Source organism: Brevibacillus fulvus (assembly GCF_016908525.1).
GTDB classification, from domain to species: Bacteria; Bacillota; Bacilli; order Brevibacillales; family Brevibacillaceae; genus Brevibacillus_G; species Brevibacillus_G fulvus.
Genome location: NZ_JAFBEB010000002.1, coordinates 57,672 through 173,014, shown reverse-complemented (window position 1 = coordinate 173,014; position 115,343 = coordinate 57,672). Strand labels below are relative to the sequence as shown.

The following is a 115,343-nucleotide window of genomic DNA, read 5'->3' as shown; positions in this document are numbered from 1 at the left end:
CAGCCCTGCCTCACCTCATCCGTAAACTCGCCTGAAAAAGAATACTTTCCAATTGGATAACGCAACTCTTCCATAATAAGATGCCCTCCTCGGTTCGCAAAATTTTTACCGAAAGCGATCCAATGCAAATCTTCGGATATCGTAACGTGTTGCTCCCGCCGTGAGCAGTTCACTCAAGATTTCCCCGATCACGGTCGCAAACTTGAAGCCGTGCCCGGAAAAACCGGCAGCGATGATGATGCGCGGATCATCGGGGTGGCGGTCAACAATAAAATCTTCATCAGGGGTGAAAGTATATAAACATACTTTGCCCGACACGAGCGCACCCGCCGCCTGCGGCATGTACGTCTGCAAAAAGCTCCGTAAATCCGCCTCGTCCTCTTGCTCAGCGCCAAACTGACGGTTCATCAGCGCGGGATCGACCGCTTGCCCGCCATCGTGTCTTCCCACTTTCACGCCTGAACCTTGGAAATCGGGAAAGCCGTAATAAATTTCCTGTTCTGTTTGCACGTTAAAAGCGGGAAAGTGTGCCGAGTCGTACAGGTGCGCATCGGCTGCGAACCAGCCTACCGTCTTGCGTGTCGGAACAAGCGGCAGTGACAAATTCGGCAAAATTTTCGGAACCCAAGCACCCGCACTGAGCACAACCTTGGCGGCCCGATACGTGCGTTCCCTCGTCTTCACTATGACCGCCTGCCCGTCGGGGATAATTTGTTCCACCGCGGTATTGGTGAGCAACTCTCCACCGTTGGCCACGGCCAGTTTGCGCATGGCACGAATACATTCCTCCACCAACAGTACACCAGAATTTGGTTCGAAACAACCGACAAAATGATTGGGCAAGGAAAAGCCCGGCCAGCGTTTCGTCACCTCTTCGGCTGTATAGGTTTCCAACGGCAAAGCGAACTGCTCGGCGCTGGCGATAACCTCCCTGATAAATGCGGAATCCGCCTCTCCGATATTCAGCACGCCGGTTTGCCAAAACAGCTTGGTCCCCGTCTCTTCTTGCAATTGCCCCCACAACTGCTGGGCCCGCAGAGCCAGCGGCACATATTCCCTGCCTTCCCCATAGGCGTGACGAATGATTCGCGTATCTCCGTGATGGCTGCCGTATCCGTGTGGCGGATCGTAAGCGTCAATCATCAGCAATTTTTTCCCTTGCTTGGCTAACTGATAGCCTGCGGCCAAACCCATCGAACCGGCTCCCACGATAATCACATCGTATTGCGTATCCATCTATCCCGCTCCCATTCATGCTGAATCTTGTTATTTAGCCTAGTCTATCATTTGTTGCCGTGAAAAAAAATCCCTCCGGATCGGGAGGGACTCGTGAAAAAACGGCTGCTTATTGGTACAAATGGCAGGCCACAAAATGTTCCTGCTCGATTTCTTGCCAGCTCGGTTTTTCTCTCGCGCAGATTTCTTTCGCCACCGGACAACGGGTCCGGAACACACAGCCGCTGGGCGGAGAGATCGGACTGGGCACATCGCCTTCCAGGATGATTCGCTCCCGGCTCTGTTCCAGATCCGGATCGGGAACAGGAATCGCGGACAACAGCGCTTCCGTATAGGGATGCTTGGGAGCTTGATACAATTTTTCGCTGGTCGTCAATTCGACGAGATTGCCCAAATACATGACGCCGATCCGGTCGCTGATATGTTTCACCATCGCCAGATCGTGGGCGATAAACAAGTAGGTTAATTGTTTCTCCTTCTGCAATTGCTTGAGTAGATTGACGACTTGTGCCTGCACCGATACGTCAAGAGCGGAAATTGGCTCATCGGCGATGACAAATTCGGGATTAACCGCCAAAGCGCGGGCAATGCCGATTCGCTGGCGTTGGCCGCCGCTGAACTCATGCGGAAAACGGCTGGCATGTTCGGCCTGCAGCCCGACCATTTCCAGCAATTCATGAACGCGTTTCGTTCGTTCCTTTCCCGTATATAGTCCGTTCAAATACATACCTTCGGCGATGATTTCCGCTACGCTCATCCGGGGGTTCAACGATGCGTACGGGTCTTGAAAAATCATCTGCATGTTCCGCGTCAGCTGTTGCTTTTGTTTCCCGGCAGCCGAGTGGACATTGACGCCGGCAAACAGCACTTCCCCTGCTGTCGGCTGGTACAGTCCGATGATCGTTCGGCCCGTGGTCGACTTGCCGCACCCTGATTCGCCCACAAGCCCAAACGTTTCCCCCCGGTAAATATGAAAAGATACATCATCGGCCGCTTTCAGGATGAGATTTCGCCCTACATTGAAATGTTTTTGCAAATGCTTCACTTCTAGCAACCTTTGTCGCTCCATTTGCCGTTCCCCTCCTTGCTGCGACTTCTACCAGTACCGTCTGGCCACACACAATTCCTTTTCCAGCTTGTAACCGGCCAGTTCAATCATCTCGATCTTGCTTGCTGAATCGGGAGAGTGGATCATCTTGCCGTCTCCGCAATAGATCCCGACGTGGTGAACGCGCCCTTTGCCTTCTTCATACGCAAAAAACAGCAAATCACCCGGTTGCACCTGAGCGAGATCGATCAACGTTCCTTGCTTTGACTGGTCGCCGGCGTCGCGCGGAATCGTGATGCCAAACGAGCGATGCATGGAATAGGCAAAGCCGGAGCAATCGTATCCATACGCGGACATCCCGCCCCATAGATAGTGCAGACCTAAAAACTGCTTCCCCGCTTCCACGATTGCCTGCCCGTTTGGCACGCTCCCCGGCAATGCGGACGTAAGCCGAATCTGGTCTGTTCGCAACAGCCGCTTTCCGTGCGGCGTCTCTACCACTGTCCAGACATCCCCTGTCTCTGCGACCGGCAATACAGTGGCAAAGCTGATTTCCAGGACAGGTTGATGCTGACTGTCAAACAAACACGCCGTCGGAACGTTCACAATCGCCCTGCTTCCTGCAGACAGGCGCGCGAACTCCGGCGCGTCCAGCAGTTGTGCGGCCGGTATCCAGCCGGGATACCCTTGCGCTTCTTTCGATGTACTTTGTGAAGGAATCAAAATCTTCACCCAATTATCCCGCTGCTCGACGGGAATTACCTCCGTTCCGTACAAAGCCTGGGTTTGCACCAGATTGTCCTCGCACAGCTGCAGGCGATCGGGCACAGAGAGGCTGTCCAGCCAATCCCGGATGCGCAATGGATGTTGCAAGGCGGGCTGATCAAGCTGGCGCGGCGCTTCCGGATTCGTCCAGACGGTTGCGACAGGTACCGCTACGATCATAGCCGCTTCACCTCTTCCTCCAACAAAATTTTTTCAATGCCGAGTCCGGGCGTTTGCGGCAGCGTCATCAATCGTCCCTCGTATTTGACGCCGCCGACAATCCAATCTTTTTGCAGCATTAACGGTGCATCAAAATCATAACGGGTAATGTTCTTTTTGCTGGCTGCCAAATGAGCGGCGGCGGTAACGGCCAGTCGCGATTCAATCATGCTGCCGACCATGCATTCGACACCGCACTCTTCTGCCAGATGATTGATGATTTGGGCCTTGTAGATGCCGCCTGCCTTCATCAGCTTGATATTAATCAGGTCAGCCGCCCGCTTCTTCAGCACTTCAAACGCCTGCAGCGGCGAAAATACGCTTTCATCTGCCAGAATCGGGGTATCCACGGCCTCGGTGACCATCTTCAGCCCGTCAATATCGTGTGCTTTGACCGGCTGTTCAATCAGTTCAATGTCCAACCCCATATCTTCCATTTTCCGAATCGAACTGATCGCTTCTTTCACTTGCCAGCCCTGATTGGCATCCAATCTGATCTTTACCTGCTTGCCGACACGAGCGCGAATTTCCTGAATGCGCCTGATGTCGTTCTCAATTTGATCTTTCCCTACCTTGATTTTCAGCACGTGAAATCCCTGTTGCAAATACTGTACGGCATCTTCGCCCATCTCCTCCGGCGAATTGACGCTGACGGTATAGTCGGTTTCCATCTCGTTGCGATAGCCCCCCAATAATTGGTAGAGGGGCAATTTGCAATTTTGCGCAATCAAATCGTACAAGGCCATATCGACCGCCGCCTTCGCGCTGCTGTTTCCGACCATCGCGGCGTGCAAATCGTGGAACACCTGTTCATATGCCAGCAAATCAGCGCCGATCAGCCGTGGTTTGATCGTCTGCAAGATCGCCGATTCGATGCTGTCCAGACTGTCACCAGTAATCGCCACGGTAGCGGCGGCCTCGCCCCAGCCAATCAGTCCGTTGTCACAAGTGACTTTTACCAGGATGGACTCCAGCGTGGTGACCGTCCGCAAAGCGGTCTTAAACGGTTTTTTCAATGGAACAAATTGCCGCTTCACTTCCATGTTCTGAATCTTCATTCGGCATTCTCCTTTTTGCCTCTCATCGCTCCGGTCTGTTACAAAACTCCGGCTTCTTCAATCGTCAGCGATTTGTTGGTTGTAGATAGCCGCGCCTTCACTCCGAATGGCACAGCGAGGTTCGGCGAGCAGTGACCGATTCTGAACCCGAGCAAGGTTGGCTTTCCGGCGGGCACGACATGATCGGCAAAGACCTGCTCCAACGTCAGCGATTCCTGTCGTTTCATCGGTCCGCAATTGGAAAAGTCGCACAGCAAAATGCCGGCAGCATCCGCGAACTTGCCCGCCATTTTCAATTGGTTCAGCATCCGGTCGATCCGATACGGTTCTTCATCCACTTCCTCGATCAACAGCAGCTTCCCTTTTGTGTCAATTTCAAATTCCGTTCCCAGCGTGCTGACCAACAGACACAAATTTCCGCCGATAATCGTTCCTTCCGCTTCGCCTTCGACCAGCGTTTGCAGCGGGGAAATCGACTCGTCATAGCACAGCGGCTGCGGAGCGAACAACTGCTCGAACGTTTGCAACGTAAGCGGATCAGGCTGCTCTACGGCAATATCGGAAGTGAGCATTGGACCGTGAAAGGTCACAAGACCCGCTTTCTGCTGGAGCGCGACATGCAAAAACGTAATATCGCTGTAACCCCAGAAAATTTTCGGGTTTTGCGCAATCAATTCATAATCGAGTTCGGCAGCGATTCTGCCGGTACCGTAACCACCGCGGGCACAAAAGATGGCCTTAACTTCGGGATCGGCAAACATCCGTTGGAGATCGTCGATCCGTTCCCGGTCCGTCCCCGCTAAGTAACCGTGCCGCTTGGCAATCGCTTCCCCGTAACGAATTCGCAAGCCCTTTTGTTCAAAAAAGCGTGCGGCCTCCACGATTTTTTCGTACTCTCCGCAACTGGCCGGAGCAATAATGCCGATCGTATCCCCCGCTGACAATCTGGCTGGTCTGCACATCTCTTTCATAATGCCCTCCTTCTTTCTTTCCCGTTTCCGCGAAGCAAGGGAGGCTCGCTCCTTGAGTGAAGGAAAGCCTCCCTTGCTGGTTTAGCTTACTTCAAGCTCGCCCATTTCAAATCCATGTAACCCAAGGCGTGTCGAACGATACCTTCGACCTGTTCGCTTTGCAAATAGCTGCTGCTGTAAAAATAAAGCGGCATAATCGGAGCTTCCTCGATCAAAATTTTCTCGGCATCGTGCATCATTTGAAAACGCTTGATGTCATCCGCTTCCTTAAAGGCAGCTTTGACCAATTGATCATACTCGGCGTTTTTCCAGCCGGTTCGGTTAAACGGATTATCCGATTGGAACCCGTCCAGGAAGTTGATCGGATCGCCAAAATCCGGCAGGAACGAACTGCGGGAGAATTGCAATTCCAGCGCTTTTTGCTTCGACGTAAACGCCTTGCTCTCCATTTTTTCAATGGCGGTTTCTACGCCAAGATTGGTTTTCAGCATCTCTTGCATAGCCTGAGCCACCTTGATATTCAAATCCTGGCTGGTGGAAGTGGAAATCGTCACCGGGGGCAAGGTGGTGTAACCCGCTTCCTGCATTCCTTCGGCCAACAGCTTCTTCGCTGCTTCCGGATCAAACTTGACCAGGTCGCCGCCGACATCGCGGAAATCCTTTCCGTCCGGTTCGTGGAAGTTATAGGAGACATAAGCGTTCGCCGGTTTTTCTTTGCGCTGGGTAATAAAGTCAACCAGTTTTTGGCGGTCGATTGCCATATTGAACGCCTGGCGAATTTTTTTGTTGTCAAACGGTTTCATATTGACATTGAACCGGTAAAAAGCCGTTCCTGCACCATCCTGCACTTGTGCCGTGCCATCGGCAAACAGCTGGCTGGCCATATCGGATGGAACATCGGTTGTATGCAGTTCACCTGTTTGGAACATTTGGTAGGCCGTATTTGAATCATTGATCATTTTCCAGGTGACGCCATCCAGTTTAACGGTAGCCGCATCCCAGTACTGATCATTTTTAACCATTTTCAGTTCGCTGTCATGTGTCCATTCGCTCAATTTAAACGGACCGTTGCCGACAAAGGTAGCCGCTTCCTTGGCCCATTCCGGATTTTGTTCCACCGTCGCTTGATGAACCGGGAAGAAAGCCGGATTGGACACCATCAGCAGGAAATAGGAAGCAGGTTGCGCCAACTCCACTTCCAGCGTCTTGTCATCCACTGCTTTTACTTTCATCCCGTCCGCTGTGCCTTGCCCAGAGTTGAACGCTTCTGCTCCGGCGATGACATTGGCGAGGAAAGCGGCTTGCGAACCCGTTTTCGGATCGGCCAGACGTTTCCAGGCGTATTCGAAGTCGGACGCTTTCACCGGATCGCCGTTCGACCATTTGGCATTGTCGCGCAGGATAAATGTATACGTTTTGCCATCCTCTGATACTTTCCATTCCTTGGCAGTTGCCGGTTCCGGATTTTGGTCCTTGCCCAGACGGGTCAAACCTTCACTCAGGTTATTCAGTATATCATAGGAGATCTGATCAAAACCCATTGGCGGATCAAGCGAGGTCGGTTCATTCAAGTTGTTCAACAGTAAAATTTTCGGTCCGCTGTTCTCGGGAGTTGATTGCGATTGTTCCTTTGTGCCCGAATCGGACGGTTGCGACGAGCTGCAGCCGGAAATCAAGAGTGCTACGGCCAGCAGCGAGCTGCTGACGATCGATGCTACTTTTTTCATCTGTTTTCCCCCTTCATTTACTTTTGGAAAAAGCCACACACTACACCGTTGAACAAATCACCTGCCTTTCCGACACCATCTATAAAGAAGGAGCAGCCCCATCACTTGGCCGCTTGCAGCGGATACACGGTTTGAGCCCGTGGATCTTGCAGCCAGCAGGCAACCTGATGGGTAGTTCCCAGGGAACTGTATGCAGGCTGATGATTTCGGCACACTTCCAGCGCGTACTGACAACGAGCGGCAAAGGCGCAGCCCGCCGGCGGAGCAAACAGATCCGGCGGCGAACCAGGAATCGGCGCCAACGGTGTGTCGCGGTCCAAATCGAGCCGAGGCATCGACTCGAGCAATCCTTTCGTATAAGGATGCTGCGGCTGATAAAAAATCTCGCGGACCGTTCCCGCTTCTACGACCTGTCCGGCGTACATCACATTGACTTTATTGGCGATTTTGGCGACGACGCCGAGATCATGGGTAATAATCACGATCGATACGCCAGTTTTTTGCTGGATAGTTTTGAATAAATCGATAATTTGCGCCTGGATGGTCACATCGAGCGCGGTTGTTGGTTCATCCGCGATCAGAATCGAAGGTTTGCAAACAAGCGCGATCGCAATCATAATCCGCTGTCTCATCCCGCCGCTAAACTCATGCAAATATTGTTTGAGTCTCCGCTCGGGATTGGCGATCCCGACCAGCTGAAGCATTTCCAGCGCTTGCGCCTTGGCCTCGGCCCGCGACAGCTTTTGGTGCCGAACGATTCCTTCCATTATCTGTTCGCCGATCGAGATCGTCGGATTTAAGGAGGTCATCGCGTCTTGAAAGATCATCGAGATTTGCGAGCCACGCAGGCCCCTCATCTCTTTCTCCGGCAGCGTGACCAAATCGGTGCCGTTAAACAAAATTTTTCCTTTGGTGATTTTCCCGACATGTTCGGGGATCAACCGCATAATGCTTCTCGCCGTTACACTTTTGCCGCAGCCCGATTCGCCGACGATCGCTAACGTTTCCCCCTTTTCCAGTGAAAAAGAGACGCCGCGAACCGCCTTCACCTCGCCGCCATGAGTCTTAAAGGAGACATGCAAATCTTCCACTTGCAGTAATTTTTCCACCGTCGTTACCTCCTTTGTCTCGGATCAAACGCGTCGCGCAGTCCGTCACCCAAAATATTAAACGCCAACATCGTGATCGAGATAAAGAAGGCGGGATAAAACAGCCGCCACCAATGACCCGACAAAATCACCGGGATTCCGTCATTGGCCATAACCCCCCAGCTGGCCAGCGGCGGTTGGACACCCAATCCGAGAAAGCTGAGGAAAGCCTCGGCAAAAATCGCGCTCGGCACCGAGAACGTCACTTGAACAATGATGATCCCCAGCGTATTGGGCAGCAAATGTTTGCGAATAATATACGGCACTTTCGCTCCCATTGTCCTCGCCGCCAGAACGTACTCCGATGTTTTCAATTGCAGCACTTGAGCGCGGACCGTTCTGGCCATGCCGATCCACCCTGTCGCACTCAGCGCGACGATAATCGTCGTCAACCCCGATCCCATCACGACCATCAACAGAATGACCATCAGCAAATAAGGAATACCGTAAAGGATGTCGACTATCCGCATCATCACGTTGTCGACTTTGCCGCCAAAATATCCGGAAATCCCGCCATAGATGACGCCGATGCACAGGTCGATCAACGCAGCCATCAACCCGATGAACAAGGAAATTTTCGCCCCATACCAGATGCGGGCAAACATATCCCGGCCCAGATCGTCCGTGCCGAACCAATGCTCGGCTGAAGGGGGCTGATTTTTTTGCAACAATGACTGTTCGGAATAACTGTACGGGGTCAAAACGGACCCGAAAATAGCCAGGAGTGCCATGAGTACAATAATGACCAAAGCGGCAATCGCCAGTTTGTTTTGTCTCAGCCGCAGCCAGGCTCCTTGCCAATACGACAGTCTCGGCCGGACAATGGTGTCGGCGTGCATATTTTCCTTATTCATCGGCACAAACAGATCATTGCTTACCGCCATGGCTAGCCCTCCTTCTTGTACAGCTTGATTCGCGGATCGATAATGCCGTAAACAATATCTACGAGAAACATCAGTATAATTAACAGCGTGCTGTAAAAAACAGTCGTTCCCATGATGACGGTATAATCACGGTTATAAATGCTGTCGACAAAATATTTGCCCATTCCGGGAATCGCAAATATTTTTTCAATCACAAAACTTCCGGTCAAAACATTGGCGATCAACGAGCCCAGCAACGTGATCACCGGCAGCAGCGAATTGCGCAGCGCATGTTTCAAAATCACCACTGCAGGATGCAAGCCCTTTGCCTTTGCTGTCTCGATGTATTCCTGCGTCAAGACATCCAGCATATTGGCTCGGGTAAACCTGGCGATAATCGCCATCGGCCCGAAGGAAAGCGCCAAGGCGGGCAACACGATATGTTTCCAGGTGCCCCAGGTTGCGGCCGGGAACAGCTTCCACTCCACGGCAAAATATTTGATCAGCAAAGCTGCCACGACAAAATTGGGAACAGCGATGCCGATGACAGAAATAATCGTCGCCACGTAGTCAATCAGTTTGTTGTGCCGCAGCGCAGCCACGACCCCCAAAGCGATCCCGGCGATCACGGAAAACAGCAAGGAGAAAAAGCCCAGTTTGGCAGACACCGGAAACGAACGCCCGATCATGTCGTTGACGGTTTCCGGGCTGCGGATAATCGACGGCCCCAATTCAAATTGGACCAGACTTTTCAAATAGGACACATATTGAACTGCGAGAGGCTTATCCAAGTTGTAGAGCGCCATCAAGTTTTTTTCCACCGTAGGGTTGAGCGCCTTACCTTCCCGTTCAAAAGGAGAACCGGGAACGGCATGCATCAGAAAAAACGTGACCGTCACGATTACCCACAACGTGATCAGCATCGAAATAAAACGTTTGAGCACAAATGAAAGCAAAGTCACTCCCCCTTTTTCTATTTATATTCCTGCTTTCTGTCACGAAGCAGTTTTCCTCTATTCGGGACGATATCTCCCGCTGGCGTACGAACAAACGCCCCGAATATGCAAAAAACCCAACAAATGAAAACCGGTGGCCTCATTTGCTGGGTTTTATTTACATGTATGCTCTTATCATACCAATAAATAAAGCAGCGTATCCGTATTCAGTTTAAATGGAGAGCTTCTCTCTCGTTTCAATGGCAAGTTTATATTTTTTCAAGGCATCCTTGTAGGCAACAATCAACGAACGCTGAGAGGAACCAAAATATCGGCTCCGCACGGACGCTTCAATGGCGTCCACGGCATATATCGATTGGCCGATAAAAATCGAGCGGACAAAGGCTGATGTCAGAGGAATCGTCGCAGAACAGCCGGCATCAACAATCTTGCCATTGGTGGTATCCACGACCAAACCGATGAAAAAGACGTTATACTGCTGTTTGATTGGATTGTTTTGGGAAGCTTGTGCGTCTCCCACTACATAAATCGTATCTGCGTTATATTCCACCGATGCAACCCCGCACTTCTTGACAAGATTTCAGACCATCGGGATGTTTGTCGGGAAAACCGTACAAACGACCGCTGGCATGTATCTTGTTTTATTACTTTATTTTAGAAGAGTTGCGCTGTTTTGTAAATAGTCTGAACAGTTCCGCGATTATTTTTTCACAGAGCGAACAGCTTCATTTTCGCTCATGTTGTTGCGCCCAGCGGGCATACTATCGCTAGAACAGGAGGAATGTTGATGACCAGCCAAAAACAACCATCGAAAAAAGAAGAGCCTACCATCGCAGTCGGCTTGGAGATGGATGAACTGGAAGCAAAGGCAACCAAACAGGAAGTTGCCAAAGGGGACTATACACCTGTGACAAAGCTATTTCTGGATCGAACCGAATAAAACAAAAAGCGGAGGTACAATGACACAGAAAAAACCAACAAATTCGGAAGCGCGTTCGCTCTTGCAACTCGCTCAGCTGATCAATGCCAAAGGAGATCAGGGGGAAATCGAACGGATCGGCGAGCAAGCCGAGAACATTGCCAACAACCAGCCCGACAATTCAACGACCCCGCCGTCATAGACATGCGGGGTTTTCTTTTGGCAACCGTTCAAAAACCTCTCATCAAGAACGCTTCCGATATGCCGATAAAATATTCGGACTCCCGGCGAATGTGATTCAGGACGACCACGGCGGTTGGATTGGTTTTAAGCGGAACGCTTTCTGTCCCCAATTGGTTCAGCAGCTGAATAAACTGCTGACTTTGCTCAAGCGCAAACCGGACAAGCTCGACGATTTGCTGTTTGAACTGTTCCGAGGCGATATGACCCGACCGAACGACCGCCTCGATATAACGCACAAAAACGGCCTGTGTCCGGGCAAACGCTTGCTCCCAGGCAGCGAGAGCTTCCACGAACTGCGGCTCCAGATTGGGAACCAAGGCGCGGATCACATCCGTATGTTCCGCTTCCTGCTGTTTCCAAAACTCGCCTTCATCCAAAATCCGCAACGGCATTTTTTCATCATAGTAAAACTGCATGATGCCACCTCCATGACGATAACCTTTTCCCTTTAGTCTATTACCTAGGAGGAAAAGTGTGATTTGCTCCAAAAAAAGCAAAAAAAAACCGATAATCATATTGTGTCGAATTGTAGTATATTGTTAATACCAATAAATCTCAGAAAAAGATAGGTTGAGCCTATGCGCAAAAAAAAGTTTATCTTGAAAAAACTGAATAAACCAACGTTTCCGTTAACTCCGGTCGCCTATTCCGAATCTGGTCTGCCCGAGCAATCCCCAAGGAATCCTGTCGAAATTTTGAAAAGCCAATTGCTGTTTATGGCGCAATTTGTGACTGACGCGCTGTATATTGACTTGTTGAACGGAAAGCAGATCGTCAATAAGGCGTTTGAGCAAACGTTTGGCGGTGATCAGCAGGCCCAGCCGTCCGACTGGAGGGAGGCGATCGCCGACCCGCCGTCACGCTCGGAAATCGAAGCAAAATTCCAGTATGCCCTCACGACCGGGCAGCACGTGCAATTGGAGACGAGCATGTATGACCATGCCGGCTCGCTGCTGGAGATGCAGCTGGACTTTTTTCCGATCGGCCTTGAACTGGGGAAAGTGATGGCCATGGCCATCTTGTTCAAAAACGTGACGGAGCACAAGCACTTGGCGGCGGTTTTGAAAGAGAGCGAACTTCGCTATAAAATTTTGGCAGAACATTCCCGCGATATCATTTGCCTGGTTGACGAACACGGGTTGATTTCGTACCTCTCTCCTTCTGTGCTCACAGAGTGGGGATTTCCCGATGAGCATTTCATCGGCAAACATTTTCTTGAACATGTCCATCCAGACGATTACTGCTATGCCCAAGCAATGTTCAGGCAATTGTTTGCCGATCAAAAGCTGACCCGTTTCGAGGTACGTTACGCCCAGCCGCAAGGGGAATGGATTCCCTTTGAAATCAAAGCCAGTCCGATTGTAACCGCGGCGGGAGCGATTGAAAAAGTCGTGTGCGTGATCAGCAACATTTCAGAGCGGAAACGAACGGAAGTAATCATGCAGGAAACGGAAAAGTTGAGCGTAATCGGTGAATTGGCGGCAGGCATTGCCCATGAAATCCGCAACCCGCTCACTTCTCTCAAAGGGTTTGTTCAACTATTGCGCAATAATATGTCTCAGTACCAACACTATTTTGAAATCATGGAAGCGGAACTGAACCGGATCAACTACATCGTCAGCGAGTTGCTGGTCTTGTCCAAACCGCAGGTGCTGCACTTCAAGAAAAGAAATGTGGCCGAAATCATGGACAGTGTCATTTTTCTGCTGAAAACACAAGCCATACTGAAAAGTGTGGAGATTATTGCGCAGTTTCCCAACAACCTGCCCGAGTTGGAATGCGAGGAAAATCAAATCAAACAAGTATTCATTAATTTGCTGAAAAACGCGATTGAAGCTTCGCCGTACGGTGGACAGATTTTCATTCAGGCTTCTCTGCTGGGGTCCGATGCTGTCAGAATCCGTTTTATCGATCAAGGGAGCGGCATTCCGGAAGAGCAAATTGCGCGGCTTGGCGAACCTTTTTATACGACAAAGGAGAAGGGAACCGGCTTAGGGTTAATGGTCAGCAACAAAATTGTGCAGGACCATCAAGGCAGTTTGAAAATATCGAGCAGACTGAATGTCGGCACAACCGTTGAAGTGATTTTGCCCATCTCCCCGAAGGAGCGGCGAAATTAAAGCAACCGCTTGTGTGAAACCTTGACAGGCTGCCCTGCTTCCTTCTAATGTAAAGACACAGCATGATAAAAAAGACAGGAAGAGGTGAGGCCTGTGTCATTTCTTGACCAAGTAGTGATTGTAACAGGCGCCGGTCACGGCATTGGCCGAAGCGTTGCCGAGGCATATGCTGAGCAAGGGGCAATCGTCGTGATCGCCGAAAAAGACGAAGCGACTGGCAATGATGCGGCACAGCGGATTCAGGACAAGGGCGGCAAAGCTGTCTTTGTTCAGACCGATGTAAGTCAACCGGTGCAAATTGAGCAGCTGATGGAGCGGACAATCGATTTGTACGGCAAAATCAATATTTTGATCAACAATGCCGGCATCTCGGTATGGAAATCTCCTTACGAACTGACCGTCGAGGAATGGGACCATATCCTCGATACCAATTTGCGCAGCGTCTTCCTTTGTTCCCGCGAAGCAGCAAAAAGAATGCGAAGGACCGGCGGAGGGGCAATCGTCAATTTATCTTCGACCCGCGCGCATATGTCCGAACCGGATACGGAAGCATACGCCGCTTCCAAGGGTGGGATCGTTGCACTTACCCACGCGTTGGCCATATCGCTTGGACCTGACCGGATCCGCGTAAACGCCATTGCTCCTGGCTGGATTGAAACAGGCGACTATCAGGCGCTGCGGCCGGTTGACCATAGCCAACACCCTGCCCAGCGAGTGGGCCGGCCTGAAGATATCGCCCGTGCCTGCCTGTATCTGACTGATCCGGCGAATGACTTTGTCACGGGCATCGAGCTCGTTGTCGATGGCGGAATGACTCGCAAAATGATGTACGAACCTGACTAAACAACAATATTTCAGCGAACTCCACTCAATGAAGAAAACCGGCGAGATCACTCGCCGGTTTTTGCCTGTTTACAGTTTTAACACGAGCACATTTAATTGTTCCGCCATTTTCGCCAACTCGGTTGCCGCAGATGTCGTCTCTTCTGCCCCGGCGGAAGTTTGTTCTGTCACTGAGGCAATATTTTGCGCAGAATGCAAAATTTCCGCTACCTGTGCGGATTGTTCCTCGCTGCTGGCAGCAATTTCGCCCACTTTGATCGCCGACTCGCGAATCAATTCAATGATCTTGGTAAACGTCTCCTCCGCTCTGACAACCAGCATGTCTCCGTGATTAACCGCATCCACGGTATGGTCGGTATTTTCCCTGATCATCTCGATCAACGCGGTAATTTCCTTCGTCGCCTTCCCGCATTGGTCAGCCAGGATTCGCACTTTGTCCGCGACGACGGCAAAGCCCCTGCCATGTTCACCCGCGCGCGCCGCTTCAATCGCCGCATTCAAAGACAACAGATTGGTTTGGGCAGCAATATCATGGATCACACCGGTAATCTGCTCGATTTGTTTGGAAATAGATGATAAAGTGGAGACTTTTTCTTTGATTTCATTCATCCCCACGATCGTATCATGCATCATTTGTCCGCCTTGAACAGCCATCTCCGAAGTCTTGTCGGCAAAAGCGCTGGCCTGTTCCGAACTTTGCGCGACGACCGTAATCGCTTTCGACATCTCATCGATCATCGAGCTGACACTTGTGGCCGCTGTAGCCTGAAATTGATTGCCCTCGGCAATTTCCTGGATACTCGCGGAAATCTCCTCGGATGAAGAAGCGACCGTGTCCGCAGAGTGAGAGATTTTCGCTGACAACTGTTTCAAATCGCGGATAATGATCAGCATCGCGACGATGCCTGCAACAAGTGCAACCACTCCAATCACCATCATGATCAAAGCCGCAGAATGATAAATACTGACAGAAGTCTCGGAGGCGGTGAACGCTCCGTTTTTGTTCAGGTCAATCAGTTTCATGATCGCTGCTTTTGCCTGATTCCAGTCAAGGACGATCACTTTGATCTTCGCGTTTGCTTCCGCATTGCGGTTCTGTTGCGCCAAATTGATCACATCTGGAACGCCTGCTGAATAATCCGCCCATTTTTCTTTGAATTCAGCATACAAGTCCTGTTCTTCCGTTGAGGAAATTAACGTCTCGTATTCGGACATCCCTTTTTCTGTTGCTCGCTGTGCCTGGCTAAGCTGATCAGCGAGCTTGTTCATTTCATTCGTATCGGTCTCCAAGCCGATTCGCGAGACCAAGCGGGGAACGTCTGTCATATTCCCGTTGAGTTCGCCGAGGGTCGTGACACTCTGCATCCAATTCTCCTTGATCTCGATTGCCTTATCACCCATCCGCTTCATTTGCGAATAAGCCAATACGACGACGATAAGCTGCAAAACGAGCAGCAAAATAAAACCGACTAATATTTTTTTGCGAAGTGTCAATGCAGTTCCCCTCTTTTCACTTTTCATTGTCCAGACACCTTTTACCCGTTGTCTGCGGTGTTCAAACCATGAATTTTGCAAATAGAATGAAGGAACTGAAAAGACGTTTAAAAATGAGCTGTGTTTATGTAAAAACCAAACGCAATCAAAGCAAGTAAATATAGTCCGAAAGTCCCGCGCATCCCGCAAACAAGCGAATTGTTTCTTTCATCTCCGCGTACTTTATGATAAAGTAAAAAACGGCCCCTCTGCATAGATTGGGCCGTAAGTCAATAATCCCCCAAGATTATTGCCTAGTAGGAATATAACCCTAAATGACCGTTTTGGGAAGTTTATTTTGTTGGAAACGGCTGTTTTTTTTACCACTTGTCCGTTTCACCTGACATAAAAATGCAATCTGTCATTGAACAATTGGGGGACGAAGTCCGTCGGCAAACCTTGGCGCCCTTGCAATTTTTTGAAAAATAAAAATAAGGGGGACTTTTGATGAACTATGCAAATAAAGATCAAAAGGCTTACATCAAAGAGGTCATTCATCGGATTTTTACCATACCGAATAATGAGGACGCCACCTCTGTGAAAGAACTGATTGCCGGCCTGAATCAATTGCTTAGAATGAAAGCGGTCGTTCTGCCTACGGTGGAAATTATGACTATCATCAAACACCAGAAACAGCAGCTTTACCATGCGACCAAGCGAAGAATTACATCGTCCAGTAACTTGAATTTACTTTTTCAATTGGACGCCAATCCAGAAATGGCGAAGGAACGACTGCGTCAGTTTATGGAGGAGGACTGAGTTCCGCTTCCTCCTGTCCTCGATTCGGTTTTTCTCCGCATGCCTCGCTTTCCCGAAACAAAACAACTCTTCCCCCCATTTCCGGACGACCACGCCTTGCCTCGTTGTGACCAAAACGAACTACCCCATCCGAACCCTCCCTCCTTTCCCGGCGAAAAGCCTGCCTTTCACCCGAAAAATTTGTCGAAAAAACGAACTTTAGCTTACGAAGACCTCTAAAGTGGCTAAATGGTTTGCGAACCGAAAAAAAATTGTGTATAGTATAGCAGTACTTAAGTTACACCCTAATTGAAATTCTTTGGAGGTAAATCAGGTTATGAAAAAGAACGTTGTTGCATCCTTTATCTTGGCTTCTGTAGTCGCTTTGTCTTTGGCTGGTTGCGGTAGCAGCGAATCCAGCAGTGCACCAGCAGCTGATTCCAGTGCTTCTCAAGCTGCAAGCTCCAGCGATTCCGCTAGCGGCGCACAAGAAATCACGTTGAATGCGAAAAACTTCGAGTTTGACCAAAAAGAAATTCACGTGAAAAAAGGCGACAAAGTTAAATTGACTTTGGCAAACAGTGAAGGTATGCACGGTATTGAAATCCCTGATTTCAATGTAAACATTCAAGGTGATGGCAGCGCAGAATTCACTGCTGACAAAGCTGGTGAATTTGAATTTAAATGCTCCGTTATGTGCGGTGCTGGCCATGACACGATGACCGGTAAACTGATTGTTGAAGAATAATTGATATAATTGTTATTTTATGGAACCTTCTGCTTGGGCAGAGGGTTCCTTTTTTTCCTGTATCTCTGTCCGCTCCCCTGTTTGAGGGCAGATTGTTTTCAGCATCTGCTGTTATAAAAAAAGCGCCGATTGCATTCTGCGGCGTAATTTCTCGATCAAATAAATTTTATCAAATCCTTGCAAGAGCAACGATTTTATGATAAGATTGTTTTTGTAAACGAGATACGGGGTATTAGCTTAGTTGGTAGAGCAGCTGACTCTTAATCAGCAGGTCGCAGGTTCGAACCCTGCATACCTCACCATATCATCTTTAAGCAAAAGGCAGGAACTTGTTGTTCCTGCCTTTTGTGTTGCCTTTTCATAAGAAAATCAAAACTGGGAAAAATAGTCTCGGTTATACCGATCGTGTAACCAATTACATCACCATCTGATCAGGAGGTATTTCATGCAACGTTTTGCTGCCCATGAATTTTTGGAAACCCAGGAAGCGCTCCGCACCAAACATGCGGAAATCGAGATGCATGGTCTGTTTGCGGAGATGGCGCAAGATCCCCAGTTGAAAAATATGATCACTCGGCATCAGCGCACAGTGATTAACGCCTACCAACAAGGCATCAACTTGCTGTTGGGCAAAGGAGTAAACGTGACCAATATGCCGCATGTGCCGCAAATGCGCATGATGGAGCAAACCTCAGTCGGCCTTCACAACCCGCAAATGGTTCCGCCCAACCCGCATCCATCCCGCCTTTCCGATTTGACCATTTCCACAATCATGCTCAACTGGCATAAAAACGGATCGATGGTCAGCATGATGTGGGCAAATGAATGTGTAGACCCGCAAATCAGACAATACCATATCAGCGGCGCCAACCTTTGCCAAGAAATGGCTTATGAAACTTGGCAATATATGAACGCACGCGGCTTCTACCAAACACCGCAATTGGCTGACCACACTATGAATACAATGGTCGAGGCGTATCAACGCCAACCGGTGATGGTTTAAACTTTACTCTCCAGACCGTCCTTGCGTACAGGACGGTTTTTTTTTATCCGCAAAAAACTCGCTTCTCTCTTGACGCATATCCGCGAGTTCACGATAACACTCCATGCATAAAGATGAGAAATTTTCGCTTTCATATTGAGTCAATCGAATTTTGCACGTTTTGCATGTTGTGTCGGTAAAAACCAGTTTCAATGACGTCTCCCTCTTTCGTTTCCGGTTACTAACATCATACCCGCTTCGTTCGTTGCAGAAACCTGATTTCTATGATAATTTTGTAAATTTTCTTTAATATTGCATCGTCGGCGGAGGTCCGCACAACTTGTCGAAATGAGTTACAATAAGAGGAGATCAGGAAAAAAGGAGCGTTACTTCAATGGATAGCGGAATGGATAAAAATCTGTACCGGGTATGGGAAGCCATGTGGAAAACACGCCGCAAAGTGGATGCCGAGCTGCAGCAAAACAGCTCGGCGATCCTGACGCGAACTCAATTTTATTTGATGCGATATATTATGAACAATGGACCATGTACGATCAGTCAATTGGCCGATTTGATGGAAGTGAAGACGAGTGCCATCTCGACCATGATCGAACGATTGGTGCAAAACGGGTTGTTGACCCGATTCTACGGAGAGCATGATCGCCGCAATGTGTTTGTTTCATTGACCGACAAAGGGAAAGAGAGCGTGATCCATGATCTGCGGATCGCCAAAGAAGTCTTTTCCCGCTACTTGTCTTGTTTGACACCGGAGGAATTGGAGACGTTTGCCAACCTGTTCGAAAAGATTGTCCATCACGACAAGTAAGCGCTTAAAAAAACAAAAGCCGCATCAGCAGTGCGGCTTTTGGCTTCCTTACGATTCCGTTTCCCGTAAAATTTTCGCTTCTTCTTCCGTAAAAACCCGCGAGCGGGTCAGAAAACGCAACCCTTCCGGCCCTTCCAGCGAAAACATCCCGCCTCTTCCCGGGACCACATCGATAATCAACTGGGTATGTTTCCAATATTCAAATTGCGGCCGGCTCATATAAAACGGCATGCCGCCGATCTCCCCCAATCGGACATCCTGTTCGCCGATGAGAAACTCATTTTGCGGGTAACACATCGGTGAACTGCCATCACAGCACCCTCCCGACTGATGAAAGAGCAGCGGACCGTAGCGAGCCGCAAGACGTTCAATCAGGTTCAATGCTTCTTGTGTAGCCAACACTCGGGCGACCATTGCCTACCCTCCCTTTTGCGGGCTAACCGCACATCTCGCTCAGAACAGGCCAAGCGCATCCGGGCTGTAGCTGACGAGCAAGTTTTTCGTTTGCTGGTAGTGGCTCAGCATCATCTTGTGATTTTCCCGTCCGATGCCGGATACTTTATATCCGCCAAAGGCAGCATGGGCTGGATAAGCATGATAGCAGTTGGTCCAGACGCGTCCAGCCTGAATGGCTCTGCCCATCCGGTATGCCAGACTGCCATCCCGCGTCCAGACGCCTGCTCCCAGACCATACAGCGTATCGTTGGCCATTTCTACTGCTTCTGCCTGGTCTTTAAAGGTAGCGACGGAAACGACCGGTCCAAAAATTTCTTCCTGGAAGATTCTCATCTTGTTATGCCCTTTAAAGACGGTCGGTTTGACATAGTAGCCGCCTTCCAATTCACCGGACAGCAGATTGCGCTCGCCGCCAATCAGGCATTCCGCGCCTTCTTGCTTGCCGATGTCGAGGTAAGACAAGATCTTCTCCAACTGCTCGGAAGAAGCTTGCGCTCCGATCATGGTTTCCGTATCGAGCGGATTGCCTTGTTTGATGGAAGCGACCCGGGCCAACGCTTTTTCCATAAACGGTTCGTAAATCGACTCCTGAATGAAGGCGCGGGACGGACAGGTGCAGACTTCTCCCTGATTAAGCGCAAACAGGACAAACCCTTCAACCGCTTTGTTAAAGAAAGCGTCATCTTTGGCGCAAACATCTTCGAAGAAAATGTTGGGAGACTTCCCGCCGAGCTCCAGTGTGACCGGAATGAGATTTTGCGACGCATATTGCATAATCAGGCGACCGGTTGTCGTCTCGCCGGTAAAGGCAATTTTGGCAATTCGGCTGTTGGTCGCCAACGGTTTGCCGGCTTCCAGGCCAAAGCCATTGACGACGTTGACCACACCCGGCGGCAACAAATCTTCAATCAGCTCCAGGAAGACGAGCACAGAGGCCGGCGTTTGTTCAGCCGGTTTCAACACTACGCAGTTTCCTGCCGCCAAAGCCGGCGCCAATTTCCAGACAGCCATCAACAGCGGGAAATTCCACGGGATAATTTGTCCGACGACGCCAAGCGGCTCGTGAAAATGATAAGCAACGGTATGTTCGTCAATCTGGCTGAGACTGCCCTCCTGCGCCCGGACGCATCCGGCAAAATAGCGGAAATGATCGATCGCCAAAGGCAAATCGGCAGCGAGCGCTTCGCGGATCGGTTTGCCATTGTCCCACGTCTCGGCAACCGCCAATGTTTCCAGATTGGCTTCGATGCGATCGGCGATTTTATTTAAAAGCACAGCGCGTTCGGCTGGGGAAGTCCGGCCCCAGGCATCTTTGGCGGCATGCGCTGCATCGAGAGCCAATTCGATATCTTCTGCCGAAGAACGCGGTACCTCGCAAAATACCTGTCCGGTCACTGGGGTCACATTCTCGAAATATTCACCGTTAACCGGAGGTACCCATTTCCCTCCGATAAAATTTTCATACCGCTTTTTAAAGGATACTTTTGCCCCATCTTTTCCCGGCTCAACATAAATCATAATGATTGACGCCTCCTTCAAATCCTTTCTCGAGTTACAATATATGGATATGAGTCGGAGGATAAATCATGCGTGGGACTTGCAACAAGCGCTTGCCATTTCGTTCGACAAACGCAATGCTGTAATTTTCGCCTTGATGGCAAATACTATCGCTGGAAAGGAGTGTTACTGCTCGTGGCTGAAAACAAATCGTACTATTTTGTCACCAACTGGGATGATGCCGCCGATTATACGCGCGCATTGGAAGCAATGGGCATTGCCCATGTAGTTGAAGATCCGATGGAGGGCTTGCCGCTTGAGCAAGGACAGCTGGCTATCGTGACCAGCCGGTTGACCGACCGCCAGCTCCTGCAGCTGCAGCGGTTGTTCCCCGGAGAAATCCAGCTGTATCCGCGATAATAACTGGCGCGAAAACAATCGCCAAACAGCAAAAAACCACCCGGCTTTGTCACCGGGTGGTTTGCTGTTACTTTACAATTAGATTTCGTCACCATCATAATACATGGTGTCGTCGTCGACATCGCCTTCGAAGTCAACGATTTCGTCATCGTCATCGGAGCTGTCAACGATGGTACCAGTAATATCGGCATCTTCGAAATCATCTTCATCCCAAATGTCATTCATGATGTCTTCAACAAGACTTTCGATGTCGCCATCGTCGTCAAGATCGTCGAAATCATCGCCATACTCGTCATAGTCGATCGCGATCTCTACTTCAACTTCATCTTCGTCTCCATCCAAGGAGATATCCCATTCGAGATCTTCGTAGTCTTCGTAATCATCGTTCAATTGATCTTCCAAATCGCTGAGAGCATCATCGATATCGTCATCATCGTCGTCGTTCAGACTGTCTTGCAAGTTGGACACTTGGGTTTGCAAGCTCTTGATTTGCGCATCTTTTTGCGCGATTTGCGCTTGCAAGGACGATACCGTCGCGTCCGGCTTGTCGGTTACATTGATCGTGTATGTAGTGCCATCCCACGCGATATTTTTGTTGAATACATTGGCCATCATGCGAAGCGGAATAAAAGTAGAACCGTTGACAATGAAAGGCTCAAGGTCAGTGGAGACAACGGAACCGTTATACTTCACGGTGATGTTGTGATAATCGGCTTTGATATTTTTGGTTGCTACTGTTGCATTGGAGCTTGCTGGAACAAGTCCGACAACCAGTAAAGATGATAGAATCGTTACTGACAATTTTTTAAACATAGAGATCTCCCCATTGCTAGATTTTCAGTTTCCTATTTTCATCCTGAATTGGAAGAAAATAGATGTTTTGTCTGGACATCTACTAACCTGTTTGCTGCTACCAATGTGATAATATAATATTCCTTGGCATAAGTCTATATTTAATTTAGAAATTGGTGCCGACATCATTCGAAATGATTCGCTAGAACTAGACAACGAATGATTCGCCGTCACGACGGCGCTTTTTTCCCGTTCCGCGCGCCCATTTTGCAGCCGGAAAATGATGCCGGCAAACAAGACCTGCTGGTTTGTTTTTATTGTAAGTCCTGCTTCTTAAAAGCGCATTAAAATCTGCCTTTTTCCAAATTAAACAGGCTTTAGCCCATTGACAAACAAAGCCAAGTCCGCACCTTTCCCGGACTTGGCTTTGCCGTTACCGTTGCTCTTCTCTGGCGCGACTCACCGTCTGCACGAGCTGACGGGCCAGTTTGGTAATTTGCTCATACTTTCCTTCAGCCATAGCTTGCTTGTTGATCAAATTGCCGCCGACACCGACTGCCGCCGCTCCGGCCTGAACAAAAGCGGAAGCATTTTCCGCATCCACTCCTCCAGTCGGAATCATCGGAACATGGGAAAATACGCTCTTTACATCCTTGATATATTTTACGCCCAAGGCCGACGCCGGGAATACTTTCACCAGATCGGCCCCCAGCTGCACAGCCTGAATTATCTCGGTCGGGGTCATCACCCCCGGAACAGCTACTTTGCCGTAGCGCAGCGCCGTACGGATGACTTCCGGATGCAAACTGGGACTCAGCAAAAACTGAGCGCCATGCTGAATTGCCAGTTTTGCCGATTCCGCATCGAGGACGGTGCCTGCTCCAATGACCGCTTGCCCGTCAAAATGGCGGGACAATGTTTGAATCGCCGCATAGGCATCGGGGTGATCTACCGTAACCTCCAAAGCTGTCACTCCGCCGGCAATCAGGCTATGCGCCAACTGGTCGATTTGCTCCAGCGGCACTTTGCGGATGACGGCAATCACGCCGTTCTCCAAAATTTTGTCCAGCAAACGCTGTTTGGCCAGCATTCGTTTCCCTCCTCGCTTATCGCAATACCGTTTTTCCTTGCGCAGCCGGATCAATCTGCGACCAGAACGGATAGCCTTCGACATCACCAGGTACAGTCAAGGCGTAGGAGCCGACCCGGTTGCCCAACTTGACCGCCTCGCGATAGCCCCAGCCGCGCAGCAAGCCCGACAGAAAGCCAGCGGCAAAACCGTCTCCCGCCCCGACCGTATCGACAATCTGCTTCACCTCGTAACCGGCGACGTATTCACCGCCTTCGGGAGTAACATAATAGGCGCCTCGTTCTCCCAGTTTGACGACGACCGCCTTAGCCCCGTTTTGCAGCAATATGTGCCCGATCTGCCGCTCGTCGCTCGCGCCGGTGAGCAGCTCGCCTTCTTCCAAACCAGGCAGCACAATATCGCATTGGGCGGCAATATCCATTAAAACGGGACGGGCTTCTTCCATCGACCACAGCTTCAGGCGGATATTGGGATCAAACACGATGCGGACATTACGCTTCTTTGCCAGTTCGATCACCTGATAAGTCAATGCCCGGCAAGACGCACTCAATGCGGGCAAGATCCCGGTCAAATGCAAATATTTGGCCTGGGCCAGATAAGCTTCATCAAGATCGCCCGGGCTCATATGACTGGCCGCCGAGCCTTTGCGATAAAAATATATTTTCGGATCTTGCCCCAGTTGCCGTTCTTTAAAAAAAACGGCGGTCGGATGCTGGTCATCAAAAAAGACGCGCGAGGTATCAACGCCTTCCCCGCGGATGTATTGCCGAACATACAAGCCAAACTCATCATTTCCCAAACGGCTCATCCAGCCGACCTGATGACCGAGCCTGGCCAGCGCAATCGCCACATTGGCTTCCGCTCCGCCAATCGTCTTCTCAAACGTACCTGCAAACCGTAACGGGGCGACTGAAGTCGGGACAAACAAGACCATCGCTTCTCCCAATGTAACGACGTCCATCACGCGCCATCTCCTTCCAGCAAACGAGTCAAAGCCGCTCTCATCCCGTCGTGCAGCATTTGTCGCAAATATTGGCCAACCTTTTCTTCCAGGCCGGCAATTTGCAGCAAGTTTTCGCCCCAGAACGACTCATTTCCCAGCACCGCCCGAACCAGCTGCTGCACCTGTTCTTTCTCGCCCTGACAGGCGCTCCACACGTTTTGGAAAAATTGCAGCACTTCTTCCTGGTCGCGGATGCTGTACGGCTGCTGTTCGCGCATTCCCACCAACTGCTGGCCATCGCGCTGAATGCCGCGATAAAACAGCATGAGGCCGGCCAGTGAAAAGCAGAGCACAGCAGGCAACGTTCCCGTTTTGACCGCATCGAGCAAGCTGGGGAGCACCCGCAGCTTGTACTTGGTCACGGCATTTAAAGCCAGATCGAGCAGTTGATGTCGGTTAAACGGATTCAAGAACCGTTCTTCGACCGAGCGGGCAAAATTCGTTTTCACCGCTTGCTCCAGCGCAATGTAAGGCAAAATCTCCTGCTCCATGCCGCGCTGGATAAACCGGCGCAATTGCTGGTCCTCCATCGCCTGCAAAACCGTATCAACACCCGACAAATAGGCGACAGCAAACATCATCGTATGCGCCCCGTTGAGGATGCGCACTTTCAGTTCGCGAAACGGTTTGACATCTCCCCAGAAGACGTTCAGTCCCGCCTGGCGGAACGGCAGGGCAGCGGCCGTTGTTTCATCTCCTTCAATCGCAAAAAAGTGATACGGTTCACCGACCGTCAGCAATTCGTCCCGATAACCGAGCCTTTGCTCATACTCCTCGCTGTTTTCTTTCGGATAGCCGATGACGATCCGATCGACCAACGTGTTGAAAAATCGGTTGTGCGATTGGAGCCATTCCGTAAAAGCGTCGGGCAGCCGCCAATCTTTTGCCAATTGCATGACAATCGCCTTCAACAAGTCTCCGTTGTTTTCCAGCAGCTCACACGGGAAAATTTTCAGTCCGGCCGTCGGATCGCCGGCCGTTGCCTGAAAGCGATGAAACAGGAACGCTGTCAGCTTGCCAGGGAACGACAGCGGGGCGCGGTTTGCGGCATATTCTTCCTGAAAATAGGAAAGTCCCGCCTCGGTCGTATTGGAAAAGACAAACTCAATCTGTCTGTTTTCGGCAAGCCGCAGTACTTCCAGCCAATCTGCGTAAGGATTGATTCCCCGGCTGATCGCGGCGACCACTTCTGTCCGGTCGACCTGCTCGCCGTTGGCAAAGCCGCGCAGGGCAACCGTATACAATCCGTCCTGCGCCAGCAGTTTTGGCACGACCTTTCCATGCGGGGTCGGCTGAATCGCCACCACCCGTCCCAAAAACAGCTCCTGTTCGTTCATTCGCTGAATCATCCAATCCAGAAAGCCGCGCAAAAAATTGCCTTCGCCGAATTGCACGATTTTTTCCGGCAAATGGTCAAACCGCCGTCCGGCTGGGTATGTCTGTTTATTTAGCGTTTGCATACGGCATACGCTCCTTTCTAACGGACCAGAATACCGGGCCGCGCCAATTTGCTTCCATTCCACACTGCCTCCACCGTCGGGTATTGTCCCGTAAAAGTGAGAATCTCCGGTCCGTTTGCCGTTACCAGAATGGTATCCTCCGATTTCACTCCGGAAATGCTCGGATTCCAGGCAAACGCCTGATTCGCTTGCACTTCCCTGACAAGACCGGGCAAGAGCAATTGTTCCCGCGACAAATAACCACTCAGCCCACCTTGATGGTGGTGTTGCCATTCATTCGCGAAGCCGACGGTTTGGTAAACCTCCTGCAACGTGGCAAACAACTGCTCAAATTGCTTCCCTGGCACCGTGGACAGAATGAGCGCGGCATCGACAGTGGCCACTGCCTGCAAGCGGCGTTCAAGCTCAGCCGGCGGTTGGCCAAAATGGACCAGCCGCGTACATGAGACGATTTGTCCCTGTCTGCGTCCGCCGACGACCAACATGGCATAGCGCTCCAGCCGTTTTGTTGTCGGCAGCGGATGGCGGCGCTGAAAAATCCGCTGATCGGTGCCCACCAGATTGACGATCGGTTCGATTCCCCGCGCGATACAGTTCGCAGCCAGGCGAGCGGCGATTTCGTATTCCGTCTCTCCGATGCTGATCTGTCGGGCCGTCTGCTCCAATGCTTCCGCAGTCTCCCGCGCCAACGATCTGATTCGCACCTGTTCGTCGTCTGACAAAATCGAACGCATCACAGACAGCTCCGCTTCCAGTTCACTGTCCCAGAGCACCTGTTTCCCTTCCGTCCAATCGGCCAGCAGTTGCTCCAACCGACCAGGAAGGTGCCAAGGAAACACCTTCACTTCCGCAAATTCAGCTTGCACTTCTTCGTCGATCAACCGCTGCGCTTCAATGTTGCTGGCAAACAGCACAGCTGTATCCAGACTGACGAAAATGGTCCCGACAGCTCTTTCCGTCCCCAGATTGACGAACGAACGTCCGCCGGTCAACCAGGAAAAATTTTTCTGTTGTCCGATCAGCAGCCCGTCGAGCTGTTTCGCCCGCAGCAGTTTGCGCAATTGCTCCACCTTTTGTTGAAAGTCTTTCATCGCTCATCCGCCTCGATCATAAAATCACGCCATCTTTGAAGATTGCGATTTCTTTGAATCCGTTTTGTTCATTTCGCGTCTGCTCCGCTCCGGAGGCCACTTTCACAATATACTGAAACAGTTCCTGACTTAGTCCCGGCAAATCGGCATCTTCCAGCAAACGCCCGGCATTGAAGTCAATCCAGTTGCGCTTCTTCTGATACAGCTCGCTGTTCGTAGAAATTTTGACGGTTGGCACCGGTCCGCCAAACGGTGTCCCGCGTCCGGTCGTAAACAGCACCAAATGCGCCCCCGCCGCGGTCAGCGCGGTAACGGAAACGAGGTCGTTGCCGGGTCCCTGAACGAGATTCAAGCCATTTTTGCCGACGCGTCCTCCATATGGCAGCACATCCACCACTTCGGCAAAACCGCCTTTTTGCACGCAGCCGAGCGATTTTTCTTCCAGCGTGGTAATTCCGCCCGCTTTGTTGCCTGGCGACGGATTTTCGTAAACGACCTGATCGTGTTTGAGAAAATACTGTTTAAAATCGTTAATAAGTTCTACCATTTTTTGGAACACTTGCTCGTCTGCCGCCCGATTCATCAAGATCGTCTCCGCACCAAACATTTCCGGAACTTCCGTCAGGATCGTGGTGCCGCCCTGGGAAATCAGCAAGTCGGAGAAGGCCCCGACGAGCGGATTGGCGGTAATGCCGGAAAATCCGTCCGATCCGCCGCACTTTAACCCGACTTTCAGCTTGGACACGGGAATCGGCTGCCGTTGAAATTGTTCCGCGTAGGCAACCAGTTCGCCGATCAGTTCCAACCCGGCTTGCAATTCGTCTTCGACCTGCTGGCTGACGAGAAATTTGACCCGATCAGGATCATACGGACCGATTGCCTGTTTGAACAAATCCACATAATTGTTTTCACAGCCAAGCCCGACAACCAGGACGCCGCCGGCATTGGGATGTTGCACCAAATCAGCCAAAATGCGCTGCGTATATTGCAAATCGTCGCCCAGTTGTGAACAGCCGAATGGATGCGCAAAATGATACACACCGTCGATCCCGGCATGCTGGAACGTGCGATTGGCCATGTTGGCCAGCGTTTCTGCCGTTTTGTTGATGCAGCCTACCGTATTGATAATCCAGATTTCATTGCGGATGCCGACCTCTCCGTTTTTTCGCAAATAGCCTTGGAACGTTTGGCTGGATGGCTGAAGCTGCACCTTTTTTTCGGCAACCGGTTCGTAGCGGTATTCCAACAGCCCTTCGAGATTGGTGGCAACATTATGGGTGTGGACCCATTCTCCGGCAGCGATGTCCACCGTGGCTCGGCCGATCGGGTAGCCAAATTTGCTTATGTTTTCCCCCGCTTTGATTGGCTTGCGGGCAATTTTATGGCCTTGCGGTACGTCCGACTGGACGACCAGCGTCTCGCCATCGAACGTGATTTCCTCCCCTGCGGCAAAAGGTCGCAAGGCAATCAATACGGAATCGTCCGGCCGGATGACCAGATAGGAAGCAGCAGTTTTCATCGATTCGTTTCCTTTCTTCATGATTTGATCCGAAAGAACGTTTGCCGCTTGTTCCGCTAGTCGAGCGTATGCAGCCATCTGTGATCAGGGTCTTCATATGGCCGCAATGTTCTGCCGCTTTCCCCGGCCATGAACCAGAGATAATACAGCTGGTAGCCGCCGCCGGCCACGACCGGATGATATCCTTTGTCAATCGCGAAGCTGTCCCCGTGCCGAATGATATGCGCCTCATCGATTGACAGATCTTTCGTATAGTGGAGCTGAACGCCGAAACCTTGCTGCGGGTTTACTTGATAATAGTAGATTTCTTCCAAATTGGGTTCTTCCGGGGCAAACTCACCGTCATGCTTGTGCGGCGGATACCCGGACCATTCGCCCGGCTTGTGGAACGTTTCGCCCAACACGATGCGCTGCACACGGTTGTTGGCATTGTCGGCGATGATGTCATGCACTTCCCGATTCCACTGCGCCTTGCCGCGCTGCTGCACCACGACTTCTTCCGGCCGGACAACAAATGGCGCATATTTCTCCTCTGCTTTCACTTTGCAAACCGCAATTTGCAGATCGGTTTCCGCAGTCACTTGGTAAGCCGACTGGCAGGGGACAAAGACGGTTGTCGCCTTGCCTTCAAACACATTGTTTCTTCCCCCCAATCCTGTCCACCGTTGATCTTCCGCGGAAATCGCAGCTTTGCCCGACAAGATGACGAGTGCCGTTTCATAACCGTTCGTCTGCGCTTCATACGTTTGTCCTTGTTTCAGCGTAAGCTTGCCCAAAGCAAGATACTGCAACAACGGGTACTCTTCCCCGATCAAATCCTGGTATCCTTCCGCTTCTTTCGCTTTCATAAACCGTTGCATAAATGCGTCACCCTTTCCTTATTTTTCGCCTTTTTCGAAAACGTTGTCACAATAAATCTATTCCAGAAGGCAGCCAACGATAACTTGCGGAATAATGAAGAACTCCGCGGTCTGCTGTCAGCCGCAAATTTTTACAACGTTGTTATTTTTATCGGCCGCAAACAGCCATTCGCCGTTCAATTCCTGAACAGCTCTGTTTCAAAGAGTAATGAAATCGTTTAAAATATGATCAATACTCTGCCTGCGGGGGGTCGCGATGAGCGTAACGATTAAAGATATCGCCCGAATCGCTGGAGTCAGCTATTCGACCGTTTCCAAAGCTTTGAATGACAGTCCACTCGTGAAGAAAAAAACCAAAGAAGCCATTCTGAAAGTCGCGGAACAGCTCGGCTATCAGCCCAACATGGCCGCGAAAAGCCTGGTGTCGAAGAAAAGCCAAATCATCGGTGTTGCCTGGCCGACAGTGGAACGGCCTGCCTGGTCCACCCTGATTACGAAAATCAACGATTTGCTTGGGCAACAAGCGTACCATACGCTTTTATCGATCAACCCGGTGGATTCAGCGATCACGATCTTCAACCGATTTCACGTCGATGCCATACTGCTGTTTCAGGAGGAAAGCCGGGGCAGACCCGGTTTGCCCCAGTCAACGGTCCCGATTTTGTGCTACGGGAAACCGGAGGGCCAGCTGTCTGCTGTTGATGTCAACCGGCGAAAAGCGATGTTTGCCGCCGTCCGCTATTTGTACGAACGAAACCATCGCCGGCTTGCCTATATCGGCGATTTGTCGCCGAACGATTTGATCCAGCAGGAAAAATATATCGGGTTTGCCGAAGCGATCATCCAGTTCGGCTTGCCCACCCACCCGCTGATGACGATGAACACGGCCGGCAACAGCGCCGACCAAGGGTACCGTTTGACCAAGCAATTGCTCCACTCCGCTTATGAACCTACCGCGATTGTTTCCGGCAGCTATGACATCACTGTGGGAGTGATGCGTGCGTTGAAGGAAGAGGGAGTGATTGTTCCCGCTGATCTTTCGCTGATCAGCTATGACAATATTCCACAGATGGCCAGCTTCGATGTCCCGATCACGGCTGTAGGCGCACCGATCGAACGGATCGCTGCCGGCATCGTCGACTCACTGTTCGCAATCATCAACAAAACCAAGCTGTCGCCGTTTTGCAAGCAAATTGAAATTGAGCTGGTCGAACGCGCTTCCTGCCAACCGCTGTAACCGCCCGGAAACATCAGGACGTCTTGAACCTGATCTTGCGGTATTCCGACGGTGTGTTTCCCGTTATACGCTTGAAGTTGTTGCTAAAATAAGCCAGATCGGAATATCCCAACCGATCGGCAATTTCCGAGATGCGCAGCGAAGTCGACGCCAGCAGTTTTTTCGCTTCCTCGATTCGCAATTCCGTGACATATTCCACGAAATTTTTGTTAAGCTGTTGCTTGAAAAATTGGCTCAGGTAACTGGGATTCATGTGCACCCGCTTGGCAGCTTCCGTCAGCGTCACTTCACACAACGGCGTCTCCCGGATATATTGCAGCACAAGCTCAATGGTTGACGGCGGCATCGCTTCCTGCGGTGCGCTGCTCCGTTCGTCATCCTTCTCCTGTTTTTGCAGCCATTTGTTCAAACAATTTTGCAAATCCGACTCTTCCACCGGCTTTAGCAAATAATCGGACACGCCAATCCGCAAAGCATGCTGGACAAAGGGAAATTCGTCGTGAACGCTAATGACAATCACATCCTGCGGAAATTGCAATTGACGCAACTGCTCGGTAAAGGCCAACCCGTCCATCACCGGCATGCGGATGTCAGTCAAAATCAAGTCGACTTCATTTTGCTTCAGCCAATCGAGAGCTTCCAGACCATTTTCCGATTCATGCTTGACTTGAAAAGGAAGATCCAGATTGTGAATGGACCAGCGTAATGCCGTTCGTACCCATCTCTCATCATCCACCAGCAAAATGCTGTTCATTGTGTTCCTCCCCCATTCCGTCTTTGACGATCGGCATGCGTATGCTCACGGTCGTTCCCGCTCCGCGCTGACTGCGCACGCGGATACCAAACTCCGCTCCAAACAGGTTAACGATCCTTTTATGCACATTGGCGATCCCGATGTTCGATTCTCCGATCTTGGGCTCCATTTGCCGCAAATTGGCCTCGATCTCCTGCAGGATCTCTGCGGAAATGCCTGCCCCGTTATCGGTAATTTCGACAACAAACGAATGTTTGGACTCGCGGTAAACCGAAATGTTGATCTTTAACTTTGGCACATTTGAAGCGAAACCATGAACAAAGCAGTTTTCCAATAGCGGTTGCAAGGAAAACTTGACGACTTTGTAAGACAGCGCCCATTCCGGTATGTCAAACTGATAGTCGAAACGGTGTTCAAACCGGAACTTCTGAATTTGCAAATACATTTCCGCAAACTTTTGCTCTTCCCCCAGGGAGACCGTCGGCAAATTGTTGCGCAGGTTAAAGCGGAGCAGCTTTCCCAATAAAAAGGCCATCGTGGCAATGCTTTCCTGCTCCTCTTCCAGCGCCATGCCCCTGATCGTCTCCAGCGAATTGTAAAGAAAATGGGGATTGATTTGCGATTGCAGCATCTTTAATTCAACATTTTTTTGCCGCAGGGACATTTCCGTTTCCCGCAATTTGGCAAAATATACTTCTTCCAGCAAACTGGACAGTCTTTCCACCATCCGGTTAAACCCTAACGTCAACTGTCCAATCTCGTCATGCGACTCTACCTGGACGCGCGCCTGCAAATTGCCCACTTCAATCTCCCGCATATATTGCTGCAGCCGCTTGATCGGTCCAATCAAACTTCTGGCAAAGCCGTAACCAAGCAAGTAGGCGAGGATTAAAGATACCAGAATGGTCCAGGCAATCGTTTGCCCGATCTGAATCGTTCCCCTCATCAACTGGCCGTAAGGAATGGCGGTAAAAAAGCGCCAACCGAGGCTGGGGGAATACGTATAGGTAATAAAATGCTTACCCTGCTGCTCGAGAATCATCGAGCCGCTCGACTGGGAAGAGAACCGGGAAATTTGCGAAAAATCGGCCTCTTGCCCGAGCTTTAGATGGTTTGGATGATACACATAATGCCCTTTGGAATCCAGGATAAAGAAAACGCCGTTTTTGCTGAGCGACACTTTGTTGGAAATTTCCTCGATCCTTCGGAAGTTGATGTCAATCAAGAGCAAGCCGACAGGTTGCAAAGTCTCCGGATTATACAATCGCCTAACCAGAGAAATGACCGGCTCTTCTTTGTTGCTCAGTTTTAACGTGCGGCTGACGAGCAGACTGAGACCATTTTGCGGGATGGACGAGTACCAGTACTCTTGCCGGATTTTGCTGGCCGGATAATAGTTTCGGTCGCCCAAGGTGTCGATCACTTCGGCATTGTTATCCAAGATCACCGTAATATTGGAAATATCGGACCGCGAGTACTCGGCGTCTTTTAGAATCGCTTTGACCGACTTGCGGATTTCCCCGTCGCTGTCTTCTTCGATCGAGTTTAATTTCAAATAGTCGATCAACTGCGGGGAGTTGATTATGCGCAAGCTGGTGATTTCAAAATCACGAATATAATATTCGATATGAGTCTCCACCTGCTCAATGACCTGCAAACTGGAGCCTTTGACTTCTTCCTCCAGCTCAAGCGAGGAACGCAAATAGGAAATGACGCCAACGGACAACATGGATATAATGACCAAAAAACTTGAAAAAAGAAACAGTTTCGTCAGGAACGACTGGTCCCGAAAGAGAACAAAGCGCTGAATCCATTCCCGTACGTTTCTCCATCGGCTATTCATAGGTCCTCCCCACTACCGCCAACAGGCTTTGAAATCGCTTTCAATAAATGTGAACATGGCGGTTTGTCTTTACCTATCTTCGCGCTTTGGTCAACATTTTCCTGTTGTTTTAAGCATGTTTAGTCATTTCCTGCAAACTTGGCGTACGGTTTCTCTTCCACCCACTATTCGCTTGCCGCCCGGGAACCCGAACGGCGAACCGTCGATTCTCTATTGCCTTGCTTTGTCGACGGCGTCCAAAATTTCCTGATACTTGCTGCCATGCTTCTCAACAACCGACTTGACGGCATCTTGCCAAGGTTTCAAATCGGTCACTTCCGTAATCGTTACTCCTGCCGCTTTTAATTTTTCTGCCGATTCTTTCTCCCATTTTTCCCAAGATTCCCGTTGTGTGCTGACAGAATCAAGCGCAGCCTGTTTCACAATTTTTTTGTCTTCCTCTGACAGTTTATCCCAGGCCGATTTGCTGATCAGCAGCACTTCAGGTGTGCGTTGGTGCGTATCCAGGATCACGTTTTTGGCTACTTGATAATGATTGGAAGAATAGTAGCTCGGGAAGTTGTTTTCCGCTCCGTCGATTACGCCGGTTTGCAAGGCGCTGAACACTTCCCCATAGCCCATCGGCGTCGCGCTCGCTCCCAGCGCCTCGATCAGATCGATATTGACTTTGGTTTGTTGCACGCGGAATTTTTGCCCTTTCAAATCTTCGATGCTGGTGAGCGGTTTGCGCGAGTAAAAGCTGCGGGCACCGGAACTGTAATACGCCAATCCTTTCATGCGGGATTGTTCGAGATCATCCAGCATCTTGTTGCCCATCTCTCCCTCAAGGAATCGCCACAAGTGCTCATCGTTGTCGAAGATATACGGCAGACTGAGAATGGACAATTCTTCATTAAACTCAGCCAGCGGCGCGGCGTTGGTGCGGGCGAACTCGATCGCTCCCAACTGCACTTGTTCGAGAACCGCTTTCTCTTCCCCCAATTGTCCGGAAGGGAATATCTCAATTTTGATGCGTCCATTTGTCCGTTCATTGACGAGATCGGCAAACTTTTGGTCACCGATCACCGTCGGATAATCCGGCGGATGCGTGTCAGCCAAGCGGAAAGTGTATTGCGGACCGCTTGCCCCGGAATTTTCGCTGCCGCCGTCCGGAGTCGGACTGGCAGTGTTGGAGGAGGAACAACCGGCAAGCACAGAGCCGGCCAGCAGCAACGTAGCGACTGCCCCCATCAAGCTTTTTTTCTTGTTCATTCCCAAAACACCCCTTATCGTTTGTTTGGCAAAGCTTTATTTACTCACTTGTTCCCGCTTATTGGCCTACCAAATTCGGCAACCACATGACCAAACCGGGAACATAGGTGATGAGTAACAAGACGATCAACATCGCGTAAAAAAATGGCATCATGGCTTTCGTTCCTTGCTGGATCGATACTTTGCCGATCGCGCACCCCACAAACAGGACGGTTCCGACCGGCGGGGTTAACAGTCCAATCCCCGCATTCAAAATCAGGATGATTCCGAATTGGACAGGGTCCATGCCAAAGCTGGTGACAACCGGAAGCAGGATCGGCGTCATAATCAGGATCATCGGCGCCATATCCATCGGTGCGCCCAACAGCAGCAGCAGCACATTAATAATAAACAGGATGATAAGCGGATTGTCGGAAATGCTGAGCAACAAGTCTGTTACCATCGCCGGAATTTTCAGGTAAGCCAATACCCAACCAAAGGCGGCTGAGGCAGAAATCAGGAAGAAAACCATTGAAACCGTTTTCATGGTGCGTTTTAAAATCGTCCAGATTTGCGGAAATTTCACTTCCCGATACACAACCGTGGACAACAGGAACGCGTATACGCAGGCCATTGCTCCCGATTCAGTCGCGGTAAACCAGCCGGAAATGATCCCGCCCAAAATGATGACCGCCGGAGTCAAGGAAAGCAGTCCGTGCAATATTATCCCTTTTATTTGATCTTTCGGGACAGGCTCGCCCTTTTGGTACCCCCGTTTTCTTGCGATCAGGTACCCCGTGACCATCAGCGAGAGCAACAGCACAAATCCGGGAACGATTCCCGCCATAAACAGGCTGGAAATGGAGATGCCCCCTGCTGCCAAAGAGTAGAGCACCAGGTTGTGGCTGGGCGGTACGACTACGCCCTGAATCGCCGATGATATCGTTACCCCGACTGCGTAATCGGCGTCGTAGCCCTTTTGTTTCATCATCGGTATCATCACGGAGCCGACCGAAGAAGCATCGGCCACAGCGGAGCCGGAAATATTGCCAAAAAACATACAGGCGACGCTGTTTACCATGGCCAAGCCACCGCGAATACGCCCGACGCAAAGATTTGCCAAATTGACCAACCGCAGCGCCAACCCGCCTTCGCTCATGATCTGGCCCGTCAGGATAAAGAACGGAATGGCCAGCAGCGAGAAAGAGTTGATTCCTTGAACCATTTGCTGTCCAATAATCGGCAGCGGAATATCCAGGTAAAGGCAGGTCAGCAACGAGGAAGCGATCAATGTCAAGGCGATGGGGAATCGGAGCAATACCAGTAGAACAAAACTTGCGACCAATATCGTGACGGCTATTGCTGTATTTGCCAAATTACGATCCCTCCTCCATGTCTTTGTAGCGAACGGTGTCTACATTAAAAAACTGCAATAAAGCGTAAACACAGATCATGATTCCGGTAATCGGCATTTCGATGTAACCGACACTGCTGGGCATTTTGGTAGCCGGCAAGGTGGACTCCTCCATCAGAACGGTGAACTCCCAGCCTTGTACGACCAAGTAGAGCCCGAATGCAAAAATGCTGGCACTGATCACTTTGTCGAGAATCTTGTTGAAAGTCTTGGGCAGATGGTGCGTAAAGGAATCGATACCCATATGGATGTTTTCACGGAAGCCGACGGTGATGCTTAAAAAAGCAAACCAGACGAGCAGCAGCAAGGTAATTTCTTCCGACCAGAAAAAAACAAAATTGAATAATTTCCGCGTGACAACCTGGGTAGTGACGACCAACACCAGCAGGACAAGCGACAAAAGAGTCAGATTTTCAAAAAGCGAGTCGATGGCCAAAGCGACTTTCTTGATTGATCTCACTACGTCCCCCCCTTTTTAAAGCGTTTTCATTTCGTTACTTCAACTGTACGTCTTTCAAAAATTTTTTTAAAGCAGAGCTTTTTTAGAATATTTTGTGTTTTTTTTAGGTCAGCAAATGAACACAAAAACAGACCCGGGACGGTTGATCCCGAGTCTCATTTCCCGTTTTGTTCTTTGTCTGTCAAAGCAGCGTTTTTACAAAGTCCGCGTCTTGGTGGTTACCCTGCTTTTGAGCGCAGCCACGGACCTTTGCCGGTAAACAGGCAAGGAATATACACGATCACGCCGACGCCAACGGCAATCCACAGCCAGGTCCCCCAGTCGTAAGCTTCGACGACCATCGGGGCAATCAACGTCGACAGAATGCTGACCACCTTGGACAGCAAACTGAAGACGGCCCATGCCGACGACTGCAGGGAAGCATTGACATCTTCGGCGTTTTCCGAGAACAGGGCGCACCACGGTCCGTAGGCGACGCCGATCACTCCGCCGAGGATGGAGGTGTAGATCACCATTGCTCCTTCGGAAACCTCCTTGCCAAACAAAGAGAGGAAAATCACCATGTAGATGGCGAACAAGATCGCGCCAATCAATGACACTATTTTGCGCAACTGCAACCGGTCGGAAATCCAGCCGGCAATGAGCAGCGTCAACAGGTTGAACAGCCAAAAATATTTGGCGATGGCGGCTGCCCGATGCGGCTCATATTGAAATTCATCGACGAGAATTTTCGGCCCGAATCCGGCAATCGCCATATAGGTCAGCAGAAAAAGGGAGATTCCGGCACTAAGCGACCAGATGTGAGGTACCCGCAAAATGTCGCGCATTTTCGGAAGGGCGATTTCCTGTTTTTTTGCGCTTGCCCGTTTGTTCACCGCTTCTTCATCGTCGATGACGTGGGCACGCAATTGCGGAGAGAGGTCATAGATATTTAGCATGATGACAACGGCGGAAATCATCGCAATAGTCCCGCCAATGATAAATTGTGATTGCCAGGTATTGAAAATCGGCAGCGTCCATCCTGCCATGGCTGCGGCAAAGAAGTTGGAGCCGACCGGGCCGAATGTCCAGAAGCCGAACGCGAGCGCCCGGCCCAGCCGCGGGGAAAAGTCACGCACCAGCCCGGCAGTCGTGCCGATCGCCATGCCATCTACAAACGCCAGCACAATCCGCAGCAGCAACAGTTGCGACAAGGAACCGACCAATGCCATGCCGTAGACGCAAATCGCCGTTAAAAACAGGCCAGGGACCAGGAACTTGACGCGCCCGTACTTATCTGACAAAGGGGCGATAATTAAACCGGAGATGGCCGAAGCAATTACAGAAATGGCGGATACCACGCCATACTGCGTCAGCGTCACATCGAGATCGTTGAGCAGCAGCGGCAGCACAGGCGCAATCTGAGCTTCATAGGAAGCAATGAAGTTGGCGAGAATGGCAATAAACAGCAACCATGTTCTTCTTCTCCCGACCGGATATTCAGTGAGTTCACGGGATAACAGTCCCGCAGGTTTTAACATTCGCGTCGCCTCCTCATTTTTTAAAGCGCTTTCAAAAAAAGAAGGGCCTCCCTACTCACTTATCCAATTTGATATCCGGTACTTCTTCAGCCAAGATGCCTCTTGCTGTTCTCTCTCTATCGTCAAACTGCCAGCCTTTATTGCGGTTGCCGACTTGAATTGCGCGGTTCCTTCCATTTGATCAACGCATCCAGTGCCTCCACCTGTTCGCCGCTTACCCACAACGGATTGATTTCCAGTTCTTCCAACTCGTCTTGCATCGTCCAGGCGAGCGTGCCAATCTTGCAGATCGCTTCCGCAACCTTGTCGAGATCAGCAGCTTTTTGTCCCCTCGCTCCTTTTAACAAAGCGATCCCGCGCAGCTCCTCCAGCATAGCTCTGACCTCTGCGCGATTGACGGGGAGCAGCCGCAAACTCGTGTCCTTCAGCACTTCCACAAACACACCGCCGATCCCGCAGGCCAGCACCTGTCCCCATAGCGGGTCCTTGACGATTCCGACCAGCAATTCCACTCCGCCAGAGCGCATCGGACTGACCAGAATTCCTTCCACTTGACTTCCCGGGGCGTGCTTCGCCACATTTTCCATGATCGCCGCAAATGCTTGCTCTACCTCTTGCGGTGAAGCGAGATTCAGTTTGACTCCGCCGATGTCGCTCTTGTGGGCAATCTCCTTCGATTGTACCTTGAGCGCGACGGGATAGCCCACCTGCCCGGCCGCCAAGACCGCGTCGCCGGCAGTTGTTGCCAGCACGCCAGGCGCTACCGGGATGCCCTGCTGCTGCAAAAACAGGCGTGCCTGATATTCTGACCATTCTCCCTGAGCTGAACCAGCAGTTGCCGCTTGCTTAATAGATGGCGTCTCCGCTGCTGCTTTGTCTTTGCTTGCGCTGTATTTTTCATACCACCAGACGGCCTTGCCCAGCGCGGTCATGCCATGCTCCATTCCGCCGAGGAAATGCAGCCCGTAATGGTCCGCTACTTTTTGCCCAAACGGCGTCAGTTCCAGGGCGGTATTCATGACCAGCACGATCGGAACTTTCGCCTGCCGGACAATGTTGGCCACTTCTTCATACTGTTGGTAGACAGGTGCGGCGTCCTCCGGTTCCACCCGCGGCGGATCAACCAAACAGAGAATAAAATCGAGTTCAGGGTCGTCGGATACGGCAGCCAAAGCCCGTCGCTGCAAGCTGCGGTCAACCACCACATAACCGGTGACATCCAGCGGATTGTGAACGGTGGAGAAAGCGGGGACAATTTCTTTCAGCCGTTCCACCGTCTGCGGGGCAAACTCCGGCAGTTCAATCCCTTCATCGGCGCAGCGGTCGGACAAAATGTCGCAAGCACCGCCAGACGGCGTCACCACTCCCATCCGTCTGCCAATCAGCGGCGGCGTATAACCGAGCAAGCCGGCGGTTGTCAGCAAATCTTCCAATGAATCGACCCGAATGACCCCGAGTTGGCGAAAAGCGGCGTCATTGACCGCATCGTCGCCGACCAAGGCGCCGGTGTGAGCCATCGCGGTATGGGCGCTCTTCTCGCTGCGGCCAATTTTCAGGGCGACAATCGGTTTGCCGTACTGCAGGGCCTTGCGAGCGACGCGGGCAAATTCCTGCGGATGGCGGATCGATTCGAGGAAGAGCGCGATCACCTTTGTCGCTTCATCTTCAATCAAATAATCGATCACGTCAGTCGCGGAAATCATCGCTTCATTGCCCATCGCCACGAGGAAACTGAGCCCGACATTGCGCGCCTGCGCCAGCGTCATGATCGAACTGGCCAACGCGCCGCTTTGCAGAACGACACCGACCGGTCCCTTTTTCAACGGCGGGGTGATCCGCAGTCCGTAAGGCGTAATGCTTGCTGTTGCGTTGACAAATCCATTGCCGTTTGGCCCCAATATCAGTTGGTCGTGCGCGCGGGCAAATGACAGCAACTCTTGCTCCAATTTCAGTCCTTCCGCCCCCAGTTCGCTGAAGCCTGCCGTCAACAGGACCAGGTTGCGAATTTTTTTATCGGCTGCCTCCTGCATCACCTGCTTGATCCTGCTCGAAGGAACCATCACATAGGCCAGATCCACTTCCTCCTCAATCTCCATCAGCGAATGATACGCCTTTTGGCCATGAACTGTATCGCGATTCGGATTGACGCAATAGATCGGACCGGGAAAATTCATGACTTTCAGATTTTCGTAGGTAAACAGCGACCACATCGATTTATCTGTCGCCCCGATCAGCGCGACATTTTGGGGATGAAAAAACGCGCGCAACCGCTCTGGCGATACTACTACTTTTTCACTCAAGATTCATTCCCCCCATTGCCAGTCGATAAAGAAGAGCACAATGCAAAATAAGGCAAGGTTAGCTCATCGTCGATCTGTTCGAAAGTGACCATCACCGGTTTGCCGATGGCGATGTCCGCCCGGTCTCCCACAATGCGCGTCATCATTCTCACGCCTTCTTCCAGTTCCACGATCGCCACCACGTACGGTGTTTGCTCGGCAAACGGCCCAAATGCCCGATGAACGACCGTATAGCTGTAAATCTCGCCCCGCCCTGTCGCCCGGACCCACGAGACTTGCTCGGAAAAACAGTGCGGACAAAGCAGCCGGGGATAAAAGATCGCCTGCTGACAAGCATCGCATTTTTGAATCCATAATTCCCGGCGTTTCAACCCTTCCCAAAACGGTCGGGAATCGCTGTCAATCACCGGTTTTGGCAGTTGGCTCGTCATCCTTAATCCCTCCCCAAAATTACGGTGGACGTCGAGGAAAGAACGCCGCCCGTGCCATTTACCAACGCCAGTTTGGCATCGGGCACTTGTCTCGCCCCGCATTCGCCCCGCAGTTGGCGCGCCGCCTCAATCAGCAGGAAAATGCCATACATCCCCGGATGTGTGTAGGAAAGCCCGCCGCCATTCGTATTCATCGGAAAATCGCCGCCTGGCGCCGTCCGTTGTCCGCTGACAAACGCTCCGCCTTCGCCCGGCTGGCAAAATCCCAATGCTTCCAAGGTCAGCAGCACGGTAATCGTGAAAGAATCGTAAATTTCCGCCACATCGATCTCTTGGTGGGTGACGCCGGCCATTTCCATCGCCCGCCGGCCGGACTCCCGCGCCCCGGTCATGGTCAAATCGGGCATATTGCTGATCGAATTATGCGTATGCGTTTCACCGTGGCCCAAAATCCAGACCGGCCGCTTTTTGGCCCGAGCCGCTGCCTTCGCCGAGGCGACGACGACGGCCCCGCCCCCGTCTGTCACCAGGCAGCAATCCAGCAGGTGCAGCGGCTCGGCAATCATCCGCGATTGCAAAACATCGGCGATTTCGATCGGTTCCCGCATCATCGCTTTTTCGTTTAACATCGCCCACTTTCTTGTCGCCACGGCAATCTCCGCCAATTGCTCCGAAGTTGTGCCATACTGATGCATGTGACGCATCGCCGCCAGCGCATAGGCCCCGACCGTCATCGGCAGGCCGAAGGAACGTTCATACTGTTCTGTAAGCGGCGCGTAGGGCACCGACCGCCCGCGGGAGCGATCGGAGCGCTGCGTACTCCCATAGGTAATCAGGGCAACATCGAACAAGCCCGCTTTGATCCCCGCCACCGCGTGACCAACATGGGTTTCAAAGGAGGACCCGCCAATATTGGTTCCATCGGTAAACTTCGGTTTGATGCCCAAATACTCGCCCAGCATCAAATTGGTCGCCCATGCCCAGTTGCCCGCTGTAAACAGGGCATCGACATCCTCTTTACCAAACCCGGCATCATCGAGTGCCGCTTTGGCCGCTTGCGCCTGAAGCTGAAGCACCGTTTTATCCGGCACGATGCCCAAATCCGATTCGGCAACACCGACAATCGCCGCTACGCGTTCTGACTTCAATTTGCTTCACCTCTGCTTTAAGGTTGTTTATCCTTCCGCCTGCTGTTTTTTGGCTTTCATTCGCGTCAGATAAAATAAGAGAAAAATGGCGGCGGTCAGCATTAACAAGCCGCCCGAGAAGAAAAACGGACTTCTCTCTTGCACCGAGTACAGCCAGCCGGCCAGCAACGGACCCAACGTTCGCCCAAGGCTTCCAACTGTACCTTGCGAGCCGAACATGCTGCCTTGCAATTGCGGAGCGGTATGAAGGGAGATTCCTGTGGTGATCGAGGGATAGCTTAATCCTCTGCCAAACGACAAGACAGCCAGGGCGAGAAATGCCCAGATCAGCAATTGTGACAAGCCCATCGCCAAATAGCCGATCATTCCGCAAATCATCCCGATCACAATCGTACCGACTTCCCCGCATTTGTGAAAAATCCGGGAAAAGACGGTTGCCTGTGCCACCGCGCTGACTCCGGCATTGATCATAAACGCCCAACCGGCCATCGTCGGCGTAGACCTGAGCGAACCTGTCACAAAATAAGAGAGTGTTGTGGAGATGCTGGCATCAGCCAATGAGAGCGCAAATGTCCCAAACAAAAGCGGGGCGATCATCCGATTCTGCAGCATGTGCCGAAATCGCTGCAACCAGCGAACTTGCAGCTCTGCTGTGCCCTGCGCGGCAACCGCTGTCTTGCTTGTGCGAGGCAACAAATATAAAGCCAAGAGGCCATTGATGATGGAAAGCAGTCCTACGCTGACAAACGGCACCTGAATGCCAAACAAGCTGAGAAAAGCGCCAAGCGGCGGTCCGCAAATAAAACCGATGCCATTGATCGATCCCATATAGCCCAAGATGCGCGCCCGCTCCTGTGCGGCTGTGCATTCCGTGACCAACGCCATCGAGGATGGATAGACCGCGGAAGACATCAAACCGGACAAAAACCGCAAGATGAGCAAAACAGCTACACTGGGGGCAAAGGCAAGCAGCGCCGATGAAACGCCGTAGCCAACGATTCCGAGTATCAGCACGGGGCGCCGGCCAATGCGATCGCTCACCCCTCCCCAGATCGAACTGGCGACGAGCGAAGCACCGGCAAAGACCGACATGGCAAGCCCCATTTCGAAGGTGGAAGCACCCAGATGCTGTGATAAAAAAGGGAGAGTTGGGAGTATAATTCCAAAACCTATATTGGTGAGAAACATCGTTGACATTAACACCCAAATCGTCACCGATCGCGTCAGTACCACCCACTTCCGCCTGCGGTTCAAGCAAGGCCAGGTGCCCGCTGATGTTTACCGCCGCTGTCTTTGCAAATACCAAACACCTGGTCCCTGATCCCTTCTTTCTGCCACCTGTCAATAATAGGTCAACGTTGCCTCGCCGATCGTCAAAGGTTTGCCTTCATCCCGCGAGATGAACACCTCCAGATCGACGGTGCGACTCGCTTCGTCCTTGCCGGTTACCTTGGCATGGCAGGCTAACACATCACCCGGAAACACCATTCCGGAAAACCGAACTTTCAGCCGGCTGACAAACCCGTAAGTGCCGACGATTTGCCCCGCATGCTTCGCCAAAAACCCCATGCTGAGCATCCCGTGGGCGATCACGCTGGGCAAGCCTACTTTTTTGGCCGTCTCATCGTCGGTATGAATCGGATTAAAGTCGCCCGAGGCTCCCGCGTACTTCACCAGCTGAACCTTTTCGATGGCAGGCTGCACCAGCGGTTCGAGTTCCATCCCGACTTCGAGCTCATTCCAAGTGAAACTTTGCAAACAACTCCCCCCTTTCGAAACATTTTCACAAGATAATCGTGCTTCTGCCGGTAAACACCAGGTTGCCCGCCAGATCGTGCCCCTGGATCTCCGTGACGAGAAACGTCATCGCCCCCAATTTCCCCGTTCGTTCATACACATCGACGACCTGGCTGACACATTGCAAAACATCGCCGGCAACGATCGGGCGCATGTAACGGTATTCCTGTTCGCCGTGCAGAATCCGCGCGGCCTTGATTTGCAGCCGCGGATTGTGCAGACGGAAAGTTGTCGGAAAAGTCGGCGGTGCCACCAAACTGGCAAAACCTTGCCGCTTGGCGAAATCTTCATCCGTGTACAGCGGGTTGTCATCGCCGATCGCGTTGGCAAAAGCGCGAATCGCCCCCTTTTCGATTTCGAACAGCTTCGGATCGCTGGCAGTGCCAATTACACTCGGTTCGATCTGCAACACACTCTCCCCCTTTCAAGCTTCTTATTCAAGCTTCTACAACAGTTCGCCCACTTTCACGTGCCCTTTGAGCAAGTTGCGGGAAATCGTGCGTTTTTGAATTTCGTCCGTTCCTTCAAAAATGCGCCACAGTCTCGCTTCCCGGTACCAACGTTCAATCGGCAGCTCCTTGGTATAGCCCATTCCGCCGTGAATTTGCAGGACACGGTCGACCACCTGGTTGGCCATGACCGAACCGTACAGCTTGGCGATCGACGATTGGTGCCTTGCATCCATCCCGTTTTCGACCATCCACGCTGCCCGCAGCACAATCCATTTGGCCGCTTCAATCTCCACCGCCGAATCGGCGATCATCCATTGAATCGCCTGCCGCTCGGCGATCGGTTTGCCAAACGTGACGCGCGTCTTGGCATAATCGATTCCCATTTGCAGCAATCGTTCGGCCGCTCCGACCGCGCGCGCCGGAATGGCCCAGCGTCCCTGGCCGATCCACTTCATGCCCAGTTCGAAGCCTTTGCCCAATTCCCCCAGAATGTTCTCTTCCGGAACCCTCACGTTTTCAAACACGAGCGATGCCGGTCCCCACTCGCCCATCGTCGGGATATATTCGGAACGCCAGCCCATATCACGGTCGACGAGGAAGCAGGTGACACCGCCATTGGCGCCTTTTTCCTTGTCGGTTACCGCGAAAACCATCGCGAAATCGGCTTCGTTTCCGTTGGTGATGAAGATTTTTTCGCCATTCAGCACGTAATGGTCGCCATCCTTGACCGCAGACATGCGGATGCTTCTGGCGTCAGATCCGGCGCCCGGCTCGGTGATCGCAAAGCAGGAGCGACGTTCGCCATTGATCACCGGCAACAAGTAACGTTTTTTCTGCTCTTCGTTGCAGTAATACAAAATATTGTCCGCGCTGCCGCCAAAACTGAACGGCACAAATGTCCGACCGAGCTCCATCGTAATCAGCGCGCTCATGATCGCGCCGAGATTGGCTCCCCCGTATTCTTCCGGCGTATTGATGCCCCAGAAACCGAGCGCTTTTGCTTTCAACTGCAGCTCTTTGATCTCTTCGCGCGAGATGCCGGGGCGTCCCTCCCGTTCATTGCGCAACACTTGCTGCTCGTAAGGCATAACTTCTTTTTGAATAAACTCGCGAACGGTCCGTTGAACCATGCGTTGTTCGTCTGACAATGTAAAATCCATCGTTTATTCCTCCTTATTTGCCAAAAAATGCGTTCTGCACCTAGCGGCTTCCGCCATTGACATAAATCACTTGCCCGGAAACATAGCTGGCATCATCGCTGACCAGGAAGGCGACGACATTTGCCACGTCTTCCGGCTGCCCGACTCTGCGCAGCGGAATGCGCTGCGACGCCAGCTTTTGATTTTCTTCGAAGTCGATGCCGATGCGTTCGGCTGTCGCGCGGGTCATATCCGTGGCGATAAAGCCGGGCGCGACCGCATTGACATTGATGTTGAACGGCCCCAGTTCAATTGCCAGCGTCTTCGTGAAACCTTGCAGCCCTGCTTTCGCAGCAGAATAGTTCGCCTGCCCGCGATTGCCCAAGGCGGACGTGCTGCTCGTATTGACGATTTTTCCATAACGTTGTTCAACCATATATTTTTGCGCAGCCTTGCTGCATAAAAAGCTGCCTTTGAGATGGACATTCAGCACGGTATCCCAATCGTCTTCGCTCATCTTGAACAGCAGATTGTCGCGCAGCACGCCGGCATTGTTGACCAAAATATCGATGCGTCCGAAATGTTCGGCGACTTTGGCGATTGTCTGTTCCACTTGGGCAGCATCGGCGACGTCACAGCCGAGCGCGAGCGCTTCTCCCCCGGCGGCCGCGATTGCTGACACCGTTTCCTGGCAAGCTTCCTCTTTCAGATCAATCACGCCTACCTTGGCGCCATCCTTGGCCAACCGTTTGGCGGTAGCGGCACCAATTCCCCGGCCCGCGCCGGTGACAATGGCCACACGTCCTTGCAACTGACTCATCGTACTCCTCCTTTTTGTTCACCCGTCCCACCCCGCTGTCGGCAAGCAAAGAAGCGGGTATGGTCACCTGAAAGTAAGCGTTTCCAATTTGCCGGTTTACCGCACTACCTCCCTCCTGCCGCAAATGAACGATGCAATCTTATCTCAGTGCAACTAGCGTGCCAGCCTGAATTCATTCCGAAATCGCCCTTCGCGTAGGCGCTCGGTTCGATCGCGACGCAAATTTGATTCGGCAATCACCGGCATCCCGCTTCTGATCAAGTTTTTTCACCAATTCCTTTTTGATTCACCGATTCATTTTTGATTTGCGCCCTTCCAGTCGCGGCCGTACCAGCTCGGCTGATGCAGCTGCCGGATTTGCTCCCGCTGCAACCGATGGGCTTGCATAAACTCCGCATAATAATCGGCATAGGGCTCGCCGTGGTCAATCAGCCTTAGCAAATGTTTGGCCAAACCCATCTGCTCGTTACGCAAAATCCAGGGAGTTTGCCGCACATTATCGGCGTAATAAATGATGTTTTCATACACCAGTTCGCCGGGAGAACACCCCCGTTTGACGGCCTGCTTCAATCTGGCTTCCCGCTGTTCGATAATTTCCAAATACTGCGGCAGCTTTTGCCGATAGTCCGCCAGCTCAAACATCCCCTTCTGATGCGAGGTAACAAAATATTTGGCGTCTACTTCCAGCGTCTGCTGCGCAGACTGGATAAACTGGTCAATATCGCTGTCCGGCCCGAAATACCACGGCCCGAATGAAGTCAGGTCGATGTCGCCCACCATCAAAACACCCAAGTCAGGAAAATACGGACAGCAAAACCCATCGCTATGGCCCGGGGCATGAATCATCAGCAGCTTCGTTTCCGATACTGTCATCAGCTGATGGTAGGGGTAAATCAACTGAATGGGGCCGACCGGCCGATAAGGTGAATCGTCTGCTTCGCGCTTCGCCTGATTCAGCAATCGCCCGTAATCAAACGGGTTGGTCAACACCTGCGCCTCCGGGAATAAAGCGGCGCCGCTGGTATGATCGGGATGAAAATGTGTCAGCAAAATCTGCCGGATATTTTGCTCACGTAAATAGGCGTATACCGCAGGGCCGCCTCCGCAATCGATCAAGGTGCTTCCCTGGCGTCCTCTGATCAGCAGCGTGGTGGAGTATGGCGCACGGCTTTGCTTCTCTCCCATAATGATTTCAATCGGTCCGATTTTTTCGCCAGTCATCTCCAGGCTCCTTTGTCTCCCGTAATTTCGCCGTTAGCTTCCTTTCTGATCCGCGAGAATTGTTTAATGGGTTTGCAAAATTTTGGAAAATTCTTCTTTCAGCAACGGTACCACTTCAAACAAATCACCGACGATGCCGTAATCGGCTACTTGAAAAATCGGCGCTTCCGGATCTTTATTGATCGCCACAATACATTTGGAATTGGACATTCCGGCAAGATGCTGAATTGCCCCGGAAATGCCGCAGGCGATATACAAATCGGGCGTGACTACTTTTCCGGTCTGGCCGATCTGCATCCCATAATCGCAATAGCCGGCATCACAGGCTCCCCGCGAAGCGCCGACCGCTCCGCCGAGCAAGTCGGCCAACTCCTTGAGCACCTTGAATCCTTCGGCGCTTTTTACCCCGCGTCCGCCCGAGACGATAATCTTGGCCTCGCTCAAATCGACACCTTGGGCGGTCTTGCGCACGATTTGCCGGATCGTGGTGCGAATATCTTGAACCGTCGGCTGGAACGGAATCAGCTCTGTGTCGCACGGCTGTTCATTTGTTTCAAAATTGTTGGAGCGCAATGTCGCAAACAGCGTTCCCTCCTGAAAAACACGCTGCTGGAAAGCCTTGCCGGCATAAATCGGCCGCTCAAACACAATCTGACCATCTCGCTGGAGCACACGGGTACAATCCGACAACAGTCCGATTCCCAAACGGGATGCCAGCCGTGGCGCGAGATCTTTGCCGATCGCGGTGTGCCCCAGCAAAATGATGTCGGGCTCAACCGTTTGCACCAGCTGTACGGCCGCTTGCAAAAAGGCGTCAGTCGTGTAGGAAGCGAAGGCTTCCCCCTCGACCACATACAGCTTCGCCGGTCCATATTTGCTCACTTCGCCGACTTGCGCAGCAGAATCCGGCCCAAACAACACCGCAACCATTTGGCCTCCTGCCGATAACGTCTGCCCTACCGACAGTGCTTCCAGTGAAACATGTCTGAGTTTGCCATCCTTGGTCTCGAGAATGACCAGCACTTTTTTCCCCATGGTCGAACCCCCTTGTCAAATGACTTTGGCTTCATTGCGCAGCAACTGGGCCAATTGGCTGACCTGCTCGTTCAGCTCTCCTGACAGCAGTTGGCCTGCTTGCTTTTTCGCCGGATAGAACTGGGCGGTAACAGTCGTCCGGGGCCGCAGTTCATCCTCTGATAAAGCCAAATCGGCAATAGTCAGCTGTTCCAGCGGTTTTTTCTTTGCCTTCATGATGCCCGGCAAGGACGGATAGCGCGGTTCGTTCAAACCTTGCTGCGCTGTCGCCAAAAACGGCAATCCCACTTCCACCACTTCCACGTCGCCCTCCACATCTCGTTCGACAATCGCCGTTTTCTCCTGCAGCGTGAGCTTGGTGATCGCGGAAACGTGGGGAATTTCCAGCTCCTCGGCGACTCGCAAAGCAACCTGGCCGGAACCTGTGTCGATCGCCATGTTGCCTCCGAGAATCAGATCATACTTGCGGCCGCGAATCGCAGCCGCCAAAATCTTGGACAGCCCAAACTCATCCAGCGGCTCATCCCCGGGATCGATCCGCACGGCCTGATCCGCTCCCATCGCCAGGGCGGTACGGATCGCTTCCTCCGTCCGCTTTGGGCCAACCGTCAGCAACGTTACCTGTCCGCCAAATTCTTCCTTCAGCTTGACGGCCTCCTCGATCGCATATTCATCGTATGGATTGATAATAAACTGCACTCCCTCCTCACTGACTGCGCCGCTTTGCAAAACGATTTTTTCCTCTGTGTCGAAGGTCTGTTTCATCAACACGAGAATATCCATCCACGTCCCTCCAAATCAGTCCAAAGAATTGCGGTACACAACTGATTTCTTTAGCAAGATTGATGCCAAACAAAAAAACAGCCCTCGGCTCTCCAAGGACTGTTCTCCAGGCTACAATTTGTATTTTTTCAGCTTTCGGACGATCGTCGCCTGACTTGTTCCCAACTCTTCGGCGATTTTGTAGGTGCTTTGGTATTTTTGCACTGCCATCGCCAAAATTTCCCGCTCGGCGATCTCCGCCGCTTCCTTCAGCGTGATCACTTTAGCCGGAGCGGAGGCGGCTGTGGCGGAAGATTGTTCCTTCTGCTGATAATCGGCCGGCAAGTCTTTGACCAACAGCGTTTGCTCGGGCACGGTCAAGACCAGCCGTTCCACCAGATTGGCCAGTTCTCTGACGTTTCCCGGCCAATGATAATGATAGAAAAAACGCTCCAGCTTTTCATCAAGCTCCTTCGCTGTCCCGTATTTTTGATTCAATTTTGTCAGAACGGAGTGCGCCAGCGGGAGAATGTCCTCTTTCCTCTCCCGCAGCGGAGGGATCACGATCGGCAGCACATTCAGCCGGTAGTACAAATCTTCGCGAAACTTTAACTCCGCCACCATTTGTTTGAGATCGCGATTGGTGGCGGCAATCAGGCGGACGTCGACGCTTTTGGTTTTCGTCGAACCGATCCGCTGGATTTTCTTTTCCTGCAAAGCGACCAGCAGCTTGACTTGCAGCGATAGCGGCAGTTCGCCAACTTCATCGAGGAACAAGACTCCCTGATCGGCCAATTCAAACATCCCCGGCTTTCCGGAACGATTCGCCCCCGTGAATGCCCCCGCCTCGTAGCCGAACAGCTCGGATTCCAACAGATCGTGGGGAATCGCTCCGCAATTGACTTTTATAAATTCCCCTTTGCCGTTGCGGCTGCTGCAACGGTATATGTGCCGGGCCAACACATCCTTGCCAACGCCGGTTTCGCCAAGAATCAGGACGGTCGCATCGACATCGGCAATCCGCTCGGCCATGTCGTATATATCCATCATTTGTTTGCTTTCGATCACGACATCGGGCGATTGCAATTTCAGCTTGGTTTTGATTTTTTCCAATTCTTTGCGGTAGCGGTCATTTAAATGCAAGGCCCTTTGCAATTCATTGTAAAACTGATTCAACTCCGTCAGATCGCGGACATTGGTGACGATTTTGTCTATCTCGCCATCCTCGTTAAATACGGGAATACCGGTGGCAAACGCTTTTTTCTCGTCCAGATTGTATATATAGTCGACCCTTTTGCGTTCGCTCAGCACTTTCAATGTGATCGATCTTTTCAAAACCCCTTTCTCCACCAATTCCTTGACATTGTGCCCGATGAAGCAATGCCGGGGCAAACCCGTCATCTTTTCGATCGCCGAATTCACCTTTAGCGTAACCCCGTTGTGATCGGTAATATAGATGCCATCGTTGGAGCTTTCCATGACCGCTTCCAATTGGCTTTGCAAATTGAGCACTTCTTGCCGGAGCAATTGCACTTGCGTATGATCGGCGACAAGGTATAGCGTAAAATCCTCGTCGTCTTGCCGGATTTGTTGATGCAGCAACTTGTACGCATGGTGATGGAGCGTTGCGGATACGAGAAAAGATGTGTCCGCTTGCCATTGATCAAACACCGTTTTGATGTCCAATCCGACGGTATCGCTGCCGGTCAGGCGGCCGAACAAAAAATTGTAATGTTCGATGATTCCCTCCTGACTCGTTATGACGATCGGAAAAGGTAAATATTCCAGCCAATTCTGGAAATGTCGCATTGACTTTCCCCTCCCAATAGCAAATTGTAAGCGCTATCATAGTGAAAATTGGCAACAGAAAAAAACGCGCATCACCAATCCGTACAGGCGAATTCGCATCCCCTCACCGTCGCTGATTTACAAAAATTTTACAATAATTCTACGCTTCTGTGTTAGGTTTATGAAAATCAATGCAAAAATGAATCAAGGAACCGCCAAATGCGGCTGCAAGGCAAATTCCTTTTTGAATCACCGATTCGTTTTTGCATCAATGTTTGCTCCATCAGCCCAGCGATCTTTCCACAATTTCGGCAAGATCGAGCGTCTGTACCCGCTCCTCCGCTTCATGAGCCTTGATTCCATCGCTTAACATGGTCAGGCAGTAGGGACAATTGCTGCCGATCATCGTTGGATTGGTTCGCAGCGCCTGTTCGGTCCTCGCCACATTGACCCGTTTGCCCTGCTTTTCTTCCAGCCACATCATCCCCCCGCCTGCTCCGCAGCACATCGCATCCTGGCGATTTCGCTCCATTTCCAGCAACTGTACCCCCGGTATGGCTCGCAAGATGTTGCGGGGCAGCTCGTAAAGATTGTTGTATCGGCCGATGTAGCAGGAATCATGGTAGACGATCGCTTCCCGCACCTCTTTGACCGGTGTAATCCGTCCTTCCTGCAGCCATTTCCAGATCAACTCGGTATGATGGTAAACTTCTGCCTCCAAGCCAAATTCCGGATATTCGTGCTTGAAGGTATTGTACGTGTGCGGGCAGATCGTCACAATCTTTTTGACCTGATACTGCTGGAACGTAGCGATATTTTGCCGGCACAGCTCCTGAAACAAAAATTCGTTGCCGAGCCGGCGGGCTGTATCGCCGGAATTGCGCTCTTCGTTGCCGAGGATGGCAAACTTGATATTGGCCCGATTCATGATCGCAACGAACGATTGGGCGATCTTTTGGCTCCGGCTGTCAAACGACCCCATCGAGCCGACAAAAAACAAATATTCGAAGTCGTCTGTTTCCTCCACGGTCGGAACGACCAGATCTTCCCGGCCTTCCCGCCATTTGCTTCTTTCCTTGCGGTTGATACCCCACGGGTTGCTCTGGCGCTCAATATTTTGGAAGTAGCGTGACGCTTCATGCGGCATATTGCCTTCGGTCAAGACGAGGTAGCGGCGCAGATCGATAATTTTTTCCACATGCTCATTGGCCACCGGGCACTGATCCTCGCAATTGCGGCAAGTCGTGCAAGCCCACAGTTCTTCCTCGGTGATAACGTCCCCTACCAACTGTACGGCGGTTTCTTCCGCAGCTGCCGCCGTTTCGTCCAACGTACCGGCCTTTCCTTGCGGGGCAAAGGCAAATTGCGGCATCCACGGACTGCGTGACGTCAAAGCAGCGCCTTTCTCGGTCAAATGATCCCGCATCTTGACGATCAAATCCATTGGTGAGAGCGTTTTGCCGGTTCCCGAAGCCGGACACATATGAGTACAGCGGCCGCACTCCACGCAAGCGTACAAGTCGATCAGCTGATTTTGCCGAAAATTTTCTATTTTTCCTACTCCGTATTGTTCCTGGCTTTCATCCTCAAAATCGATCGAAGTCAGTTTGCCGACTGGTTTGGTCTCCCGCAAATAGACGTTCGCTGGGGCAAACAGCAGATGAGCATGTTTGGACTGCGGAACATAAACAAGAAACGAGAGCAAGGTCAGCAAGTGCACCCACCAGAACAAATAAAACAGCGCGCCTGCCGCTTGCGTCCCGACCCCGGCAAAGAGCAGCGCAATTCCGGAAGAAACCGGGGCAAACCAGCCGGGCTGATGTCCCAGCCAAAGTTGTTCAAAAGCCAGCGACAAGAAAATCGAACACATCAGGGTGACGAGAAAGAGAATGACCAATCCCGCCTTGAAACCGCGCTTAAGCCGGTTCAGCTTTTCGATATAACGGCGATAGAAAGCGTAAAAAACGGCAAGCAGCACCAAAAAGGCGGTGATCTCCTGCAAGAAGCTGAAATAGCGGTGATAGCTGCCCAACGGATAGGCAAAGCCTTGGATCAGCCCTTTCAAAATCAACTCAATCGCGCCCAGCTGCAAAATGATGAACCCGTAGAACATGATGACGTGCATAATACCGCTTTTCCGATCTTTCAACAGCTTTTTTTGTCCGAATACATTGATCCACAGTTCCCGAAGACGTTGGCTGGTGTCGTCCGTCAGATGCGACTTTCGCCCCAGTTTGATAAACGCGACTCGGCTGGAAACCACATGGACAAAGGCGTACACGGCATAACCTGTGACAGCCAGAAAAGCCAGGACATTAAGAAGTTCCAACATGGCATTCATCCTTTCTTTGTTTGTTCTGAGCTTATTTGTTCTTTCCCGTCAGCATGTTGCAATCCTCATGCCACCCCCAAGTGCCAACCAATGACAGTTTGAGGTGACGAAGCATTTGTTTTTTTACTTGCCGAACAGGTAAAATAAAAAAAGTAACGGAACGCAAGGAGGGGAATTATGGAACCGATCCAGAAAGACAAAGTGCAACAACAACTAGACAGTTATGTCGATCAGGAGATATATCTGCATTTGGAAACAACCAACGGGTCCTATGCTGTCCTCCGGGGGGAAAGAACCATTTCTGTCGGCGCGTTTATTCGCAATGTGCCGCTTCGCTTTGAACGAGCGGTCATTGCCGGACATGGCCCGTACCGCGTCGGCCTGAAAATGCAGCACGGCTGGGTGTACGCGGAAGGATTGACAGACTGGGAACCGGAACGTCAGGAAGGCTTGCTGTTGGCTGGACACGACGAAGAAGGCCGGCTGGCCGTCGCATTTCAAGTAAGCCGAACACCATTTGGCAAAGAAGAGGAGTAAGAATGCGATGAAACCTCACGTACTGGTGGTTTATCCCCACCCCGATGATGAAACGTTTGGCCCCGGCGGAACGATTATTTTGCACGCCCAGGCGGGAACCCCGGTAACCTATCTTTGCGGAACGCTCGGCCAGATGGGCCGCAATATGGGCAATCCAATTATGGCCAACCGGGAAACTTTGCCGAAACTGCGCAAGCTCGAACTGCAGCAAGCGGCGAAAATTCTCGGGATTTCCGATTTGCGGATGATGGGGTACCATGACAAAACAGTGGAATTTGAAGACCGCGAAGTTTTGGTCAAGCGGATTTTGGACGTAATCGAGGAGATCCAGCCGACGGTCGTCTATACTTATTATCCGGGGCATGCCGTTCACCCTGACCATGAAGCGATGGCGGAAGCGACGGTAGAAGCATTATCCCGCATACCTGCCGAACAACGCCCGGTTTTGTATTGCCAGGCGATCTCCAACAACCGGCTGGAAGCGCTGGGCGAGCCGGATGTGTCGGTCGATATTACTTCGGTAGCGGAGATCAAACTGCAAGCGATCAAGGCTCATTACACGCAAACCGCGCAAACCGCCGCCCGACTGGAAAAAGCGTACGCCAACAAAGATCCGGAAATCATTCCCTGGCTGACCGTGGAACGTTTTTACACCTACCGCTGGGAATAATAAACAGGCTTCGCCATTGTCAAAGGCGGAGCCTGTTTGTTTGTCAGCGCGGGAAGCCGTTGGCTGTTTGCCCATAGTAGGCATCGGTGCCGTGCTTTCGCAAATAATGTTTATCCAGCAAGTTTTGGTCAAGAAGCGGTGCATTCTGGTTCAGGTTCAGCGTGTGGTAAGCCATCTTGCAAACTTCTTCGAGGACGACCGCGTGTTCCAGCGCAGCCATCGGCGTCTCTCCCCAGGCAAAAGGCCCATGACTGGCGACGAGCACGGACGGAATCTGCTGAGGATCAAGTCCGCGCTGTCGGAACGTTTCCACGATCACGTTGCCTGTCTCCCGTTCATAATCGCCCTTGATCTCATCTTCAGTCAACGGCCGGGTACAGGGAACCCCTCCGTAAAAGGTGTCGGCATGGGTTGTTCCCAGGGCCGGCATCTCCAGCGCTGCTTGCGACCAGACCGTAGCCCAGGGAGAGTGCGTATGCACGATCGCTCCGATTTGCGGAAACGCTTTATACAAGACCAGGTGTGTGCGGGTATCGGAGGATGGCTTCAGCCGCCCTTCCACCACCTTTCCGTCCAAATCGACGACCACCAAATCGTCCGCACGCAATTTCTCATATTCCACGCCGCTCGGTTTAATGACCACCAGCCCCGCCTGACGGTCAATCCCGCTGACATTTCCCCAGGTAAACGTCACGAGCTGATGCCGGGGCAAGCCCAAATTGGCTTCCCACACTTGTTCCTTCAAACGTTCGAGCATGCTTGTTCTCCTCCCTTTGAAAATACTCTCTTTATGTGCGGCAACGGACACAACTTTGCTACTGGCGGACGAAGGAAAGCAGCACTTTGTTGAAGGCGAGCGTGCGTTCCGCCATGCCTTTCAAATAAGTTCCGGCTTCCTCCACCGCAATCCTATGGGAAATTAATGGCTTAAACTGTATGGTTCCTTTGGTCAGAAAGTCGACGGTTGCTTGCCAGGCGATGCCCGGGTACGGAGCCGTATACGAATTCCAGGAGCCCTGCACCTTGATTTCTCCCCGTAAAAGATGCTCCACCGTCGCTTCTTCCAATGGCAGGCTGGCATGGGAGATGCCAAGGAAGACGACCCGCCCTTTTTTTCGCGCAGCCAAAATGGACTGTTGCTGGGTAATCCGGCTGCCCGCCGTTTCCGCCACTACATCTGCCCCGCCATCGGTCAGCTCGCGGATGGTGGCTACCACATCGCTGGCCCGCGCGTCGATCGTAATGTCGGCCCCCAACTGTTTGGCCAGCTCCAGCTTCTCGGCAAAAATGTCGACGGCGATCACAGTGGAAGCGCCAAACACTTTGGCCCATTGCAGCGTCAACTGGCCGATCGGGCCACATCCCATCACAACCACCGTTTCCCCCGGCAAAATCTGCGCTTTTTGCAAACCGTGATAACCGATGGTCGCCGGCTCAACCCCCGCCGCTGTTTCCAAGTCAAGCTCGTCGGGGATTTTCAGCACATGCTGGCGGGGAACTTTGACATATTCGGCAAACGCGCCGTCGCAGCCGGTGCCAATAATCGTATAATGCTCGCACAAACCAAATTCGCTGGCGCGGCAATACCGGCAACGGCCGCAAGGAATGAGCGGAGCGACGACCACGCGATCGCCCGGCTCAAACTCTGTTACAGCTTGCCCGCACTCGGCGACGCGGCCGGCAAATTCATGGCCGAGAATCAGCGGATATTTCCTGGCGCCGCTGATCATCGCCCGGGGAATATCCGAACCGCAAATTCCGCAGTAAACGACTTGAATGAGGACATCCTCCGCCCCGAGACGGGGAACGGGTACCCACTCCGTTTCGATCCGTCCCAAGGCATGCAAAACGGCCGCTTTCATCTTTTTGTCCATGGTTTCTCTCCTCCTGTCCGCTAGGAAGCGTGTGCTGTCGTGGTCTGTTCATCCAAGGTGTTCTTCGCCGCCTGCCGATCGAGATAGTCGTAGATCGCAGTTTTGTGTTTGCGGAAGAAGTACCAGAGGACGAAGTATATGACCACCGCCAACCCGATCAACAGCGGATTTTTGCTTAAAAAGGCAAGGAACACCAGTCCCATCAATGGTTTTCCCAGTATGTTGAAGCTGGTAATCAACAGCGCGCCTGCCGGCAAGGACACCCCGACATCTTTGGCGATCTCGGTAAACATCGGCGCAGTATAGGTACACATGTATAGCCCCAGGCCGAACCAGATCGTTCCATTGACGATGACTTTCAAAATGTTTCCGTTCGTAATCGACACCAACCCCTGCACCATAAACGGCAGTGCCAACAAATCGACGACCGGCAGCACTTTGTTTCCGGGCAGGATCATCGCGATCACGACCATAATCGGGATGAGGATGACGCCGCAAATTAACGTCGCCTGTTCACCGAAACCGGTGGCATCATTGACCCCCAAATACCATTCGCGGTTGGAGCCTTTCTCTTTTTTCACCGTACTTTTGCGAGCGGCTTCCGTAATCGGCAGAAACGCCTGGGCAAACAGGCCGGCGACACGGGGGAAAATCGCCATCACGGCGCTTGTGGCGATCCCGACCATGGCGATCGAACCCCATGCCGACAACGTATTTAAGGTTGTCAGATTTCCCAATATTCCGATAAACACACCAAGCAACAATCCCAATGTGACCGGTTCACCCAAAAAGCCCATCCGCTTTTGCAAAGTTTCCGGATTCAGCTTGATTTTATGAAACCCGAGTTTGTTCAACAGCGGGTCCATTGCGATTCCAAACAGAGTCGCTTCGATATTGTGCATGGCGATAATCGTACAGTTCGGATATTTGTAATAGGACGACCATCGTCTCGCCATCAGTTCGGCATTCAGCAAACTGTATAAGTTCAGCAGGATCATGCAGCCGAGCGACAAAAACATATTGTCAGTCGCCAGGTAGACCATCGAGCCCCAGATAATGTACGAATAATTGTTCCACAAGTCGGAAGGCTGAAACACATCCGTCCATTTGACGAGAAACAGCATCGTTTGCAAAAGCAGCCCGACCGCCAGGTAGATCATTCCCGCTTCCGTAGAAAATCCGACGATTGCGGTGGCCTGCCAGCCGACGTCAAAACCGGACAGAGTGATTCCCGTTGTCTCCACCATCTTTTGGATGACCGGGGAAATGATCGGGGTAAACGAACTGAGCACCAGCGTGAACCCCTGAAGTCCGATTCCCGCGTATAAAGCGGACATTGCCGCTTTTTTGGCCGGTACTTTCAAGCATAGGGCAATAATGAAGACAATGACCGGAACCAGAACAGGCGCCCCGAACGTATCGAAAATCTCTTTTAACGTGGCAAGGAACACGGCTGACTCCCCCTTTTATTTGGCCAATGAACGCAAGGTTTGCTCCACTTCGTCATAAAATTCCTCCTCGCCAATCCCTGTCAGACAGCCAACGGCACTGATCGTCGGTATCCCGTAATCGGCGGCAGGCAGCGGACTCGTATGGACAATCAGGTCATAGCTGCCGCTTTGCGCATAATTGAGCGCCTCTGTCGGCTTGGCTTCCGTCGTCTTGACCTGCAATCCCCTCTCTTCCATGCTCTCTTTCACCTTCTCCGCCACCATCGACGATGTGACGGTCCCCGATCCGCACACAGACAAAATGTTAAATCGTTTCATGCCAGCGTCCCTCCTGATTATTCATCCGTTTTTCACTGCCAGAGCAGCGCTCATAAGTTGGTAAATGCCCTGACTGTCCGCTGTCTCGAGCATTTGCCTCAACAGAGCTTCGTCTTGAAAAATAGCCGTTAGCTTCTTCAACAATTCCACTTGTTCACGCGGATCTCGCACAGCCAGCAAGAAGACGAGCTGCACCCCGATTTCCGTCGCAGGATCGACCATCAGTCGAAAGTTGACCGGTTGGGCAAGCGTTGCCAGAGCAATCGTCGATTTGACGACATGGGTCGCATCGGTATGGGGGATGGCCACATTCACAGCGCCTGTCTGCAAGCCGGTAGGCAGCGTTCGCTCACGCTGAAGCACAGCGTCGATAAATGTTGCGGCGACGTATCCGGCGTTCAGCAGTTTTTGCCCCAAAATTCCGATCACTTCCTCGTTGCTGGCCGCTGTCAGTTTGGGAATGAAAAATTCTTGCAGCATGATAACTCCTCTCCTTTCGTTATCCTTCTCTCTCTATCCGCTCCAGCTAGTAGGCGCGCAGAATGTCCGTAAAAGAAGCAAAATCTTCGGCCTGGATCAGTTCCTTGACCGTTTCTTTGTTTTTGACCAGCTGATGAAGCCGCTTAAAAATTTTGTAGTGATGCTCCCGGTCCACTTCGCTGGGCAAAAGCAGAAACACAAGTTGGACGTGGCTGCTGCCCCACAGAATGCCTTTTTGATTAATGCCGATAAAAATCTTCGTCTCTCCAAGATCTTCCCGCTCGATTGGATGGGGCATCGCTACCCCGTTGCCTACCTCAGTCGAAGACATTTCCTCCCGTGCCAACAAGGAATCGAGCAAATGTTCAATTTTCATTTCCGTGACGAACCGCTGCAAAAAATCGATTTTCGTCTCTTCCTGCATCAGCAAGAACCGGTCCGGACTCAAGGTTCGCTCCAGAAAATCATGGTTAATCGCGCAAGCAATTTTCTCCATATCCCCGTCATCCAGAAATTCCTGTACCCGGACGATCGGGGTGCCTCGCTGCTCCAACTCCATTGCGGAAATAATCAGTGACACATCCGGTTCGATTCGTTCCAGTGTTTGCATGGAGTATTCCCCGACAATTTCAATGTCAAGAAAAGTTCGCTCAATTTTCTGCCGAAACAGCAGCGAGGCGCCGATCCCGCTCCCGGGGACAATCGCTACTTTCACCTTCTGTTTTTTCGTCTGTTCCATATGGGCAGCGAGGTGGAGCGCAATGTAACCGATTTCACTTTCCGGCACGTCAAGGTTTAACGACTTTTCCAAACGATGGGCCAACAAAGCGGCGATATGGTAGGCGAGCAAATATTCCATTTTGATTTCCGACAAAAACGGGTTATCCACATACAATTGAAACCGCAACGGGTATTGGACTTTGGCCAAATGGTACAGCAATCCTGCGACCAGTTGCCGATCCTCGGTAAAGCGAAATCCATATTGCTCGCCAAGCATTTGCAAACTTTCTTCAATCTCCGTTTTTAATCGTTCGCTAACCTGGCTTGTGTCGTAATCAGAATGGGGAACCAACCGCTGGCTGATCAGATGCAAACCAAAATGAATCCGCTCATGCTGATTGATGGAAATCCGGCAAATTCGCTCCACTTCATCCAGGATCGCGTCGGCCAGCCGGAACTCTTCATACTGTTCTGACATCTTGATTTTGGTTTCGGCAATCGTTTCCCCCTGGCGCAGACGATAAACGGTGATGACCAAATGGGCCAACAAGCTGCTTAACTTCTGTGTTGGAAGCCGACTGACATACTTGGTGAGCTGATCAATAATCACTGTAGTCAACGGGTGCAGTTCCGCTTCCTTGATCCAGTCGCGAAAACAAACGAGAAACTCCTGATGCAATTCCTGGATGGTCATAAAATTCTTTTCGACCAAACTTTCCAGCAGCAATCGTTTGTCAAACTCATCTCCAACCAGACGGACACCTTGAAACACTAACGCTTCAATCGACAGGTTTCTTTTCTGGGACGTAATCAACTGGGCGATTTTTTGAATGTCGGCGCGGATCGTTTGCGGAGAAAAATAGATCAGACGGGATAATTGGTCGTAAGTGATCCAGTCGCTGCTGTCCAGCAGCGCTTTGACAATATAAAAGGCTCGCCCTTCAAATTCGTGGTGCTGTCGTTGTTTGAACCCGGTCAGCTGTCCGCTCAGCTGATAACCCTGGCGGTTGTTGGAGATGATCCGCGCCCCGAGCAAATAATGGTCGTTTAATTCCTTGATGTCGTTTCTCAAGGTTCGCGAGCTGATGTTCAACTGTTGGCTCAATTCTTTTCCGGTCACAAAGCCTGGTGTATTTTGAAGGATATGAAGAAGCTTGGCGTATCGCTCTCGCATCGGAATCCCCCCTGCTTCTCTATCTTAAAAAAGGAATGCCGTTCATCACAGCGTATATCTTTGCCGCAGAGTGAGGAAAGAAAAATGTGTCCGCAAAAACTACTCCGCTTTTTGGCGACGGCTCATAAAGCCCTTCTCCGGCATGTCCCCAAACATCCGAAATTTTTTCCGCTCATTTCCCGGCGCAGCAAAGATCGGCTCCTGCCAAGCCTGGTAGCCATAGATTAACAAAGAAATCGCCAAGATGACGAGAAAATATTGCCAGGCAGAAATCTTATGTAACGTCGCTACCCCCGTTTTATCCAACAAAGGGAAGACAACAAACGCAAAAATGGCGTCCATCGCCACATTTGTCAATAAATAAATCCAGAACTTGCGGTATGTCAGGACAAAAATCCACAGAGTGCCGACCGTGAAAATACCGTAGGCAAAGCTGACATCAATCATGTATCCCCAAGGGACGATGGATTGATGAATTGTCCACCATTTAAAGGTATAAGCGATTTGAAAGATGATCGTCATCAACAAAGCGGTAAAAATCGTTACCGGCATATAGCGCTTGATCGTTTGCTTATCGAGCCAAAATAACGACAGCCATGGAACCACCAGCAACAGAACGAGCACAAACCGCATGGTGCATACCTCCTGCCAACAAGAATAAAAAACTCATACCAGTTAGGGTGGAGGAAACGTTCTGTTTTTATCCATGCAAAAAAAAAATAGCGGTCCGCCTGCTCAGAATGGACCGCATTAATAATCCCCCAAGATTATTAACGTTAAAAACTATATACCTAAATGCTGAATTTTTAAATGGTAAATTAAGAAAAAATGCAAAAAATGAACAGAAACAAAGAAAAAAGCGGCCCTCTGCATAGTTTGGCCGCATACCCAAGAATTTTGTTTATAGATGGATAAATTCCCTGTGATCTAATAATGCCGGATTTTTAAGGTAAATCATATAGTGGGTTATTGGTAACGTTGGTCGGTTTTGCCAAGCTGCGAAACCGAACGGCCGCCTGTATAAATGCGCATGACTTGTTCCGCCGCACTTTCCACCAGAGCGGCAGCATCAGCCATCGCCACCTCCAGCGTCATCGGTCGATTGACGATACTGACAACCGCTTGAACACCGTGTTGGTACAAGCTGTCAATTCCTTGGCCAACCGAACCGGCCAATACAATCGTCGGGATTTTGTACCGCTGCGCCAGTTTGGCCACCCCAAGCGGAGTTTTTCCCTGTGCGGTCTGTCCATCGACCTGACCTTCGCCCGTGATCACCAAATCGCTGCCAGGCAGCAGCCTTTCCAATCCGGTTGCCTGGATGACCAGATCAATTCCCGACTGCAGTTTCCCGTCAAGCAACGCAAGCAACGCGCCGGCAATCCCTCCGGCTGCCCCTGCTCCCGGAAGATGATGAATCGCCACCCCAGTCGTTCGTTGGATCACATCGGCAAAATGAGTCAGATTTTGATCCAACCGTTCACACATTGTCCGGTCGGCCCCTTTTTGCGGTCCAAACACAAAGGACGCTCCCTTGGCGCCAATCAATGGATTGGTCACATCGCAGGCGATAATGAAACGGCACTCGGCCAGACGAGGATCGCATTCTTCCCGACGGATCTCGCGGAGTTTGTGAAGTTGCCCGCCTCCCCAGCCGATCGGTTGGCCCGCTTCACCAAGCAAGGCATAGCCGAGCGCTTGCAGCATGCCGGCCCCGCCGTCGTTTGTCGCGCTGCCGCCCAGTCCGAGCAAAAAATGCCTGCATCCCTGATCGAGTCCCGCTTTGATCAGTTGGCCAAAGCCGTATGTTGTCGTAATCGCAGGGTTGCGCTCCTGCGGTTCAAGCAAATAGAGACCGGAAGCAGCCGCCAGCTCGATCATGCAAGTCTGTCCATCGCCGAGAATGCCGTAGTCGGCGACAATGTCTCTGCCCAGCGGGTCTTTCACGATCGCTTGCAGTTTTCTGCCTTGTGTGGCATCAAGCAGGCACTGCAAAGTCCCCTCTCCGCCGTCAGCCATCGGCACCACCATAAAGCTGCCATCTGCGAGCACTTTTTTGAGCCCTCTTTCGATCGCCTCTCCCGCCTGTTTGGCAGTCAGACTCCCCTTAAACGAATCTGGCGCAATGACGACCTTCATCGGTTCACCTTCTTTTCGTGAATTGGTTAAGATTGCGGGATGTGTCTGTAAGAGTGTAGTCTCAACCGGAAAAAGGCAGAAGTTTTTGCAAACGACTTAGTTCAAACTCTTCCGGACTATTGTCAAACGAGATGATTTCAATCTCTTCCCATAAGCATCGCTTGGACTGAATACCTTCCACAAACGTTTGCCAGTGATCTATTTTCCATTGATCTCTCTGCAATCCTCTGGCTGCCATGCGCTGTTTCAGCACATCGAAATCTACGTGTACCTCAAGCACAAAAGGTGTAACATGCTCCCAACCGTATTTTGCGGTCAATTGCCGGATGTAATCCCGTTTGGAGAAATAACCCAAAAAGGGGGCGTCAAGCACCACGGACCGGCCAAGCTGCAAATTGTCATTGGCAATATGTAGCAAGGTCGTGTACTCTGCATCCATGACAACCTCACTGTAAAACGGATTGCCGTCTCGCTCATGCGGGGAATATCCCTTCGCTTCCAACAACATCCCCGTAAAAATGTTGCACACCATATCTTTATCAAGATAGCAGAAATTGTATTCGGTGGCCAAGCGTTTGCCGATTGTGGATTTGCCTGATCCGGCGGAACCAATCAAAAAGATAGCATAAGGCTTCATGGTCTATCCCCCCCAAAGACGCTTCTCATATTTTGTAAAAAAATCAAATGGTTCGCATATGCGAACTCAATTCGTGGTTTCGAACATTTAATTCAAGACTATAACGGTTTCAAACAAAATTCAATCCAGTTTTCCAATGAAAGCGTAAAAAAATTCATTGAAAATGGTTGATCTTTGGTAATTTGCTGATCTATAATGAGGGCATCGTTCGGTGATGTGAATCCGATTCACATATGCGAACTTAGACGTCGAATTCGTTGCAAAGGAGACTGTATGGAGAAAATTCGCCTTAACAAATCAGCGGAACGGGTTGTGGATCTTCTTGTCCTCTTTGCCAAATGTGGTACCTCACTGACACTGAATGAGATATGCACTCAACTGAATCTGCCCAAAAGCAGTGGATTTGAACTTGTCCAAACTTTACTGTACAAAGGTTTTTTGGAAATGGACGATCCCCGTCTGAAAACATACCGGCTTGGTATTGGTGTCTTTGAGACCGGAATGGCCTATCTGTCCAACATGGAAATTACCCAACTGGCAAGACCTGTACTTCAGGAGTTAAACCGGCAAACCGGCAGCACCGCTTTTCTCGGGATAGAAGATAAAGGAAAAATCGTCTATCTCGATAAAGCGGAGAGTTATTCTGTGATGCGGCCAACCGCAAAATTGGGTTCAAGACGCTATATGCATACGACCGGATTGGGAAAAGCACTGCTGGCGGCGCTTCCTACCGAAAAAGTTCTGACTATTTTAAGTGACGGCGAAATACCAGCGCGCACTCCCCTGTCCAAAGTAACGCTATCGGAAATCTTGCAAGACTTGAAAGAGATCCGTGAACGCGGCTATTCCATTGATGATCGTGAAGACAATATGGAAATGTACTGCATTGGATCTGCGATTTATGATCAATGGAATCAGCCAGTGGCTTCTATCAGTGTAGCAAGCATGTATTCGTCGATGACACCTGAGCGCAAGGAGATGATCGTGAAGCTGGTAAAAGAAGCGGCTTTGAAACTCTCTGTACAGCTCGGGTTCAGCGGTGACTGTTTGTATCCGCAAAGTTAGCAAAGCGGCTGAATCACTGTTTGGAGAAGAATGAGGAGGAAAAAGTCATGTGGAGAAAACTGGAAAACCTGCGCAAGATAGCGGATACCGGTATCGTGCTGATTATTCGTTCTGACGATGAGGAAGAGGCATTAAAAGTTGCAGATGCTGCGATTGCCGGAGGAATTAAAGTGTTGGAGATTACGATGAGTGTTCCCGGCGCGCTTGAGATCATCAAAACTTTGGTAAACAAATACTCTGCACGGGATATCGTAGTGGGAGCTGGAACTATTTTGGATGGTGAGACCGCTCGAGCCGCGATTATGGCCGGGGCCGAGCTGCTGGTTAGTCCGCAGCTGAATCCGGAAATGATAAAAATGGCCAACCGTTACCAGGCTGTTACCATCAGTGGCGCATTTACAGCGACAGAAATGGTTGAAACACTGGAAGCAGGAGCCGATTTGATCAAGCTGTTTCCAGCAGAGTCAGTTGGCCCTCGCTATGTAAAAGCGATGACAGCCCCGCTACCGCAAGCGCCGATCGTTCCAACCGGCGGCGTGACACCGCAAAATGTGCATGAATGGCTGAAAGCCGGCTGTATTGCTGTCGGTGTGGGAAGCTACATCACGAAAGCTGCCAGAGCCGATGGTGACTATCGCAAGGTGACCGCTGCAGCGGAAGAATTTCTGCAAGCGGTTGCTGCAGCCCGTTAAACTGTTCAGGTGGATGCGATTCACAGCGATTTGTTCCAGTAATACATGAATCGTTGTGAATCCGTATAACAAACAGAAAAGCTTGACTCATATATCAACATTTGTGAAAACGAATACAATATTCGTCCGTTATTTCATTAACTAAATCGTTTGGTCTGTTTGTAAGCGCTTCACATTGGAGCAGAGCTAACCTAACTACTTTAAGGAGAGTGACCATTGTGGCAAAACCAATAACCTCAACGGCTCCACAAGCTGTTCACACGAAAAAAATACGTTTGCGCTGGGGGATTATTCTTCTGCTCCTGCTTGGAGCGGTAGTCAATTATCTCGACCGCTCAAACCTAAGCATTGCCAACACGACAATCGCAGCGGAATTTGGGTTATCTTCTACCCAGATGGGCTTGCTTCTGTCTGCATTTCTTTGGCCATATGCACTGGCGAATCTTCCGGCCGGATGGCTTGTCGACAAGCTTGGACCAAAGAAAATGTTTGCGTGGGCTTCTGGTTTATGGTCCGTGGCAACAATCGTCAGCGCCTTTGTTAATTCGTTTTCTATGCTGTATGCTCTGCGCATTCTGCTCGGGGTATCCGAATCGCCCTTTTTTACTTCCGGACTAAAAGTGGCAGAACGCTGGTTTTCCAAAAGCGAGCGCGGACTGCCGACATCCATCATTAATACCGGTTCTCAGATTGCCAATGCCATAGCGCCTCCTTTACTAACCATTCTCATGCTGACAATGACGTGGCGAGGCATGTTCCTCTTTGTTGGGGCGGCAGGAATCATCATTATGCTGATTTGGTTAAAGGTATACCGCGATCCGACGCTAGCGGAGCAAACGCTGATCAAAGCGATGGAATTGACAGAAGAGTCTGCCGAGAACAACCGGCAAGCAAAAGCTTCATCTGGCAATTGGGGTTCTTTGTTCAAACATAAAAGCACCTGGTTTATGATAATCGGAAATTTCGGCATCATGTTTACCATCTGGGTATATCTGACCTGGCTCCCGAGTTATCTCGAAAAAGAACAAGGCTTCACACTTAAGGAAACCGGCTGGATCGCATCCATCCCGTTTTTTGCCGGAATTATTGGAGTTCTGATCGGCGGAATGATTTCCGACTTCTTTATTCGCAAGGGCGTAAATCCCGTAACGTCCCGTAAATTTCCAATCGTTGGCGGAGCGATTTTGGCCGCGGCATCAGTGGCGCCGATTCCGTTTATCGACAATACAACGCTCAGCATTCTGCTTTTAACGATCGGTTATTTTGCCTCACAGCTCCCTTCCGGGGTCATATGGACACTGGCAGCTGACATTGCACCGGCTGATCAGGTTTCGTCTCTGGGAGCCATCCAGAATTTTGGCGGATTTTTAGGGGCTGCACTCGCTCCGATTGCCACCGGTTATATTCTCGATGCAACCGGAAGCTTTAACAATGTCTTTTTGATGGGGGCAGGACTCCTGCTTCTCGGCGCTTTGTCTTACGGAGTGTTTTTGAAGAAGCCAATTGCCAAATCAGCGTGATAGCTTTTCTGACAAAAACAAATGCGGGGCGGATAGCGAAAACCATCCGTCCTGCACATTGGCAGCATCCGTAAACTTCAGGTCGGCCCATACTTCGGATTGAGAAAAGCTTCCTTGACTTCCTTATGCGCCCGCTGACGCTTATTTATAGCGACGAGTGTGTCGCTCTCCACAATTTGATATACTCGGCCGCTTCTACAACCAGTCTGCTCCCGGGATATCAACCAAATTCAAGGCCAGTTGCAGCTTCACTCCTCACTACTCTTTTGGAAAGTCTGCGTTACAACAGTCAGTAACTCTCCCACGCTTTCGAACGGCCAATCAAAGTGAGGAAGTGGCGCAACAGGAACGGTTTGTTTAAAGACGGATAAATTGGCTCTGAATATAATGAATATCTTGCTCTGTCAGATCTGTCATCTTTCCATCGTGACTTGTTTTGGCAATGATTAGCGGCCCTTTGATAATCCCTCGGGCAAAATGTGGATTGACGGGTAAATCTTCTTCATTCCCGTCTTGATTGCAGTATAAGGTAAGTTGATTGCCAAGCTGGATACACTCAAGCGATCCCCCCAGCTTTTCCTGCAGGACACTGTGCTCAGGAGCCATTTCCTGAACCTTGACCGCTTCTCCCGGAACAGCCACAAACACCTTCATCGATTCATTCTCCCTTTCCGCGTCGCTTTGCCCTTAGCATGCACGTTGATCAATCGTTTATGTGCCGTTCCATCCGCAAAAACGCCGAAAAGGCGTCCCTTCTGAAAAGGACGCCCCTTGGCGGAACCGTTTATCGTTTAAATTGGTTGATCAGGCTAAGCAATTCTTCGGCCCGTTTTGCCAGCGAATGCGCCGACGCCGTAATTTCTTCCATCGAAGCCAACTGTTCTTCCGTCGCGGCGGAAACGGTTTGCGTACCGGCCGCAGACTCGTTGGCGATCGCAGCCACATGGTTCATCAATTCGCCCAATTGCTCGCTGCCGGCGGACGCCTTGACGATCGCCTCTGTTACTTCCGTAATCTCCTGCGTCACTTCGTTAATGTTCTCATGGATATGTTTAAAGGTCTCCCCGACCGCTTGAACCGTCACCATACCGTTGGCAACTTCCGCGGTGGCGGTATCCATGGCGCTGACCGTTTGGATGATTTCCTCCTGAATCAGGGAGATGAGCTGGGAAATTCGTTCCGCCGACGCGGAAGATTGTTCGGCCAGCTTTCGCACTTCATCGGCCACTACCGCAAACCCTCTGCCATGCTCGCCAGCGCGCGCCGCTTCAATCGCCGCATTCAGGGCGAGCAAATTGGTCTGTGCGGCAATGCCGGTAATCACTTCAATAATTTGACTGATTTCCTGTGAACGATCGCCCAATACTTTGACGACGGCAGCCGATTCGAGTACGGTTTGGTTGATCGTATTCATTTGGGTGACGACTGTTTTCACCGACTCGCCGCCGGATGTGGCCCGTTGCACTGCCCGTTTGGCAATGTCGGTCACATCTTCGGCATTTTTGGCGATGATCTCCATATTCGCGATGGCCTGGTTCACCACTTGCAAGCTCTGATTGACGCTCTGCAGCTGCTGTTCCGCCCCTGCGGTGACTTCCTGCACGGTGGAGGCAATATGCTCGGTAGCCTGACCGGTTTGCTCCGCGCTGGCGTTCAACTCTTCTGAAGCGGCGGCCACTTGCTCCGCATTCGTACTTACCTGGTTGACAATTTGGCGCAAATTCACAATCATTTGATTAAATGAACGGGCCAGTACGCCAATTTCGTCCTGATTTTTCACCTTGATCGGGTCGATGGCCAGATTGTAGGCGGCCAATTGTTGCGCCGCTTCAGACAACTTGCCGATCGGTTGGGCGATCAGCCGGGAAATATAGGTGGCGATGGCAACGGCGATTACAACGGCCAAGATCAGCACGATAATAATGATGGAGGTAGCGCGCAGATGTTCCGTCTCCGTCAAAGCGTTTGCCTGACTGGCCATGTCTTCGTTTATTTTGCCGATTTGCTGGGCCAACGCATTGACTTCAACGCGCAGCGGTTTCGTTTCTGTCGAATACAATTGATAAGCTGCCGCTTTCTCGTTGTTTAAGCCAAGCTCTTGCACGCGTCTGACAGATTGTTGCAATTGGGTATACTTCTCTGTAAACTCTGCAAACTTGGCCTGTTCTTCTGCTGTTAATTGAGTGGCTTTATATGCCGCAAATGTTTCTTCGTTTTCGGCAAAATTGTCGTCAATTTCTTTGCCGAGGTTTTGATTGAGCGACCGATCTTCGTTGATCAGCAACTCCATCAAGGAATTGTCGATGGCGCGGTTATTGATGCGGATCTCATCAACCAATTGGATCGGCAACAGATTGTCCTCATACATCGATTTGGAGAATTTGGCCATATTTTCGGTATAATAATATCCCGTTACCGCCATCCACAATAAAAAAATCACAAAGGAGAAGATGAGAAGTAGCAATTTTTTTGTAACACTTAGTCTATGTAGCACTTTTTACACTCCTTCGATTTTTTTGAGTCTTACTAAATATACCATGTCTTGGCTCCTAACGTAACTTCTGACTGCACTTTCTATTGGTTCCAAAGACGCTTTCAAACATAAAAATTCCTGGGTCAGACGCACCAGGAATTTTTATTGCTGCATACTACTTACGGTTCACTTTGGACAGGGATGAATCTCGGAATCTCCACTGAATCGCCAAACCGGCACCTAACAAACCGACCAGACCGGCGAATACAAATCCGCCGAACAAGCCATACAGATGATTGAAGCCACCAGCCAGAAACGGGCCGCTAAAAATCCCGATCGCCAACAAAGTCTGAAAAAATCCCATCGCGGTTGCCCGCTTTTCCGCCGACACCGTCTGTCCAACCATGCCCATCAGTAAAGGAAGCACCATGCCTAACGCAAAACCGTTAAGCAACTGGGTCAGACAAAGCCAGAGGAGATGCGGGCCGAGCGGAATCAGCAGCAAAGACAGCGCCGATCCAAGAAACCCGCCGATCAGGGTGCCCCATGTTCCCAAGCGGGGGACGATTGTGCTTGCCGTCAAAATGGAGGAAATGGCGTGCGGAACCATAAACGAAACGACCAGGTAGCTGACGGCGCTCTCGCCGCATCCCAAAGAAAGGGCGTACGCGGGCAAAAAGCCGTAGATTGTGCTGAACAGGATGCAATGCGCCAGCAAAGTCAGCCAGGAGAGCCGGATCAGCCGCTGCTCTTTCAACACGCCCGCCAATTGACTGATGTCGACGGGGCGCTCGCTTCTGGCTTGCCGGTCCCGCTCCGCCAACGTCAAAACAAACCCGATCGCTCCTATGCCTGCTCCGGCTACAAAAACAGATCGCCAGCCCCAAAGGTCGACCAAATAGCCGCTGGCCACCATCGCCAGCAACTGGGAGAGGACGGAGACAAACTGGATCATCCCCATCGCTTTGGCCGCTTCCTCCTTTTGATAATGGCTCAAGTAAGTAACAGTAAAGACAACCCAGGTGGCGGCCGACAGACCAGCCAATGTCCGCCAAACGAGCGACCAGCCCAAACCGTCAGTAACGGCAAAGCCCAACGCACTGACCATCCCGGCGAACACTCCCCACCGGACAAACGGGAGGCGAATTTGCTTGAAGTCAGATACGATCCCCAGCGGCAGACGCAATAAGACTTGCAACACCCCGTAACTGGCCAGCACAAGCCCGACGTAAGCATAGTTGGCGCCCCGCTCTTTCAGGTAGGGAGCCAGCATCGGCAGATATACATAATGGGAAAACCAAAACGCGAAAGTGATCAGCAAAAACCGCAGCTGAATCGTTCTCACAATGGCATCCTTTCCGCTTTTCCGCAGCAGCCGAATTGGCGGATTTTCGCTTTGACCGCGTCCTTCATCGCTTCCCGCGCCGCTCCCATATATTGCCGCGGATCATACAGTCCCGGTTGTTCCGCCAGCTGCTTTTGAATCGCTTGAACAGCGGCCAGCTGATTCTCGGTATTGACATTGATTTTCGCTGTGCCCAACGAAATGGCCCGGGCGATCTGTTCGGCAGGAATTCCGCTGCCGCCGTGCAAAACAAGCGGAACACCCGTTAACCGCCGGATTTGCTCCATGCGGGAAAATCCGAGTTTGGGCTCTCCGCGATAAAGCCCATGAACAGAACCGAGGGCAGGGGCCAGACAGTCGACCCCGGTCTCCTGCACCAGCAGCTGACACTCTTCCGGACTAGCGTACCAGGCATCCGGCTCCGCCACATACAGATCATCCTCCTGCCCGCCAATCCGGCCCAGTTCGGCTTCCACCGATACGCCCAAGGCGTGCGCTGCCTCGACCACTTTGCGGGTAACGGCAATATTGGTGTTTAGCGGAAAGTGGGAGGCATCGATCATCACCGAGGTAAACCCGGCCTTGATCGCCTGCAGGCATTGTGCAAAAGATTGGCCGTGGTCGAGATGGAGCGCCACCGGAACGGTGATCTTGTATTCCTCGATCAGCGCCCTGACCAGCGTGGCCGCTACCGTCAATCCGCCGAGATGATGGAAATAGCCGGGACTAACCGCGACGATCACCGGTGCGCTTTCCTCTTGTGCAGCCTGCAAAATGGCTTGGGCAAATTCCAAATTGCCCAGGTTGAAATGGCCGACCGCATAGTTTTGCTCCATCGCTTTGCGCAACATGTCCGTCATTGAAACCAGGGGCATGCGTGCTCATCCTTTCTGAACATCCTACCAACGGGCGGTGACCATTTTTTTGCGTGTATAAAACTCTACGCCGTCTGTACCGTTGGCATGGAGGTCCCCGTAAAACGAATGTTTCCATCCCGAGAATGGAAAAAAGGCCATCGGTGCGGGTACCCCCAGATTCACCCCTAACATGCCGGCATCAATCTCCTCGCGAAACTTGCGCACATGGCTGCCATTTTGCGTGTAAATGCAGGCGCCATTGGCAAAACGGGATTGATTGGTCAGCTGAATCGCCTCATCCAATGTAGCGACACGGACGACGGACAGCACCGGAGCAAAAATCTCGTCTTGCCAGATCGTCATTTCGGTTGTCACCCGGTCAAAGATGGTGGGACCGAGAAAATAGCCAGGCTGGCCGCCAGCCGCATCCGCTCGCCCGTCCCGCACGAGCACAGCTCCTTCCCGCTCGCCCCGTTCGATATAGCGAAGCGTCCGTTCTTTATGGGCGTCACGGATCACCGGACCGAGAAAGACATCCTGCTCCAGTCCATTGCCGATTTTCAATTCATTTGCGGCGCTGCTGAGCTTTTCCACCAGCAGATCGGCGATTTCGCCCACGGCCACGACCACCGAAGCGGCCATGCACCGTTCACCGGCAGAACCAAAGGCGGCCGTGGTGATTTGCTGGACGGCATGCTCCAGGTCCGCATCCGGCATCACGATCGAATGATTTTTCGCTCCAGTCAACGCTTGCACCCGTTTGCCATTGGCCGCCGCCGTTTTATACACATATTCGCCAACCGGCTGCGACCCGACAAACGAGATCGCCTTGACATCGGCGTGATCCAACAGCCCGTTCACCACATCGTGGGCACCGTGGACGACATTCAGCACGCCATCGGGCAGACCCGCTTGCTGGAACAGTTCAGCCAGACGATTGACCGTCAGCGGTGTCCGCTCCGATGGTTTCAGCACAAACGTATTGCCGCAAGCGATCGCCAGCGGGAACATCCAGCAAGGAACCATCATCGGGAAGTTGAATGGGGTAATCCCGCCGACAATCCCGACCGGATAGCGATACATCCCAGACTCGATCCCTGTGGCAATATCCGGAAGCTGTCTGCCCATCATCAGCGTGGGGGCTCCTGCGGCAAATTCGACACATTCGATCCCGCGCTGGACTTCGCCGTATGCTTCGTTGTAGCTTTTGCCATTTTCCAACGTGACCAATTTGGCGAGCTCTTCCCAATGTTCGACCAAAAGCTGCTGATATTTGAACAAAATCCGGGCGCGCCGCGGGACGGCCGTTTGGCTCCATGCGCGGTAGGCTTCCTTGGCCGCAGCCACCGCCATCTCCAGATCGTTGCGCGACGACAGCGGCACATGGGCAAGCACCTCGCCCGTAGCCGGATTTGGCACGACTTCCGTTTGCGAAGAAGCGGCAGGCACCCACCGCCCGCCGATAAAGTTTCTGACGACTTGGGCACTTGTTGCACGATTCATTGCGTCCTTCCCCTTTCTCTGCTTCGGTTTTCAGGAGCCGACAATTTCGCCGTTGCGGCATTTGGCGATATACGCTTCAATCTGCTCCTGCGTCGGCATCGCCTCGGAGCAGCTGTGCGACGAGATGACGATTGCGGCGGCAGCCGCGCCAAATTCCGTCGAGCGGGAAATGTCCCAGCCTTGCATCAGGCCATAGATGAAACCGGCGGCATAAGAATCGCCGGCGCCAAATGTCTTGACCACCTTGGCCGGGAACGTGACACCCGGGTAACGCTCCCCCTGGCGCGTATAGGCGATCGAACCGTGTTTGCCATGTTTGATGACGACAACGCTTGCCTGATAGCCAAACCATTTGCGGGCAGTCGTCTCGTCGTCCTCCTCGGCATTTCGTTCAAAACGTTCCATCATCGAAAATTCTTCGCGCGTACCGATAAGAACATCGCACTTTTCGGCCGCCAGATTGTAATAGATCGCCGTTTCCGCCGGTGAGGTCCAGGAGTATGGCCGATAGTCGAGATCGAAAAAGACAACCGCGCCATGCTTGCGCGCGTAATGCAACGCCAGCAAGATCGCTTCGCGGGACGGGCTTTTGGCCAACGCAGTCCCCGAAATCAAGATCGCTTTTGCCTGCTTCAGATATTCTTCATTAATATCTTGCGGCTCCAGCTTGAGATCGGCGGCATTGTCACGGTACATCAGGATGCTGCAGTCTGTCGGGCTCTTGATTTCCGTAAAAGCCAACCCCGTGACGCTGCCCGAGCGGTCGGTCAGGACGGAAGCTGTATCAATTTGATTGTCCTGTAAATAGCGGACAATGAATCGGCCCAGTTGGTCGTCGGCCACCCGCCCGACAAAACCTGTTTTCATGCCCAAACGGGCCATCCCGATTGCGATATTGGCCGGAGATCCGCCGACATACTTCGTGAAAGTGACCGTCTCCTCCATCGGGCGATTGATCTCATTCGCGTTCAGGTCAATGCACAGGCGGCCCAACGCCACGAAGTCCAGCGGCTTGTCGCGGTCAAACGTCAACGGATTCATCGCGCTTCCCTCCTTGGCTGATTTGCGGTCAACTTGCTTGGCATAATCCATTCATGAGCCGGATCGTTCTTGAACTTCCAGGTGCGGACCGGCCCTGCCATCACATTGAGATAATACAGCTCGTAGCCGGGCGGAGCGGACACCGGATGATAGCCTCTCGGGACTAACACAACATCGCCATTGCTGACAAGCAGCTGCTCATCGAGGGAACGGTCGTCGGTATACACCCGCTGTACGGCAAAGCCGCCTTGCGGATTGATCAGATGATAATAGGTTTCTTCCAGATACGATTCTTCCGGCAGCCGCTCCTGGTCGTGCTTGTGTGGCGGATAGCTGGACCAGTTCCCTTCGGGCGTGAACACTTCCACTACCAGCAAACTGTCCGCCGGCTGTTGTTCAGGAAGAATGTTATGGACTAGCCGCTCGATATTCCCCGCACCGCGAAGTTCCACGCCGACATCCTCCGGCGAGATCATCCGGGCGGGGTACGTGCCTTTGCCGGGAGCAAGGCAGACCGCTACCTCCAAATTGGTGAGCGCTTCCACCTGATAATGGTCTTGAGGCGGCACATACACCGAATAGGGCGGAAGCTTCTCAAACACGTCCATGCGCTGACCGAGCGATCGCCACTTTTCCCGGCGGGTGGAAACATCGGCTTTGCCGCTCAACAGAACAAGGCACGCTTCCTGCGCTCCCGTTTCCTTGCGCAAGCTCTGCCCCCTCTCCAACTGATACACTTCAAAGCCGACATAGTTCCAGCCTGCCATTTCCGGCGTTACCAACGATACTCTGCCAGTTTCATCCCGTTTTTGCCGGGGAACAATCAAACGGCTCATCCTCTTTCCCCCTGTCTTGGCAAGCGGATCTCCTCGCCAACATTTTTCAGCGTTTGTTCAATATAATCTTTGGCCATCTTGGCGTAGGTGTACGGATCGGCGACGGCGGGGTCCTGCTCGGCTTCCACGATCACCCAGCCGGCATATTGACTCTGCAGCAGTCGGCGAAAAATCGGCACAAAGTCGATGCATCCGTCGCCTGGCACCGTAAACAATCCCTGCAAAACCGCCGACCGAAAATCGAGTTGATGCATTCTCACGTGCTTAAGTACTTCGGCTCGCACATCCTTTAGATGAACGTACTTGATCCGCTTCTCGTACTTCATCCATAACGCCAGCGGATCATAACCGCCATACAGCGCGTGCCCGGTATCAAACAAGAGATGGACCAATCCGGGAGCGGTCTCGGCCATCAGGCGATCGATTTCCTCCGCCGTTTCCACCACCGTCCCGGCGTGATAATGATAAACCAGTTCCAAGCCGAGCGCCTGAGCGATCCCCGCCGCTTGATGCAGGCCATCCACCAGCGTTTGCCACTGTTCATCCGTCAGCTTGCGGATGCCGGTCTCTTGCGGTGAACGCCGCGGGTCCCAGTGAATCGATCCGCCCATCTCGCAGACGATCACATGCCGACAACCCATTTCCTTCAGATACTCTGCCCACTCCCGGAACGAGTCCAGTTCGGCTTGCTGACGATCGCGGTCGGACAACAGCACCCCGACAAATTTACTGGCCAATTGCAAGCCATGCGCAGCCAATTTCTCGCGAAGCGCCGCGGGCTCCTGGGAAAACAGACGTCCCATTTCTGTGGAACGATACCCGAGCGAGGCCATTTCGCGCAGTACCTGGTCCTGCGTATAATGATCGCCCAACCCGGGAATGTCATCGTTTACCCAACTGATCGGGGCAATGCCGATGCGAAACTGCTCGTTTGTTTCCTGAACGGTTGCCATTGCAGCCCACCTCTATCCAAAAAAGTCAAGTCAATACTTTCTCGCTGTTTTCAGCTTGGCTTCCTTATGCCGGTACGCTTCCGCCACCTTGGAATTTCCGGAAACAGCCGCGACTCCTGCGTGCCACCAAGATTCATATCCTGCCGTCATCGTTTTCGGCAACACTTTGATGTCAATCAATGTTGAACAAGGTTGTTGTTTGGCGTCGGCCAGCGCTTCCTTCAGCTGCTCAAGCGTATGGGCCCGGTATGTTTTGACCCCGTAGCCCGCTGCGCTTTGGGCAAAATCGATTTTCATCCAGCCGCCATCCAGTTTGCCGCTTGTTGGATTGCGAAAACGGAATTCTGTCGCAAAGCTGCCCATGCCGTTTTCCATCTGCAAATTGTTGATACAGCCAAACGAGGCGTTGTCAAACAACAGCACGTTGATTTTTTGGCCTTCCTGCAAACTGGTCACCAATTCGGAATGCAGCAACAAATAACTGCCGTCGCCCGCCATCGCGTACACCTCTTTGTCCGGTTCCGCCAGTTTGACGCCCAGCGCACCGGCAATCTCGTAGCCCATGCAGGAATAGCCGTACTCCATATGGTAGGTATGCGGACGGCGAGATTGCCACATTCGTTGCAAATCCCCAGGCAGACTTCCCGCCGCCCCGACAATGATCGCGTCCTCGTTAATCAGCTCGTTGATCAGGCCGATCACTTCCGTCTGGGTCAGACATGACTGAAACGTCTCCACGAAGGCAGGCAACACTTCGTCGCGGTGTCCGGCAACTTCCGGAACGAACCCCTGCCCTAGATAGCGGATCTGGCGCAGTCGGGCCAACTCGTCGGCCCATGCTTGTTTGACCTGGGCGATCTGGTCGGTATAGGCGGAACGATAACCTGCCCGGTCCAACTCCGCTTCCAATGCCGGCAAAGCCAGTTTGGCGTCAGCGACCAGTTTCGTCGCGTCCAGCTTGCAAGCGTCATACGGGGACACGTTGATCGTCAAAAATTCCACAGCGAGATGCTGAAACAGTTGTTTGGAACCGGTTGTAAAATCGGTATAACGGGTGCCGATGCCAATGACGAGATCTGCATCCCGGGCGATCAGATTGGCGGCCAAATTGCCAGTGACGCCGATTCCGCCCAAATTGTAGGCATGCTCGCTCTCGATCGCGCTTTTCCCCGCTTGCGTCTCCCCATACGGAATGTGGAATTTTTCCGCAAAACGCCGCAATTCGTCAGCCGCTTCCGCATAGCGAACGCCTCCGCCGCAGATGATGAGCGGCCGCTGTTTTCGTTTGATCAACTCCACTGCCTGCTGCAAATCGGCCGCAGTCGGAACCCTGCGGTCTATGCGATGCACCCGCTGCTGAAAAAATGCTTCCGGAAAGTCGTATGCTTCCGCTTGCACATCCTGCGGCAAACAGACTGTGACCGCTCCGGTGTCGGCCGGATCGGTCAGCACCCGCATGGCATGGAGCATGGCGGACATCAATTGCTCAGGCCGGCTGACCCGGTCCCAATACTTGCTGACGGCACGAAACGCATCATTGGTCGTGACCGTGAAATCATGGCGATGTTCGACTTGTTGCAGCACAGGATCGGGCTGTCTGCTCGCAAACGTGTCACCAGGCAAAAGCAGCAGCGGAATTTGATTGGCAGAGGCCGTTGCCGCCGCTGTCACCATATTGGCTGCTCCCGGTCCGACGGAAGAGGTGCAAGCGATAATTTGCCTGCGCCGTTTTTGCTTGGCAAAGGCTACGGCCGCCTGGGCCATCCCCTGCTCATTGCGCCCTTGGTAAACTTCCAGCGCCCCCGGATCTTCTTCCAGCGCCTGACCCAAACCGAGCACATTGCCGTGTCCAAAAATCGTGAATATCCCTTTGACAAAGCGTTCCCGCTGTCCGTCAAACTCGACATATTGCTGGTTCAAAAATTTGACTAACGCTTGCGCCGTCGTTAAGCGGATCGTTTTCATCCGTTTGCTCCCCCCAATTTTCCTGATGGTTATTCGTTTGGAAAATAGCGGCGAATCACGCGTTCCGTCGTCTCCTTGCCCATCCGGACGACCTGCTCCACCTCCCACTCCCAATACTCGGGCCGAAACAGCTCAAGCGACGTCATTTCGTCATAACCAATGTCCCGCAAAGTTCGCAAGATGCTGTCTAAATCAATCGCGCCGGTGCCTGGCCATACCCGATGGTGATCGCGCAAAGCGCCCGCAGGCAGATCTTCACAATCATCGAGGTGGAAAACGAACAATTTGCCGGGATCGGCCTGTTGCAAATCTTCCAGCCGCGAATTCATCGCATGGAAGTGAAAACAATCGAGAACCAGCCCGACGTTTTCCCGGTTGACGGCGGTGACGATCTCGTATGCCTGCGCAAACGTATTGACCGAACAGTTGGGATAGCCGCAAAATTCCAGAGCCAGCCGCATTCCGTACGTCTCGGCCAGCTCCGCCAACCGCTGCAAGACACCGACTGTTTCCTGTTTGATCTGCGTTTTGCTGTACTCCCCTACATCGAAGCTGGGCACCGCGATGATCGTCCGACAGCCAATCGTTTGACCGATCTGGCCCAGTTCATGCAGCTCCCTCTCGAGTTGCTGTCTCCCTGCCCTGTCGCGGAAAGTGACGAATTCCAGGGCATTCAAGGCAAAAGGTTTGAGCCGGTTTTGCCGAAAAAAGGCTTGCAGCTCATCGAGCGAAAATTCAGACAAGTATTCCCGCAATTTGTCACGGCGAATCTCAATGAAATCAAACCCGTATGATTCGCACAACTCCAGATCTTGCCGCAAGCTGGACCGCTTCATCGTCGTCGCTTGATTCAAGGCAATTTTCATGGCGCACTCCTCTTTTCCAATATTCTTGCTCACGATCGCCTGTTATGTTTGCGCGAGTCAAGATAAACCGCCGCCGTAATAATCGCGCCTTTGAGAATTTGCTGCCAATAGGATGAGACATTCAACAAATCGAGACCGTTATTCATCACTCCGATCACCAGCGCCCCGATGATCGTCCCGCCGATCGTGCCGATCCCGCCGGACAGACTCGTGCCGCCAATCACCGCCGCGGCGATTGCATCCAGTTCGTACATGTTGCCCGCAGTCGGCTGACCGGAAGCGATCCGGGAGGTCAAAATAATCCCGGCCAAAGCGGACAACAATCCCGCATAACCATAAATGCAAATTTTCACCCGGTCGATATGAATGCCGGCAATCATCGCAGCCTGTTCATTGCCGCCAATGGCATATACCCGTTTCCCGAATTTGGTTTTGTTTAACAAAAGATAGGTAATCACCCCGACAAACGCGAACAAGAGAATCGGAAACGGAATGCCGAAAATTTGACCCTGGCCAATGAATTTGAACGGCTCAGACAAATTGCCGATCGGCCGCCCGCCGCTGTAAAGCAAGGCCGCGCCCCGCGCCGCAGTCATCATTCCCAGCGTGACGATGAACGGAGCGATTTTTCCTTTGGAGATGATCGTTCCGTTAATGACACCGGTCAACAGTCCAAGGCCGAGTCCGACGATGATCGGAACAAACAGCGGCATACCGCCGGGCTGTGCCAGACTGGCCACAACTACGGAAACAAGCGCAATGACCGAACCGGATGACAGATCGATCCCGGTCGTAATAATGACTAACGTAACCCCAATCGCCACGATGCCGACGACCGACATTTGCTTGACAATATTGAGCAAATTGCTTGCCGTAAAAAAGGTTGGCGAAAGAATCGACATGAGGATCACCAAGGCGATCAGGATCAGCAACATTCCATAGCGGCTGAGAAACGCCAGGCTTTTCACTTTTAGCGGACTGTTGTTGGCGATCCTTTCCTGCTTTTTCACCGTCGTCGTTTCACTACTCATTTTGAATTCCCCCAGACATTTTCAGGCACTTGTGGTCAACCCCCCGGTTGCCAGTTGCATAATCTTTTCCTGCGTTGCCTCTTCCCTGCTCAACTCCCCCATTTTTCGCCCTTCATGCATCACCATGATCCGATCGCTTAGTCCAAGAATTTCGGGAAGTTCCGATGAAACCAGCACAATCGCCTTTCCTTTCTTGGCCAATTCAAAGATCAACTGATAAATTTCCGCCTTTGCCCCGACGTCAATTCCCCTCGTCGGCTCATCAAGCAGCAAAATCTCCGGATCGTGCAACAGCCATCTGGCAATCAAGACTTTCTGCTGATTGCCGCCGCTCAAATATTTGATAATCTGTTTCAATCCGGGCGTCTTAATCGCCAGCTGCTCATTTTGTTGACGACAAGCCTGTTCCATCTTCTTCTCGTCCAGAAACACGCCTTTTGCATACTGGTCAATGTTGAGAATGGTCATATTGTCTTCAACCGACAGCGGCAAAAACAAGCCGGTCTGCTTTCGGTCTTCGGTCAACAAGCCGATCCGGTGGGCGATTGCATCGCGCGGCGAGCGAATCAACGCTTTTTGGCCATGAATGAAAATTTCTCCCGTATCCGGCGGATTCACCCCAAATATCCCTTCCAATACTTCTGTCCGCCCGGAACCCATCAGGCCGGCGACGCCGAGAATTTCCCCTTTTTTCAGTTCAAAACTGACCTGCTCATATTTGCCTCTCCTCGCCAATTGGCGTACCGACATAATCGTCTCCCCGATCTGTGCCGGCGGTTTCCGGAAGATTTGCTGCACTTCCCGGCCGACCATCATCTCGATCAACTGCTCCCGAGTGGTGTTCAGGCTGGGCCGGGTGCCGATATATTTGCCATCCCGCAGTACGGTCAGCTCATCGGTGATTTCCGCCAATTCATCCATTTTGTGCGTAATATAAATGATCGACACACCTTCCTGTTTCAACGAACGGATGATCCGAAACAGATGAAAGACTTCCTTTTCCGTAATTGCCGAAGTTGGTTCGTCCATCACAATCAACTTGGCGTTATAGGAGATCGCCTTGGCAATCTCGACCATTTGCGTATTGGCGATGCTCAGTTCAGACATCCGCGCATGCGGATCAATCTCGATCTCCAGCCGTTCAAACAATCGCCTCGTCTGGTCGGTAAGTTCCCGCGCTTTTACCCAGCCGGTCAGCCGAAAGCTCGGTTCTCTGCCGAGGAAAATGTTTTCCGCCACTGTCATATTGGGAATCGGGCTTAACTCTTGGTGGATCATCGAGATGCCTTTGTCCAGCGCATCCTTGACCCCGCCCAGCTTCAATTCTTCCCCGTCAAACAAAATCCGGCCGCGATCGGGGGAATACATTCCGATTAAAATTTTCATGAGGGTTGATTTTCCGGCACCATTTTCGCCCATCAGCGCGTGGACTGTCCCTTTCCTGACCTTGAGCTGTACTTGATCGAGCGCTTTTACACCCGGAAACTCCTTGGTAATCTGTTCCATTTCCAATATAAACTCACTGCTCATGGCTACCCCCTCATTCTGCCAGGATGTTCACTTTCGGCTCGTTTACTGCCATTTTTGGATATACTCGTCGACGTTGTCCTTCGTCACCAGTTCATACGGCACCCAAGTGAACTTCTCGACCGTTTCCCCTCTCGCCGCCTTGATCGCCGTGGCAAGACCGCTCTCTCCTTGACCGCGCGCATTCTGGAAGACCGTCACTTGCAATTTCCCGCTTTTCACATATTCGAGCGCGTCCGGGGTGGCATCAATACCGGCGACGATCGTTTGCTCCAGCTTGCCGACCGCTTCCAACGCCATGATCGCGCCAATCGCCATCTCATCGTTGTTGGAGACAACCGCATCAATTTTTTGACCGGACTGCAGCCAGTTTTCCATTAACGTCATTCCCTTGGCGCGATCCCATTCTCCCGTACCTTCCAGCACGATCTGGATCCCGGGGTTTTGTCCGATCACCTGTTTGTTGCCTTCCGTACGTTTGATTTGCGCCTCCTGCCCCATCTGCCCGTTGATCAGCGCCACATTGCCTTTGCCGTTCAACATTTTGCTTACTTCTTCCATTTGCATCAAACCTGCTTTAATCGATTCGGAGCCGACGTAGGCGGTCGCATTTTCCACTCCGTCATACTGTCTGTTGACAACAATGATCGGAATGTTGGCGGCTTTTGCTTTTTCCACCATTTCCGGGGCGGAAACGGTATCGACAGGAATCAGCACAATTGCGTTTACTTTTTGCAAAACGAAATTTTCCACTTGGGAAAGCTGTTTGCTTGCGTCATTCATCGCATCGACATAGATCACCTCTACATCTTTTTGCGTGGCGGCATACTGTTCCATCCCATCCTGCAAGTAGCTCAGCCATTTGTCATCAAAATCGGGATGGGCCACGCCGATGACCAGCTTGCCGTCCGCCGCGGCGTTGCTGCCTTGCTGTTCCGATGCCGCAGTCGGCTGGGCCGCTTGCTGCCCTCCGCAAGCAGCCGAAACAAGAGCGACGACCAACACGCCAATGAGCCAAAACCAGTTTTTCTGTCTTTGCATAACGTGAATCCCCCTTTAAATTGAGTATCTGCCAGGCGGCTCCATTCTCCAGCTCCCTTGCTCCCCGCTCTTTCAGCAATCCGTTTGGCCTGCGCATCCCGGGCAGCTGTCATAAGCAACGGCCCGGGGCAGGAACTGCTTTGTTCAGTTGTCCAGCATTTCCATGACCTTTACCCATCGGCCTGTCTGATCTGATCGTTCCACTGCCGCCAGCACCAGCTGGTTGCGAAGCCCATCCTCAAAATTGGGCGCCGGATTACAGCCATTGGCAATGCCATTGCACAACTCGAGCATCAAATTGATAAACGTGTGCTCGTAGCCGATAATATGACCGGCCGGCCAATAAGCGGCGGCGTAGGGGTGCTCCACTTCCGTACAGTTGATCGTGCGGAACCCTTGCAGGCCTGCTTCATCTCCATCCAGATAAACCTGGAGATTGTTCATGTTTTCCATGTCCCAACGCAGCGAACCGCGTTCCCCATTGATTTCAAAGCGATTTCCGGCGCGGTTTCCTTTGCTGAAACGGGTCGCCTCAAACACGCCCAAGGCGCCATTGTCAAAGCGGGCGAGGAATACGGCGGCGTCATCGACTTCTACCGGAGCGCGTTGTCCATTCCCGGGCCGTCCCCGCAAGTGCTGATCCATTTCCCCCAGCGGACGCTCTTTCACGAAAGTTTCCAACATTGCGACAACTTCGTTGATTTCGCCAACCAGAAAGCGCGCCAGATCAATAATGTGCGCTCCCAAATCACCCAGTGAGCCGGAACCGGAAACTTCCTTGCGCAATCGCCAGGTAAGCGGAAATTCCGGGTCCATCAGCCAATCTTGCAAAAAGGTGGCGCGAATGTGATAAATTTTTCCCAATCGCCCTTGCTCGATCAGCTTTTTGGCAAACTGGACGGCCGGTGCAAACCGATAGTTGTGGCAAATCATATGGATGACACCGGCCTTGTTCACCGCATCCCGCATCTGGCGGGCCTCAGCCACCGAACGCGCCAGCGGTTTTTCACAAAGCACATGCTTGCCTGCCTGTGCTGCCGCGATCGCCATTTCCGCATGCGTATGGTTGGGCGTAACGATATCAATCAAATCGATGTCATCGCGTTCAATCAAACGCCGCCAATCGGTCTCATAGCTGCTCCAGCCCATCTTCTCGGCAGACTGTTTCAGCGCGGCCTCGTCCCGCCCGGCGATCGCCTGCAACACCGGGACACCCGCTGGTTCGAAGAAAAACGGCAAATCTCTCAGTGCATGGCTGTGAGCCTTGCCCATAAATTTGTAGCCGATCATCCCGACGCGTATTGGTTTTTTCCTTATATCCACCCTTTGCTCACCGCCCCTTCCAAAATAAAAGCAGTTATCGACCAGCTAGGCGTTTCGGTGAAAATCAATCCGTTTGCCCTCTCTGGCGCTTTCATAGATCGCCTCCAGCAGCTGGATGGAGCGGAAACCGTCTTCTGCCGTGACCGGAGGAGCGCTTCCGTCCACGATCGCGCTGATGAACAAACGGTCTTCCTCGGCATAGCCCCATTTTTCTTCGGTGGTCAATTGAAAGAAGTCGCTGACTTGCGCCGGTTGTTTCAGCCCGGGGGCATACATGACTTTTTCCATTTCCTGTGTCGCAATGGTTGAATATGTTCCGTATACTTCCAAACTTTCAAACGGAAAGCTCCAGCCGGCGTGGGCATAGGTGACAAACGTGGCGATCGTTCCTGAGTCGAAAGTGAGTACGATCGCAAATGTATCCAGTTCTTCTGCGGAAACATTTTGCCGCCCTTCACAGTAAATCGTCTGCACTTCGCCAAACAGATAGCGGCTTAAGTCCATCAGATGAAAGGGAGTCTCATACAAAAATCCCCCGGTCACCTTCGGATCGGCGGTCCACGGCGGATTCAGCAGTTCGCCGCGATTCATCTTGATTTGCGCCAGGTTGGGAACCACCTCGCCGGAAGCGATCAGCTCCTTCACCTTTTTGTAAACCGAGGCGTATCGGCGATTCATCCCCAGATTGTAGATCGCCCGGGAGGCTGCCGCCGCTTCGCGTATTTGCTGCGCTTCCGCCAATGAAACCGCCATCGGTTTTTCGGAAAAGACGTGAATCTGGTTTTGCAGGCAAGCGAGAACCGGCTCGACGTGCAGTGTGTTGGGCGTAGTAACGTAAACCGCATCTACGCCAAGTTCAAACAAATCGTGCAAGCTCGTCAACGCCCGCGCCTGGCCGACTTCTGCCGCCAACGCTTGCGCCCGTTCGGCCGAAATATCGGCGACACCGACAATTTCCACTCGTTCGTCTCTCGCCAAAATGGAACTGTGTACTTTTGCAATAAATCCGGCACCCAGAATGCCAACTTTTACTTTGCTCATCAGCTACTCTCCTTTATCTCGTAACAAGTAAGATGGAAAGCGCTTAACATATCAGACACAGCTTGTCGTTTCCGGATTGGGCAACAATTTTTCAGGGAGATAGAGAAGGATGCTGGAGGATTTTTCGCATCGATTCTTGGTGTGAAAGGAAAGCACAGACAAGCGGCGATCCAATGAAAGCGCTTTCTTTATGTGCGGCCAACAGGCAGCGTGAAACACGCCTGTCTGCTTTGGTTCAGGAGCGGCGCTTCCCTGTTGACTTGCGAATAATCAGTTGTGGCAACATGACGATTCGCTGCTTCGTTTTGTTGTGGCGTTCAATTTCTTCAATCAGCAGATCGACTGCCTGCGAGCACATGTCGAGGATCGGCTGGGCAACCGTTGTCAAGGGCGGGTCGGTACTCCGCGATAACAAGGTGTTATCAAATCCGGCAACCGAGAGATCATCGGGAATGCGCAATTGTCTTTCCCTCGCTGCCAGGATCACGCGGATCGCCAACAAATCATTGCAGGCAAAAATGGCGGTTGGCCGCTCGGGCGAATCAAGCATTTGGCCGGCCAAATATTCTGCGCCTTCTTCCGTCGAATCGCTGACCACGAGAAACTCTTCTCTGACCGGCAAACCTTTATCCTGCATCGCTTGCCGAAAGCCGCGGATTCGTTCCCGGCTGCTCGACGCATCTTCGGCGAGAATTCCGATTCGGGTATGCCCCAGGGAAATCAGATGGGAGGTCACTTCGTAGCCGCCCATAAAATCATCCACTTTTACGCTGTTAACCGACAGATGTGGATAAGACTCGGCCAACAGGACGACGGGAACCTGCTCTTCAATCAACTCGGCAATTACTTCCACATTTTTGTAGCCGCCAGCGAGAATAAAGCCGTCGACACTTTTTTGGCGCAGCAGCGAGACGTACACCGCTTCCTTTTTCTCCTGCGAATCCGTGCTGCAAATGACAAGATTGTAGCCGCGTTCATGCGCCCGATCTTCCACTCTGCGGGCCATTCCGGCAACAAACGGATTGGCGATGTCGGGAAGCAGGAAACCGATAGTCGACGTGCGTTTGCCGGTTAAAGCCGACGCCAGTACGCTAGGTTTGTAGTTCAGTTCTTCCATGACTTTCAACACTTTTTCTTTTGTTTTTTTACCGACCCGCTGATGATTAATCACCTTTGAAACGGTAGCGATCGACACTCCTGCTTCTCTTGCCACGTCATAGATCGTTGGTTTCATCCACTGTGTGCCTTCTTTCTACCTGGTAGTTCTGTCCGCGCTTCCATCCGTGAAGTTGAGCAGAGCGGAAACGATTTGATGATGAAGCGCTTTCTGCATTGGTTAGCGCGGCAAGTTGGCTGCATTTGCCGTTGATTGTGCTGTGTCCAAGGGAATGGTTGTGTTTGTGTGGTAGGATGCTGTGGCTGCTGCTGCGATTTGCAGAGCGATTTTGCCGTCCTGCTCATGGACAAGCGGTTTTTGCTGATTGCGCAAACATTCGATAAAGGAAACCATTTCATTCAAGTAAGCATCCAAAAACAGTGTGGGGAAGTCGGGAATGATGTCGTGCGTGCCGCCTTTCTTGGTCAGAATTTTCAAGGCGTGGTGCCGAAGTGAACCGATCTGGATCGCTCCTTCCGTTCCGATCACTTCCGCGCGAATATCATACCCGTAAAATGCGTTGCGGCTCGCTTCGATGTCGGCGGCAGCTCCAGAGTCAAAGGTCAGATAAGTCAGCGCCTGATCGACATCGCGGTACTCGCTGACGAAAGCGTGCCGGTCCCGGTTGACGACGCTGCCGTGTGCGGTCACGGAAGTAACCTCTGCTCCCAGCATAAACCGCGCGGCGTCGTAGTCGTGGATCGAAAAATCAAGGTACAGCCCGCCGCTGTTTTTGATAAATTCCGCCGGCGGCGTATTTCCGTCACGGGTAATGCCTTTGAAGTAAAGCGGTTTCCCGATGTCTCCGGCGTCGATTCGCCGCTTCGCTTCCAGATAAGCCGGGTCAAACCGCCGCATAAAGCCTACCTGACAAGAGACATTGCTGCTTTGGATCGCCGCGATGACCTCATCTGCCTCCTGCAGCGAGTGTGTGATCGGCTTCTCCACAAAAATGTGCTTTTGATTGGCTGCCGCCAATTTCAGCAAGGCTGCATGGGTTGTCGTCGGGGTCACGATAACAACGGCATCCAGATCCGGATCGGCCATAACGGCTGCGGGATTGTCGGACCACCGCGCCACCCCCAGTTCTCTTGCCACCTGCTCGGCTCTGCCGGGCAAGGCATCGACCACTGCTGCCAGTTCGGCATCCTGTATCCGCTGCGCCAGATTTTGCGCGTGCCAATAGCCGAGCCTGCCCAAACCAATGACGGCGCACCTGATTTTTTTGTTCACGTAATCCCATCCTTTCAAATGTTTCTCGGCGGATGACTCGTGATGATTTTCAAAATTCACTCTTTTCAGTTTTTGTAAAGCGCTTTACTTATTTCGTATTATAGTATCCGCGTTATACGATTTCAACACTATTTTGTAAGCGGTTGCATATTTTTTCGCCTAAAAAGCCGGCGCCATCTCTGACGCCGGCCGCTGCCGAGCTGTTCCTATTTTTTTGCCGACGGCTGTACGCCTTCCGGAATCGGACATTGGTAAGCCTGTTTGCCCAAACGTTCCTGCAATTCTTTCTTCGCCTGGAGCACCGCTTCCGGATTTTTCAGCATGTCGATCGCCGTTGCCGCCATCACCTTGCCGGCATGAAGCATCCCTTTATGCCCGATCGAAGTGGCGCCAATCGTCACCCATTGCCACGAATGCAAAGCCGAGCCGTTCACGAAGCATGCCGTGTTGCATTGGGCGGTCGGCGTAATCCAACTGACATCGCCTACGTCCGTGGAGCCGTTCAGCGGGATGGTTGCCCCTGTATAAGGCTGCAGCCAGTCCACCAGGTCGGGAGATGCTCCATCGGGCAAAGCGGCCGAGCTGGCTCTTTCCTGCGGTGTGAGCGTAGCCCGTACTTCCTGCGCCAACGCTTGTTCCTGCTCATCGAACTGCGGGACGCCCAACTGTTGAAAATTGCGATACATGACTGATTCTAACGTCTTGTTCTGAATCAGCTCGGAGCACGCTTTGTCAAACACGATCTCCACTTCGGTTCCGGTCATCAGCGCTGCCCCTTTGGCAATGTCGCAAACCCGTTCGTAAATTTCTTGCACTTGGGGAACATGCGGAGCGCGAATGAGATACAAGACTTCCGCTTTCGCCTGAACGACATTGGGAGACAATCCGCCTGTATGGGTAACGGCGTAATGCACCCGCGCTTCCGGAATGATGTGTTCGCGCAAGTAGTTGACGCCAATGTTCATCAGTTCAACGGCATCGAGTGCGCTTCTTCCCAGATGGGGACTGGCCGCGGCGTGTGCGCTTTTTCCCTTGAACTTGAAGTACACCTGGTAATTGGCCAAAGATTCCACGGCCATGACGCTGTTATAGCCCATCGGATGCCAGCTCAGCGCGAAGTCCACATCGTCAAACACTCCGGCGCGGGCCATAAATGTTTTTCCGGAGCCGCCTTCTTCTCCGGGACAGCCGTAATAACGGACGGTGCCGGGCAGATTATATTTTTGCAAATATTCTTTAACCGCCACAGCGGCCGCCAAAGAGCCAGTGCCCAGCAAATTGTGGCCGCAGCCATGGCCATTGCCGCCAGGGATCTCCGGAATCTCCTGCGCAATGCCTTTTTTCTGGCTCATCCCCGACAGCGCATCAAACTCTCCCAGGAAAGCGATGATCGGCGCTCCGCTGCCAAAAGTTCCGATAAAAGCGGTCGGGATGCCGCCTGCCCCACGTTCGACAGCGAACCCTTCTTCCTCCAACGTTTGGCAAAGCAACTCGGCAGAACGAAATTCCTCAAACCGGGTTTCGGCAAATTCCCAGATCCGGTTGCTCACGTCGATAAACTTCTCGCGTTTTTGCTCGATTGTCGTCGTGATCATTTGCAGATCGTTGTTCATTTGCGATCCTCTCCTTCCGCACGAGATAAGGAAAATTCGGCTTGCAGCGTCCGTCTGGCGATTCGTTCGAGCAATTTCACGCTGCGCGGCAACACTTCCTCCTGGATGTCAAACTTGGGATGATGATGAGGAGCGGGAATGTCTGTGCCAATTACCATATAAGTCGCCTTGCCGCCGCGTTCCTGAACCCGGCGAATCATGAAGCTGGCGTCTTCGCTGCCGATCGAATTGGCCGCCCCCACTTGGAAAGCAGTAAATCCTTCCACCTGTTTGGCTTCTTCAATCGCCAGTTCGGCCAGCTCTTGATCGCTGTGAATCGGAATGGCGGCGCCAATTACCTCGATCCGGTAATTCAATTCATGCATTGCCGCGCTTTGCGCGATAATGTTGCGAACGCGGCGTTCCAGTTCCTGATTGACTTCCTCCGTAGCCGAACGAGTCTCGACGACCATTCTGGCGGATTGCGGAATAATATTCGCCGCTGTTCCGCCTTCCAGGACGCCGACGTTGATGCGGGTTTCCCCTGTGCTGAAGCGCGGGATGGCATGGATATTCAGCAGAGCGGTAGCGGCACCGAGCAAGGCATTGCGCCCTTGCTCCGGACTGGCCCCGGCATGTGCGGAAACCCCTTCGAAATAGGCGGCCATTTTCGTGGTAGCCAGAAAGCCGGCACAACTCCCATGCACTTCACCCAAAGGAACATTCGTGCCCAGATGGTGGCAGAACAAATAATCGACATCGTCCAGCATCCCTTTTTGCACGACGGCATAAGCTCCGCGCACCCCTTCTTCCGCCGGTTGAAAAATCAGCTTTACCGTACCGGAAAAGTTTCCGTCCGCCAGTTTTTCCGCCAGTCCGAGACCAATGGTCGTATGCCCATCGTGGCCGCAGGCGTGCATATTGCCTTCATACAACGAGCGGAATCCTGCCGCTTGCGGATAGTGATCGTGATCTGTGCTTTCCAAAATTGGCAAAGCGTCCATATCGAAGCGGAAAGCCACCGTTGGTCCCGGCGCCTTTCCCTTTAAAATTCCAATCACCGCGGTGTAGCCTCCGCGCATCTTCTCGACGATTTGCGGATTGGCACCGTCGCGCAGCGCCCGCTGATAGGCGTCCTCCAATACTTCAGGCGAGGGCAGTCCCCGGCGCGATTCCCCATCGATGGCATCCTGGCCATAAAGCACTTCGTAGCCAAGCGCCGTTAATTGTTCCACCACTTTCGCTGCGGTGCGAAATTCTGTGAAACCTAATTCGGGATGCTGATGCAAATCTCTGCGCAACGCAATCAGATCCATCATTTTCCAAACCTTCTTTCCAATGTTTTACGTTGGTCAACCCAGTTTCGGATAAACACCCGGGCCGATGGGCAAGCCCAAAAAGTACCAGACAACCAGCAACAGCGTCCAGCAAACGAAAATTACCAACGGATAAGGCAAAATCAGTGAATAATACGTGCCCAGCTTCGCCTCTGGCTTGTACTCTTGCAAAAACTTCAACAGCAATGGCGTAAACGGCGAAACGATCGCAAACGGAATAACCGAAGAGTCGGCAATCCGGAAGGCGATTTGCGCGAAAGCCGGATGATAGCCGAGCGCCATGAACATCGGCACAAAAACCGGGGCCAGCAGTGACCAGATCGCTGAGCCGCTGGCGATAAACAAGCAAAGGAATGCGGACAGGAACATCAGGCCGATAAACACCGGCGCTCCGGTCATATGCACTTTTTCCAACAAATCGGTGATATACAGGGCCATGAAGGTTCCCATGTTGCTCCAGTTAAACAAGGCGACAAATTGGGACAACGGGAAAACCAGTACGATAAAGCCGGCCATCCCTTTAATCGGATCGGCCAAATAGGCAGGCAAATCATTTTGTTTGCGGATGGCTCCGATTTTGATGCCATAGGTAATGGAAACCGTTAAGAAGAACAAGAGAATAATCGGCACAATCCCGGAAATGAATGGGGAGGGAACGATCGTGCCCAGTTTCGGATCACGCAGCAAACCGTTTGCCGGAACAACCAAGGCCGCCAGCACAATAATGAACACTAAAGCAGCGATCCCGGTCGCTTTTAACGCTTTGTTTTGCTCCGGCGTCACATCTTCCAGCTTGTTGAGACGATTTCCTTTGTACGTTCCCAAGCGCGGTTCGATGAATTTATCCGTGATCAATCCGATCAACCCGGTCAGGAGGATAACCGAAGTTGCCATGAAGAACCAGTTGTCGAGGACGCTGACCGTGACGTTGGGATCGACACCCTTTGCAATTTCGGAACTGATCCCCGACAACAGCACGTCGGTCGTCACGATCAAGATGTTTGCCGTAAAACCCGACCCTACTCCGGCGATGGCGGCAAGCAAGCCGGCAATCGGATTGCGGCCTACAGCCATAAAGATCAATGCGCCGAGCGGAGGCATGATAACGAAAGTAGCATCGGATGCGATGTGGCTGAAAAATGCGATAAAGGCAACCATATAACTGGCATATTTCGCATTGACCCGCAAAGACATTTTGCGGATCACGGTTTCCAGCAAGCCAACTTTCTCAGCGAGACCGACGCCGAGCATCAACGTCAAAATCGAGCCAAGCGGCAGGAAGCCGGAAAAATTCTTAATGATGTTCGGTAAAATCCATTGTATGCCTTCTTGACTGAGCAAATTTTTCACATGCACTTCTTCATTTTTTACGGGATCGATCGCGTAAACATCAAACAACGAGAGAACCGCGGTTAAAATCATCAAGATGGCAATCAAGTAGACGAAAAGCATGAAAGGATGCGGCAGCTTATTTCCAACCCGTTCCACCCATTTGATCAATCCTGCTCCCCGGACGCTTTCCGTTTGCTGATCCGCACTGGTTTGCAGTTGTCCTGTACTCATGGGAACCCCCCTACTGTTTGTTCTTTTTATCTGGTTTGTTTCAGCGATTTAACTAACATTGAGAGCGCAGCGTTCCGGGACCTCCCCTCCTGAAAATTTAACGAATATTTTATGAAATTGTCGTTTAATAGGATTATATTACCGTAATAAAGCATTTTCAACTATTTATAATTGTTTGACTTGTTGCAAAAATGCAGAATGAACAAAGGGAATGCGATTCCTCGCATTCCCTTCCCCTTTGTCAACGATACAGCCTGCGGCCCGTATCGCGAAATTCCTTCGCTTTTTCCGCCAAGCCTTTATCAATTGCCTCCTGATGATTCAGCCCATGCTGCCTGGCGTACTCCCGGATGTCTTGCGTAATCCGCATACTGCAAAATTTCGGGCCGCACATCGAGCAAAAATGGGCAGTTTTGGCACCTTCGGCCGGCAGAGTCTCATCATGGTACTCCATCGCTCTTTCCGGGTCCAAAGATAGATGAAACTGGTCTCTCCAACGAAACTCGAAACGCGCTTTGGATAGGGCGTCATCCCTCTCCTGCGCCCCCGGATGCCCTTTGGCCAAATCGGCAGCATGGGCCGCAATCTTGTAAGCGATCACGCCCTCCCGAACATCGTTTTTATTCGGAAGTCCGAGGTGCTCCTTGGGTGTGACATAACAAAGCATTGCCGTCCCGAACCAGCCGATCATCGCGGCGCCAATGGCCGAGGTAATATGATCGTAGCCGGGCGCAATGTCTGTAGTCAGCGGCCCCAGTGTATAAAAAGGGGCTTCGTGGCAAATTTCCATTTGCCGTTCCACGTTCTCTTTGATCATATGCATCGGAATATGCCCGGGCCCCTCAATCATTACCTGAACATCATGCTTCCAGGCAATCTTGGTCAACTCGCCCAGAGTCTCCAACTCGGCAAACTGCGCCTCATCATTGGCGTCGGCAATGGAGCCAGGACGCAATCCGTCACCGAGGGAAACAGAGATATCATAGCTTTTCAGAATTTCACATATCTCTTCAAAATGCGTATATAAAAAATTTTCCTGATGATGTGCCAGACACCAGGCCGCCATAATCGATCCGCCCCGTGAGACAATACCGGTAACGCGGTTGGCAGTCAACGGGATGTAGCGCAGCAGCACGCCCGCATGGATGGTAAAATAATCAACCCCTTGTTCGGCTTGTTCAATCAAAGTATCCCGATAAAGTTCCCAGCTTAATTCTTCGGCTTTCCCCCCCACCTTTTCCAATGCCTGATAAAGCGGAACGGTCCCAATCGGCACCGGTGAATTGCGGATAATCCATTCCCTTGTCGTGTGGATGTTTTTCCCTGTAGACAAGTCCATGATCGTGTCCGCTCCCCAGCGTGTCGCCCATCTCATCTTTTCCACCTCTTCCTCGATGGAAGAAGCTACCGCGGAGTTTCCGATGTTGGCATTAATTTTCACCAAAAAATGTCGGCCAATGATCATCGGTTCGCTTTCCGGATGATTAATATTAGCCGGAATAATCGCCCGTCCCATCGCCACTTCCTTGCGGACAAATTCCGGTGTCACTCGTTCGCGAATCGCCACATACTCCATTTCCGGGGTAATGATGCCTTTTTTGGCATAATGCATCTGAGTTACGACAGCCCCGGGTTTGGCGCGCAGCGGACGTCGTTTCAGACCGGGGAAGTTTATCGGTTGATCAGCTTCCTTCTGTTTGTAGCCATTATCCTCCGGTTGGACGGTACGCCCCGCGTACGCTTCTACGTCGTTTCGCTCCAGTATCCACGCCAGCCGATTGGCAGGCAATCCTTGGCGAATATCGGTTTCCATGCTGCCGTCAGTATATGGCCCGCTGGTGTCGTAGACTCTGACCGGCGGGTTTTCCCGCTGTCCATCCGCACTGACTGTTGGCGAGAGAGCAATCTCCCGCATCGGGACGCGAATATCCGGACGCGATCCCTGCACATATACTTTTTTGCTGCCGGGAAACGCGCACAAACTTTGCAATTCGTCCTTCTTTTCAAACTCGCTTGCCATTTCCATTCCTCCTTGAGAACAGTGTGATCAAGCGGGGAAGCCGAAAAGACGAAAAAAAGACCGCAACGAAAAGAAGCGATCTTTTATCTCCAAAAGCTCGAACATTCCTCCGCTGGCATTACCCAGATCAGGTATAACGGTCGACGACATTGCCGGTCATCCTCTCAGCCTGGCTTCACCAAGCTCCCGTGTCTATTCAGTTTTCATTCCTATCATATCCATAAATTTACAAATTTTCAACCCAGAAAAATCCCGTTACAATCGCAAGCTCATAAACACACTGTTCGGATCTTCCTGATAGTCGGAGAATGGCGGGCAATATTGAAAGCCGAAACTTTCATACAGTTTTCTCGCTGGCATAAACGCATCCATCGAGCCGGTTTCCAGACTGACTCGCTGATAACCACGGCGTCTCGCTTCTTCGAGTATGTACTGAAGCATTCGCCTGGCCACGCCTTTTCGCAGGTGTGCGGAGGCGGTTCGCATCGATTTGAGCTCTCCATGCAGACTGTCCAGCTCTTTTAGCGCTCCACAGCCAACGAGTTCCCCTTGTTCCCACGCGCTCCAAAACGTAATCTCCGGCTGCTTCAACTGCTCGAGATCAAGGGCATGGATGCTTTCAGGCGGAGAATGAACAGCCATGCCCGCCAAATGCTCGCTGATCAACGCAATGACTTCAGCCCCGGTTAAATCGTCTTGGTTAAATTCCATATCATTGTCCCCCTGGCAGCAAATCGTGCTCGTTTCACTTTTGTCTGGGCCGCCCTTTAACGGATACCCGCTGATCTTATTTACGCAAAGCATACAGCTTTCGCGGCCGCCCGCGTACCGACTGCATCTCTTCCCCTTTGGTCTCGATCAAACCGGCTTCACACAGACTCCCCATGATTCGCTGGACATTGCGCACGCTCATCGACAAATATTGGGCGAGGTCGGCTGAGCTGAACGTTGTCCAGCCCATCTTTTGTACCAGCGCTTCTATTTTTCTAAAGGTTTTGATACTGACATTCGCTTGATTGAGTTTTTTCAGCAATGCTCGATCAGTGGAGCGATACGCATACAACAGTTGGTTTTGCTGTCCGGCCGATTCCACGATCAGGCCGTCTTCCTGCACGATCACGATGTCTTGCTCCGTGCCAACCTTGGCATGTTGAATCGCTTTGCGGGCATGCGTCTCCGCCGAGTACGCAGTGTCGCCATAGCCGATCCCCACTGCCACGACAGCATCGGTTTCGGCAGCAATTTGCTGGATGGCGTGCCGCAATTGTTCAATCTCACGTTCCAATGCGCCACGCGAACTGACAATTTTGTAGCAGCCATTGCCGTTTTCGATCAATGAACCATCTACGCTTTCGCAATAATGCAGCAATATTTTTTGAATCGCCAGCTCCAAATGCTGCAAATGATAGCGCGCCACCGATTTCTCGGCAATCTCGTCAAAGCCTTCAATCTCGATGATCTCCATACCGATTTGCGTATCTTTGAAATACGAACTTTTCGCTTTTTCCAGCACGATCTTCATTGCTTGCCGGATTTCCATCTTTGTCATTAAAATGCGGTAAACCGGAACTCCTGCCAGTTTCAGCCTTCTTTCTACGGAAAACAATGTCGTAAAAGCCCCCTGCACCTTTCCTTCCTCCCACAGCTTCTGGTGAAATGCGGCAATGGCAACAGGGTCATACTGTTCGTCATACGTGTACAAATACGTGTCTTCTGCCGGCACTCCCAGCTCGGCAAGCGATTCTTGCATATGGGCTACTTCGGAATCGATCATATCGATCGATACCCGTTTGGAGATTCGCTGCTGTTCAAACGCCATTTGGCAAAAACCGCGATACAGATTGGCACCTGTTTGATGACAGTAGACGATATTGGCATCGGAACGCAGCACCTTTTTGGCGAACATATGCGGAATCGGCCCGGAAAAAAACCACCCGTCAAAATCCGCTTGATGTTGTTCGACGATCCGGCTGACTTCTTTCGCATCCTCATATACGAAAGAAACGAACTCAATTTCGTGTTCAAATTCATTGGCTACATCAAGGATCCGTTCAACGGATGGCGGTGGTCCTACAACTCCAATTCTGTACATAGCGCCCGTTACTCCTATGTTTTTGCATGCATTTTGCAAATTTTTGTCTATTATAACAAATAGAAGAGAATTTGCGGGGAATTTGCTAGCAGTTTTTTACGTTGCTTGCCGCGCTGTCAACTGTTTTCAGAATTGACAGGATAATCGGAAAGCTCGTCGAAAGAATGTATATCATCCTTTTACAAAAGTCAGGGGGTTACCAATGCGGCCGATTATTGGCATTACCGCACCGCTGCGCGAAGGAAAAGTAATTTTGAGTCAGGATGTGAACGACTCCATTTTGGATGGGGGCGGGCTTCCGTTTACGCTTCCCTACACGGCAAATCTTGAAGTGCTGAGGGAACTGACCGGACGCCTGGATGGCTTGCTGCTGACGGGCGGCGTCGATGTAGACCCCTCACTGTTTGGCGAAGAGCCGTTGCCCGGTTTGGGGGAAATCATGCCGGAGCGTGACGAATTGGAGATGCGGCTGACCCAGCTGGCCCTCGCGCAAAACTTGCCGATTTTGGCGATTTGCCGCGGCGTCCAACTGTTGAATGTCGTCGCCGGAGGCACCTTGTACCAAGATTTGGCCAGCCAAAAGGAACAGGTGCTGCAGCATTCGCAAAAAGCGCCGCGCGACTATCTTTCCCATTCCGTCGAGATCGCCGCAGGAAGCAAACTGGAACAGATCATCGGAAGCCGCCGGATCAAAGTAAACAGTTTTCATCATCAAGCCGTTAAACAACCGGCTGCCGGGTTCCGCGTCTCCGCTTTGGCCGGCGACGGAGTGATCGAAGCGATTGAAAGTGAACGCCATCCGTACGTGATCGGCGTGCAATGGCATCCGGAAAACACCTGGAGAAACGACGAGCCTTCGCAAAAACTTTTTGCTTCATTCATCGAAGCCTGCAAAAGTTGATTGAGCTCGGGACTAAGCGAAAAAGGCTGATGCAAACTGCGACTCCCTTTTTCGAACGGGAGAGCAAAGTGGATCGGCCTTTTTCCGTTCTATTCGCCTCGAAAGATCGGTTTGCGTTTTGCCCGAAATGCCTCCAGCGCCTCAATTCGGTCTTTGGTCGGAATAATCGCTTCATACGCTTTTGCTTCTATCTCCATCCCGCTCATAAGGTCAACGTTCAGGCCGCGGTCGATCGCATCCTTCGCTTGATAAACCGCCAAAGGAGCATTGTTGGACAGCTCGCTGCACAGCTGCCGGCATCGTTCGTCCAACTGTTCAACCGTTTCCGCCACCCCGTTGAGAATGCCAAGCCGCTGCGCTTCCGTCGCGGATATCCGCCGGCCGGTCAGAATCAATTCTTTCGCCAGCGCCGGTCCGATCAATCGCGGAAGCCGTTGGGTGCCGCCCGCGCCGGGAATAATCCCCAGGCTAACTTCCGTCAGTCCCAGCGTGGCGCCGGCCCAAGCGTAACGAAAATCGCAAGCCAGCGCCAATTCAAAGCCGCCGCCAAAGGCATATCCGTTAATGGCGGCGATCGTCGGCTGCGGCAGACGGGCAAGCGCATCGAACACCTCGCGTATTTTGTTCACATTGCGGCGCACCTGCTGCTCATTCAGCGTGCGCCGCTCCTTCAAATCAGCTCCGGCACAAAACGCTCTTCCTGCCGCGCGAATGACCACGCTGCGAATCTCTTTGTACGCCAATCCGATTTGCGCAATGATCTCCCCGAGTTGGCACAAGGTCGGGTAATCCAGAGCATTTAGTTCAGCCGGTCGGTTGAGTGTGATCAATCCCACGTTATCTTCTTTCTCGAACAGCACGGTACGCTCACTCACCGCTCTTCCCCCCTTGAGACACGTCCGATTCCTTCTCCCAAATATTGTCTCATCAGTTCCTGATAAGTAGCGGAACTGTTCTGTACCCACCATAATGCCCCGCCTTCCAGCTGCTTCTTTACTTTGGCGGGAGCGCCAGCGATCAGCACACGTGCCGGAAACGTTTCACCGGCTTTGACCATGCTGCCGGCCGCCACGACCGATTCCTCGCCAATTTCGGCATTGTCGAGGATCACCGAATTCATCCCGATCACCGATTTGGCGCCAATCCGGCAATTATGCAAGATCGCCCCGTGTCCAACCGTAACATCCTCTCCAATAAAGGTGCCGCTGTCCGTCATATGCACAACACAGTTGTCCTGCACGCTGGTGCGAGCCCCGACAACGATTGGTCCGCAGTCTCCTCGCAGCACCGCGCCAAACCAGATGCTGGCTCCATCCTCAATGGTAACATCGCCGATGATGGTGGCATTGGGAGCTACAAACGCCGTCTCAGCAATTTTGGGAAATACTCCCTTGTAACCGAAAATATACATCGTGCCCTGCCTCCCCTCTTTTAAAAGGACAGTATCGGCCCGCTGATGAGAGCCGATACCGATACGGTTAATCTGGTTATGTTACTGCCCTTTCCAGTTAGGCTGCCGCTTTTCCAAAAACGCGCTCAATCCTTCTTTGGCATCCTCCGAACGGAACAGCAAGTTTTGCAACTCACCTTCATAGCGGATCGCCACATTCAGCGGCATGTCGATTCCGTTCATGATGGAAAGCTTGATGTTGGACACGGCGTACGTCGCGCTGTTTACAATCTTGCGGGCATATTCCAACACTTTTTCCCGCGTCTGTTCCTGTGGGAATACATCGTTGACCAGCCCGATCTCCAACGCTTCCTGCGGCGAGATCGTCTTGCCGGTAATATTCATATCAAGCGCCCGCGACGGTCCGATCAGCCGGGCCAGACGCTGGGTTCCCCCGGTTCCCGCCAAGACGCCGAGCGATACTTCCGGCAATCCGATTTTTCCTGCTTGATCTCCCATAAACCGCAAATCGCAACCGAGCGCCATTTCCAACCCGCCGCCAACCGTATGGCCTTCCAGGCAGGCGATATACACTTGCGGGGACCGCGCCATCTTATCCAACGTTTCGTTGCAGAACAGGCAAAACTGGGTTTTAAAGCGAGGCTCTGCCGCTTTCAGGAAGTTGATGTCGGCACCCGCGGAGAAAAAGCGGGGCGTGTCGCTCATCAGGACCGCCACTTTGATGCTGCTGTCGAAACGGATATCATCGATCGCCGCATTCAGTTCGCGGTAAAACTCAAGACTGTACGAATTGGTTTTGTTGATATGCAGATGGATTTCTGCAATCCCGTCCTGTTTTTTCACCGTAAGCATAGTACCTTCTTGCACAGATGCTGTTGTCATGGAAAATGCCTCCTTGTGGATGGTTTTTTATAAGCCGAACAGATTCAGCGAACGATTGCCAATATACGAAACGACGCTCTTCGTCTCGGTGTAGAGCTGCATCGTTTCCAGGCTGAGTTCGCGGCCAAATCCGGATTGTTTGTACCCGCCGAAGGGCGTTCCGGGGAAGGCGGAGATCGGCGAATTGATCATGACGATGCCGGCCCGGATCGCGGCCGCAACCCGATTGGCTCGGCCGTGGTCTTTTGTCCAGATGGCGGAGCCCAGCCCGTAGATCGTGTCATTGGCCATTTGGATCACTTCCTGCTCTTCCGCAAACGGAATGACGACAACGACAGGACCGAAAATTTCTTCCTGGGCGACGCGCATTTTGTTATGCACATTGGCCAAAATCGTCGGCAAATACCAATGTCCTTTGGCAAACTCGGGCCCCTCCGGCCGCTTGCCGCCGCAGAGCAGAGTCGCGCCCTCATCCAAAGCAAGCTGGACATAACTGTCGATGACCCGCTCATGCTCCGCCGAGATGACTGCACCCATATGCACCCCTTCGCGAAACGGGTCGCCGACCTGAATCCGCTTGGCCTTCTCGACAAACTGCTCCATGAATCTGTCGTAAATGGCTCGGTGCACAAACAGCCGGGAGCGCGCCTCACACGACTGACCGGTATTGTAAAAAATGCCGTAGAGCGAGCCGTCTACCGCCGCTTCCAGATCACAATCGTCAAAGACGATGTTCGGCGATTTTCCGCCAAGTTCGAGCGTTACCCGTTTTAATGTCCGGGAGGCGCGGGCCATAATGTCTTTCCCCGTTTCCGTCTCCCCGGTAAATGCGACTTTGTCGACGCCCGGATGCTCAGTCAAATATGGGCCAATCTCGGAACCGCTGCCGGTAATGACATTGATCACCCCTTCCGGCACACCCGCTTCCGTACAAATCTCCGCCAGCACATAAGCGGTAATCGGCGTATGACTGGCCGGTTTCAAGACAACCGTACAGCCGGCAGCCAGGGCGGGAGCAATTTTCCAGGCGGCCATCATCAGCGGATAATTCCACGGAATGATTTGCGCGCAAACACCGACCGGCTCTTTGACAGTATAGTTGAAGAACCCATTCGGCACTTGATTGACACGCCCGCCTTCCGTCACGGCCGCTGCCGCGTAAAATTCAAAATCCTCGATCGCCTGGCCAATCTGGCCTTTGGCCGCATCGACCGTTTTGCCGCTGTTCAAAACTTCCAAACGCACCAGATCAGCGAATCGGGCCCGCATGATCTCTGCAATTTTGTTCAGCACTCTGGCACGTCTGGCAGCGGTCAAACGCGGCCATTTTCCGCGATCAAATGCTTCCCGTGCCGCGGCAACCGCCCGATCCACGTCCTCCCTGGAAGCTTTGGCCACCTGTGCCAAGACTTCGCCTGTCGCCGGATTGTACGTCTCGAAGTACTCCCCGGTGCTGCCGGCTGTGTAACCGCCATTGATATACAGTTGATACTGCTGCTTGAGCATGACTGTCCCTCCTTGCCTATTCGTATCGATAAAATCCCCGGCCTGACTGTTTGCCCAGCCAGCCGGCATGGACCATCTTGCGCAAAAGCGGAGCAGGCCGATAGCGCTCTTCGCCAAGCTCACGCTGCAATCCGCGCAAAACGGCATAAATATCATCCAAACCGATCTGATCAGCCCAAGCGAGCGGACCGTCGGGATAATTGACGCCCAATCGCATCGCCCGATCGATGTCGGCTGCCGTCGCCGTCTTCTCCGTCCAGGCAAACGCCGCTTCATTGACGATCATCGCCAGGATGCGCGGAAAGACGAGGCCAACTTCATCTTTTACCTGTTCCGTCTCTTTGCCGATGGCCAGCCAAAACTGCCGGGCGCGCTCCACATAGAATCCGTCCGTCTGCAGCGCTCCGGCCAGTTCCACCAGTTGTTTCTCCTCGACGGGCGCGAAGGTAGCAAAGCCAACCAGGCGCGAGGAATGCGTCAGCCAAGAAGCTGCCTCGGTGGCGGAAACAGCGAGCACAGAGGTGAGGATCAGGCAGTCTCGGGGAATGACTCGTTCAATCAATTGCAGCTGGGTCCGTTTTTCCTTCAAATCAAGATTGTGCGTTTCGAGCACAAGTTCGATCGCCGGCGCATTCGGATTTGCTTGCAACTCTTCCCACAAGACCAATTCCGCATCGGCAGAACGACTGATTTCCTCTCGCAGCGACTCGGCCAAAGCATTGGTCCCTACGACCGCCACCCGCGGCTTAGTTCTTGTCTTCATAGCGGTAGTACCCTCCTCCCGCTTTTCGGCCAATCTGTCCGGACTGGACCATGCGCTGTTGCAAATAGTGGGGACGGAAGCGGGCATCGGCGAAAAATCCTTGATGAACAGAAGTTGTCGTGGAAAAATTGATGTCGATGCCGATCAAATCCTGCAGTTCAAACGGCCCCATACGGAATGCCCCCGCTTTCTTCATAATGCGATCAATTTGCGCCACATCTGCGACCTGATCGCCCCAAATCCGCACCGCCTCGTTGTAGTACGGGCGGGCGATCCGATTGACTACAAAGCCAGGCGTATCCTGACAGACGACCGGTTCCTTGCCGATGGCCGCGGCAAACTGTTCCAGACAGACGACTGTCTCCTTCGCTGTTTGCAAACCTTTGACGATTTCGACCAATGGCATCACCGGCGCCGGATTGAAAAAGTGCAGACCGGCCACACGTTCCGGGCGCATGGTGCAGCTGGCTATCTCTGTGACCGAAAAGGAAGAGGTGTTAGTCACCAGCAAAGTCTCAGCCGGGCAAATTTCCGCAAGCCGGCGAAACGTCGCTTCCTTGATCGACAGTACTTCCGGCACGGCTTCAATGACCAGATGGCAATCGCTGAACGCTTGCAAATCTGTCGTCGGCGTCAACCGCTGCTCAAATGCCCAAACGTCCTGCTCCGTCCATTTGCCCTGTTGCACCTGCTTTGCCCAACGGGCGGCAATTTGCCCAATCCCCCGATTGACAGCGCTTTCATTCAAATCGTAAACAATCACGGCAAAGCCACTTTGCGCGATGATCTGGGCAATGCCCGCTCCCATCGTGCCTGCCCCCACTACGCCAATCGTCTTAAGCTTCATTCGCTTCCCCCCTCGCTCGCATCCCCATCCTTGATTTGCCAGCGGATAAACTCAAAGACGCTTTTGCAGGTTTGACAATAGTACTGGCTGACTAACTGCGCCGTGCCAAACCGAGCGATCCGCCCGACTTCCGTTCCGCCGCAAAACGGGCATTCCGGTTGGCTGTCGCCTTTAATGGACATGGGTTGCACGCTGCCCCGCTTGCAGCAGTTGGGAGATTTGCAGCTGGAATGGGGCCGCAAGATTAAGGGTTGGAGAGAGAATGCCGGCCGCTGTCAGTTGGCGACTTTGTTGTTCGATGGAAGACAGCCACTCGCTGCCGCATTGGGAGGCATCTGCCAGCGCCTGCCGTGTGTGGGTCGGGATAGCGCCAGCGTCTTGCAGCAATTGTTCGAGCCAACCGCGCGAATAGAGCAAATGTTCTTGCTGTTCCCGCCACAGCTTCTGCAATCGGTTGACGATTTCGGGCCGCCTGCTGTCCAGCAGCGCCTTGATGACCAAATCCGCCGAAGCGCTGGCGACGTATAAATTGGCGATGAGTTCAATCCAGTTCGAAATATGGAGAACCGTGGAAAACGCTTTGCCCGTTTGCTCCGTCACATCCGGTTTCTTGCCGGTATGGCCACGCAAATCAAACGACCAGTGATACAGCAGGCGGGCATGCCCCAGTTCTCCCTGAGCCATGGCGATTGCGCCCAGCGTCGCTTCCAAATCCGGTCCGCTTACTCCGATTTCGACCAGGCGATCGCCCAGAAGCAACTTGTTGTCGGCGATCTGCTCCAGCAATGCAATCAGTTCCGTTACAGTCTGCTGATCCACTGTTACCTCCCTCCCTCTGCTTCAAATAATCCTTCCGGCTGTTTCACCCATTTGATATGCCGGCGGGGTACGACACACATTTCCACCCAATTTTCCTCATCGTAAACAGCTTTGGCGTACACTTTGGCCAACTCGTCGGAAGGGGCCGCAACCGTGCCGATATGAACCAAGTCATCCCCGCGTTTGATTCTCGTAAAGACGTCATACTCATACCGCGTTTGAACGGCACTCATCTCGAGCTTACCCCCCATCGCTTTAATTTCTGTCTGCCTTCCTCACTCAGTCGCTCAACCGTCCACGGCGGGTCCCATACCACCTCGATTTGCACTTCCTTAACACCTGGTTCCCGCAGCAGACGATTGCGGATATCTTGTTCGATCCACTCCATGCAGGCGCACGAGACTGCCGTATAGGTCATCGTGACTTTGACTGTCCCATCACTCTCCCGGATGCCATAGATCAGGCCCATATCGACGACGCTGACCGGAAATTCCGGATCGGCGACATCCCGCAGCGCTTGCCAGCAACGTTGTTCCAGCGGCGTCTCCCCCATTTCCTCACCCCACTTCTTCGCGCAATTGCGCCAAGCTGTGAAATCCTTGCTGGATTCTGGCGACGAAGCGTTGGTTTTCCGGACCTCGCTGGCGGAAACGCTGGATCGCCCCTTCCCATGTGTCTGGCTGATCGGTTAGCCATTGTTTCTTCTCCGCGTCAAATTTGCAGGGAAACGGTACGGTCAGCACATATTTCTGTGCGGCTTCATCAAATTTTGCCGGAACTTTCACGCCGATCGATTCGCAAAACGGCACCGCGGACGCAAGCCATCTCTGCCTTAATTGGTCATTTGTTCGGCCTTTCAGCTTGTAGTCCAGCTGCGCCGACCGGCTTTTCAGTTCATCGGCGACTCCAAAAAACTCCAATGCCATCAAAAACATCCAGTCTACCGCTTTCTGCAGCAATTCCCTCGTTTCCGGCTGTTCCATCGCTTGTCGCATAATAATTTCACCATTGCGCAGATGGAACAGCTCCTCCTTATCCACTTTCACCAGCGCCCGTTTCCACGGTCCGTAGGAAGTATGCTCAAACGCATCGCCCAGCAGCGTATAGCCCGCTCGGTCAAAGAACGCGTTAAAGACGCCAAGTTCGAGCCAATTGGACAGCGGAAAATCGAAGGCATAAGGATTTTTCCATTTGTGCGCAGGCCGGTGGTACAGCAATTCCTCTGTGTCCACGCCGAGATCTTTTAACAAGCGAAAGGCGATGTGCGCGTGGCCGATTTCGTCCTGGATAATCGCCAGCGCGGTAATTTTTTGGTTTAAACTCGGCGCTTGCTTGTATACCGTCAGCAAAGGCGGCACGCTCAGCAGTTCGGTATCACCGACAATCAACAGGGTTTGTTTCAAAGCATTGAGGTACTCCTCATTCATGTCCTCGATCCGTTCGACCACAAAACCCGATTGAATTTTTTCCTGCAATACGGAAGATTTATTCATCTCGCCATCACCTTATTACGTTTTTTGTATCATCGTCTTATAAACGTAATATTAAATTGTTCAAACAATTCTGTCAAGGGACTTTCAGGAAAAAAACAGGCGCTTGTCAGAACAACATCTGTTTTTACTTTTTCCGAATAAAAAAAAACGAAGAGAGCACTGTGAGGTACTCTCTTCGTTTTCGATTGGCGACAAAGCTGGTTTGGTTGGCAAAAAGCGGCCGTTTTCTCCGAACCGGGCGACTTTGCGCAGCGCAGATCAGCCAGCGACGCGATCCGGGGAAAACAGCAGCGCAAGCTTTGAAAAACTCGGCAAAGCACGCGAATCCGATCTGCTATCGTTGGTAGACCGTCTGCCCCTCATCCGCCTGCTTGACAACTCTGCCTTCCGCAACCAAATATTCCAGATGGGCCAACGTCTCCGCCAAAGCAAACCGCCATTGGTGAGGCGTCAGCTCTCGGTAGGAAAATATTTGTGCAGCAATCTGATAAGCGGTCTGTCCTTCCCCGGCGATTTCTTCCATTAGGGCCAGCCGTCGATGGTGGTGCTGCACAATTTGCTCCGCCCGCTCAGCTGCGTTGGCGATGAGTCCGCCATGGGCGGGCAGCGCCAGCGAAATCTCCAGTTTGGCCAGCCTGTGCAGCGACTCCAGATAGGCCCGTAGCGGATTCGGGTGTGCCCCTGGCCATAAGCTGATATTGGGCGTAATCTTATCCAGCAGATGATCGCCGGCAAGCAGCAGTTTGCTGCGATCCTGGTAAAAACAAGTATGGCCGTCGCTATGGCCCGGCGTCACCAGCACCTGCCACGCTTCCCCGGACAGTTCCACCTCCGGATCGGCCAGCGGAGTAATCGACGGAAGCGGTTGCACGTGATCGTTCAGTTTTCCCATCGCCGCCGCGATTTCCCCGGCCAAATCGGCCGGCACGCCGCTTTGCCTGCACATCTCGCGAATACGATCCGTCTGGTTGCCGCCTGCTTCCCAAACCCGTTTGACCATCGCCAATTCGATTTCGTGCATATACACCGGTGCATTTGTCAACTGCTGCAGCCAACCGGCCAATCCGAAATGATCGGGATGAAAATGGGTCAGGTAAATCGCTTGCACATCTTGCGGTTCAATGGCAAGCTGGGCAAATGCCTCTTGCCAGGCTTGCTGAGCCGGCGGATAGTGAAAACCGGCATCAATGAGCTTTACCCCCTGCTTTCCTTTGCAAACGTAACAATACACATATTTCATCGGGAACGGAACGGGGACGGGAACGCGAAAAATTTCTTCGGCAACACGCGCAATTTCCACAGCGAAGCATCCTCCTCACTTGCCGCCAAATACATCTGCGGCGTCAAATATTTTGACTGGACAGGCGGGCAGCCGGAACGATCAGGCGGCCCGACTTCACCTCGTACAACCCAGATGGGGTTAATCGCAATCCCGGCAAATTGTCGCAAGTAAGGAACAGCAGCGAATATAAAATGTCGTGGAACGGATACCCCCGCTTTTGCAAAGCCGAAAGCAGTTCATCATGGGCATCGACTGCCGTGGAAAAATTCGCGTCAGTCGTCATCATCCCGGCAAGCGGCAAAGGAATTTCCAGAACGATTTCCCCTTGCTCTACCAATACGATCCCCCCGCCCATTTCATGCACGCGAAGCGCAGCCTTGGCCATCGCTTGCGGATCCTTTCCGATGACCAACAAGTGCGTAGTCGTATTGTAAGTGGACGCAAACCCATCCAGCTTGACGGCAAACTTCTCCAGCAAGCCGCGAGCAATCCAATCGCCGTCACGATGGATCAAAGCAGACATCAGCAATCCGTCATGGCGGGCGAGATCAACTGTGCCTTCTGCCGCATCGAGGTCCATTTCCCGCATCTGCGTGATCACCGCACTGCGGAAATGGATCACCGGAACAGGGGCGTCGCCGTTATGGCGATAGCGATAGGTGTCGGGGTCAGCCAAAACTGCCGGGTCAAGCCGAAACGCTTCCCTTGTCTGGTAACGCGTCCAGTCAATCTTTGGCAAAGGCAGCAGCAGCTCGCCATGCTTCGCCGCCAATTCTCCGCCGCAAATCACCCATTCGGGACGAAACTCCGCCAAATCGGGAAATATCAACAGATCAGCCCGTCTGCCTGGAGCGATTCCGCCAATCGTATGATCCATTTTGAGATAAGTGGCCGGATTGATCGTAGCCATTTGGATCGCCTGCATCGGGGGAACGCCGTGCTGCACCGCTGTTCTGACCAGTCCATTGACACAACCGTGTTCCGCGATAAACGAAGGATGGGGTCCGTCAGTTGTCATCAGCACCCGATTGGTTGGCACCTGCTTTTCCGTAATCAATTTCAGCACTTCCGGAAAATCGGGCCGCAATGAACTGTTTCGCAATGTCGTCCACAAGCCGAGCCGCAATCTGTCCAGCGCTTCTTCCGCTGTAATCGCTTCATGACAGGCAGTCAGTCCGGCGGCCACCAGGGAATTGAGCTTTTCATAGGAACACCCTGATGTGTGCCCGTCGTTCAACTTGCCGCGCTCCCTGGTCTCTTCCAACAACTCCAGCAGCAGCGGATCGCTGTTGAACAGCATTGGCCAGCGCGTCACTTCCGCGGTTCCGACCACCTCCGGCAGAGCGAGCAGTCTTTTTAAATCACGCCGGTTAAACAGCTCCCTTTCCCCCGGATAATCCGCTTGGGAGATCAGGCGAACGAGCCAGAGGTGATTGCCGGGAAGCTGACGAAGTTCTTCCACCATCTGCTGAAATGTTTCCGCTCCCATATGCAAATAAAAAAACAGATTGTCATGGGCGATCGTGGTCGTGCCCAATGACAGCACTTTGCCGACATAACTGACCGGATTGTAGAGCACCCACGGGTGGGCATGCGGCTCGATAAAACCGGGAGCAACAAATTTCCCTTCGGCCGAAATCACTCTCGTCTCCGCGCCAATCGCGTGCGCGCGATCGCCGACGTAAGCGATCCGCCCTTTGTAGACCGCGATATTGCTCCTTAATAATTCCCCGGAATAAACATTGACCACCGTCCCGTCGGCAATAAACAGATCGGCCGGACATCTCCCCTGGGCCACCTCGATCAGTTCCTGGTTTGTCGCCTGTGTGACCAACGCTCCTCCTCCTTTCACAGCTCTGATAGAATGCATCGCCAACGCTAACCGCAGCCGCCGCCATTCTCTTGAAAAGACGAATCAGCGTCCCTCGCGAAACTTGCGTGAGAGACGCTGCCGCTTTCCGCCGCGGTGAGCCGCTGACTATGAATTAAATTCGGCAAACGGATTGATCGCACGCTGTCTGCTGTCGATCAATTGCGTATCCGGCGAATGTTCAAACAAACTCTCAAAGTACCGAACAGCAGGAGGCGAGATCAGCTGGTGAATGTTCCAGAACAGTTCGCGGGCCCCTGTGCCGTTCCAGTCTTTTGGCAACAACTCTTGGGGAAAACCCGGGTCCTGAAACAAAAATTTCCGATAGGCATGCACCAAACGGGTCCGCTCGACAAATGCCTCCTGGTCGGTCAGCGAATTGTTCCAGACCCGCTCTTTCAATTGTTCATATTTCGGGCGGTACGTATCGATAAAAGTATCATATTCCGCCTGAATCGCGGGGAGATTCCAGCCTTTATTGACCAGATATTGCTGATCGTGCGAGACGATCGAGCCGGCGGTGAACAGCGTCGTGTATTCTTCCAGCTGATAGTTCCGGATCATTTCCATCGTTTGTTCCTCCAACGGATTGGGACTCACCCAGGTGCTGTTGGAAATCAAGCCAAATCCCGTCCAGCTCAACTCTTTTCGCAGCTGGTTGCGCAATTCCCGCTTTTCTTCCGGAACCGAGTACGTCAAGATCCGCCACAGTCCGTCCCACTTGTGGTTTTTGATTGTATAAACCCGCCTTACCCCTTCTTCAATTCTCCGTTTCCCTTGATCGGTCAACCGGTAGTAGCTTTTATTTCCAATCCGCTTGGCGACCAGCAGTTCCTGCTGCACCATGCGCAAAATCGCTCCTCTGACAGAAGATTCCGACATACCGAAATTGGCCATTAGCTGAATCAGGCTGCCGACCCAGATGTCTCCTCCATAATACTGGATAAAATCGCCAAACAGCGTGACAATCAATGATCTTGGCTTCATCTTTTTCACCCTTTATCCCTAACCTTGAACAATTACCACCACTGATTCAAGATTATTGCAGAAACCAGGCAATTGCAAGAAGGGAGATCACCGACGATCCGGCGGACAGGGACCAGCTTTTAGCCTGTTCTCAACTTGAAACGTTGAATTTTGCCTGTGGCCGTCTTCGGCAAAGCATCGATGAATTCGATCATTCTCGGGTATTTGTAAGCAGCCAGTTCCCGTTTGGCAAACGCTTGCAATTCCGCCTTTAATTGCTCGTCAGGCGTATAACCTTCTCTCAACACGATATAGGCTTTGGGCGTTTCCAGATCATTGTCCAGTTTGACGCCGACGACTGCTGCCTCCAGAACGGCTTCGTGCTTCAGCAGGGCATTTTCCAGTTCGATTGGCGAAACCCAGATACCGCCCACTTTCATCATGTCGTCGGAACGGCCGCAATACCAGTAGTAGCCGTCCGAATCCATCAGGTACTTGTCTCCGGTGTAATACCACTCCCCGTTAAACTTTCGCTTGTTTTCCTCATGCAGGCCCCAGTACCCCTGGGCAATGCTGTCTCCTTTGATCAGCAACTCCCCGATTTCATTTGGCGGTACCCTTACTCCCGCTTCATTGACGATTTTCGCTTCAAAGCCCGGAACGATCTTGCCGGTGCTTCCTTCGCGGACGTTGCCGATCGTATTGGAGATATAAATGTGCAAAGCTTCCGTTGAGCCGATGCCGTCGAGTATATCGACGCCATACAGCTGTTTCCACTTCCGCAAGAAAGAGCCGGGAAGAGCTTCACCCGCCGAGACGCAAATCCGCAATGACGACAAATCAAACGACCGCGGCGAACGCTCGGCATATTCGAGCAGGGAACCGTACAGCGTGGGGACGCCAAAAAAAATCGTCGGCCGGTATCGTTCGATGGTCGCAAAAATGTTTTCCGGTGTCGGCTTCTCGTCCAGCAACACGGTCGAGCAGCCTGCGCCCAACGGAAAATACATGCCATTGCCCAATCCATAGGCAAAATACAGCTTCGATGCCGAGAAAGTAATATCTTGTTCGTTCATTTGCAATACTTGTCTGGCAAAGGACTGAAAGGCGCATTCCATGTCATGCTGCAGATGAATCGTTCCTTTCGGGTTGCCCGTACTGCCCGAACTGTACAGCCAAAATGCACTGTCAAAAGATTCCGTATGCACCGCTTCCAAAGTCGTTGGCTGTTGTTCGATCATACTGTGGAAGTCGAGAATATCCTCTTCCTTTATGACAGCGCTTTCACAAATCACGATAATATGCTCAAGGTAAACAAATCTGGCCCGCAAATGGCGAATTTTCGCCCAGTTTTCTTCATGGAGAATCACCGCTTTCGCTCGGCTGTTGTTCAGGAAGTATTCGTAATCCGACGGTGACATCATGGTGTTTACAGGAATGGGCACCGCACCGATTTTGATGGAACCCAAAAAGCTGGCGAAAAACTCGGGTCTGTCCGGACAAACCAGCAAAATCCGGTTTTCCATTCCGATACCCAGTTGTTTCAAGGCGTTTCCAACCTGATTCATCCGCTCCTGCAATTGTTGATATGTGACTGTCTGGTCCTTGTAATAGATGGCGATCTTGCTGCCGAGCCCGTTTTTGACCTGCTCATCCACAAACCTGTCGGCGGCGTTATACGGAGATCCTATACCACGCAAGTCCCTCACATTATCATCACCTTTGTCGTTTTTGAAAAGGCTATGAACCAATCATAGCCTTTTTTTACCTTCCGCTCCATTCAGGCTGACGTTTCTCCAGAAAAGCGCTCAGTCCTTCTTTCGCATCCTCCGACCGGAACAGCAAATTTTGCAGTTCACCCTCGTAACGAATGGCCACATTGAGCGGCATTTCGATTCCGTTCATGATCGACAGTTTGATGTTGGAAACGGCGTAAGTAGCGCTCTGCACGATATTCCGCGCGTATTCCAGCACTTTTTCCCGGGTCTGTGCCTGCGGAAATACATCGTTGACCAGACCGATCTGCAAAGCTTCCTGTGGCGTCAGCGTCCGACCGGTAATGTTCAAATCAAGCGCACGGGAAGCTCCGATCAGCCGGGCCAGCCGCTGTGTGCCACCGGTTCCCGCCAATACGCCAAGCGATACTTCCGGCAGTCCGATTTTTCCCGCCTGATCGCCAGCAAACCGCAAATCGCATCCCAAGGCCATCTCCAAACCGCCGCCGACCGTATGCCCTTCCAGGCAGGCGATGAACACTTGCGGGGAACGGGCCATCTTATCCAAAGTTTCGTTGCAGAACAGGCAAAACTGGGTTTTGAAACGGGGATCGGCGGATTTGAGGAAATTGATATCCGCTCCGGCTGAGAAAAATTTCGGGACGTCGCTCATCAGTATGGCCACATGAACGCTGCTGTCAAAGCGGATGTCATCAATCGCCTGGTTCAGTTCCCGATAAAAATCCAGATTGTAGGAGTTGGTCTTGTTGACATGCAGGTGAATTTCCGCGATGCCGTCTTGCTTTTTCAAAGTCAGCAATGTGCCGTGATTCACAGAAGCCGTCGTCATACAACTTCCCCTCCAATTCGTATTATGTTTTTCAGACTGTCGTTTGCAATTCATAATTTACTAAATAATCCAACAAAAATCAATCTCCTCTTTGCAATTTCAACGAATTTTTTTTTGCCGTTTCTCCTTGGAGAAAAGGAAAAAACCGGTTCGTCTATGGCTTCGGACAAGTCGCCACGGACGAACCGGTTTATAGGCGCTCCATGTTCAGGTTACCGCTTGGCATCCTCATGGAGCGAAGATTGGTGCCGCGAAAGGTTATTTTGCCCTGCGCGTGTTTCCCTGCCAGTTTGCTTCAGCAGCAAGGAAATGGCCAAAGCGAGCAGAGCCAGCGCGAGATTGCCGAAAATAAAACTGGCGATGAGCAGGCAGCAAGCAACGGCTGCGAGAACGTACCGCAATTTTTGCCTCAACGCTACTCCTCCATATTGTAAGACAGTTGTGTGCTGTTCGCTTTCCACAGGCCGAGCGCCTCAAACAGCTTGGCATGTATCGCCACATAGGCGTTGTACTCGATCCGCTCCAACATATCGTACGCTTTGCGCAAGCTCTGGTCGATGACGAGAATCCCATGTTCACGCAACAAGGTGGCGATGGGCAAATCGTGTTGCCGTTTGTTCAAGTAAGCTTTCACCGTGTCGGCCAATTGCTGGCTTGTTGCCGGCGCAAACGGCAGCGTAATCACTTCCCCCAGTTTTTGCGTCGCTTCACAATAATGCGGAAGCGGCATCCCCAATGAGGCAAAAACCATCGATTCCCTCGGATGGGCATGAATCACCGCCCCTGCCTGGGGAAGAGTCTCATACACAGCCAGATGCATGTTAATCTCACGGGTCAGGTTTCCTTCCCCCTCGACCTTCTCTCCCGTTTTGGTCACAACCAGGATTTCTTCCGGTTTCAGCCGGCAAAATTTGGCTTGCGACATGAGCGTCGGCGTCATGATCAGGTATTCATCCGTTACCTTTACGCTGATATTCCCGCCTGCCGCATTGGTGTTAAACCGATCAAACATCATTTGTGTGACTTCGCATAAATCTTTGCGTTCCTCGGCAAACTTCATCGGTCTACCCCCCCAATCTGTTCAATACGGACCGCTGATTGCCAGCTTTCCGCCAATTCCAACGAAAAATCGGAACTTCCTTTTTGCGCCGCTTTGGTGGCGCTGAGCGCCGTGGCAAAACGAATCGCTTCTTCCAGCGTGCTGTTTTGATAAAGCTTCGCTATGACCCCCCCGACAAACACATCGCCACAGCCTGTGTCATTCACTTCCTCAACCATCGGAGGTGTGATCTTGTAAACCGCCTTGTCATAACCGACCATGCTGCCGTTTTTTCCCATGGATACAATCACCAAGCGGATGCCTTGTTTCATCAGCCGCTCAACCTCCCAAACGATCTCCCGAGTGTGCCTGAGGCGTCTTCCCAGCAGTTGTTCCAGCTCAAATTCATTCGGTTTGATCATGAACGGTTGAACGCGAAGCGCCTCCCGCAAATACGCTCCGCTTACGTCGACGACCAATCGTCCCCGCCTTTGGCTGACCGACTCCAGCAAGGCGGCATAATCGCTCACGGAAAAAGCTTGCGGCGGGGAACCGGAGAACACAACCCAATCTCCTTCCTGGACGTTGTTTTGCAGAAATTGCAGCAATCGCTGCATCGTTTCAGGCGCTGCCTGAAAACCGGGTTCGGTCAACATATAGCTGCCCTCCCCCGACTGATCCAACAAGATGATGCTGGTTCGCGTGGCGCTGGAGGGCTGGGAAACAAACTGGCAGCGCACCCCTTTTTCCGCCAGCAGCGTGAGCAAAATTTCCTGATTGTCCGCGCCGATAAATCCGGTGGCGATGTTGGGCACTCCGAGCGTAGACAGCACAACCGAGACATGCGTGGCTTTGCCGCCAATATCTTGTGTCTTCTGGAAAATCCTGTTGTTCTTTTTCCTGGTCATAATTCCCTCAAGACGGATAATCAGGTCGATTGCCGGATTTAAGGTAACGGTATAAATCACGACTGCTTCCCTTCCTTCATGTGTTGGTCAGCCATGCCTGTATTTTCGGAGACAATCTGATCAATCAAAGCTGGTCATCGGCCATTGCCTGCGCCCGCTTTTTCATGTCTTTCACATACCAGGAAAACAACCCCAGCCAGACAATCGCCCCAACGATGCCGAGCAAACTGCCGGCGGCGACTTGGGTGAAAATATACCGATAGACGGGATACTCCAAGGTGCTCCAGGAAATCATCTGTCCGGCCGGGACATCCAACGCATTGGTTTGCCGGGCGAGATTTGTAATGATGGGCGCAAAATACGTGGCGATATAGAGAAAAACGGGTGTGGTGACAAGGCCAAGCAATATCATCCGCAATAGATTTCCCCCCGTAACAATCAGCGCGGGGACGGCCAAGGAAAGGTTGATGATCCCGGCGAATGGCAAAATATTATTGCCCGGAAGCACCGCAGCCAACAGCAGCGTGACTGGCACCAAAACAATCGCCGTTACCCAGATTTCATTGCAGCCGGCCATGATCGGCCAGTCCAGACCGATATGCAATTCTCTTCCGGAAAATCTTCGCCGCATAAATTCGGATACCGCATCAGACAACGGAGCCAACGCTTGCATGAACAGTTTGGCCACCATCGGAAACAGCGTCAGCGAAGCCGCCGCTTGAACACCGAGCAGCAAAGTCTCTTGCAAACTGTAGGAAGCAAACAGCCCCAATAATCCGCCGATAATGAACCCCATGACATGATTTTCGGCAAAAACGCCGATTTTCTCTTTTAACCAATTGGCATCAATGTGTTTGTTTAATCCGGGAATATAATCAAATAATCTGTTAAGTGGATACAAGATAATGCCGAACAGGGTCATGCTGTGAGTCGAGGTGACGCCGGGAATTTGCGTCAGCCGATAAATGTGCTTTTGGTTGACATCTCCCAGCTTAAGTTCCAATATCACTTGCAGGCCGGCAACGATAAACGCCAGCGGGATGCTGCCGGATACCCCCAACACCAGCACGGCGGTCAAAATTTTGCCCCAGACGTTCCACAAATCAACATTTAAGGTGTTCGTTTGCTTGGTAATCAGCATCAGTATGTTGAGGCCAAGCTGAAGCGGAAACATGAAGAACGCCAGCGGCCAGGCCCAGGCCAACGTAGCGAGAGACGTCCAGCCGCCGTCAATGATATTGAGTTGAATCCCCGTATTTTGGGCAAAGCTTCTCGCGGCCGGCCCCATTGAATCCATCATAAAACCGACCACGATATTCATCCCGATAAAGGCAACGCCGAGGGTAAGCGCCGCACTGACCGCTTCTTTCAGCTTCATGCGAGCGAACAGCCCGACGACAATCATAATGAACGGCACAAAGACAGGTGCTCCCAAGGCAAGAATAAACTCGATCCAAGATTGTAACGTTGCCAAATCGCATTCCTCCCTTTAAGAACGTAATGCTTCAATCACCTTCTGCAGTTCGTTCTCCATCCCGACTCCCGTCAAAAAGGCAATTCCGTTGCAGACAGGCACCGGGTATTGTTTGGCCGGTTTGGTAATGGCGATGTAGACGGCGCAATCTTTGATAAAAGTGTCCAAAGATTTGATATCGACTGCTTCCACTTGTGCCTGAATCCCCTTTTGATCGAGCAGCTTTTTCACTTTCGATGCTACCGTCTGCGATGTTGCTACACCTGATCCACAAGCCACAATCACTTTTTTCATGACAGACTCCTCCCCACAACGTATTGATGCAACACATTCAGCAAGCGTTGTTCGCTCGTTTCTTGCAACAACCTCTCCATCATCTGCTGATCGGCGAACATTTCCATCATAATTTGCAGCAGAGGCACTTGCGCTTCGGAACGGTTCAAACCCAGCAGAAATAACAGTCGGGCCTCAACGGTTTCCTCGTTCGTGCCCATTTCATAAAACTGCAGAGCCGTTTGCGGGCGGATAACCGCGATGAACGGTTTGCGGATCGTCTCCGGGTCGGTATGCGGGATCGCCACATGATAAGGAGCCGTTCGCAATCCGGTCGGATAGCATCGTTCCCGTTCCTGAATCGCTTGTCGGAAACTCTCTTTGACATAACCTTTTTCCAGCAAAATGTCCGTGATTTTTTCAAAAAAGTCCGTCGAATTTTTGCACACAAAGTTCAGAAAGGTCAGTTCCGGCGTAAACAATCGTGGAAACAGTTCCTTTTCTCTCACACTCATCTGCTTTCCCCTTTCTCTTTCAAAAACCAATCTGATCGCTGCCATTTACGAGCAATCGTTTGAACGCTCCCCCATTCGCTCACCCGCAAACTTCCTCTCGGGAATATTCCCGGATCATTTGCAGAAGTTCCCGCTTATTCGTCGCTGCGATACACCTGGAAACGTTCTCCTGATCGGCGACCAACTCATTCAATTGCAGCAAAGCGGTCAAGTGCGTTTTCCGATCGATCGCAGCCAGCACGATGACCAGATTTACCGGCAAGCCGTCGGCAAATTCAACCCCTTCGCTCAAGCGAAGCAAACTCATCGTCAACCGATTTACCCCGTCTTCCGGTGAGGCATGCGGGATCGCTACGCGTGGGGCGATGACGATATACGGTTGGCTGCGGTCAAATTTGCGGATCATCATCTCCACATAACGGGGTTCGATAGAATTCGACGCGAGCAGCGGCAAAGATGCCAGGCGAATCGCTTCATGCCAGACAGAAACCTTTTCCTGGAAAACGATCGTTTCTTCTGTCAACAAATCGGCCAAGTTTGGTTTTGCTTTGAACGTCGGACTGGCAGGAGACCCGCCCGCTCCCAGGTAGCTTCGCAGCGACTGTTTCAGACGCTCGGCATTTTTTACTTCAGCATGTTGTTCGATCACTTGCAGCAGCCCGTCGTAATCGATTTCCGGCGGCAGACAGCCGTAAATTTCCTGATAGACCCGCATCTTTAGCTGTCTTTTTTCCAAAGCGGAGAAAAGCGGCTTGATCAAAAACAACTTTTTTTCCGTTCGCAGCGGAACAGTGGAAAACACCAGCTCAAACTCAAGCGGGAAGGAGGCAAACTCCCTGACCGGGATATGATCGAGAAAAACAAACTCGGGAAACATCTCGCGCAATGTTTCCAACAATAGCTTGGAAACGGAAATGCCGTTGGGGCAAACGACGATTGCTTT

Annotated in this window: 112 protein-coding genes, 1 tRNA gene and 1 riboswitch (2 of these 114 cut by a window edge); of the genes, 17 read left to right on the top strand and 96 right to left on the bottom strand. The window is 52.0% G+C overall.

Annotated elements, in window-relative coordinates; all coding sequences use genetic code 11:
• The 11 genes from JOD01_RS04195 to JOD01_RS04145 all read right to left on the bottom strand — a co-directional run.
• On the bottom strand, positions 1 to 74 hold the 5' portion of the coding sequence (locus JOD01_RS04195; RefSeq protein ID WP_204516992.1) for a YfiT family bacillithiol transferase. It extends 451 nt beyond the left edge of the window; only the first 74 of its 525 coding nucleotides appear in the window; it begins with the start codon at positions 72 to 74; the stop codon falls past the left edge of the window.
• A gap of 31 nt (positions 75 to 105) precedes the next feature.
• A complete protein-coding gene (gene solA, locus JOD01_RS04190) occupies positions 106 to 1,236 on the bottom strand; it encodes an N-methyl-L-tryptophan oxidase (protein ID WP_204516991.1) in 1,131 nt (376 codons plus the stop codon).
• A gap of 109 nt (positions 1,237 to 1,345) precedes the next feature.
• A complete protein-coding gene (locus JOD01_RS04185) occupies positions 1,346 to 2,305 on the bottom strand; it encodes an ABC transporter ATP-binding protein (RefSeq protein WP_204516990.1) in 960 nt (319 codons plus the stop codon).
• A 27-nt stretch (positions 2,306 to 2,332) separates the two neighbouring features.
• Positions 2,333 to 3,229: a C40 family peptidase gene (locus tag JOD01_RS04180; RefSeq protein WP_204516989.1), complete on the bottom strand. Its 897-nt coding sequence runs from the start codon at positions 3,227 to 3,229 to the stop codon at positions 2,333 to 2,335.
• Positions 3,226 to 4,326: a dipeptide epimerase gene (locus JOD01_RS04175; RefSeq protein ID WP_204516988.1), complete on the bottom strand. Its 1,101-nt coding sequence runs from the start codon at positions 4,324 to 4,326 to the stop codon at positions 3,226 to 3,228. Before JOD01_RS04175 ends, JOD01_RS04180 begins: the two co-directional genes overlap by 4 nt.
• Positions 4,327 to 4,364: 38 nt before the next feature.
• Positions 4,365 to 5,297 carry a S66 peptidase family protein gene (locus tag JOD01_RS04170; protein WP_204516987.1) on the bottom strand — a complete coding sequence of 311 codons (933 nt, stop codon included), beginning with the start codon at positions 5,295 to 5,297 and terminating at the stop codon, positions 4,365 to 4,367.
• A gap of 86 nt (positions 5,298 to 5,383) precedes the next feature.
• A complete protein-coding gene (locus tag JOD01_RS04165; protein WP_204516986.1) occupies positions 5,384 to 7,024 on the bottom strand; it encodes a peptide ABC transporter substrate-binding protein in 1,641 nt (546 codons plus the stop codon).
• Between the two features lie 101 nt (positions 7,025 to 7,125).
• On the bottom strand, positions 7,126 to 8,133 hold the full coding sequence (locus JOD01_RS04160; RefSeq protein WP_204516985.1) for an oligopeptide/dipeptide ABC transporter ATP-binding protein: 1,008 nt from the start codon (positions 8,131 to 8,133) through the stop codon (positions 7,126 to 7,128).
• Positions 8,134 to 8,138: 5 nt separating this feature from the next.
• Positions 8,139 to 9,056: an ABC transporter permease gene (locus tag JOD01_RS04155; RefSeq protein WP_204516984.1), complete on the bottom strand. Its 918-nt coding sequence runs from the start codon at positions 9,054 to 9,056 to the stop codon at positions 8,139 to 8,141.
• Between the two features lie 2 nt (positions 9,057 to 9,058).
• Positions 9,059 to 9,991, bottom strand: coding sequence for an ABC transporter permease (locus JOD01_RS04150; RefSeq protein ID WP_204516983.1), 933 nt, complete (start codon positions 9,989 to 9,991; stop codon positions 9,059 to 9,061).
• A gap of 211 nt (positions 9,992 to 10,202) precedes the next feature.
• Entirely contained in the window at positions 10,203 to 10,541 is a 339-nt protein-coding gene (locus tag JOD01_RS04145) for a DUF3870 domain-containing protein (RefSeq protein ID WP_204516982.1), read from the bottom strand.
• Positions 10,542 to 10,778: 237 nt separating this feature from the next.
• Between JOD01_RS04145 and JOD01_RS04140 the strand changes: the two genes are divergently transcribed.
• The gene (locus JOD01_RS04140; RefSeq protein WP_204516981.1) at positions 10,779 to 10,931 is read left to right on the top strand and encodes a hypothetical protein; all 153 of its coding nucleotides are present in this window, start codon (positions 10,779 to 10,781) and stop codon (positions 10,929 to 10,931) included.
• Between the two features lie 19 nt (positions 10,932 to 10,950).
• On the top strand, positions 10,951 to 11,112 hold the full coding sequence (locus JOD01_RS04135; protein WP_204516980.1) for a PhoU domain-containing protein: 162 nt from the start codon (positions 10,951 to 10,953) through the stop codon (positions 11,110 to 11,112).
• A 28-nt stretch (positions 11,113 to 11,140) separates the two neighbouring features.
• On the opposite strand, the gene JOD01_RS04130 is transcribed toward JOD01_RS04135, so the two are convergent.
• Positions 11,141 to 11,569, bottom strand: coding sequence for a DUF2935 domain-containing protein (locus JOD01_RS04130; protein WP_204516979.1), 429 nt, complete (start codon positions 11,567 to 11,569; stop codon positions 11,141 to 11,143).
• A 162-nt stretch (positions 11,570 to 11,731) separates the two neighbouring features.
• On the opposite strand from JOD01_RS04130, the gene JOD01_RS04125 reads away from it, so the two are divergent.
• Positions 11,732 to 13,273: a PAS domain-containing sensor histidine kinase gene (locus JOD01_RS04125; RefSeq protein WP_204516978.1), complete on the top strand. Its 1,542-nt coding sequence runs from the start codon at positions 11,732 to 11,734 to the stop codon at positions 13,271 to 13,273.
• Positions 13,274 to 13,366: 93 nt separating this feature from the next.
• On the top strand, positions 13,367 to 14,116 hold the full coding sequence (locus JOD01_RS04120; protein ID WP_204516977.1) for a glucose 1-dehydrogenase: 750 nt from the start codon (positions 13,367 to 13,369) through the stop codon (positions 14,114 to 14,116).
• Between the two features lie 69 nt (positions 14,117 to 14,185).
• Here the strand turns inward: JOD01_RS04120 and JOD01_RS04115 are convergent, their stop codons facing one another.
• The gene (locus JOD01_RS04115; RefSeq protein ID WP_204516976.1) at positions 14,186 to 15,637 is read right to left on the bottom strand and encodes a HAMP domain-containing methyl-accepting chemotaxis protein; all 1,452 of its coding nucleotides are present in this window, start codon (positions 15,635 to 15,637) and stop codon (positions 14,186 to 14,188) included.
• 459 nt (positions 15,638 to 16,096) lie between these two features.
• Between JOD01_RS04115 and JOD01_RS04110 the strand changes: the two genes are divergently transcribed.
• The 5 genes from JOD01_RS04110 (at position 16,097) to JOD01_RS04090 (ending at position 18,943) form a co-directional block, all read left to right on the top strand.
• Positions 16,097 to 16,408: a hypothetical protein gene (locus JOD01_RS04110; protein WP_204516975.1), complete on the top strand. Its 312-nt coding sequence runs from the start codon at positions 16,097 to 16,099 to the stop codon at positions 16,406 to 16,408.
• Positions 16,409 to 16,724: 316 nt separating this feature from the next.
• Positions 16,725 to 17,135 (top strand): cupredoxin domain-containing protein, encoded by a 411-nt coding sequence (locus JOD01_RS04105; RefSeq protein WP_204516974.1) that lies wholly within the window; start codon positions 16,725 to 16,727, stop codon positions 17,133 to 17,135.
• Positions 17,136 to 17,361: 226 nt separating this feature from the next.
• Positions 17,362 to 17,437: transfer RNA gene (locus tag JOD01_RS04100), tRNA-Lys, on the top strand.
• A gap of 143 nt (positions 17,438 to 17,580) precedes the next feature.
• Entirely contained in the window at positions 17,581 to 18,138 is a 558-nt protein-coding gene (locus JOD01_RS04095; RefSeq protein WP_204516973.1) for a spore coat protein, read from the top strand.
• Between the two features lie 373 nt (positions 18,139 to 18,511).
• Positions 18,512 to 18,943, top strand: coding sequence for a MarR family winged helix-turn-helix transcriptional regulator (locus JOD01_RS04090; RefSeq protein ID WP_204516972.1), 432 nt, complete (start codon positions 18,512 to 18,514; stop codon positions 18,941 to 18,943).
• Positions 18,944 to 18,991: 48 nt separating this feature from the next.
• Here the strand turns inward: JOD01_RS04090 and JOD01_RS04085 are convergent, their stop codons facing one another.
• Positions 18,992 to 19,357, bottom strand: coding sequence for a DUF779 domain-containing protein (locus JOD01_RS04085; RefSeq protein ID WP_204516971.1), 366 nt, complete (start codon positions 19,355 to 19,357; stop codon positions 18,992 to 18,994).
• A gap of 39 nt (positions 19,358 to 19,396) precedes the next feature.
• On the bottom strand, positions 19,397 to 20,917 hold the full coding sequence (adh, locus tag JOD01_RS04080; protein WP_204516970.1) for an aldehyde dehydrogenase: 1,521 nt from the start codon (positions 20,915 to 20,917) through the stop codon (positions 19,397 to 19,399).
• A gap of 174 nt (positions 20,918 to 21,091) precedes the next feature.
• Here adh and JOD01_RS04075 point away from each other — a divergent pair, with 174 nt between their 5' ends.
• Complete coding sequence (locus JOD01_RS04075; protein WP_204516969.1) at positions 21,092 to 21,316, top strand: hypothetical protein; 225 nt, start codon at positions 21,092 to 21,094, stop codon at positions 21,314 to 21,316.
• 78 nt (positions 21,317 to 21,394) lie between these two features.
• On the opposite strand, the gene JOD01_RS04070 is transcribed toward JOD01_RS04075, so the two are convergent.
• The 7 genes from JOD01_RS04070 to iolB (JOD01_RS04040) form a co-directional block, all read right to left on the bottom strand.
• Complete coding sequence (locus JOD01_RS04070; protein WP_204516968.1) at positions 21,395 to 22,129, bottom strand: stalk domain-containing protein; 735 nt, start codon at positions 22,127 to 22,129, stop codon at positions 21,395 to 21,397.
• 412 nt (positions 22,130 to 22,541) lie between these two features.
• Positions 22,542 to 23,198 carry a bifunctional 4-hydroxy-2-oxoglutarate aldolase/2-dehydro-3-deoxy-phosphogluconate aldolase gene (locus JOD01_RS04065; protein WP_204516967.1) on the bottom strand — a complete coding sequence of 219 codons (657 nt, stop codon included), beginning with the start codon at positions 23,196 to 23,198 and terminating at the stop codon, positions 22,542 to 22,544.
• Between the two features lie 16 nt (positions 23,199 to 23,214).
• Positions 23,215 to 24,159 carry a sugar kinase gene (locus tag JOD01_RS04060; RefSeq protein WP_204516966.1) on the bottom strand — a complete coding sequence of 315 codons (945 nt, stop codon included), beginning with the start codon at positions 24,157 to 24,159 and terminating at the stop codon, positions 23,215 to 23,217.
• Positions 24,159 to 25,661, bottom strand: coding sequence for a tagaturonate reductase (locus tag JOD01_RS04055; RefSeq protein WP_204516965.1), 1,503 nt, complete (start codon positions 25,659 to 25,661; stop codon positions 24,159 to 24,161). The genes JOD01_RS04060 and JOD01_RS04055 overlap by 1 nt, the downstream gene beginning before the upstream one ends.
• Before the next feature lie 17 nt (positions 25,662 to 25,678).
• On the bottom strand, positions 25,679 to 26,752 hold the full coding sequence (locus tag JOD01_RS04050; protein ID WP_204516964.1) for a M24 family metallopeptidase: 1,074 nt from the start codon (positions 26,750 to 26,752) through the stop codon (positions 25,679 to 25,681).
• 16 nt (positions 26,753 to 26,768) lie between these two features.
• Positions 26,769 to 28,271 carry a UxaA family hydrolase gene (locus JOD01_RS04045; protein WP_204517212.1) on the bottom strand — a complete coding sequence of 501 codons (1,503 nt, stop codon included), beginning with the start codon at positions 28,269 to 28,271 and terminating at the stop codon, positions 26,769 to 26,771.
• Positions 28,272 to 28,327: 56 nt separating this feature from the next.
• A complete protein-coding gene (iolB, locus tag JOD01_RS04040; RefSeq protein ID WP_204516963.1) occupies positions 28,328 to 29,131 on the bottom strand; it encodes a 5-deoxy-glucuronate isomerase in 804 nt (267 codons plus the stop codon).
• Between the two features lie 256 nt (positions 29,132 to 29,387).
• On the opposite strand from iolB (JOD01_RS04040), the gene JOD01_RS04035 reads away from it, so the two are divergent.
• Entirely contained in the window at positions 29,388 to 30,368 is a 981-nt protein-coding gene (locus JOD01_RS04035) for a LacI family DNA-binding transcriptional regulator (RefSeq protein WP_204516962.1), read from the top strand.
• Positions 30,369 to 30,381: 13 nt separating this feature from the next.
• Here JOD01_RS04035 and JOD01_RS04030 read toward each other — a convergent pair whose 3' ends face one another.
• The 19 genes from JOD01_RS04030 to JOD01_RS03940 all read right to left on the bottom strand — a co-directional run bounded on the left by JOD01_RS04030 (position 30,382) and on the right by JOD01_RS03940 (position 52,814).
• On the bottom strand, positions 30,382 to 31,122 hold the full coding sequence (locus JOD01_RS04030) for a response regulator transcription factor (RefSeq protein WP_204516961.1): 741 nt from the start codon (positions 31,120 to 31,122) through the stop codon (positions 30,382 to 30,384).
• Positions 31,097 to 32,965: a sensor histidine kinase gene (locus JOD01_RS04025; RefSeq protein ID WP_204516960.1), complete on the bottom strand. Its 1,869-nt coding sequence runs from the start codon at positions 32,963 to 32,965 to the stop codon at positions 31,097 to 31,099. The genes JOD01_RS04030 and JOD01_RS04025 overlap by 26 nt, the downstream gene beginning before the upstream one ends.
• Before the next feature lie 210 nt (positions 32,966 to 33,175).
• Positions 33,176 to 34,216 carry a TRAP transporter substrate-binding protein gene (locus JOD01_RS04020; protein WP_239565189.1) on the bottom strand — a complete coding sequence of 347 codons (1,041 nt, stop codon included), beginning with the start codon at positions 34,214 to 34,216 and terminating at the stop codon, positions 33,176 to 33,178.
• Between the two features lie 58 nt (positions 34,217 to 34,274).
• Positions 34,275 to 35,570, bottom strand: coding sequence for a TRAP transporter large permease (locus JOD01_RS04015; protein WP_204516959.1), 1,296 nt, complete (start codon positions 35,568 to 35,570; stop codon positions 34,275 to 34,277).
• 1 nt (position 35,571) lies between these two features.
• Complete coding sequence (locus JOD01_RS04010) at positions 35,572 to 36,069, bottom strand: TRAP transporter small permease subunit (RefSeq protein ID WP_204516958.1); 498 nt, start codon at positions 36,067 to 36,069, stop codon at positions 35,572 to 35,574.
• A 218-nt stretch (positions 36,070 to 36,287) separates the two neighbouring features.
• A complete protein-coding gene (locus JOD01_RS04005) occupies positions 36,288 to 37,589 on the bottom strand; it encodes an MFS transporter (RefSeq protein ID WP_204516957.1) in 1,302 nt (433 codons plus the stop codon).
• Between the two features lie 137 nt (positions 37,590 to 37,726).
• The gene (locus JOD01_RS04000) at positions 37,727 to 39,889 is read right to left on the bottom strand and encodes an acetate--CoA ligase family protein (RefSeq protein WP_204516956.1); all 2,163 of its coding nucleotides are present in this window, start codon (positions 39,887 to 39,889) and stop codon (positions 37,727 to 37,729) included.
• Positions 39,886 to 40,320, bottom strand: coding sequence for a Zn-ribbon domain-containing OB-fold protein (locus JOD01_RS03995; protein ID WP_204516955.1), 435 nt, complete (start codon positions 40,318 to 40,320; stop codon positions 39,886 to 39,888). The genes JOD01_RS04000 and JOD01_RS03995 overlap by 4 nt, the downstream gene beginning before the upstream one ends.
• A gap of 2 nt (positions 40,321 to 40,322) precedes the next feature.
• On the bottom strand, positions 40,323 to 41,468 hold the full coding sequence (locus JOD01_RS03990; RefSeq protein WP_204516954.1) for an acetyl-CoA acetyltransferase: 1,146 nt from the start codon (positions 41,466 to 41,468) through the stop codon (positions 40,323 to 40,325).
• A 27-nt stretch (positions 41,469 to 41,495) separates the two neighbouring features.
• Positions 41,496 to 42,701 (bottom strand): MFS transporter, encoded by a 1,206-nt coding sequence (locus JOD01_RS03985; protein WP_204516953.1) that lies wholly within the window; start codon positions 42,699 to 42,701, stop codon positions 41,496 to 41,498.
• A 108-nt stretch (positions 42,702 to 42,809) separates the two neighbouring features.
• Positions 42,810 to 43,226 (bottom strand): MaoC/PaaZ C-terminal domain-containing protein, encoded by a 417-nt coding sequence (locus JOD01_RS03980; protein WP_204516952.1) that lies wholly within the window; start codon positions 43,224 to 43,226, stop codon positions 42,810 to 42,812.
• Positions 43,227 to 43,251: 25 nt separating this feature from the next.
• Positions 43,252 to 43,677, bottom strand: coding sequence for a MaoC family dehydratase N-terminal domain-containing protein (locus JOD01_RS03975; protein ID WP_338028520.1), 426 nt, complete (start codon positions 43,675 to 43,677; stop codon positions 43,252 to 43,254).
• Between the two features lie 33 nt (positions 43,678 to 43,710).
• Entirely contained in the window at positions 43,711 to 44,877 is a 1,167-nt protein-coding gene (locus JOD01_RS03970; protein ID WP_204516951.1) for an acyl-CoA dehydrogenase family protein, read from the bottom strand.
• Positions 44,878 to 44,917: 40 nt separating this feature from the next.
• On the bottom strand, positions 44,918 to 45,676 hold the full coding sequence (locus JOD01_RS03965) for a beta-ketoacyl-ACP reductase (protein ID WP_204516950.1): 759 nt from the start codon (positions 45,674 to 45,676) through the stop codon (positions 44,918 to 44,920).
• A gap of 294 nt (positions 45,677 to 45,970) precedes the next feature.
• Positions 45,971 to 46,897, bottom strand: coding sequence for an MBL fold metallo-hydrolase (locus JOD01_RS03960; RefSeq protein WP_204516949.1), 927 nt, complete (start codon positions 46,895 to 46,897; stop codon positions 45,971 to 45,973).
• A gap of 63 nt (positions 46,898 to 46,960) precedes the next feature.
• A complete protein-coding gene (locus JOD01_RS03955) occupies positions 46,961 to 47,932 on the bottom strand; it encodes an electron transfer flavoprotein subunit alpha/FixB family protein (RefSeq protein WP_204516948.1) in 972 nt (323 codons plus the stop codon).
• 15 nt (positions 47,933 to 47,947) lie between these two features.
• The gene (locus JOD01_RS03950; RefSeq protein WP_204516947.1) at positions 47,948 to 48,715 is read right to left on the bottom strand and encodes an electron transfer flavoprotein subunit beta/FixA family protein; all 768 of its coding nucleotides are present in this window, start codon (positions 48,713 to 48,715) and stop codon (positions 47,948 to 47,950) included.
• Between the two features lie 111 nt (positions 48,716 to 48,826).
• Complete coding sequence (locus tag JOD01_RS03945; RefSeq protein WP_204516946.1) at positions 48,827 to 50,503, bottom strand: sigma-54 interaction domain-containing protein; 1,677 nt, start codon at positions 50,501 to 50,503, stop codon at positions 48,827 to 48,829.
• A 262-nt stretch (positions 50,504 to 50,765) separates the two neighbouring features.
• Positions 50,766 to 52,814, bottom strand: coding sequence for a heterodisulfide reductase-related iron-sulfur binding cluster (locus JOD01_RS03940; RefSeq protein WP_204516945.1), 2,049 nt, complete (start codon positions 52,812 to 52,814; stop codon positions 50,766 to 50,768).
• A 177-nt stretch (positions 52,815 to 52,991) separates the two neighbouring features.
• On the opposite strand from JOD01_RS03940, the gene JOD01_RS03935 reads away from it, so the two are divergent.
• Together JOD01_RS03935 and bshB2 are read left to right on the top strand one after the other, a co-directional pair.
• Positions 52,992 to 53,351, top strand: a complete 360-nt coding sequence (locus tag JOD01_RS03935; RefSeq protein ID WP_204516944.1) for a YojF family protein — start codon at positions 52,992 to 52,994, stop codon at positions 53,349 to 53,351.
• Between the two features lie 7 nt (positions 53,352 to 53,358).
• Complete coding sequence (gene bshB2 / locus JOD01_RS03930) at positions 53,359 to 54,021, top strand: bacillithiol biosynthesis deacetylase BshB2 (protein WP_204516943.1); 663 nt, start codon at positions 53,359 to 53,361, stop codon at positions 54,019 to 54,021.
• Between the two features lie 43 nt (positions 54,022 to 54,064).
• Here the strand turns inward: bshB2 and JOD01_RS03925 are convergent, their stop codons facing one another.
• From JOD01_RS03925 to JOD01_RS03885, 9 genes are all read right to left on the bottom strand, one after another.
• A complete protein-coding gene (locus tag JOD01_RS03925; protein ID WP_204516942.1) occupies positions 54,065 to 54,778 on the bottom strand; it encodes an L-ribulose-5-phosphate 4-epimerase in 714 nt (237 codons plus the stop codon).
• 58 nt (positions 54,779 to 54,836) lie between these two features.
• Positions 54,837 to 55,895, bottom strand: coding sequence for a galactitol-1-phosphate 5-dehydrogenase (locus JOD01_RS03920; protein ID WP_204516941.1), 1,059 nt, complete (start codon positions 55,893 to 55,895; stop codon positions 54,837 to 54,839).
• A 20-nt stretch (positions 55,896 to 55,915) separates the two neighbouring features.
• Complete coding sequence (locus JOD01_RS03915) at positions 55,916 to 57,346, bottom strand: PTS transporter subunit IIC (protein WP_204516940.1); 1,431 nt, start codon at positions 57,344 to 57,346, stop codon at positions 55,916 to 55,918.
• Between the two features lie 15 nt (positions 57,347 to 57,361).
• Entirely contained in the window at positions 57,362 to 57,664 is a 303-nt protein-coding gene (locus tag JOD01_RS03910) for a PTS sugar transporter subunit IIB (protein WP_204516939.1), read from the bottom strand.
• A gap of 21 nt (positions 57,665 to 57,685) precedes the next feature.
• Positions 57,686 to 58,144 (bottom strand): PTS sugar transporter subunit IIA, encoded by a 459-nt coding sequence (locus JOD01_RS03905; RefSeq protein ID WP_204516938.1) that lies wholly within the window; start codon positions 58,142 to 58,144, stop codon positions 57,686 to 57,688.
• A 46-nt stretch (positions 58,145 to 58,190) separates the two neighbouring features.
• On the bottom strand, positions 58,191 to 60,038 hold the full coding sequence (locus JOD01_RS03900; RefSeq protein WP_204516937.1) for a BglG family transcription antiterminator: 1,848 nt from the start codon (positions 60,036 to 60,038) through the stop codon (positions 58,191 to 58,193).
• 99 nt (positions 60,039 to 60,137) lie between these two features.
• Entirely contained in the window at positions 60,138 to 60,671 is a 534-nt protein-coding gene (locus JOD01_RS03895) for a hypothetical protein (RefSeq protein ID WP_204516936.1), read from the bottom strand.
• A gap of 333 nt (positions 60,672 to 61,004) precedes the next feature.
• On the bottom strand, positions 61,005 to 62,177 hold the full coding sequence (locus tag JOD01_RS03890; RefSeq protein ID WP_204516935.1) for a glycerate kinase: 1,173 nt from the start codon (positions 62,175 to 62,177) through the stop codon (positions 61,005 to 61,007).
• A gap of 61 nt (positions 62,178 to 62,238) precedes the next feature.
• A complete protein-coding gene (locus JOD01_RS03885) occupies positions 62,239 to 62,814 on the bottom strand; it encodes a P-loop nucleotide/nucleoside kinase family protein (protein WP_204516934.1) in 576 nt (191 codons plus the stop codon).
• A 273-nt stretch (positions 62,815 to 63,087) separates the two neighbouring features.
• Here JOD01_RS03885 and JOD01_RS03880 point away from each other — a divergent pair, with 273 nt between their 5' ends.
• The 3 genes from JOD01_RS03880 to JOD01_RS03870 all read left to right on the top strand — a co-directional run bounded on the left by JOD01_RS03880 (position 63,088) and on the right by JOD01_RS03870 (position 66,091).
• Positions 63,088 to 63,879, top strand: a complete 792-nt coding sequence (locus JOD01_RS03880) for an IclR family transcriptional regulator (protein ID WP_204516933.1) — start codon at positions 63,088 to 63,090, stop codon at positions 63,877 to 63,879.
• Between the two features lie 47 nt (positions 63,880 to 63,926).
• Positions 63,927 to 64,571: a bifunctional 2-keto-4-hydroxyglutarate aldolase/2-keto-3-deoxy-6-phosphogluconate aldolase gene (locus tag JOD01_RS03875; protein WP_204516932.1), complete on the top strand. Its 645-nt coding sequence runs from the start codon at positions 63,927 to 63,929 to the stop codon at positions 64,569 to 64,571.
• Positions 64,572 to 64,789: 218 nt separating this feature from the next.
• Positions 64,790 to 66,091, top strand: a complete 1,302-nt coding sequence (locus JOD01_RS03870) for an MFS transporter (protein ID WP_204516931.1) — start codon at positions 64,790 to 64,792, stop codon at positions 66,089 to 66,091.
• Positions 66,092 to 66,448: 357 nt separating this feature from the next.
• Here the strand turns inward: JOD01_RS03870 and JOD01_RS03865 are convergent, their stop codons facing one another.
• The 23 genes from JOD01_RS03865 to JOD01_RS03755 form a co-directional block, all read right to left on the bottom strand.
• Positions 66,449 to 66,745: a DUF3846 domain-containing protein gene (locus tag JOD01_RS03865; RefSeq protein WP_204516930.1), complete on the bottom strand. Its 297-nt coding sequence runs from the start codon at positions 66,743 to 66,745 to the stop codon at positions 66,449 to 66,451.
• Positions 66,746 to 66,875: 130 nt separating this feature from the next.
• The gene (locus tag JOD01_RS19955) at positions 66,876 to 68,585 is read right to left on the bottom strand and encodes a methyl-accepting chemotaxis protein (RefSeq protein ID WP_204516929.1); all 1,710 of its coding nucleotides are present in this window, start codon (positions 68,583 to 68,585) and stop codon (positions 66,876 to 66,878) included.
• A 154-nt stretch (positions 68,586 to 68,739) separates the two neighbouring features.
• Positions 68,740 to 69,909 carry an MFS transporter gene (locus JOD01_RS03855; RefSeq protein ID WP_204516928.1) on the bottom strand — a complete coding sequence of 390 codons (1,170 nt, stop codon included), beginning with the start codon at positions 69,907 to 69,909 and terminating at the stop codon, positions 68,740 to 68,742.
• Complete coding sequence (gene fba / locus JOD01_RS03850) at positions 69,906 to 70,784, bottom strand: class II fructose-1,6-bisphosphate aldolase (protein WP_204516927.1); 879 nt, start codon at positions 70,782 to 70,784, stop codon at positions 69,906 to 69,908. The genes JOD01_RS03855 and fba overlap by 4 nt, the downstream gene beginning before the upstream one ends.
• 24 nt (positions 70,785 to 70,808) lie before the next feature.
• Positions 70,809 to 72,269: a CoA-acylating methylmalonate-semialdehyde dehydrogenase gene (locus tag JOD01_RS03845; protein WP_204516926.1), complete on the bottom strand. Its 1,461-nt coding sequence runs from the start codon at positions 72,267 to 72,269 to the stop codon at positions 70,809 to 70,811.
• A gap of 30 nt (positions 72,270 to 72,299) precedes the next feature.
• A complete protein-coding gene (gene iolC, locus JOD01_RS03840; protein ID WP_204516925.1) occupies positions 72,300 to 73,310 on the bottom strand; it encodes a 5-dehydro-2-deoxygluconokinase in 1,011 nt (336 codons plus the stop codon).
• A complete protein-coding gene (gene iolB / locus JOD01_RS03835) occupies positions 73,307 to 74,146 on the bottom strand; it encodes a 5-deoxy-glucuronate isomerase (protein WP_204516924.1) in 840 nt (279 codons plus the stop codon). The genes iolC and iolB (JOD01_RS03835) overlap by 4 nt, the downstream gene beginning before the upstream one ends.
• Entirely contained in the window at positions 74,143 to 75,099 is a 957-nt protein-coding gene (gene iolE / locus JOD01_RS03830) for a myo-inosose-2 dehydratase (RefSeq protein WP_204516923.1), read from the bottom strand. Before iolE ends, iolB (JOD01_RS03835) begins: the two co-directional genes overlap by 4 nt.
• A 30-nt stretch (positions 75,100 to 75,129) precedes the next feature.
• The gene (gene iolD, locus JOD01_RS03825; protein WP_204516922.1) at positions 75,130 to 77,064 is read right to left on the bottom strand and encodes a 3D-(3,5/4)-trihydroxycyclohexane-1,2-dione acylhydrolase (decyclizing); all 1,935 of its coding nucleotides are present in this window, start codon (positions 77,062 to 77,064) and stop codon (positions 75,130 to 75,132) included.
• 29 nt (positions 77,065 to 77,093) lie between these two features.
• Positions 77,094 to 77,930, bottom strand: coding sequence for a sugar phosphate isomerase/epimerase family protein (locus JOD01_RS03820; protein ID WP_204516921.1), 837 nt, complete (start codon positions 77,928 to 77,930; stop codon positions 77,094 to 77,096).
• Between the two features lie 29 nt (positions 77,931 to 77,959).
• Positions 77,960 to 78,961, bottom strand: coding sequence for an ABC transporter permease (locus tag JOD01_RS03815; RefSeq protein WP_204516920.1), 1,002 nt, complete (start codon positions 78,959 to 78,961; stop codon positions 77,960 to 77,962).
• Between the two features lie 21 nt (positions 78,962 to 78,982).
• Positions 78,983 to 80,491, bottom strand: a complete 1,509-nt coding sequence (locus JOD01_RS03810; RefSeq protein ID WP_204516919.1) for a sugar ABC transporter ATP-binding protein — start codon at positions 80,489 to 80,491, stop codon at positions 78,983 to 78,985.
• A 42-nt stretch (positions 80,492 to 80,533) separates the two neighbouring features.
• Positions 80,534 to 81,529: a sugar ABC transporter substrate-binding protein gene (locus JOD01_RS03805; RefSeq protein WP_204516918.1), complete on the bottom strand. Its 996-nt coding sequence runs from the start codon at positions 81,527 to 81,529 to the stop codon at positions 80,534 to 80,536.
• A 144-nt stretch (positions 81,530 to 81,673) separates the two neighbouring features.
• On the bottom strand, positions 81,674 to 82,846 hold the full coding sequence (locus tag JOD01_RS03800; RefSeq protein WP_204517209.1) for a Gfo/Idh/MocA family protein: 1,173 nt from the start codon (positions 82,844 to 82,846) through the stop codon (positions 81,674 to 81,676).
• 51 nt (positions 82,847 to 82,897) lie between these two features.
• Complete coding sequence (locus JOD01_RS03795) at positions 82,898 to 83,893, bottom strand: Gfo/Idh/MocA family protein (protein WP_204516917.1); 996 nt, start codon at positions 83,891 to 83,893, stop codon at positions 82,898 to 82,900.
• Between the two features lie 235 nt (positions 83,894 to 84,128).
• Positions 84,129 to 85,127 carry a LacI family DNA-binding transcriptional regulator gene (locus JOD01_RS03790; protein WP_204516916.1) on the bottom strand — a complete coding sequence of 333 codons (999 nt, stop codon included), beginning with the start codon at positions 85,125 to 85,127 and terminating at the stop codon, positions 84,129 to 84,131.
• Positions 85,128 to 85,229: 102 nt separating this feature from the next.
• A complete protein-coding gene (locus JOD01_RS03785; RefSeq protein ID WP_204516915.1) occupies positions 85,230 to 86,282 on the bottom strand; it encodes a Gfo/Idh/MocA family oxidoreductase in 1,053 nt (350 codons plus the stop codon).
• Positions 86,283 to 86,488: 206 nt separating this feature from the next.
• Positions 86,489 to 87,895: a M20 family metallopeptidase gene (locus tag JOD01_RS03780; RefSeq protein WP_204516914.1), complete on the bottom strand. Its 1,407-nt coding sequence runs from the start codon at positions 87,893 to 87,895 to the stop codon at positions 86,489 to 86,491.
• On the bottom strand, positions 87,892 to 89,193 hold the full coding sequence (locus JOD01_RS03775; RefSeq protein WP_204516913.1) for an amidohydrolase: 1,302 nt from the start codon (positions 89,191 to 89,193) through the stop codon (positions 87,892 to 87,894). Before JOD01_RS03775 ends, JOD01_RS03780 begins: the two co-directional genes overlap by 4 nt.
• A 33-nt stretch (positions 89,194 to 89,226) precedes the next feature.
• Positions 89,227 to 90,774 carry an AbgT family transporter gene (locus JOD01_RS03770; RefSeq protein ID WP_204516912.1) on the bottom strand — a complete coding sequence of 516 codons (1,548 nt, stop codon included), beginning with the start codon at positions 90,772 to 90,774 and terminating at the stop codon, positions 89,227 to 89,229.
• Between the two features lie 241 nt (positions 90,775 to 91,015).
• On the bottom strand, positions 91,016 to 92,794 hold the full coding sequence (thiC, locus tag JOD01_RS03765; RefSeq protein WP_204516911.1) for a phosphomethylpyrimidine synthase ThiC: 1,779 nt from the start codon (positions 92,792 to 92,794) through the stop codon (positions 91,016 to 91,018).
• 86 nt (positions 92,795 to 92,880) lie between these two features.
• Positions 92,881 to 92,994: riboswitch (TPP riboswitch) on the bottom strand.
• A 55-nt stretch (positions 92,995 to 93,049) separates the two neighbouring features.
• Complete coding sequence (locus JOD01_RS03760; protein WP_204516910.1) at positions 93,050 to 93,505, bottom strand: GNAT family N-acetyltransferase; 456 nt, start codon at positions 93,503 to 93,505, stop codon at positions 93,050 to 93,052.
• A 76-nt stretch (positions 93,506 to 93,581) separates the two neighbouring features.
• Entirely contained in the window at positions 93,582 to 94,886 is a 1,305-nt protein-coding gene (locus JOD01_RS03755; protein ID WP_204516909.1) for a hypothetical protein, read from the bottom strand.
• A gap of 202 nt (positions 94,887 to 95,088) precedes the next feature.
• Between JOD01_RS03755 and JOD01_RS03750 the strand changes: the two genes are divergently transcribed.
• A complete protein-coding gene (locus tag JOD01_RS03750) occupies positions 95,089 to 95,787 on the top strand; it encodes a gamma-glutamyl-gamma-aminobutyrate hydrolase family protein (protein WP_204516908.1) in 699 nt (232 codons plus the stop codon).
• 89 nt (positions 95,788 to 95,876) lie between these two features.
• Here JOD01_RS03750 and JOD01_RS03745 read toward each other — a convergent pair whose 3' ends face one another.
• From JOD01_RS03745 to JOD01_RS03635, 23 genes are all read right to left on the bottom strand, one after another.
• Positions 95,877 to 96,662 (bottom strand): enoyl-CoA hydratase-related protein, encoded by a 786-nt coding sequence (locus JOD01_RS03745; RefSeq protein WP_338028519.1) that lies wholly within the window; start codon positions 96,660 to 96,662, stop codon positions 95,877 to 95,879.
• Complete coding sequence (locus JOD01_RS03740) at positions 96,659 to 97,198, bottom strand: gamma carbonic anhydrase family protein (RefSeq protein ID WP_204516906.1); 540 nt, start codon at positions 97,196 to 97,198, stop codon at positions 96,659 to 96,661. Before JOD01_RS03740 ends, JOD01_RS03745 begins: the two co-directional genes overlap by 4 nt.
• 81 nt (positions 97,199 to 97,279) lie before the next feature.
• Positions 97,280 to 98,080, bottom strand: a complete 801-nt coding sequence (locus JOD01_RS03735) for an enoyl-CoA hydratase/isomerase family protein (RefSeq protein WP_204516905.1) — start codon at positions 98,078 to 98,080, stop codon at positions 97,280 to 97,282.
• Positions 98,081 to 98,107: 27 nt separating this feature from the next.
• A complete protein-coding gene (locus JOD01_RS03730) occupies positions 98,108 to 99,586 on the bottom strand; it encodes an aldehyde dehydrogenase family protein (protein WP_204516904.1) in 1,479 nt (492 codons plus the stop codon).
• Between the two features lie 16 nt (positions 99,587 to 99,602).
• Entirely contained in the window at positions 99,603 to 100,349 is a 747-nt protein-coding gene (locus JOD01_RS03725; RefSeq protein ID WP_204516903.1) for a 3-hydroxyacyl-CoA dehydrogenase family protein, read from the bottom strand.
• On the bottom strand, positions 100,333 to 101,196 hold the full coding sequence (locus tag JOD01_RS03720; RefSeq protein ID WP_204516902.1) for a 3-hydroxyacyl-CoA dehydrogenase NAD-binding domain-containing protein: 864 nt from the start codon (positions 101,194 to 101,196) through the stop codon (positions 100,333 to 100,335). Before JOD01_RS03720 ends, JOD01_RS03725 begins: the two co-directional genes overlap by 17 nt.
• Positions 101,193 to 101,378 carry a PaaD-like zinc ribbon domain-containing protein gene (locus JOD01_RS03715; protein WP_204516901.1) on the bottom strand — a complete coding sequence of 62 codons (186 nt, stop codon included), beginning with the start codon at positions 101,376 to 101,378 and terminating at the stop codon, positions 101,193 to 101,195. The genes JOD01_RS03720 and JOD01_RS03715 overlap by 4 nt, the downstream gene beginning before the upstream one ends.
• Positions 101,368 to 102,015: a Phenylacetic acid catabolic protein gene (locus JOD01_RS03710; protein ID WP_204516900.1), complete on the bottom strand. Its 648-nt coding sequence runs from the start codon at positions 102,013 to 102,015 to the stop codon at positions 101,368 to 101,370. Before JOD01_RS03710 ends, JOD01_RS03715 begins: the two co-directional genes overlap by 11 nt.
• Before the next feature lie 2 nt (positions 102,016 to 102,017).
• A complete protein-coding gene (locus tag JOD01_RS03705; RefSeq protein WP_204516899.1) occupies positions 102,018 to 102,248 on the bottom strand; it encodes a hypothetical protein in 231 nt (76 codons plus the stop codon).
• Positions 102,245 to 102,568, bottom strand: a complete 324-nt coding sequence (locus JOD01_RS03700; RefSeq protein ID WP_204516898.1) for a metal-sulfur cluster assembly factor — start codon at positions 102,566 to 102,568, stop codon at positions 102,245 to 102,247. The genes JOD01_RS03705 and JOD01_RS03700 overlap by 4 nt, the downstream gene beginning before the upstream one ends.
• A gap of 4 nt (positions 102,569 to 102,572) precedes the next feature.
• A complete protein-coding gene (locus tag JOD01_RS03695; RefSeq protein ID WP_204516897.1) occupies positions 102,573 to 103,508 on the bottom strand; it encodes a Phenylacetic acid catabolic protein in 936 nt (311 codons plus the stop codon).
• Positions 103,509 to 103,842: 334 nt separating this feature from the next.
• Entirely contained in the window at positions 103,843 to 104,808 is a 966-nt protein-coding gene (locus tag JOD01_RS03690) for an MBL fold metallo-hydrolase (RefSeq protein ID WP_338028518.1), read from the bottom strand.
• A 43-nt stretch (positions 104,809 to 104,851) separates the two neighbouring features.
• Complete coding sequence (locus JOD01_RS03685) at positions 104,852 to 106,624, bottom strand: adenine deaminase C-terminal domain-containing protein (RefSeq protein ID WP_239565188.1); 1,773 nt, start codon at positions 106,622 to 106,624, stop codon at positions 104,852 to 104,854.
• Between the two features lie 144 nt (positions 106,625 to 106,768).
• Positions 106,769 to 107,647, bottom strand: a complete 879-nt coding sequence (gene paaX / locus JOD01_RS03680) for a phenylacetic acid degradation operon negative regulatory protein PaaX (protein WP_204516895.1) — start codon at positions 107,645 to 107,647, stop codon at positions 106,769 to 106,771.
• 119 nt (positions 107,648 to 107,766) lie between these two features.
• Positions 107,767 to 109,335, bottom strand: coding sequence for a benzoate-CoA ligase family protein (locus JOD01_RS03675; protein ID WP_204516894.1), 1,569 nt, complete (start codon positions 109,333 to 109,335; stop codon positions 107,767 to 107,769).
• Between the two features lie 55 nt (positions 109,336 to 109,390).
• Entirely contained in the window at positions 109,391 to 110,191 is an 801-nt protein-coding gene (locus JOD01_RS03670) for an enoyl-CoA hydratase/isomerase family protein (protein ID WP_204516893.1), read from the bottom strand.
• 212 nt (positions 110,192 to 110,403) lie between these two features.
• Positions 110,404 to 110,604: a hypothetical protein gene (locus tag JOD01_RS03665; RefSeq protein ID WP_204516892.1), complete on the bottom strand. Its 201-nt coding sequence runs from the start codon at positions 110,602 to 110,604 to the stop codon at positions 110,404 to 110,406.
• 2 nt (positions 110,605 to 110,606) lie between these two features.
• Complete coding sequence (locus tag JOD01_RS03660) at positions 110,607 to 111,251, bottom strand: class II aldolase/adducin family protein (RefSeq protein ID WP_204516891.1); 645 nt, start codon at positions 111,249 to 111,251, stop codon at positions 110,607 to 110,609.
• Complete coding sequence (locus JOD01_RS03655) at positions 111,248 to 112,198, bottom strand: 1-phosphofructokinase family hexose kinase (protein WP_204516890.1); 951 nt, start codon at positions 112,196 to 112,198, stop codon at positions 111,248 to 111,250. The genes JOD01_RS03660 and JOD01_RS03655 overlap by 4 nt, the downstream gene beginning before the upstream one ends.
• 64 nt (positions 112,199 to 112,262) lie before the next feature.
• On the bottom strand, positions 112,263 to 113,612 hold the full coding sequence (locus JOD01_RS03650) for a PTS galactitol transporter subunit IIC (protein WP_204516889.1): 1,350 nt from the start codon (positions 113,610 to 113,612) through the stop codon (positions 112,263 to 112,265).
• A gap of 15 nt (positions 113,613 to 113,627) precedes the next feature.
• On the bottom strand, positions 113,628 to 113,906 hold the full coding sequence (locus JOD01_RS03645; RefSeq protein WP_204516888.1) for a PTS sugar transporter subunit IIB: 279 nt from the start codon (positions 113,904 to 113,906) through the stop codon (positions 113,628 to 113,630).
• On the bottom strand, positions 113,903 to 114,400 hold the full coding sequence (locus JOD01_RS03640) for a PTS sugar transporter subunit IIA (protein ID WP_204516887.1): 498 nt from the start codon (positions 114,398 to 114,400) through the stop codon (positions 113,903 to 113,905). The genes JOD01_RS03645 and JOD01_RS03640 overlap by 4 nt, the downstream gene beginning before the upstream one ends.
• A gap of 79 nt (positions 114,401 to 114,479) precedes the next feature.
• Positions 114,480 to 115,343, bottom strand: partial view of a BglG family transcription antiterminator gene (locus JOD01_RS03635; RefSeq protein ID WP_204516886.1) — the final stretch only. It continues 1,197 nt past the right edge of the window; the window shows 864 of its 2,061 coding nt (coding positions 1,198-2,061); the start codon falls outside the window, past its right edge; its stop codon occupies positions 114,480 to 114,482.

Excerpts from the sequence above, each read along its gene's own strand:
- solA (WP_204516991.1), bottom strand. The coding sequence starts at position 1,236 with ATGGATACGCAATACGATGTGATTATCGTGGGAGCCGGTTCGATGGGT.
- JOD01_RS04185 (WP_204516990.1), bottom strand. The coding sequence starts at position 2,305 with ATGGAGCGACAAAGGTTGCTAGAAGTGAAGCATTTGCAAAAACATTTC.
- JOD01_RS04180 (WP_204516989.1), bottom strand. The coding sequence starts at position 3,229 with ATGATCGTAGCGGTACCTGTCGCAACCGTCTGGACGAATCCGGAAGCG.
- JOD01_RS04175 (WP_204516988.1), bottom strand. The coding sequence starts at position 4,326 with ATGAAGATTCAGAACATGGAAGTGAAGCGGCAATTTGTTCCATTGAAA.
- JOD01_RS04170 (WP_204516987.1), bottom strand. The coding sequence starts at position 5,297 with ATGAAAGAGATGTGCAGACCAGCCAGATTGTCAGCGGGGGATACGATC.
- JOD01_RS04165 (WP_204516986.1), bottom strand. The coding sequence starts at position 7,024 with ATGAAAAAAGTAGCATCGATCGTCAGCAGCTCGCTGCTGGCCGTAGCA.
- JOD01_RS04155 (WP_204516984.1), bottom strand. The coding sequence starts at position 9,056 with ATGGCGGTAAGCAATGATCTGTTTGTGCCGATGAATAAGGAAAATATG.
- JOD01_RS04140 (WP_204516981.1), top strand. The coding sequence starts at position 10,779 with ATGACCAGCCAAAAACAACCATCGAAAAAAGAAGAGCCTACCATCGCA.
- JOD01_RS04135 (WP_204516980.1), top strand. The coding sequence starts at position 10,951 with ATGACACAGAAAAAACCAACAAATTCGGAAGCGCGTTCGCTCTTGCAA.
- JOD01_RS04130 (WP_204516979.1), bottom strand. The coding sequence starts at position 11,569 with ATGCAGTTTTACTATGATGAAAAAATGCCGTTGCGGATTTTGGATGAA.
- JOD01_RS04125 (WP_204516978.1), top strand. The coding sequence starts at position 11,732 with ATGCGCAAAAAAAAGTTTATCTTGAAAAAACTGAATAAACCAACGTTT.
- JOD01_RS04115 (WP_204516976.1), bottom strand. The coding sequence starts at position 15,637 with ATGAAAAGTGAAAAGAGGGGAACTGCATTGACACTTCGCAAAAAAATA.
- JOD01_RS04110 (WP_204516975.1), top strand. The coding sequence starts at position 16,097 with ATGAACTATGCAAATAAAGATCAAAAGGCTTACATCAAAGAGGTCATT.
- JOD01_RS04105 (WP_204516974.1), top strand. The coding sequence starts at position 16,725 with ATGAAAAAGAACGTTGTTGCATCCTTTATCTTGGCTTCTGTAGTCGCT.
- JOD01_RS04095 (WP_204516973.1), top strand. The coding sequence starts at position 17,581 with ATGCAACGTTTTGCTGCCCATGAATTTTTGGAAACCCAGGAAGCGCTC.
- JOD01_RS04090 (WP_204516972.1), top strand. The coding sequence starts at position 18,512 with ATGGATAGCGGAATGGATAAAAATCTGTACCGGGTATGGGAAGCCATG.
- JOD01_RS04085 (WP_204516971.1), bottom strand. The coding sequence starts at position 19,357 with ATGGTCGCCCGAGTGTTGGCTACACAAGAAGCATTGAACCTGATTGAA.
- adh (WP_204516970.1), bottom strand. The coding sequence starts at position 20,917 with ATGATTTATGTTGAGCCGGGAAAAGATGGGGCAAAAGTATCCTTTAAA.
- JOD01_RS04070 (WP_204516968.1), bottom strand. The coding sequence starts at position 22,129 with ATGTTTAAAAAATTGTCAGTAACGATTCTATCATCTTTACTGGTTGTC.
- JOD01_RS04065 (WP_204516967.1), bottom strand. The coding sequence starts at position 23,198 with ATGCTGGCCAAACAGCGTTTGCTGGACAAAATTTTGGAGAACGGCGTG.
- JOD01_RS04060 (WP_204516966.1), bottom strand. The coding sequence starts at position 24,159 with ATGGACGTCGTTACATTGGGAGAAGCGATGGTCTTGTTTGTCCCGACT.
- JOD01_RS04055 (WP_204516965.1), bottom strand. The coding sequence starts at position 25,661 with ATGCAAACGCTAAATAAACAGACATACCCAGCCGGACGGCGGTTTGAC.
- JOD01_RS04050 (WP_204516964.1), bottom strand. The coding sequence starts at position 26,752 with ATGAAAGACTTTCAACAAAAGGTGGAGCAATTGCGCAAACTGCTGCGG.
- JOD01_RS04045 (WP_204517212.1), bottom strand. The coding sequence starts at position 28,271 with ATGAAAACTGCTGCTTCCTATCTGGTCATCCGGCCGGACGATTCCGTA.
- iolB (WP_204516963.1), bottom strand. The coding sequence starts at position 29,131 with ATGCAACGGTTTATGAAAGCGAAAGAAGCGGAAGGATACCAGGATTTG.
- JOD01_RS04035 (WP_204516962.1), top strand. The coding sequence starts at position 29,388 with ATGAGCGTAACGATTAAAGATATCGCCCGAATCGCTGGAGTCAGCTAT.
- JOD01_RS04030 (WP_204516961.1), bottom strand. The coding sequence starts at position 31,122 with ATGAACAGCATTTTGCTGGTGGATGATGAGAGATGGGTACGAACGGCA.
- JOD01_RS04025 (WP_204516960.1), bottom strand. The coding sequence starts at position 32,965 with ATGAATAGCCGATGGAGAAACGTACGGGAATGGATTCAGCGCTTTGTT.
- JOD01_RS04020 (WP_239565189.1), bottom strand. The coding sequence starts at position 34,216 with ATGAACAAGAAAAAAAGCTTGATGGGGGCAGTCGCTACGTTGCTGCTG.
- JOD01_RS04005 (WP_204516957.1), bottom strand. The coding sequence starts at position 37,589 with ATGTTAAAACCTGCGGGACTGTTATCCCGTGAACTCACTGAATATCCG.
- JOD01_RS03995 (WP_204516955.1), bottom strand. The coding sequence starts at position 40,320 with ATGACGAGCCAACTGCCAAAACCGGTGATTGACAGCGATTCCCGACCG.
- JOD01_RS03970 (WP_204516951.1), bottom strand. The coding sequence starts at position 44,877 with ATGGATTTTACATTGTCAGACGAACAACGCATGGTTCAACGGACCGTT.
- JOD01_RS03965 (WP_204516950.1), bottom strand. The coding sequence starts at position 45,676 with ATGAGTCAGTTGCAAGGACGTGTGGCCATTGTCACCGGCGCGGGCCGG.
- JOD01_RS03960 (WP_204516949.1), bottom strand. The coding sequence starts at position 46,897 with ATGACTGGCGAAAAAATCGGACCGATTGAAATCATTATGGGAGAGAAG.
- JOD01_RS03955 (WP_204516948.1), bottom strand. The coding sequence starts at position 47,932 with ATGGGGAAAAAAGTGCTGGTCATTCTCGAGACCAAGGATGGCAAACTC.
- JOD01_RS03950 (WP_204516947.1), bottom strand. The coding sequence starts at position 48,715 with ATGGATATTCTCGTGTTGATGAAACAGACCTTCGACACAGAGGAAAAA.
- JOD01_RS03945 (WP_204516946.1), bottom strand. The coding sequence starts at position 50,503 with ATGCGACATTTCCAGAATTGGCTGGAATATTTACCTTTTCCGATCGTC.
- JOD01_RS03940 (WP_204516945.1), bottom strand. The coding sequence starts at position 52,814 with ATGTTGGAACTTCTTAATGTCCTGGCTTTTCTGGCTGTCACAGGTTAT.
- JOD01_RS03935 (WP_204516944.1), top strand. The coding sequence starts at position 52,992 with ATGGAACCGATCCAGAAAGACAAAGTGCAACAACAACTAGACAGTTAT.
- bshB2 (WP_204516943.1), top strand. The coding sequence starts at position 53,359 with ATGAAACCTCACGTACTGGTGGTTTATCCCCACCCCGATGATGAAACG.
- JOD01_RS03925 (WP_204516942.1), bottom strand. The coding sequence starts at position 54,778 with ATGCTCGAACGTTTGAAGGAACAAGTGTGGGAAGCCAATTTGGGCTTG.
- JOD01_RS03920 (WP_204516941.1), bottom strand. The coding sequence starts at position 55,895 with ATGGACAAAAAGATGAAAGCGGCCGTTTTGCATGCCTTGGGACGGATC.
- JOD01_RS03910 (WP_204516939.1), bottom strand. The coding sequence starts at position 57,664 with ATGAAACGATTTAACATTTTGTCTGTGTGCGGATCGGGGACCGTCACA.
- JOD01_RS03905 (WP_204516938.1), bottom strand. The coding sequence starts at position 58,144 with ATGCTGCAAGAATTTTTCATTCCCAAACTGACAGCGGCCAGCAACGAG.
- JOD01_RS03900 (WP_204516937.1), bottom strand. The coding sequence starts at position 60,038 with ATGCGAGAGCGATACGCCAAGCTTCTTCATATCCTTCAAAATACACCA.
- JOD01_RS03895 (WP_204516936.1), bottom strand. The coding sequence starts at position 60,671 with ATGCGGTTTGTGCTCGTTCTGTTGCTGGTGGTTCCATGGCTGTCGTTA.
- JOD01_RS03890 (WP_204516935.1), bottom strand. The coding sequence starts at position 62,177 with ATGAAGGTCGTCATTGCGCCAGATTCGTTTAAGGGGAGTCTGACTGCC.
- JOD01_RS03885 (WP_204516934.1), bottom strand. The coding sequence starts at position 62,814 with ATGAAGCCTTATGCTATCTTTTTGATTGGTTCCGCCGGATCAGGCAAA.
- JOD01_RS03880 (WP_204516933.1), top strand. The coding sequence starts at position 63,088 with ATGGAGAAAATTCGCCTTAACAAATCAGCGGAACGGGTTGTGGATCTT.
- JOD01_RS03875 (WP_204516932.1), top strand. The coding sequence starts at position 63,927 with ATGTGGAGAAAACTGGAAAACCTGCGCAAGATAGCGGATACCGGTATC.
- JOD01_RS03865 (WP_204516930.1), bottom strand. The coding sequence starts at position 66,745 with ATGAAGGTGTTTGTGGCTGTTCCGGGAGAAGCGGTCAAGGTTCAGGAA.
- fba (WP_204516927.1), bottom strand. The coding sequence starts at position 70,784 with ATGCCCCTGGTTTCAATGACGGACATGTTGCGCAAAGCGATGGAGCAA.
- JOD01_RS03845 (WP_204516926.1), bottom strand. The coding sequence starts at position 72,269 with ATGAATCGTGCAACAAGTGCCCAAGTCGTCAGAAACTTTATCGGCGGG.
- iolC (WP_204516925.1), bottom strand. The coding sequence starts at position 73,310 with ATGAATCCGTTGACGTTTGACCGCGACAAGCCGCTGGACTTCGTGGCG.
- iolB (WP_204516924.1), bottom strand. The coding sequence starts at position 74,146 with ATGAGCCGTTTGATTGTTCCCCGGCAAAAACGGGATGAAACTGGCAGA.
- iolE (WP_204516923.1), bottom strand. The coding sequence starts at position 75,099 with ATGGCAACCGTTCAGGAAACAAACGAGCAGTTTCGCATCGGCATTGCC.
- iolD (WP_204516922.1), bottom strand. The coding sequence starts at position 77,064 with ATGAAAACGATCCGCTTAACGACGGCGCAAGCGTTAGTCAAATTTTTG.
- JOD01_RS03820 (WP_204516921.1), bottom strand. The coding sequence starts at position 77,930 with ATGAAAATTGCCTTGAATCAAGCGACGACGATGAAGCGGTCCAGCTTG.
- JOD01_RS03815 (WP_204516920.1), bottom strand. The coding sequence starts at position 78,961 with ATGAGTAGTGAAACGACGACGGTGAAAAAGCAGGAAAGGATCGCCAAC.
- JOD01_RS03810 (WP_204516919.1), bottom strand. The coding sequence starts at position 80,491 with ATGAGCAGTGAGTTTATATTGGAAATGGAACAGATTACCAAGGAGTTT.
- JOD01_RS03805 (WP_204516918.1), bottom strand. The coding sequence starts at position 81,529 with ATGCAAAGACAGAAAAACTGGTTTTGGCTCATTGGCGTGTTGGTCGTC.
- JOD01_RS03795 (WP_204516917.1), bottom strand. The coding sequence starts at position 83,893 with ATGAGCAAAGTAAAAGTTGGCATTCTGGGTGCCGGATTTATTGCAAAA.
- JOD01_RS03790 (WP_204516916.1), bottom strand. The coding sequence starts at position 85,127 with ATGAAACCAACGATCTATGACGTGGCAAGAGAAGCAGGAGTGTCGATC.
- JOD01_RS03780 (WP_204516914.1), bottom strand. The coding sequence starts at position 87,895 with ATGAACAACGATCTGCAAATGATCACGACGACAATCGAGCAAAAACGC.
- JOD01_RS03775 (WP_204516913.1), bottom strand. The coding sequence starts at position 89,193 with ATGATGGATCTGATTGCGTTGCGCAGAGATTTGCATCAGCATCCCGAA.
- JOD01_RS03770 (WP_204516912.1), bottom strand. The coding sequence starts at position 90,774 with ATGAGTACAGGACAACTGCAAACCAGTGCGGATCAGCAAACGGAAAGC.
- thiC (WP_204516911.1), bottom strand. The coding sequence starts at position 92,794 with ATGGCAAGCGAGTTTGAAAAGAAGGACGAATTGCAAAGTTTGTGCGCG.
- JOD01_RS03760 (WP_204516910.1), bottom strand. The coding sequence starts at position 93,505 with ATGGAATTTAACCAAGACGATTTAACCGGGGCTGAAGTCATTGCGTTG.
- JOD01_RS03755 (WP_204516909.1), bottom strand. The coding sequence starts at position 94,886 with ATGTACAGAATTGGAGTTGTAGGACCACCGCCATCCGTTGAACGGATC.
- JOD01_RS03750 (WP_204516908.1), top strand. The coding sequence starts at position 95,089 with ATGCGGCCGATTATTGGCATTACCGCACCGCTGCGCGAAGGAAAAGTA.
- JOD01_RS03740 (WP_204516906.1), bottom strand. The coding sequence starts at position 97,198 with ATGTATATTTTCGGTTACAAGGGAGTATTTCCCAAAATTGCTGAGACG.
- JOD01_RS03735 (WP_204516905.1), bottom strand. The coding sequence starts at position 98,080 with ATGACAACAGCATCTGTGCAAGAAGGTACTATGCTTACGGTGAAAAAA.
- JOD01_RS03730 (WP_204516904.1), bottom strand. The coding sequence starts at position 99,586 with ATGCTCAAGCAGCAGTATCAACTGTATATCAATGGCGGTTACACAGCC.
- JOD01_RS03725 (WP_204516903.1), bottom strand. The coding sequence starts at position 100,349 with ATGAAGACAAGAACTAAGCCGCGGGTGGCGGTCGTAGGGACCAATGCT.
- JOD01_RS03720 (WP_204516902.1), bottom strand. The coding sequence starts at position 101,196 with ATGAAGCTTAAGACGATTGGCGTAGTGGGGGCAGGCACGATGGGAGCG.
- JOD01_RS03715 (WP_204516901.1), bottom strand. The coding sequence starts at position 101,378 with ATGTCCATTAAAGGCGACAGCCAACCGGAATGCCCGTTTTGCGGCGGA.
- JOD01_RS03705 (WP_204516899.1), bottom strand. The coding sequence starts at position 102,248 with ATGAGTGCCGTTCAAACGCGGTATGAGTATGACGTCTTTACGAGAATC.
- JOD01_RS03700 (WP_204516898.1), bottom strand. The coding sequence starts at position 102,568 with ATGGGGGAGACGCCGCTGGAACAACGTTGCTGGCAAGCGCTGCGGGAT.
- JOD01_RS03695 (WP_204516897.1), bottom strand. The coding sequence starts at position 103,508 with ATGAATAAATCTTCCGTATTGCAGGAAAAAATTCAATCGGGTTTTGTG.
- paaX (WP_204516895.1), bottom strand. The coding sequence starts at position 107,647 with ATGAAGCCAAGATCATTGATTGTCACGCTGTTTGGCGATTTTATCCAG.
- JOD01_RS03670 (WP_204516893.1), bottom strand. The coding sequence starts at position 110,191 with ATGACGACGGCTTCTGTGAATCACGGCACATTGCTGACTTTGAAAAAG.
- JOD01_RS03660 (WP_204516891.1), bottom strand. The coding sequence starts at position 111,251 with ATGAAGTTTGCCGAGGAACGCAAAGATTTATGCGAAGTCACACAAATG.
- JOD01_RS03645 (WP_204516888.1), bottom strand. The coding sequence starts at position 113,906 with ATGAAAAAAGTGATTGTGGCTTGTGGATCAGGTGTAGCAACATCGCAG.
- JOD01_RS03640 (WP_204516887.1), bottom strand. The coding sequence starts at position 114,400 with ATGAGTGTGAGAGAAAAGGAACTGTTTCCACGATTGTTTACGCCGGAA.